Below are 113,468 nucleotides of genomic sequence, written 5' to 3' on the forward strand. Positions count from 1 at the left end.
GGACGCCAGATTCAATATACAAGTAACCAAAGAAAGCAGCTTCCGATACGCCCGCGGTCACACGCAATTTGGGTAGTTCTCTCGTCCAAGGTGGCACTCGCCTAAAGAGTGCCCTCAAAGGACTAACGGGGCTTGGATCGCGCGCGGTCTGCCGCCCGAATGCGTCGAGCGCGCTGGTTCAGCACGAAAGAGCTTCGGCCCAGCGCTACGCGCTGCCGCCGGGTATGCAAGGGAAACCAACGTGCGGCACTTGCGGAGAGATGGAGACGTTAGTAGAGAAGCACGCGCAGACCCGATTGACTGGTCGGCCGCGAAGCGGGCTGGAGCTGTTTGGTGCTGAACCAGTTTGGTGTGTGGTGCGATGTGGCAGACCGTGCGCGAGCCAAGCCCGATGGGGCCTATGAGGGCACTCTTTAGGCAGCCCACGATGGACGAGAGGACTACCCAAATTGCGTGTGACCGCGGGCGTATCGGGAGCTGCTTTCTTTGGTTACTTTCTTTGCAGCAGCAAAGAAAGTGACTGCCGCCCCGCACAGGGGCAGTGCTAACAGACCGACACGAAAACGGGATCCGGCGAAATCGCAAGCGAACCACCACAACAAGCGCCAGCAAGAACCCCAAAAAAAACCATGCCCCGCCCAACCCCAGAAGAACTCCTCGACAAACTCCACCGCGAGGAAGAAAAACGCGAGCGCGGCAGACTGAAGATTTTCTTCGGCGCATCGGCGGGCGTAGGCAAGACCTTCGCGATGTTGCAGGCCGCACGCCGCCGCCGCGATGAAGGCGTGGAAGTAGTCGTCGGCCTGGTCGAAACGCATGGCCGCAAGGAAACCCTTGCACTGGTCGAAGGCCTCGAAACGCTGCCGCCCGCACGCATCGAACACCGCGGCCGTCTGCTCGCCGAATTCGACCTCGACGCCGCGCTCGCCCGAAAACCGCAACTCATCCTCGTCGACGAACTCGCGCACTCGAACGTGCACGGCTCGCGCCACATGAAGCGCTGGCAAGACGTGCAAGAACTGCTCGACGCGGGCATCGACGTCTATACGACCGTCAACGTCCAGCACCTCGAAAGCCTCAACGACATCGTCGGGCGCATCACCGGCATTCGGGTCTGGGAGACCGTGCCCGATCGAATCTTCGACCTCGCCGATGAAGTCACGCTCGTCGACCTGCCGCCCGAAGAACTGCTCGACCGTCTGCGCGAAGGCAAGGTCTACCTGCCGGCGCAGGCCGAGCACGCCGTGCGCAACTTTTTTCGCAAGGGCAATCTGATCGCGCTGCGCGAACTCGCCTTGCGCCGCACGGCCGATCGCGTCGACGCGCAAATGCGCGAATACCGCGCCGATCAGTCGATCGAACGCATCTGGCGCGCGCGCGAACGGCTCATCGCGTGCATCGGCCCGGGACCGGAAAGCGCGACGCTCGTGCGCGCGGCCGCGCGGCTCGCCACGGCGCTCAAGGCCGACTGGCTCGCGGTGTACGTCGAGACGCCGAAGCTGCAGCGCCTCTCCGACGATCAGCGCCGCCGCACGCTCGACGCGCTCAAGCTCGCCTCCGAACTCGGCGCGGAAACCGTCACGCTCGATGGCGCCGATGCCGCCGCGACGCTCATCGACTACGCGCACATGCGCAACGTGTCGAAGCTCGTGGCGGGCGCGTCGGCGAGCGGCGAATGGCGGCGTCTCATCGCTCGGCCGGTGAGCGAGCGCATCATCCGGCAAGGATCCGATATCGACGTGACGCTCGTGTCGACCGGTACACGCGACGAGCCACGCCGCACGATCACGCAAGCGTTCGGCACCTGGCGCGACGGCGCGCACTCGCCGCCGCGCGCCTATCTTCATGCGCTCGCGATCGGCGGGGGCATCACGCTCGTCGCCGACATGCTCGCCGCCCGTCAGTTCGCAATCACGAATCTCGTGATGCTCTATCTGCTCGGCGTGATCTTCGCGGCCGTGCGGCTCGGGCGCGGTCCCGGCGTGATGCTGTCGTTTCTGTCGGTCGCCGCGTTCGACTTCTTCTTCGTGCCGCCCGAGCTGTCTTTCTCCGTGACGGACACGCAGTATCTGCTCACGTTCCTCGTCATGCTGCTGACCTCGCTCACGATCAGTCATCTGACGTCGAGCCTGCGGCGCGAGGCGCGCATCGCATCGCAACGCGAGCGGCGCACCGGCGCGATGTACGCGATGACCAAGGAACTCGGCGCCGCGTTGATGACCGAGCAGATCATCGAGATCGGCACGCGCCACGTCGCCGAAGTGTTTCAGGCGAAGGTCGTGATGCTCCTGCCCGACGCCGCCGAGAAAGTGTGGCAGAAAGTGGACGAACCGAATCCCGATGTGACGCTCGATGCCGCGCGTCTCGATCTCGACATCGCGCAATGGGTCTATGACCAGCAGAAACCGGCGGGACGCGGCACCGAGACCTTGCCCGCGAGCCAGGCGCTCTATCTGCCGCTCAAGGCGCCGATGCGCACGCGCGGCGTGCTCGCGCTCGTGACCGGGCGCGAAGCCGAACTCGCGGTGCCCGAGCAGCGCCGCATGATCGAAACGTTCGCGTCGCAGATCGCGCTTGCGCTGGAACGCGTGCATTACGTCGAAATCGCGCAGGACGCGCTCGTCAACATGGAATCGGAGCGCCTGCGCAACTCGCTTTTATCCGCGATATCGCACGATCTGCGCACGCCGCTCACCTCGATCGTCGGCTTCGCTTCGGTGCTGGAGGAAGAGGCGCGGGAAGCAGGCGGCCAGAGCGAGGCATCGCAGGAACTCGTGCACGCGATCCACGAAGAAGCGCTGCGCATGAGCGGCCTCGTGATCAATCTGCTCGACATGGCGCGTCTGCAGGCGGGCGCGATCCGGCTGAATCGTCAATGGTCGATGCTCGAAGAAACCGTGGGCGCCGCGCTCGCGAGTTCGCGCCGCGTGCTCGCCGGGCGTCCCGTACAGACGCGCGTGCCGGCGGACCTGCCCTTGCTGCAACTCGACGCCGTGCTGATGGAGCGTCTCTTCGCCAACCTGCTGGAAAACGCCGCGAAGTACACGCCGCCCGCGACGCCGATCCGCATCGGCGCGGCGCTCGCGCACGACGGCGATGCGCGCTTCGTGCGCGTGTGCATCGACGATGAAGGGCCGGGCGTGCCGGCCGGCATGCAGAACCGTCTCTTCGACAAGTTCACGCGCGGCGAGAAGGAATCGGCGCAACCGGGCATCGGGCTCGGTCTCGCCATCTGCCGCGCGATCGTCGAGGCGCATGGCGGGCACATCGGCGTCGAGAATCGCGCGGACGCGAACGGGCGCATTCTGGGCGCACGATTCTGGTTCACGCTGCCGGCCAACGATGCGCCGCCCGAAGAATTGCCGCCCGACGAGGATGTCGACTCGAAGGCGGCCGCGCCGGGAACGGACGATGTCTGACGCGGCGAATTATGATGTCGGCTCACGAGCAAACTGAAAACCAACGATGAGCCAACCGACTTTGAACGGCGAGCGCGTGCAGCTTCGTCCGCTGCAACGCGAGGATCGCGCCGCCTTGCTCGATGCAGCCGCCGACGGCGAACTCTGGAATCTGAGCGTGACGGTCGTGCCGAACGAAGACACCATCGATCGTTATATCGACACCGCCCTCGCGGGCCGCGATGCCGGCACCGTGATGCCGTTCGTGATCGTGCGCGCCAGCGATGCGCGCGTCGTCGGCAGCACGCGTTACTGGAAGATCGACCGCGTGAACCGCAAGCTCGAAATCGGACATACGTGGCTCGCGGCATCGACGCAGCGCACGGGCATCAACACGGAAGCGAAGTTTCTGCTGCTCGCGCACGCGTTCGAAGCAATGCGTTGCGTGCGCGTGCAGTTCACCACCGACGAGCTCAATGCGAAATCGCGCGCGGCGATACTCGGCGTCGGCGCGAAACAGGAAGGCATCGTGCGGCACGAGCGCATCATGCCCGATGGCCGCAAGCGCAATTCGGTGCGCTTTTCGATCATCGACGACGAATGGCCCGACGTCAAAGCGATGCTGCTCGCCAAGCTCACGCGTCGAGCGTAGCGCGCGCCTTCAGCGCTTTCACGCGCGCCTTCATGAACGCGACGAAGCGGCGCGTGACGGTGTCGTCGCGTTCGTCTTGCCATGCAAGTCCGACGCGCCAGCCCGCCGCTCGATCGCGCAATGTCAGCACGCGCGCATCGCGCAGCAAGTACTGCGCGCGCGATGGCAGGAACGCAGCGCCCACGCCGCCCGCCACCGATGCGAGCACGGACTGGATATCGTCCGCTTCCTGAATCACGCGCGGCGCGAAATCGTGCTCCGCGCACCAGCGATCGATCTGCGCAGCAAGCCCCGGCCCGCGCCCACGCGACAGCGCGATGAATCCCGGTTCGTTCAGTTCGTTCAGATTCGCGGGCAGACGCTCGTAGCGCGTGTGCTCGGGCACGGCGAGCGCGAGCGTTTCATTGAGCACGGTGAAGCCGGAAAGCCCGGCGCTCGCGGGCATCCGCATGAATCCGACATCGAGCTTGTTCGCGAGGATGCGGCGCGTCTGTTCGTGCGACGAGAGATCGTGCAGCGTGATGCTCACGTCCGGATTCAGCGCGCCGAATTCGGCGATCAGCTTCGGCACATGCGTGAGCGTCGACAGGCACAAGCCGACGCGCAGAAATCCGCGCGCGCCGCTCGCGGCTTCGCGTGCGCGGGCCAGCACGGCGTCGGCGTCGCGCACGAGCGCTTGCGCATCGCCGATGAAGCCCGCGCCGAACGTCGTCAGATCCGCGCCGTGGCGTCCGCGTTCGAAGAGGCGCGCGCCGAGGCTTTCTTCGAGCGACGCAATCTGCTTGCTGAGCGCAGGCTGGCTCAAGTGCAGCGCTTCGGCGGCACGGCCGAAATGACGCAATTCGGCGATGGTGAGAAAGGAGCGCAGGAGTTTTAATTCCATTTGGCGATCGAACACGTCGAAACATTCATTTTACTTATCGATTGCCGAGCGCTTCAATGAGGATACTCACTCGTCACATCGGGAGTTCCACTTGGATGCCGCATCGTTTCGTGTCGCCGTCATCGCGCTCGAATCGCGGAAGGGCGATGCCGCGCTCGACTGTCGATTCATCGCCGCAAAGCTCGCCTATGCCGCGCGCCAAGGCGTGTGGCTCGCGCTGTTTTCCCCTTCGGGTATCGACGATTCGCGCGCCGATCCGTTCGACGATCCGTCGATTCACGCGATCGCCGCCGCCGTCGATGAAAGCGGCGTCGCGGCGGGCGTCGGCTGGATCGAGCGCACCGAAGACGGCGGGCGCTTCGACAGCTACGCGATATGTTTTCCCGGCGGCGCGCGCGTGCGTCATCGCATGCCGAGTGCGGCGCGGCGCGGTTCGCACAGCGGCAATCGCCTCGGCGTATTCGACGCGCATCCGCTTGCGCACGAGACGGAGCGCACGACGGAACGCACGATGCCGCGCGGTTCGCTGCCGCTCAGTTTCGCGATCGTCGGCCGTCATCGATTGACGGGTTGAATCGCGCCTCCGCACGGCTTTTATGTCCCGATACAATCGGACGAACAGCCCGGCACGGAGGTTTCGCACATGGATTTGATCATTCGCCGCGCGGCGCTCGCTCACTCGCGCGAACTCGTCGACATCGGCATGGAGGCGGGGCGCATCGCCGCGATCGAGCGGCATCTTGCGGCCACCGCGCGCGAGGAAATCGATGCGAACGGCTCGCTCGTCACCGCGCCTTTCGTCGACGCGCACTTCCATATGGACGCGACGCTTTCCTACGGCCTGCCGCGCGTGAATGCGTCCGGCACGCTGCTCGAAGGCATCGCGCTATGGGGTGAATTGAAGCCGGATCTCACGCAGGAAGCGCTCGTCGAGCGCGCGCTGCAGTACTGCGACTGGGCCGTCGCGCGCGGATTGCTCGCGATCCGTTCTCACGTCGATGTGTGCGATCCGCGGCTTCTGGCCGTCGAAGCGCTCGTCGAAGTGAAACGGCGCGTGAAGCCGTATCTCGATCTGCAACTTGTCGCGTTTCCGCAGGACGGCGTGTTGCGCAGCCCGGGCGCGTTCGACAATCTGAAGCGCGCGATCGCGATGGGCGTCGATGTCGTCGGCGGCATTCCGCACTTCGAGCGCACGATGGCGGACGGCGCGGCATCGGTGAAACTGCTGTGCGAATACGCGGCGGAGCAGGGCTTGCGCGTGGACATGCACTGCGACGAGTCCGACGATCCGATGTCGCGCCACATCGAAACGCTCGCTGCGGAGACGCATCGGCTCGGCTTGCATGGACGCGTCACCGGCTCGCATCTCACGTCGATGCATTCGATGGACAACTACTACGTCAGCAAGCTTATTCCGCTGATGCGCGAGGCGGGCGTGAATGCGATCGCGAATCCGCTCATCAACATCACGTTGCAGGGGCGCTCCGATACTTACCCGAAGCGGCGCGGCATGACGCGCGTGCCGGAACTGATGGCGGCGGGCATCACAGTCGCGTTCGGGCACGATTGCGTGATGGATCCGTGGTACAGCCTGGGTTCGGGCGACATGCTCGACGTCGCGCACATGGGCTTGCACGTCGCGCAGATGACGGGCGTCGACGCGATGCGCGCGTGCTTCGATGCGGTCACGAAAAATCCTGCGCGGATTCTCGGGCTCGAAGGGTATGGCATCGAAGTGGGCTGCAACGCGGATTGCGTGGTGCTGGATGCGCGCGATCCTGTCGAAGCGATTCGGCTGCGGGCGGCGCGAACGGTTGTTGTCAGGCGGGGGAAGGTGGTGAGCCGGAGTCCGGCCGTGCGCGCGACGCTGGCGCTGGAAGGAAGGCCGGGGGAGGTGGATTTCAGGATCGAGAGGCGATAAAAAAAACCCGGTCCTCGCGGACCGGGTTTTCGCATCAATCGGCAGGAGGCGTCAATGCACCGTCGCGCCCGACATCCCGTTATGCCTCAACAACGCGTCGATATCCGGCTCGCGCCCACGGAACGCCTTGAACGATTCCATCGCCGGACGGCTGCCGCCGACTTCCAGAATCTCGCGACGATAACGCGTACCCGTGGTCGCATCGAGCACCGAACCGCTTCCGGCCTTCGCGGCTTCCTCGAACGCGGCGTACGCATCGGCGGATAAAACTTCTGCCCACTTGTAGCTGTAATACCCCGCCGCATACCCGCCCGCGAAAATATGGCTGAACGTATTCGGCCAGCGCGAGAAGGGCGCCTGCGGGATCACATGGAACTTCTCGTTGATCGCGCGTGCGAGATCGTTGACGTTCTGCGTCGCGTTGGCCGGATCGTAGGACGTGTGCAGCACCATATCGAACATCGAAAAGACGATCTGGCGCAGCGTGCCCAAACCGCTCTGGAAGTTCTTCGCGGCGAGCATCTTGTCGAACAGTTCGCGCGGCAGCGGCGCGCCGGTTTCGACGTGCGCGGACATGTCGGTCAACACGTCCCATTCCCAGCAGAAATTCTCCATGAACTGCGACGGCAGTTCGACCGCATCCCACTCCACGCCGTTGATGCCCGACACGCCCAGTTCGTCGATGCGCGTCAGCATGTGATGCAGCCCATGCCCGAATTCGTGGAACAGCGTGATGACTTCATCGTGCGTGAAGCATGCGGGTTTGCCGCCCACCGGCGCCGAAAAGTTGCAGGTGAGATAAGCAACCGGCGTCTGCACGCCGCCTTCGCCGCGCTTGTGACGCGAGCGCGCGTCGTCCATCCATGCGCCGCCGCGCTTGCCTTCGCGCGCGTAGAGGTCGAGATAGAACTGCGCGACGAGCGTGCCGTCCTTGTTCTCGACGCGGAAAAAGCGCACGTCCGGATTCCACACGGCGGCTTCGTCGCGGCGGATCGACACGTTGAAGAGCGTCTCCGTCACCTTGAAGAGGCCCTTCAACACGGCTTCTTGAGGGAAGTACTGCTTCACTTCGTTTTCCGAGAACGAATAGCGCCTCTGACGCAGCTTCTCCGCCGCGTACGCGATGTCCCACGGTTGCAACTCGGGCATGCCGAGCTCGGTCGCGGCGAACGCGCGCAGTTCCATCCAGTCGTTTTCGGCGTAGGGGCGGGCGCGCTTCGCCAAGTCTTCGAGGAACGCGATGACCTGCGCGGGCGATTCCGCCATCTTCGGCGCGAGCGACACTTCCGCGAAGTTCTGATAACCGAGCGTCTTCGCTTCTTCCTCGCGCAGCTTCAGATGCTCGACGACGTTCGCCGTGTTGTCCCATTCGGCCTTGCCGTTGCCATAGGTCGCGCCGAGTTCGGACGCGCGCGTGACGTACGCGCGATACATCGCCTCGCGCATCGGACGATGCTCCGAATATTGCAGCACCGGGAAATACGACGGGAAATGCAGCGTGAACTTCCAGCCTTCCTTGCCGTCGCGTTGCGCGGCTTCGTGGGCGGCTTCGATCACGTCGTCGGGCAGACCGGCGAGATCGCTCTTCTGCGTGACGATGTACGCATAGGCGTTGGTCGAATCGAGGACGTGATCCGAAAACGCCTTCGACAGCGCCGCCTGTTCTTCCTGCAACTGCGCGAAACGCGGCTTGCGGTCTTCGGGTAATTCGGCGCCCGAGAGACGGAAATCGCGCAGCGAGTTTTCGAGGATTTTTTTGCGCTCGGCCGACAAGGCCGCGAATTCGGTACCGGCGGCGATCGCCTTGTACTTTTCGTAGAGCGCGAGATTCTGTCCGACGCTCGCCGAGAATTCGGTCACGCGCGGCAGGTTTTCAGCGTGGGCGGCGCGCAGTTCGGGCGTGTCGGCGACGGCGTTCAGATGGCCGACGATGCCCCACGCGCGCGACAATTTTTCCGATTCCTGCTCGACGGCCTCGACGACGTCTTTCCACGTCGCAGGCGTCTCGGGCGCGCTTGCACGGTCGACGGCGGCCTTGGCATTGGCAAGGAGCACATCGAGCGCGGGCGTGACGTGCGCCGGCTGAATCTCGCCGAAACGCGGAAGATCGGAGAAGTCGAGCAGCGGATTGGCCGCTGCCGCTTCGGACGTGATGGCTGACGTGGTATCGCTCATGGCTCTCCCGTGCTGATGTTGGATGACGCCGCACGGGTGTCGCGCCCCGCGCCGGCTCGTTGGGAGATTATTGGGGCGGGCGCGGCAAATTCCAATCGTTTGTTTTTAAGGGGCCGATTAAGGCAATGCCCGGCATTCCCCTACAACCCGCGGCCCCCCCACGCCGCTCAAGCCTGCGCCGCGCGCTCGGCCGCTTCGATCGTGTTGACGAGCAGCATCGTGATGGTCATCGGGCCGACGCCGCCCGGCACCGGCGTGATATAGCCCGCCACTTCCTTCACGCCCGCGAAATCGACGTCGCCGCACAGCTTGCCTTCGTCGTTGCGGTTCATGCCGACGTCGATGACCGTCGCGCCCGGCTTCACCATGTCCGCCGTGAGGATGTCGCGGCGGCCGACCGCGGCGACGATCACATCGGCGTCGCGCGTATGTTTGGCGAGGTCGCGCGTCTTGCTGTGGCAGATCGTGACGGTCGAGCCCGCTTCGAGCAGGAGCAGCGCCATCGGCTTGCCGACGATGTTCGAGCGCCCGATCACGACGGCGTTCGCGCCTTTCAGGTCGATGCCGTGCGCTTCGAACATCTTCATCACGCCGTAGGGCGTGCACGGGCGAAAGAGCGGCTTGCCGGTCAGAAGCGCGCCCGCATTGGCGACGTGAAAACCGTCGACGTCCTTTTCCGGCGCGATCGCCTCGATGACCTTGTGGCTGTCGATGTGGGCGGGCAGCGGCAGTTGCACGAGGATGCCGTGGATCGACGCATCGGCGTTGAGCTTTTCGATGTGCGCGAGCAGTTCGTTTTCGGCGAGCGTCGCGGGGAAACGGTCCATCACCGAGTGCAGGCCGTTGTCCTGGCAGGCCTTCACCTTGTTGCGCACGTAGACTTCGCTCGCCGGATTGTCGCCGACGAGCACGACGGCCAGGCCCGGCTTGTGTCCACGGGCGGAGAGGGCGGCGGCGCGCCGGGCGACATCGGCGCGAAGGGTCTTGGATAGGGCGTTGCCGTCGATGAGTTGGGCGGTCATGGCGAATCGGATCGAGGATGGGCGAGGGCGCGCGAGGGCGTGAAGCCGACGCCGTGCCCGCCGCTCTGATCGGCGACGGTGCGCGGCGCTCGCGCAAGGTGCTGGGCGCTTGCTTGGCCGCTGTGCGGCAAATGCGCCCTTGGGAAGGGCGAAATTATACCGCCGGGCGCGCTCGGGAGTCTCGGCAGGTCACCGACGTGAAACCAGAATCTCGGATCCGCTGCGTGCTGATGAGTCTTCGCCCAGCGCTTGTCAAATTACTTGCCGCTTACCAGTAAACCACCGTTCTTCCGGGATACTCCCTGCCGCGTTATTCACCGATGCTTGCAGGAGAAAATCAAGAATGTCTTTCGGAAAATGTGCAGTCATATCATTGACGTTTAGCAGTGTCGTTTTGCTTTCCGCCTGCGGTGGCGGAGGCTCCGGCGGCGCGGATGAGAACCGTCAGCCCGCCAGCGCGCCCGCCGCGGCCGCACCGGCCAGCGCGGCGTCGTCGACGGTCCCTTCGACAGATTTGCCGACCAGCGCCAGCGCGCCTGCTGCGGCGTCTTCGCCGGCAACGGTGGGGGAAGCACTGCCGAGCCTCGCGAATCCGCAAGCAGGATCGACGGCGCAAACAGGAACGAACGCCGAAGGAATCTGGACGACGAATTCGCTGACGAACCGCACCATCGCGCTAGTCGATCCGGACGGCAATATCTCGTCGCTCAATGCGATTGGGTCGATCGTGACCAGCGCACTCTATGGCGTCATCTCATACTCGCCGCAGGCCTGGACGCTGACGTCCGGTCTGTCTTTCAACAACATGCTGTTCGCGTATCCGACGAGCTCGGGAAGCGGAACCTACTCGCCGCGAAACACTTTCAGCGGGAGCTACGTCGCGAATGGAGCGACCACGGAGTTCTCGTCGAACTACGATGCAGCGAACGCATTGAGTGTCACGCAGCAGAGCGTCGCGGGCACCTGGACGCAATCGTCGACGTCGCTGACGATCGCCGACGACGGCTCTTTCACAGGCAAACTAAGCGGTTGCGACGTCAGCGGAAAAATGTTGCTGGCGACGCCCGGCAGCAATCGCAACATGTACGCCGTGACGATGAGCGTGGCGCCCGCCACTTCCTGCTCGGTGCCCGCCGGCACGACCTATACCGGCAACGCGGCCATTCTGTTCGTGCCGATCACCGGCAGCAATGGTTATCGCCGAACGGTTCTGTACAACGTGCATAACCTGAACGAACTTCGTTATGCCTACGGCCAGTTGACGAAACAATAGTCCTCTCGCCCTGAGCCGCGCGCCACCCCGCGCCCGCTCAGGGCGTCACCACCTTCCACGACGAATCCGGGTTGAACGACTTGATCGCCGCCGCCTTGCTTGCGGAAGCCGGGCCCAGATCCTTCTCGTAGATCTGTCCGTCCTGATTGACCATGAACGTCATCACGCCCGTCTGGCCGTAGCGCGCGGGCGTCGCGATGACGCCGAAACCCTGCGTCAGCCGTCCGTCCTGAAGATAGTTCTTCGCGCCGCCCGGTGCGTTCGAGCCTTGCGACGTCAGAATGCGGTAGTGATAGCCGTAGTAGCCGTCCTTGTCGGTCGGCTTGTTCGGCATCGTCTCGGCGAGCGGACCGAGCGGGCTTTCCGGCTCGCCCGGCGCCGTGTCCCAGTAAAGGCCGTCGTGCTTGCCGGGCGTGCTCACGAAGCGGTCGGCGTAGCGCCCCGCCGTCTTGCGATAGTCGTCCTGCGCGGCGACGACCGCGAGCGCGACCTGCATCGCCGATCGCTCGTTGCGCCCGATGCGCCTCGTCAGCAGCTCGTCGCGCGCGGCGCGCATGTCGAAGCGCCAGCCGTTCGCGACCTTGACGAGCGGAATCGGCAGCGTCCAGCCGTCCGTGCCCGCTTCGATGCGCGCTGAAGGATGTCCGTCGACCGTTTGCGCATCCTCGACGATGCGATGCTGCTGCGCCCACGCGCCGAGGTACGCGTAGATATCCTCCCGGCCGATGCTGCCTTCGGGCACATATCGGCGATGGTCCTTGCCGAGCACTTTGGCGAGCGCGGCTTCGTCGTTGGTGGCGATGGCGTCGGTGAACGCTTGCGCCGCCGCTTCGGGCGTCGGATAAACGGCCTGCGCGTGCGCGAGCGACGCGCCGAGCACGAGCGACGCGACCGCGAACGCGCGCAGGACGAGCTTCTTCGATGAGGCGAATGGTTTCATGTCGGGCTCCTGGATCTGGCGTTCGCCGCATTCGCGGCGTTTGACGATGGAATCGATCATCAACGGCGGAAGCCTCCGCCGCCGCCTCGATGGAACCCGCCGCCGCCTCCGCCACCGCCGTGGAATCCGCCACCGCCGCCGCCTTGAAATCCGCCGCCGCCACGTTGCACGCCGCCTCCGCCCGCGCCCAAACCACCGCCACCGCCACCGCCGCCGCCCGCCTGACGCTGAACACCGCCGCCACCCGCGCCGGCGCGCTCATGCGACTGATTGAACGACTGCCGGCTCGCCTGTCCGCGCTGCATGTCCTGGCGCGCGCCGTTGCCATCGCCCGCGCCGCGCAGCGCGTTGTCGCGATTTACGTCCTGCGAGCGCTGACGAAGATCGCTCGTCGTGCGCGCGTTCGGTCCGCCGCCCTCGCGGATGCTCTGCGCGCGCTGGCTCGCCGATTCGTTGAGGTTCTGGCCGGTGCGCTGCTGCAAGGTCTGCGCGGCTTGCGCGCGCGCATCCTCGCGGCCCCGGAACTGGTTGCCGTTCGCGCCGAGATTGGCGTTGTTCAGGTTCTGGCGGTTCGCGGCGACGTTCGTCCGGTTGAACTGCGGATCGTTGCGGTTCCAGCGCACGTTATTGCTGTTCGCATTGATGCGGTTGGCCGTGTTGATGTTGTTGTAGCGATTCACGTTGACGTTGACATCGCCGTGACCCCAGTTGCAGTTGCCCCACAGCGAATTCACGACCGCGACGCCTGTTGCGAACGCCATGCCGGTCATGAACGCCGACCCGATCGCATATCCGGGCGGCGGCGGCACATAGACCGGCGGATACGCGGGATATGGCCACGTCCCGTACACGACCGTCGGGTTGTAGGTCGGCACGTAGACGACTTGCGGATTGGCGGGCTCGATCTGGATCACCGTAGTGCTGGTGGTCGTACTGCCCGCCGGCGCGGGCGCGCTCGTGACTTTCTGCTGCTCGTTCGTCTTCAGATTGCCCGCGCTTTGCGCCGCGCGCCGCAGACGCTGAACGGAGTCCATCACGTCGCTCGGCTGCGCGATGAACGCGTTGCCGAGCTGCGTCACCCAGTCGATCTTGGCGGCCATCGTCGCGAGCGCCTGCGGGAAAGCGACGAGCGACTGCACGCTCGGGTCCCACGGCTGCGTCTGCACGGCTTTCACGGCGTCGTCGCCCTTGACGTTCGGATTCGCCTTCGACCAGTCGGCCGCTTCGGTAATCTGCGACGGATACGTCGACGCCATCAGCACTTGCGCGAGCAGCGCATCCGGATAGAGCGCGACCGGCGCGGTCAGCGCGTCGAGTTGCTGGTTCGTGAGCTTCTGGCCGGCCGGCGCGGCGTTCTGCGCTTGCGCGTCGAGCGGATGCGCGGCGAAAAGCGGCATCGCGGCGAGCGTGACGGCGAACGCGATCGCTCTTGCCGTGCCGATTTGCGAACCAATGACACCCATTCGTTTCGACATCGAATCCCCCCGTGCGAGACGTTGCGAGATCGTTGCGCGTAGCCGGGATTGAAGCGAGGAAATCGGGTAGTGATCCGGCGTGATTCAGCCAATATCACTTTTCAGTTCGGCGTTCAACGAACTTTGGCGGGAAGGAGATTCGGGCGCATTCGCTCGCGAGCGCGCCGATAAACGCGCGGCCGGCATGACGATGCCGGCCGCGAAGGGGGGAGTCGAAGCGCTTATTGCTGCGGCTTGTTCGACAGCGCGAGACGCAGCAGATCGGCCACCGTGTTCACGGAAAGCTTCTCCATGATGTTCGCGCGATGCGCTTCGACCGTCTTGATGCTGATGCCGAGATCGTCGGCGATCTGCTTGTTCAGCCGCCCGGCGATGATGCGTTCTAGCACCTGATGCTCGCGCGCCGTCAGCTTGCCCAAGCGCTCTGCGGCCGCGCGCTGCTGCTGCACGCTGGTGCTCTCGCTGCGCGCCTTTTCGAGCATGCGCTCGACGAGCTTGCGCAGTTCGGCTTCGTCGAACGGCTTCTCGATGAAGTCCATCGCGCCCTTCTTCATGGTCGAGACGGCCATCGGGACGTCGCCGTGCCCCGTCACGAAGATGATCGGCAAGAGCGAGTTCTCGGCGATGAGCTTCTCCTGCAGTTCGAGCCCCGTCATGCCGGCCATGCGCACGTCGAGGATCAGGCAGGAAATCGCGCCGGAATGGGCGATCGGCAGGTAGACGTCGAGGAACGATTCCGCGCTGGAGAAACACTGAACGCGATAGCCGTTTGCTTCGAGCAGCCAGCGCAAGGAATCACGTACGGCTTCGTCATCGTCGACGACGAAGACGGTTTCCTGAGTGGTGACTGTGCTCATAGTTCTCCCGTAACTGTTTGTTGTCTCGTATGTTCGTCCTGCGCATCCGTGCCGCCCGTGCCCGAGCCGCCTTCCACTTCGCCGATCGGCAGGCTGCAGTGGAAAGTCGCGCCGGTCACGTGGCCGTCCGCTTCGACGTTGTTGACCACCCAAAGGCGCCCGCGATGCGACTCGATGATCGAACGGCAGATGTTCAACCCCATGCCCATGCCGTCGGACTTGGTGCTGTAGAACGGCTCGAAGAGACGCTCGGCGGTTGCTTCGTCCACGCCCGGACCCTGATCGACCACGCTGATGCACACGAAGCCGCCGTCCATGCGCTGCACGACTACGCGTATCACCGGATCGACGGCGTGTGGTTTCGCATCATGCATCGCCTCGGCCGCGTTTTTCAACAGGTTGACCAACACTTGTTCGATCAAAACCGGGTCGACGTAAATGACGGGCATCCGCGAACGGATTTCGGTGACGATGCGGATCTTGCGTTTGCGCGCCTCGATCTCGGCGAGACCGACCGCGTCCGCGACGATATCCGCGACGCGCGCCGCCTGGCGCTTCGGTTCGCTGCGCTTCACGAACTCGCGGATGCGCTTGATGATCATGCCCGCGCGCACGGCCTGCTGCGCGGTTTTTTCGAGCACCGGAAGCAGCGTTTCCTGCGTCATGCGGCCGGATTTCACGAGCGCGACGCAGCCCGAGCAATAGTTGTTGATCGCGGCGAGCGGCTGATTCAGCTCGTGCGCGAGCGATGACGCCATTTCGCCCATCGTCATCAGGCGGCTCGTGAACTGGAGCTTTTCTTCCTGCTGATGCGCGAGTTCCTGCGCCTGCTTCCTCTGCGTGATGTCGGTGGCGATCTGCATCTGCGCGAGATGGCCGTCGACCCACTGAATGTACTGGCGGCGCACCTCGAACCACTTCTGAATGCCTTCGACGTAGACCTCCTGCGCGTCCGCCGAGCTTTCCGTGAGGGCGGTGGCGGGCAGGCCCGCGTAGGTGTCGACCATGTCGATGGTGTCGGACGAACTCTGCGAACCGCCGTCGAACGCCGCGCCCGCGAGTTCCAGATGGCCGTCCGGACGAATGCCGAACAGATGCCGGTAATAGCGGTTCGCGAACAGCAGTTCGGCTTCGTCGGCGGCGAGCACGGAGACGGCGGCGTCGAGACTTTCGAGGACGGTGGTGAAGCGCTCGTGCGCGGCGGCGAGTTCCTCACGCGCGCGTTTCGGTTCGGTGATGTCCGTCATCGACGACATCCAGCCCGTCTGACGGCCGGAACTGTCGATGAGCGGCGAGACATAGAGTCGCGCGTGGAAAAATGACCCGTCTTTTCGGCGCACACGCAGTTCGAAACCGGAAGAGGGCGCTTTGCCGCGCAGCGTCATGTCGAGCTGGCGCTGCATCTCCGGATACGCGTCGCGCGGCCAGTACGGGAACGGCGCGTTCTTGCCGACGAGATCGCTTTCGTCCCAGCCCGTCATCCGGCAGAACGCCGGATTCACGTGCGTGATGCGGCCGTGCATGTCGAGCACGCGCATGCCGATCAGCACGGAGTTTTCCATCGCGCGACGGAAGAACGCCTCGGCGTAGAGCGCCTGCTGCGCCTCGAAGCGCTGGCGCGTGTGCTTCCACAGACTCCAGAGACTCCACAGCACGAAGCACGACAAACCGGCGACGAGCCAGACGAGCGTGTTGTTGGTGAAGTTCGTGAGCTGCGGATACGAGTACACGCGCACCGACAGGCCTTGTCCGGGCGGGTCGAGCGGCAGGTCGTAGAACATGTCGCGCGGCAGGCGCGGGCGGCTCGATGTGGTCGCGAGCTCGCGGTTGTTCAGATCGGTGATGGAAATCTTGTATTTGGCCGACAATTCGCTCGGAATGTCGTGCTTCAGTATGCCTTCGATCGAGAACACGGCCGCGATCGAGCCGAGGAATTCGCGGTCGCGGAAAACCGGCGTCTGCAGCGTGATGTAGCCGTTGCCGAGATCGTCGTACAGCAACGGCGAGTAGACTTGGCGGCGGGTGGTGCGCGCTTCGTCGAAGGCGGCCTGCACGGCCTCGTCCATCTGCGTGTCGTTCGGCTTGGCGAGGCGCGATCCGAGCACGGGCAGCGGCGTATTCGGCCAGCGCGGCTTATGCTCGCTCGTGTACCAGTTCATGTAGAGGATCTCAGGATGCCCCTGCATGATGTCGGTGGACGATGTCTGGAAGGTTTGCGGATCGCCGTGCCCGGTCGCAATGTCGCGCGCGAGCGCCTGGATCTGCTCCTGCGCACCGGTCATCGACAGGCGAATTTGTTGCTGAGCCCACGCGACATTGCGATAAAGCGTGTCTTCCTGCTGCTGTTGCTCGCGCCGGTTCAGGCTCCAGAGAATCAGACTCATCACGATCAGAAACACCAGGATCGAAATGAGCGGCGTGAGTAAATAGGAGTTCGACCACCACGGTCCGTGGTGCCAGCGGGAGGGCGAGGCGTCGGTCGGCTTGCGCGCGGACCTCGCCGAGCGTTTGATCAGCCGTTCGGTCAACATGGAGCGATTGTAACGCACCACCTGATTGTTAAATGGCGTAAAAAGACGGTAAAGCGTGCTCAGTTGCAGGAAAAGGAGGAGAAACATCTGAACAAAAAAGTCTTATCGGACGGTGCGTTGCAGCAATTTTTCGCATGGTGAGATTAGCTCTCATGATTTGAAAAATTCCTTGCGTCATGGTCTGGACCCTCTTTAGAATTGCCGGCACGCGGCCAGTGCCCGCTTTTCCGCGTGTGTTCGCGGGCGTGCGCCGGCGGTTCTCATCGAGTGTTCCTCACATCAGGAGACGAGCATGTCCGCTGTACCCGACGAAGTTCTCAAATATGTCGCCAACGCCAAGGACGACGATCCTCAGGAAACCGCCGAGTGGCTCGATGCGCTCGACGGCGTGATTTCCGCGGTCGGTCCTGATCGCGCGCACTACCTGATCGAGAAACAGATCGAATTCGCTCGCGTGCATGGCGAGCACCTGCCGTTTTCGGCGAACACGCCGTACATCAACACGATCCCCGTCGCTTCGCAGGCGAAGATTCCGGGCGATCAGGACATCGAACACCGCATCCGCTCGTACACCCGCTGGAACGCCATCGCGATGGTGCTGCGCGCGGGCAAGGACACGAACGTCGGCGGTCACATCGCTTCGTTCGCATCGGCCGCGACGCTCTACGACGTCGGCTTCAATCACTTCTGGCACGCGCCTTCGAAAGATCACGGCGGCGACCTCGTCTTCGTGCAGGGCCACTCGTCGCCGGGCGTCTATTCGCGCGCGTTCCTGCTCGGCCGCCTGACCGAAAAGCAACTGAACAACTTCCGCCAGGAAGTGGGCGGCGAGGGCATCTCGTCGTATCCGCATCCGTGGCTGATGCCGGATTTCTGGCAATTCCCGACCGTGTCGATGGGCCTCGGCCCGATCATGGCGATCTATCAGGCGCGCTTCATGAAGTACATGGCCGCGCGCGGCATGGCGAAGACCGAAGGCCGCAAGGTCTGGGCGTTCCTCGGCGACGGCGAAACGGACGAGCCGGAATCGCTCGGCGCGATCGGCATGGCCGGCCGCGAGCGTCTGGACAACCTCGTGTTCGTCATCAACTGCAATCTGCAGCGACTGGACGGCCCGGTGCGCGGCAACGGCAAGATCATTCAGGAACTCGAAAGCGAATTCCGCGGCGCCGGCTGGAACGTCATCAAGGTCATCTGGGGCAGCCGCTGGGACGCGCTCTTTGCACGCGACAAGACCGGCGCGCTGATGCGCCGCATGATGGAAGTCGTCGACGGCGAGTACCAGACGTACAAGTCGGAGTCGGGCGCGTTCGTGCGCGAGCACTTCTTCAACACGCCGGAACTCAAGGCGCTCGTCGCCGACTGGTCCGATGACGACATCTGGAACCTGAACCGCGGCGGCCACGATCCGCACAAGATCTACGCGGCCTTCGACGCAGCGACCAAGACGAAGGGCGCGCCGACCGTCATCCTCGCCAAGACCATCAAGGGCTATGGCATGGGCGAGCATGGTCAGGCGATGAACATCACGCACCAGCAGAAGAAGCTGCCGATCGACACGCTGAAGAAATTCCGCGACCAATTCCGTCTGCCGCTTACCGACGAGCAGATCGCCGACGTGCCGTATCTCACGTTCGAGGAAGGCTCGAAGGAACTCGAATACATGCGCCAGAAGCGCATGGACCTGGGCGGCTATCTGCCGACGCGCCGCGAGAAGGCCGAATCGCTGCCGGTGCCGGCGCTGTCCGCGTTCGAGCCGCTCTTGAAGGGCACGGGCGAAGGCCGCGAAATCTCCACGACGATGGCGTTCGTGCGGATCCTCAACATCCTGCTGAAGGACAAGGCGCTCGGCAAGCGCATCGTGCCGATCGTCCCGGACGAGTCGCGCACGTTCGGCATGGAAGGCCTCTTCCGCCAGATCGGCATCTGGAATCAGGACGGCCAGAAGTACATCCCGGAAGACTCCGACCAGCTGATGTTCTACAAGGAATCGGAGACGGGGCAGATCCTGCAGGAAGGCATCAACGAAGCGGGTGGCATGTGTGACTGGATCGCGGCCGCGACGTCGTACTCGACGCACGGCGAGATCATGATCCCGTTCTACATCTTCTACTCGATGTTCGGCTTCCAGCGCATCGGCGATCTGGCGTGGGCCGCGGGCGACATGCGTTCGCGCGGATTCCTGCTGGGCGGCACCGCCGGCCGCACGACGCTGAACGGCGAAGGGCTGCAGCACGAAGACGGCCACTCGCTGCTGTGGGCGGCATCGATTCCGAACTGCGTGAGCTATGACCCGACGTTCGGTTACGAACTCGCCGTCATCATGCAGGACGGCCTGCGCCGCATGGTCGCGGACCAGGAAGACGTGTACTACTACATCACCGTGATGAACGAGAACTACGAGCATCCGGCGATCCCGCAAGGCGATGCCGTGGCTTCGGACATCATCAAGGGCATGTACGCCTTCAAGAAGGCCGATGCGCCGGCCAAGGCGCACGTTCAGTTGATGGGCGCGGGCACGATCTTCAACGAAGTCATCGCCGCGGCTCAACTGTTGAAGGACGACTGGGGCGTCAGCGCCGATCTGTGGAGCGTGCCGAGCTTCACCGAACTGGCCCGCGACGGTCAGGCGTGCGAGCGCTGGAACCTGCTGCATCCGACCGAAGAGAAGAAGCTGCCGCACGTCACGGCGCTGCTGAACGACGCGAAGGGCCCGGTGATCGCATCGACGGATTACATCCGCGCGCTCGTCGACCAGATTCGCGGCTATGTCCCGCAGAAGTTCGTGGTGCTCGGCACCGACGGCTATGGCCGCTCGGATACGCGCGAAGCGCTGCGCCACTTCTTCGAAGTCGACCGCTACTGGGTGACGCTGGCTGCGCTCAACGCGCTGGCCGACGAAGGCACGATCGAGCGCAAGGTCGTCGCCGAGGCGATCAAGAAGTACAACCTCGACCCGTCCAAACCCAACCCGATGACCGTCTAAAGGCATCGCCCCCGTGCGTTGTGACGCGGCCTCTTTCCGAAGCGGAAGGAGGCCCGCGTGCGACCCAGGAGACACTAATAATGAGTCAAGCGATCGAAGTCAAAGTGCCGGACATCGGCGATTTCAAGGACATCCCCGTGATCGAGGTGCTGGTCAAGGTGGGTGATACGGTCGAACCCGAGCAGTCGCTCGTCACGCTCGAATCCGACAAGGCCACGATGGACGTGCCGAGCTCGGCAGCGGGCGTCGTGAAGGAAGTGAAGGTCAAGGTCGGCGATAACGTGTCGGAAGGCTCGCTCATCGTCGTGCTGGAAGGCGGCGCAGGCGGCGCGGCCGCACCGGCGCCCACGCCCGCGCCGGCGGCACCGAAGGAAGTGCCCTCGGATGCGCCCGCGAAGCCCGCGCCCGCGCCGAAGGAAGCGCCGTCCGCGCTCGCGCAGGCGCCTGTCATTCCCGCCGGCGACGGCTCGCGCACGTCGAGCCACGCGTCGCCGTCGGTGCGCAAGTTCGCGCGCGAACTGGGCGTCGATGTGTCGCGCGTGCGCGGCACCGGGCCGAAGAACCGCATCACGCAGCAGGACATCACCGCGTTCGTGAAGGGCGTGATGTCGGGACAGGGCGCGGCGCCTGCGGCTGCGGCGCCGGCTGGCGGTGGCGGCGGCGGCGGCGAACTCGGCCTCTTGCCGTGGCCGAAGATCGACTTCACGAAGTTCGGTCCGGTCGAGCCGAAGCCGCTCTCGCGCATCAAGAAGATCTCGGGCGCGAACCTGCATCGCAACTGGGTGATGATCCCGCACGTCACGAACAACGACGAAGCCGACATCACCGAGCTCGAAGAATTGCGCGTGAAGCTCAACAAGGAGCACGAGAAAGCGGGCGTGAAGTTCACGATGCTCGCGTTCGTCATCAAGGCCGTGGTCTCGGCGCTGAAGAAGTTCCCGGACTTCAACGCGAGCCTCGACGGCGACAACCTCGTCTTCAAGCAGTACTACCACATCGGTTTCGCGGCCGATACGCCGAACGGCCTCGTCGTTCCGGTGATCCGCGACGCGGACAAGAAGGGCCTCGTCGATATCGCCAAGGAAATGGCGGAACTGTCGAAGCTCGCGCGCGACGGCAAGCTGAAGCCCGATCAGATGCAGGGCGGCTGCTTCTCGATCTCGTCGCTGGGCGGCATCGGCGGGACGCACTTCACGCCGATCATCAACGCGCCCGAAGTCGCGATCCTCGGTCTGTCGCGCGGCTATCAGAAGCCCGTGTGGGACGGCAAGCAGTTCGTGCCGCGCCTCACGCTGCCGATGTCGCTGTCGTATGACCATCGCGTCATCGACGGCGCGGCCGCGGCGCGCTTCAACGCTTATCTGTCGGCGATTCTGGGCGATTTCCGTCGCGTCATTCTCTGATCTGCTGATCTGGCCGACGGCGGAACCTCGGACGTTCGTCCGAGGTTCCATCCGCATATCTCTTAGGGGACAACATGAGTCTCGTCGAACTAAAAGTACCCGACATCGGCGACTTCTCCGATGTCGATGTCATCGAAGTCAATATCAAAGCCGGCGACGTCATCGAAAAGGAACAGGGCGTCATCACGCTCGAAACCGACAAGGCCACGATGGAAGTGCCCGCGGATGTCGCGGGGACCATCAAGGAAGTGAAGGTCAAGCAGGGCGACAAGGTGAGCCAGGGCTCGGTCATCGCGATGATCGAAACCGCCGGCGCCGCGGCCGCGCCATCGCCGGCTCCGGCTCCGGCTCCGGCTCCGGCTCCGGCTCCCGCCGCTGCGCCCGCACCGGCTGCGGCTTCGGGCGGCGGCGTGCAGGACGTGAAGGTGCCGGATATCGGCGACTTCAAGGACATTCCCGTCATCGAAGTGCATGTGAAGCCGGGCGATACGGTCGAAAAGGAGCAGTCGCTCATCACGCTCGAATCCGACAAGGCGACGATGGACGTGCCGTCGCCTGCCGCCGGCACGGTCAAGGAAGTGAAGGTGAAGGTCGGCGACAACGTGTCGGAAGGCACGCTGGTTCTGACGCTCGAAGGCGGCGCGTCCGCTGCGGCGCCTGCTCCCGCGCCCCAGAAAGCGGCGCCGGCAGCCGCGCCGACGCCCGCGCCGCAAGCAGGCAGCTACGCCGGCGCGGCCGATGTCGAATGCGACATGCTCGTGCTCGGCGCCGGTCCCGGCGGTTATTCGGCGGCATTCCGTTCCGCCGATCTCGGCATGAAGACCGTGCTCGTCGAGCGTTATTCGACGCTCGGCGGCGTGTGTCTGAACGTCGGCTGCATTCCGTCGAAGGCGTTGCTGCACACGGCGCTCGTCATCGACGAAGCGGCCGAGCTCGCGGCGCACGGCATCAGCTTCGGCGAGCCGAAGGTCGATCTCGACAAACTTCGCGGCTTCAAGGAAGGCGTCGTCAAGAAGCTGACCGGCGGTCTCGCGGGCATGGCGAAGGCGCGCAAGGTCCAGGTCGTGACGGGCGTCGGCGCGTTCGTCGATCCGAATCACATGGAAGTGAACGGCGCGGACGGCAAGAAGGTCGTGAAGTTCAAGCAGGCGATCATCGCGGCGGGTTCGCAGGCGGTGAAGCTGCCGTTCTTCCCGGACGATCCGCGTGTCGTCGATTCGACCGGCGCGCTCGAACTGCGCCAGCTTCCGAAGCGCATGCTGGTGGTGGGCGGCGGCATCATCGGGCTGGAAATGGCGACGGTGTATTCGACGCTCGGCGCGGACATCGACGTCGTCGAAATGCTCGACGGCCTGATGCTCGGCGCGGACCGCGATCTCGTGAAAGTCTGGGAGAAGTTCAATTCCAAGCGCTTCACGAACGTGATGCTCAAGACCAAGACGACCAAGGCGGAAGCCAAGGAAGACGGCATCTATGTGACGTTCGAAGGCGAGAAGGCGCCGGCCGAGCCGCAGCGCTACGACCTCGTGCTGCTCGCGGTCGGCCGCAGCCCGAACGGCGGCAAGATCGGCGCGGACAAGGCGGGCGTCGCGGTGACGGATCGCGGCTTCATCAACGTCGACAAGCAGATGCGTACCAACATGCCGCACATCTTCGCGATCGGCGATCTCGTCGGCCAGCCGATGCTCGCGCACAAGGCCGTGCACGAAGGCCACGTCGCGGCGGAAGCGGCGCACGGCGAGAAGGCGTATTTCGACGCGCTGCAGATTCCGTCCGTCGCTTATACGGATCCGGAAGTGGCGTGGGCCGGCAAGACGGAAGAGCAGTGCAAGGCCGAAGGCATCAAGTTCGGCAAGGCGGTGTTCCCGTGGGCCGCGTCGGGCCGCGCGATCGCCAACGGCCGCGACGAAGGTTTCACCAAGCTCATCTTCGATGAAGAGACGCATCGGGTGATCGGCGGCGGCATCGTCGGTCTGAATGCGGGCGATCTCATCAGCGAAGTGTGTCTCGCGATCGAGATGGGCGCGGATGCGACCGACATCGGCAAGACGATCCACCCGCACCCGACGCTCGGCGAATCGGTCGGCATGGCCGCCGAGTTGTACGAAGGCGTGTGCACGGACTTGCCGCCGCAGCGCAAGAAGTAAGCGTCCGCGGTTACAGAAGAAAGGCGCGCTCCTTGACCGGAGCGCGCCTTTTTGTTTGTGGGATTCACGAGCAATAGACGACAAAAAACCCGGCGCGATGGCCGGGTTCTTCGTGATTCTTGCTGCATCGGCCGGGCAGGGGCCCGGCGGCAAACTTACGCAACCGACTTCTTGGTGGCGCGGGCAGCTTGCTCGGTCGCTTGCGTAGCGGCCTTCGTCGCAGCCGTAGCGGCAGCGTTGAAGTTGCTTTCAGCAATTTCGACAGCTTGCTTCGTTGCCTTGTGAACCGTTTCGTACGTCGTGTTGGCGGCGGTGATGGCCGACTTCATGACGGCGACGGCGGTTTCCGAACCGGCCGGTGCGTTCTTCGCGACGTTGTCGACGAGCGTTTGGACCTTGCGGTTCTGTTCTTCGTACTGCGCTTCCGCGACGCGGGCGAATTCGGCTTGCGTGGCCGACGCGATTTCATACAGGTGACGGCCGTACGACAGCACCTTTTCCGCGACCGGCTGGGTCAGGCTGGCTTGCAGGGCGAGCAGTTCCTGCGCGTCCTTCACCGACAGCGCGCGCTGTGCGTTTTCCTGGCTTTCGGCCAGCGTGGACTTCACAACTTGCAGGTTCAGTTCGACGAGCTTCTCAACGCCTTCGAACGCCTTGTTCGTGAGGCCGAACAGCGTGTCGAAGTTGGCTTTCTGTGCAGCGGCGATTTGCTCGGGGGTCAACAGCGTCATCTCAGGCTCCTGATGGCAGACCCATCAACGCGGGTCGTGGTTTGGATAGATCCGGCGCGATATACCTGCCGGCTAGGTGCAACTGCGATTGGTGCGTCGCAACATGAGACCCATTTTAGAGATATTCCGATGGATGTCAAGCACTTTTTGTGCGCCGCACAATAGGCAGAAACCGTATGTTAAACAACAACTTACATGCCGATTGCGTGGTCGAAATAAGCGTCCGTGGAAACCCTATGCACTCAAGCTGGGCATGGCTTCCGACACGCATCGGGCCGCATGTTCGACACGATCAAAGCACGGCTCGATGAAACTTTGATGTTCCGGCGACGCGGACAGCGCGGGTTCTGCGGCGGTGCGGAAGCGAGATATTTCTGAAGCTCGTCTTATTTTTAGGATGTCGCCGTACACCAAATTGTTGAAGAAACGTTAACATTTCGGCTGTCCGAGCTGTCTCGTGATCGTCTGTGCCCTCCGTTGGTGCTGACTCCCGTTCGTATCTCTGCGTTTTGTCTGATCCGATCCTCACGTTTCACTAAAGTCGTGGAAAGTTTTGCCGATAGTGCGTTTGTCGCGGTGTAGCAAAGCGCATTTTGGGCAGCACTATTTCGCCGGGCCGATCGTTTTTTCCGATCGAGGCGGTTTTTTGTTCAGCAATACGCAATCACGGCTTACAACTCGGTTTAACGAGTGCCGATAAGTGCTTAATATTGCTTAAATTTCGTAGCTTCACTACACTTGGCGGTACCCTCCAGCCGCCCAACAGAACACTAATGAAAACCGAAATGTTTTCGTCGTTGAAGGTGGTGCATGGCGTGGCAGTGCGCTCGGCATTGTCCATCGCCGTCTCCATCGCAGTAGCGACGTCCTTCGCAGCGGCTCCGGCTGAAGCCCTCGCGAAGACCGCCACCCAAACCAAAACCGCAAAGAAATCCACCGCCAAGGCTGAAAAGCCCGCGCGCGTCGCCAAGACCACGCTGAAAGCGCCGAAGCGCGCGAAAGCGGCGAAAGTCGCCGCGGCCGATGACGACGATGACGCGCCGCGCGCATCGCGCAAGCGTCGCGCGTCGTATCGCATGGAAGCGCATTCGCGACGCGCCGCGGTGCACGCGGTTGCGTTCCAGCCGCGCGCGACGTCGGTTGGTCAGGCGTTCGGCCTGCACGATACCCCCGACAGCCTCGCGCTGCGTTCGAGCGTGGCTTACGTCGTCGACCAGAACACGTCCGAGACGCTCTTCGACAAGAACTCGCGCGCCGTCGTGCCGATCGCATCGATCACGAAGCTGATGACCGCGATGGTCGTGCTCGATTCGCACATGCCGCTGACCGATGAAATCACCGTCACCGACGAAGACCGCGACTACGAGAAGTTCACGGGTTCGCGCCTCGCGGTCGGATCTCAACTGAATCGCGAAGACATGCTGCACATCGCGCTGATGGCGTCGGAAAATCGCGCGGCGGCGGCACTCTCGCGCTATTACCCGGGCGGCCGTCCGGCGTTCATCGCCGCGATGAACGCGAAAGCCAAGTCGCTCGGCATGGTCGACACGCACTTCGAGAATTCCACGGGACTCACGAGCCAGAACGTGTCGAGCGCGCGCGACCTCGTGAAGATGGTCAACGCGGCGTATCAATATCCGCTGATCCGCAAGTTCTCGACCGACCGCAGCTACGACGTCTTCACCGGCAAGCGCAATCTCGCCTACAACAGCACGAACGCGCTGATCCGCAATGCGTCGTGGGACATCGGCTTGCAGAAGACGGGCTTCATCAACGAAGCGGGCGAGTGCCTCGTGATGCAGGCAACCGTCAACGGCCGTCCGGTCGTCATCGTGCTGCTCGATTCGTACGGCAAGTATTCGCGCTTCGCCGACGCGGGCCGTCTGCGTTCGTATCTCGACACGCTCGGCGAGCCGCATATCATGAGCGCGGACATGGGCAGCGGCGCAAATCCTTGAGCGCCTGATCTTCGCTGATGCAAAAGCAAACGGGATTCGTCGAAAGACGAATCCCGTTTTGACATGCGGCGAAGAAATCAGCGATGCGCGTGTTGTTGCGCGTCGGAAGCTGCCTCTTCCGGGTGATATCCCAGCGATTGCGAGATCTCGAGCGCCGTGTGGCTCAATTGTTTCAGCCAGGCGTCCTGCAGACGATCGGCGGGCGCGGACAGCGACAAGCCGGCGACGAGGCGTCCCGTATCGTCGTAAATGCCCGCCGCGATACAGCGCACGCCGAGTTCGAGTTCCTCGTTGTCGCGCGCGCACGCCTGCTGGCGCACCAGCGACAGTTCGCGCTCGAGTTTCGAGAGATCGGTGATGCTGTTCTGCGTGTGGCCGGAGAGACCGGTTCGCATCGCATACGCGCGTACGCGCGCGGCTTCGTCGGCGGCGAGAAACAGCTTTCCGACCGACGTCAGATGCAACGGCGCGCGGCCGCCGATCGCACGCACGACCTGCATGCCCGAGCGCTCCGAGTACGCGCGCTCGATATAGACGATCTCGTCGCCTTGCCGCACGGAAAGATTGACGGTCTGCCCGGTCTGCCGATGCAACTCGCGCATCGGCGGCATCGCGGCTTCACGCACCGAAAGACGCGCCTTGACGAGATTGCCGAGCTCCAGCAAGCGCATGCCGAGGCGATACGTGCCGGGGTCCGACCGGTCCACGAGCCGGCATAGCACCATGTCGTTCAGAATGCGATGCGCCGTGGATGGGTGCAGATCGGTGCTCTGGGCGAGTTCTTTCAGGCTGACGGGGTCAGTGTGATCGGCGAGGGCGTCGAGAAGACGCATCATGCGCTCGATCACCTGAATGGAGGTTTTGGATTCCGGGTTCGTATCGCTCATCGTGAAAAATCGGTTGATGCGTCAAACAGCGGAATGGGGATTGTATCTCATAATGTGAAAAAAGCGAACGCTTCGCCAAAACAATGCGCTCGTCGATGGCATCGATGGCCAGCGAGAAGCCCGTCGCGCGGGACTTATCAAGGATAATCGGCGCTGCGTTCACATCACTCCACAAACAGGAAACGCCCCAATGCGAGTCGGATTATTCGTGACATGTCTCATCGACATGATGCGCCCGGAAATCGGCTTCTCGGTCATTAAGCTGATCGAGCAGGCGGGTTTCGAAGTCGTCGTGCCGCCGTCGCAGACCTGTTGCGGCCAGCCTGCCTACAACTCGGGCGATCGGCCGCTCGCCCGCGATCTCGCCGAAAAAACGCTGCGCGAATTCGAGCAGTTCGACTATGTCGTGGTGCCGTCCGGTTCGTGCGGCGGCATGATCCGCGCGCACTACGGCGATCTCTTTCGCGACGATCCGCAATTGATGAGCCGCTTCGCGCGCCTTCAGCCTCGCGTGTTCGAACTGACCGATTTTCTCGTGAACGTCGCGAAGGCGCGCATGGAGCCGGGCGTGTTCGACGGCATGGTGACGTATCACGATTCCTGCTCGGGTCTGCGCGAACTCGGCGTGAAATCGCAGCCACGCGAGCTGCTCGCCCAGGCAGGCGTGCCCGTGACCGAGATGGCCGGATGCGAGCATTGCTGCGGCTTCGGCGGCACCTTCGCGGTGAAGTACGGCGACATTTCGACGGCGATCGTCGATGAGAAATGCGCGAACATCAAGGCGAGCGGCGCGGATACCGTCGTGCTCGGCGACCTCGGCTGCATGCTGAACATCGAAGGGCGCCTGCGCCGCACCGGCGATACGTCGACGCGCGTGCTGCATATCGCGCAAGTGCTCGCGGGCGACGCGGCGCGTCGCGCCTGAAGGAGACAAACGGATGCAAGTCCAGACGATGCACTTCAAGGCGCGCGCGGGAAGCAAGCTCGCCGACGAGCGCCTGCAGCAGAATCTCACCAAGCTCTCGACCAAGTTCGTCAGCGCGCGTGCGAGCGCGGTGCGCGACATCGACTTCGAGGCAACGCGCGCCGCGTTGAAGGAGCGCCGCAATCGCGCGCTCGAGAATCTCGACGTGTGGCTCGAAACCTTCGAGCGCGAGGCGACGCGTCGCGGCGCGACCGTGCTTTACGCCGAAACGACGCAGGACGCGGCGAAGCTCGTCGCGGACATCGCGCGCAAACACGATGTGAAGAAGGTCATCAAGACCAAGTCGATGGTCTCGGAAGAGATGCAACTGAATCGCGTGCTCGGCGAGATGGGCGTGCAGTCGATCGAGACCGATCTCGGCGAATACATCCTGCAGATCAACGACAACGAGCCGCCGAGCCATATCATCGCGCCGGTCGTGCATAAGGATAAGGAGCAGATCGCGGATCTCTTCGCGAAGACGCACAACAAGCCACGCCTCACCGACATCCCGGAGATGACGCGCGAGGCGCGGGAAGTGTTGCGGCCGCATTTCATGTCGGCGGACATGGGCGTGACGGGCGGCAATTTCCTGATCGGGGAGACGGGGTCGGTGGCGGTCGTCACGAACGAGGGCAACGAAGGCATGTGCACCGTGATGCCCCGCGTGCATGTCGCGGTGACGGGCATCGAAAAAGTGCTGCCGACGCTCGAAGATCTCGCGACCGCAATGCGCCTCCTGCCGCGCTCGGCGACCGGCCAGACGATCTCGAATTACTTTTCGCTCTTGACCGGACCGCGCGCGGCCGACGAGACGGACGGGCCCGATCATATGTACTTCGTGCTCGTCGATGGCGGCCGCACCGGGCTTATCGGCGGCGAGTTTCAGGAGATGCTGCGCTGTATCCGCTGCGGCGCGTGCATGAATCATTGCCCGGTCTATCAGAAGATCGGCGGACATGCGTATGGATGGGTGTATCCGGGACCGATGGGCTCGGTGCTGACGCCGGCTTATGTCGGCATCGACAAGGCGCTCGATCTGCCGCAAGCCGCAACGCTTTGCGGCGAGTGCAACAGTGTTTGTCCGGTCGGCATTCCGTTGTCGGATCTGCTGCGCAAGCTGCGCGAGAAGCAGATGGAGCGTCGGCTGCGTCCGTGGAACGAGCGCGCCGCGCTCGCGGCGTGGGGCTATCTCGCGAAGCGGCCGCTCGCCTATGCCCTTTTCACGAAGCTCGCGGTGCGCGTGCTCGAACGCATCGGCGGCAACAAGAAGACGATTTCACGACTGCCGTTCGGCGCCGGATGGACCGACACGCGCGACATGCCCGCGCCAGTCGGGCGCACATTCCGGGAGCTGTACAAGGCGCAGCATTCGCATCTCGGATAAAACAAGGCCGCGCCGGATCTTTCGATCGGGCGCGGCCTTCGTCGTCGAAGCGCTTTTATCCGCCGTACCGTCCCAGGAAGCCGCGCGAATTGCCGCCCTGCGAATTGCCCCCACCGCCATTCGCGGATGGTGGCGGGGCGCGATTCGGTCCCGGCGGCCGACCGCCCACGGACTGAGGCGCCGGCGAGTTGCCTGCTTGCGGGGGCTGCGCTGCCGGAGGACGGCCGCCGCCTGCTTGCGGTGGCGGACCGTTCGGATGTCCGCCGCCCGCCTGCGGAGGCGGGCCGCCCGGACCCCGGTCGCGCGGCGGATGCCCGCCGCGCCATCCGCCCGGCGGCGGACGACGCCAGCCGGGACCATCGTCCCAATATCGGTTAGGCGGACCGTAGTAAATCGGGCCCGGCCCGGAGTAGTAACCGCCGCCTACGACGACGCCCGGCGGCGGGCCACCGTAGTATCCGTAGCCCGGGTCGTCGTAGACAGCAGGGTAGCCGCCGCCATAGGCCGACGCATCGGGATACGCCGCGCAACCACCGAGAAGTGCGGCAGACGAAGCAAGCAAGACACCAGCGACTGCGGATTTCATGATCGTGGGAAATTCTGTAGAACCATTACTGAATAAGACATCATCGGCGCGTGGATGTCGCGAACAACTTTGTAAGCCTTTATGACGGCAAGCTGTCATAAAGGCGCGAGCGGTCGCGACGTTCATCAAAACGGCTTGTTGTCCCGGGCGCAACAATCCTTTGCTTTTCAACGGCTTTTTAAGGTCGGGACAAGTCCGTAAAATTCGAAATGTCCATCAGTGGGTTCCCTCGATCCGATGCCCACTGCGACACATCGACCAAAGGCAGTCCCATGAGAAAGACAATATCGACCTACTGGCCCGTCGCCATCCTGCTTCCGATCGCGCTCGCGTTTTGCATGCACGCCGGCGAGGACAGCGGCGCGGCAATGCGCCATGAAGAAACCAGCGTGGCGGGCGTGAGCGCAGAACTGGCGCGCGCGATTTCGCTCGGCTTCGTCGACGACGAAGACGCACAACCCGCTGCCGTCTCGGCGGAAAAGACGCTCTGATCCGCCGGTTTTCGACGCACACAAAAAATGGCGCCCGCAAAGGGCGCCATTTTCATTTGGACGCGGCCGAACTGCTTACTTGAGCACGGCGGCGACCGCGTTCGCGACGGCGTCGAGGTTGCGCGTGTTCAGCGCGGCCACGCAGATGCGGCCCGTGCTCACGGCGTAGATGCCGAACTCTTCACGCAGACGATCGACTTGCGCAGCCGTCAGACCCGAGTACGAGAACATGCCGCGCTGCTTGTTGACGAACGAGAAGTCCCGATCGACGCCGCTCGCCTTCAGTCGCTCGACGAGACCGTTGCGCATTGCGCGGATACGATCGCGCATTTCGCCCAGCTCCTGCTCCCAGGTCGCGCGCAGTTCCGGCGACGCCAGCACGGCCGCGACGATCGAGCCGCCGTGCGTCGGCGGGTTCGAATAGTTCGTGCGGATCACGCGCTTCAGTTGCGAGAGCACGCGTGCCGATTCTTCCTTGCTCGTCGTGATGATCGACAGTGCGCCGACGCGCTCGCCGTACAGCGAGAACGACTTCGAGAACGACGACGACACGAACACGTTCAGTTCCGATGCCGCGAAGAGACGCACGGCGGCGGAGTCCGCGTCGATGTTCTCCGCGAAGCCTTGATACGCCATATCGAGGAACGGCACGAGGTTCTTCGCCTTCACGACTTCGACGATCTGCTTCCACTGCTCGTCCGACAGATCGACGCCCGTCGGGTTATGGCAGCACGCGTGCAGCACGACGACGGTGCCCGCCGCGTAGCTGTTCAGCGCGGCGAGCATGCCGTCGAAGTTCACGCCGTGCGTGGAGGCTTCGTAGTACGGGTAGTGGACCACTTCGAAACCGGCGCCTTCGAAGAGCGCGCGATGGTTTTCCCAGCTCGGATCGCTGATCGCGACGACTGCGTTCGGGTTCAGGCGCTTCAAAAAGTCCGCGCCGATCTTGAGCGCGCCCGTGCCGCCAAGCGCCTGCGCCGTCACGACGCGGCCCGCGGCGATCAGCGGCGAATCGTTGCCGAGGAGCAGCTTCTGCACGGCGGCGTCGTAGGCGGCGATGCCGTCGATCGGCAGATAACCGCGCGGCAGCGCGGCATCGACGCGCGCTTTCTCGGCTTCGCGCACGGCGCGCAGGAGCGGAATCTTGCCTTCTTCGTTCGTGTACACACCGACGCCCAGATTGACTTTGGTCGTGCGCGTATCGGCGTTGAAGGCTTCGTTGAGGCCCAGGATCGGGTCGCGGGGAGCGAGTTCGACGGCAGAGAAAAGAGACATGATCTATCGGCAGTGGAGGAAAGACGTGCGGCGGGGAAGCGTGGCGACGACGGCATCATGCCGTCGAGCCCAGTCGCACATTGTAGCGAATCCGGCGCGGCTTTTCGGCCGATTATGGCGCGAATGCGCGTGCTTTTTGGCCCTTAATTCCGCGAACACGCCAAAAGCGCGCGATAAAAAAGGGCGTGAGCCGGTGCGCTTGAGATCGGCGAACCATGCCCAATCTGATGGAGACTACGCTTCCACATCCCGGTCACGTCCAGGCGAGCGCGCGCATCGCGTACGACGCTAGAATGATTGTTTGCCTCAGGCGCTGACTTTCTCGATTTCTCATGTCCGACACTCTCATCGCATCCCCGGAAGAACTGGACGAATCGAAGTTCGTCACGTTCGAAGGCTCGCCGTTTCAGTTGTATCAGCCGTATCCGCCCGCGGGCGATCAGCCCGACGCCATCGCGAAGCTCGTCGAAGGCGTCGAGGACGGTCTCTCGTTTCAGACGCTGCTCGGCGTGACCGGCTCGGGCAAGACCTTCACGATGGCGAACGTCATCGCGCGGCTCGGCCGTCCGGCGATCGTCTTCGCGCCGAACAAGACGCTCGCCGCGCAGCTCTACGCGGAATTCCGCGAGTTCTTTCCGCGCAACGCCGTCGAGTATTTCGTCTCGTACTACGACTATTACCAGCCGGAAGCGTACGTCCCGCAGCGCGATCTCTTCATCGAGAAGGACTCGTCGATCAACGAGCACATCGAGCAGATGCGGCTTTCGGCCACGAAAAGCCTGCTCGAACGGCGCGACGTGGTGATCGTCGCGACGGTGTCCGCGATTTACGGTATCGGCAATCCGTCCGAATATCACAAGATGATTCTCACGCTGCGCACGGGTGACAAGCTCGGCCAGCGCGACGTCATCGCGCGCCTGATCGCGATGCAGTACACGCGCAACGAAGCCGATTTCCAGCGCGGTTCGTTTCGCGTGCGCGGCGACACCATCGATATCTTTCCGGCCGAGCACGCGGAAATGGCGGTGCGCGTCGAGCTCTTCGACGACGAAATCGAATCGATGATGCTCTTCGATCCGCTCACCGGACGCGTGCGCAACAAGATTCCGCGCTTCACCGTGTATCCGTCGTCGCATTACGTGACGCCGCGCGACACCGTCATGCGCGCGATCGAAACCATCAAGCTCGAATTGCGCGAGCGGCTCGAATTCTTCCACAGCGAGGGCAAGCTCGTCGAAGCACAGCGGCTGGAGCAGCGCACGCGCTTCGATCTGGAAATGCTGCAGGAACTCGGTTTCTGCAAGGGCATCGAGAACTACTCGCGGCACTTCTCGGGCGCGGCGCCTGGCGAGCCGCCGCCGACGCTCGTCGACTATCTGCCGCCCGATGCGCTGATGTTGCTCGACGAGTCGCACGTATTGATCGGCCAGTTGAACGGCATGTACAACGGCGACCGCGCGCGCAAGGAAAATCTCGTCGACTACGGTTTCCGGATGCCGTCCGCGCTCGATAACCGGCCGCTCAAGTTCAACGAGTTCGAGCGCAAGATGCGCCAGGCGATCTTCGTTTCCGCGACGCCCGCCGACTACGAGCAGCAGAAGGCAGGGCAGGTGGCCGAGCAGCTCGTGCGGCCGACGGGTCTCGTCGATCCGGAAATCGAAGTGCGTCCGGCGCGCTCGCAGGTCGACGACGTGCTCTCGGAAATCAACGCGCGCGTGGCGGTGCAGGAGCGCGTGCTCGTCACGACGCTGACCAAGCGCATGGCCGAGCAGCTGACCGAGTTTCTCGCCGATCACGGCGTGAAGGTGCGTTATCTGCACAGCGATATCGACACGGTCGAGCGCGTGGAAATCATCCGCGATCTGCGGCTCGGCACATTCGACGTGCTCGTCGGCATCAACTTGCTGCGCGAGGGTCTCGATATTCCCGAAGTCTCGCTCGTCGCGATTCTCGACGCCGACAAAGAAGGCTTCCTGCGCGCCGAGCGCTCGCTGATCCAGACCATCGGGCGCGCGGCGCGTAATGTGAACGGCAAGGCGATTCTCTACGCCGACAACATGACCGACTCGATGAAGCGCGCCATCGGCGAAACCGAGCGGCGCCGCGCCAAGCAGATGGCGCACAACGAGAAGATGGGCATCACGCCGCGCGGGGTGGAGAAGCGCATCAAGGACATCATCGATGGCGTCTACAACGCCGACGACGCCCGCGCCGAGCTGAAGGAAGCGCAGGCGCGCGCGAAGTTCGAAGACATGTCCGAGAAGCAGATCGCGAAGGAAATCAAGCGCCTCGAGAAGCAGATGATGGATCACGCCAAGAATCTCGAATTCGAAAAAGCGGCGCAGACCCGCGACCAATTGGCGCTCCTGCGGCAGCGCGTGTTCGGGGCGAACGTGGGCGATCACGTGAGCGGAATCGGCGGTAAGTAAGCAATATGTAAGTGATTTTCAAGGCTTAATTCGAAAGGCGCGGCGAATCGGACGGTTCGCCGCGCCTTTTTTTATCCCGCCGCGATCGTGCGAGTCGGCGAAAAGCCTTACTGCGCCTAGGTCTGTAAGCTCGCTCAAATTGTTGCGGGAATCGAACGATGCTAAACTGACGAACATTGAGAATGGTTCGTATTAACGTTCACAGAGTTGTGCTAACGCAGCCGACCGAGCGGCGCTCCGGTATCTCAGTAGCAAGGCTCGCGTGGCACGCGTGCCAATCGATAACAACAAGGAGTTTTCTGATGGGTTCAACGTTGATGCGCGGCCTTGTCGCCGCCGCAGGTCTCACGGCGATGATGGCAGCGTCGGCAGCCGAATATCCGATCGGCAAGCAGCACATCGAGGCGGGCATGGAAACGGGCGCCGTGTATCTGCAGCCGATCACGATGTCGCCGGAAGGCATGATGCGCAAGGCGTCGGATTCGGATATCCACCTGGAGGCGGATATCCACGCGGTCAAGAACAACCCGACCGGATTCGCCGAAGGCGACTGGATGCCGTATCTGCAAGTCACGTATGAACTCACGAAGGTCGGCACGACGCAGACCATCAAGGGCGACCTGATGCCGATGGTCGCGAGCGACGGCCCGCACTACGGCGACAACGTCAAGCTCTTCGGGCCGGGCAAGTATCACCTGAAGCTGCATATTTCGCCGCCGTCGCAGGAAGGCCACATGGCGTTCGGCCGTCACACCGACAAGGAAACGGGCGTCGGTCCGTGGTTCAAGCCGTTCACGATCGAGTACGACTTCCCGTTCGCGGGCATCGGAAAGAAGGGCGGTTACTGATCGTCCGTGGCGCCCGGCATCCCGGACCGGGCGCATTCACTCTCAGGAAGTACGCATGAAGCTGAAAAATCAGGTGGCCGCGCTCGCGATGTCCGCGTTTGCCTTTGCCGGGATGAACATGGCGCACGCCGCCGACCTGCCGACGTTCAAGCTCGAAATGAACGACGGCAAGCTCAATCCGGCGCGCATCGAAGTGCCGGCGGGGCAGCGCATCAAGATCGAAGTGCATAACGTCGGCAAGGGCGCCGCCGAGTTCGAAAGCGTGCAGTTGCGCAAGGAAAAAGTGCTCGCGCCGGGGGCGAATTCGTTCGTGGTGATCGCACCGCTGGATCCGGGGGAATACAAGTTCTTCGACGATTTTCATCAGTCCGCGCAAGGCGTGATCGTCGCGAAGTAACGGAATGTGCCGCGCGATGTTCGCACCGCGCGCGGCCGCTTGAAGTGGAATTGCTGGAGGTCGGGTATGGGGCAGGTACTTTTCATCGTGTGGCGAGAGAGCGTCGAGGCGTTGCTCGTCGTCGGCATTCTCTACGCGTGGCTGAAGAACGGCGATCACCAGGCGCGCCGGGGCCTGCCTTATCTGTGGGCCGGCGTCGTCATCGGCCTGCTCGCGGCGGTGGCGCTGGGCGCCGCGCTCATCGGCTTCACGGAAGTGCTGTCGGGCGATGCACAGGATTACTTCCAGACCGCGATGGTGCTGATCGCCTGCGTGCTGATCGTGCAGATGGTCCTGTGGATGAAGCGCCACGGACGCACGCTCAAGCGCGACATGGAAACGTCGCTGCAAAAGAGCACGCAGGACGGACACTGGTGGGGCATCGCGGTGCTCGTCGCGCTGGCGATCGCGCGCGAAGGCAGCGAGACGGCCGTGTTTCTCTACGGCGTCGGCTTCGGTCAGTCGGGGCACGTCGACGCGTCGCAGTACATCGCGATCATTCTCGGCTTCGGTCTCGCGCTGCTGACGTTCTATATCCTGCAACTCGGCGGCAAGATCTTCTCGTGGCGCTCGTTCTTTCGCGTCACCGAAATCATGCTGCTGTTCCTGGCGGCCGGCCTCTTCGAAACGGGTGTCGACAAGCTGATCGACATGGAAGTGCTGCCGGTCATCGTCAATCAGGTGTGGAACACGTCGTGGCTGCTCGATGATTCGAGTACGTTCGGATCGCTCGTTGCTACGCTCACCGGTTATCGCGCGCATCCCGCGGGCATGAATCTCGTCGCGTATGCGGTGTACTGGGTCGTCATCTATCTTCTGCTGCGCCGTTCGAACACCCAGATGGCGCAAAAACAAAAGGCGGCAAGCCGTCCAGCATGAGTTCCGTAATGCGTAGACCGGGCCGGCTTCAACAAGCCGGCCACTGGATGCAACGTCACGGCAGCACGATCCGCATGATTCAGTGGGTCGTCGTTGCCGTGTATGCATTTCTGATCATCGTTCCCGCCGTGATGCCGCTGCCGGACGGCGCCGCGCATCTGTGGAGCAATCTCACGCTCGCCGCGCAGTTCGTGTTCTGGGGCATCTGGTGGCCATTCGTGCTGCTGTCGATGGTCATGCTCGGGCGCGTCTGGTGCGGCGTGTTGTGTCCCGAAGGCGCGCTGTCGGAGTTCGCGAGCAAGTTCGGCCGCGGCTGGGCGATTCCGCGCTGGATGCGCTGGGGCGGCTGGCCGTTCGTCGCATTCGGGCTCACGACGATCTACGGGCAGATGGTCAGCGTCTATCAGTATCCGAAGGCGGTGCTGCTCGTGCTCGGCGGCTCGACCGTCGGCGCGATGATCATCGGCGTGCTGTATGGCCGCGAGAAGCGCGTGTGGTGCAAGTATCTGTGCCCGGTCAACGGCGTGTTCTCGCTGCTCGCGCGCCTCGCGCCGTTTCACTACAAGGTCGACGAAGAAGCGTGGCGCCGTTCGTACACGAAGGGCGAGCACGGCCATCGCGTGATTCCGATCAACTGCGCGCCGCTCGTCCCGCTGCGCAACATGAAGGGCGCACAGGACTGCCACATGTGTGGCCGATGCAGCGGCCATCGCGACGCCATCGCGCTCACGTGGCGCTCGCCGTCCGAGGAAGTCGTGAAGCTCGGCGACAAGGCCGCGAATCCGTGGGACACCGCGCTCATTCTGTACGGCCTGCTCGGCATCGCGATCGGCGCGTTCCACTGGACCGTGAGCACCTGGTTCGTCGATCTGAAGCAATTTCTCGCCGCCTGGCTGATCGATCACGACATCCTCTGGCCGCTCGACACCAACGCGCCGTGGTTCCTGTTCACGCATTACCCGGAACAGAACGACGTCTTCTCGTGGCTCGACGGCACCATGGTCATCGGCTATATCGTCGCGACTGGGCTCGTGTACGGCACGGCGCTGCTCGGCCTGCTCGCCATCGGCACGCGCATGCTCGGCAAGATGAACGCGACGCGCCTGCATCACCTGACGCTCGCCCTGATCCCGATTGCGGGCGTCGGCGTGTTCCTGGGCCTGTCTGCGACGACGGTATCGCTGCTGCGCGCCGAGCATCTGCCGTTGTGGTGGGTGCCGGGTCTGCGGCTCGGCTTGCTCGCGGCCGCGAATCTCTGGAGCGCGTGGCTTGCGTGGCGCGTGACGGGGCGCCATGCATCGTCACTTGTTCCGCGCCTTCTTGCGATGGTATGGTTTGTCGCTGCGCTGGCCGTTGCGGACAGCGCGTGGTACCTGATGTTCTGGGGCTTCAGCCGATAAACCGTCCACGCCGTCAAGCGCGGCAACGAGAGCGAGAAGTGAGAACCAAACCCGTACTGACCGACGAAGACGTCAAGGCGATGGCCGCGGCCGCCGAGACACATGCGAGAGAACACAACTGGAACGTGACGATTGCGATCGTCGACGATGGCGGACATCTGCTGCATCTGCATCGTCTCGACGGCGCAGGCGCGAGCACCGCCGAAATGGCGACGGGCAAGGCGCGCACCGCCGTGCTCGGCCGTCGCGAAACCAAGGTCTACGAAGACACCATCAAGCAGGGCCGCACGGCGTTCCTCTCCGCGCCGATGACCGCAATGCTCGAAGGCGGCGTGCCGATCTTCGTGGGCACGGACATCGTCGGTGCCGTCGGCGTGTCGGGCGTGAAATCGGATCAGGATGCGCAGATCGCGAAGGCGGGCATCGCGGCGCTCGGCATCGAGAACGTCTGAAGCATTCGCGCAATAAAAATGGCACGTCCTCGTAACGAAGACGTGCCATTCTGTTTTCGGATGCAGCGCTCGTCGGCATGCATCGTGACCCAAGCAGGAACCAAAAAAAAGCGGCTTCGCTTGCTATCGACGACTGGCTGGTGTTTGCACGAAGGGGTCTAATTTCTCGCGTGCAAGTCGTCCTCGCTGGCTAAGGCCAAACACCTCTTGGCGAGGTGGTCCCCACAATACCCGGTACTACGGCTGTTCTTGCCTGCGCGTCATTTCGTCAGGATCAGTTTGCCCAAACGCGTCGCACGCAACTGGTACGTCTCTCCGTTATGCACGATGCTCACGTGACTGCGTCCCTGCAGCAGCGCGTCGCTTTTCAGCGATCGCTCGCCGGTACTGTCCCCCGCGTGCGCGACATGAACCGTGGTCACGGTCGTCGCCTTCGGGCGGGTGATCGCGGCGTCGCGGACAGCCGGGCGGCGCAGCCTGAGCGTGGAGGATCGCGGCGTATCGGTCATGTCGGAAAATGTGCGTTCGTTGATTCGATGGGTCTATAGTAAATGATAACTATTCCTATTTGCAACTAGACTTTCCGATTGAAGCGCCTCTTTCGATAGCCAGTCTCGATGCGGCCGCGAAACATTCGCCACCGCATCCGTCAGAGGCTCAATGCAGCGGACTCTCGTCCCTGCGGCCGTGCGCGAACTGGCGAATGAGCCGCACGGTATCGATGTCCGACTCGCGGTACGCCGACTTCACGATTTCCTGCGTCTGACGCTCATCGGGCGTGGCGTTTTCGTTCTCGGGCAGCGTCGTGGCGTAAGTGAAGCGCAGGAAGAGCTGGACCGCATCGGGCTGCTCGATCGCCATCGTGAGCGAGCCGCCGACGTAATCGGCGGTCGGCAGAATGTCGTAGCGCACGCTGGTGCCGGGCGTGAGCGTCACGCGGTCGCGCACGGTCGCCTGGCCGTAGTGGAGTTCGCGTTCCATCGTGTCGCCATCGCGCGCGAGGATGTCGCAGCTATCCAGGCCGATCACGAATAGTTGCGGCTGCTCGGCGCGCAGGACGAGGCCTTCCCAGAGCTGCTCGCGCGTCAGCGATTCGAGAAGCGGATTGAGCGGATCGTTGATCTGGATCAGGTGTTCGAAATTCAAGACGACGTTTCCCTTGGACGTTCGTGGTGCCCGCGATGCGTCACTGCGGCGCGAGTCCGGATTCGATGCGAATCGCGCCGGACAGGACCTTGTGCATCGGGCACGCATTGGCAATTTGCAAGAGCCGTTCCCGCTGCTCATCGGACAGCGCGCCCGTGAGCGCGATGCGCCGGTCGATGTTCGTGCCGTCGGCGGTGCTTGTCATCGACAACTCGACGTGTACGCCTTCGAGCGGCCACTCCTTGCGCTTCGCGTACATCTTCAACGTGATCGACGTGCATGCGCCGAGGCTCGCGAGCAGCAGCGACGCGGGTTCCGGTCCGGTATCGCCGCCGCCGATGCCCGCCGGCTCGTCCGCGACCCACGAATGCGTCCCGTCGCCGAGACGGACCTGATAGTCGATGTTGCCGATGCTGGCGGTCACGGAAGGTCCGGCCATGCGTGCTCCTGGTTGAAGTTGAGACTGCAAGATTGACGACAAAGCCGAAACGGCGCGGCAAGAACGGTCATTGTGACGCAATGTGTCCGTTCGTGCCGCACCGTTTCGCGGTTTTCGCTGTGATTAGATCAATGCGCGATGGCGCCCATCCGGCCCGCCTGATAGTCGATCACGGCCTGGCGGATCTCGTCCTCGGTGTTCATCACGAACGGGCCGTAGCGCACGACCGGCTCCTTCAGCGGCACGCCGCCGATCAGCAGCAGCTCGACGGGCTCATCGCCGGCGGCGAGCGCGATCGTATCGCTGTCGTCGCGGAAAATCACCATCTGCTGCGCGCGCACCGGCTGGCTTTGCGGACCGTACAGCGCGGTGCCCGACAGCGGATAGGCGAACACACGGTAATCGCGCGGCACGGCGAGTTCGATCTTCGCGCCTGGCTTGAGCGAAAAGTGCTGATACAGAATCGGCGTGCGCGTCTCGATCGCGGCCTTCACGCCGAGCGCCTCGCCCGCGATGACCTTCACGCTGACCTTGCCGTCCTCGCTCGTCGCGACGGGAATCTGCACGGACGGAATCTCCTGATAGTGCGGCGCGATCATCTTGTCGCGCTGCGGCAGGTTGACCCAAAGCTGCAGGCCGTGCACGCGGCCGCCGCGTTGCGTGAATTCCTCGGCGGGCATCTCGCTATGCACGACGCCCGCGCCCGCGGTCATCCATTGCACGTCGCCGGGACGCAGCGTGCCGGAATGCCCGGCCGAATCCTTGTGACCGAACTCGCCTTCGAGCATGTACGTGACGGTTTCAAAGCCGCGATGCGGATGGTCCGGCGCGCCTTTAGCCTCGCCGGGTGCGTAGTCGGCTGGGCCCATCTCGTCGAGAAGGAGGAACGGATCGAAATCCATCAGAAGACGGGTCGGGAAAGGGCGATGCACGACGAATCCGCCGCCTTCGACAGTGCGGGTCGCCGGAATGATGCGTTCGATGCTGCGGCTGGTGGACATTATTGCCTCGCGTCGGGAATACGGAAAAGAGGGGAATAGCGATAAATTTGAAACACAGAGCTATTATATGGGCCGCATTTCGCGGTAAAAGCCGTCGCGGCGCAATGGATTGTCCCGCTGGGGATAACGAACCGCGTCGATGTTCATCTCTTCCAGTCCCACCGGGCGACTCATGAAAGCCGACTCGCATGACCTGAACGATCTGATGTACTTCTCGCACGTCGTCGAGCACGGCGGGTTTTCCGCCGCCGAGCGCGTGCTCGGCATCTCGAAGTCGCGGCTGTCGCGGCGCGTGTCGGAGCTGGAAGCGTCGCTCGGCGTGCGTCTGTTGCAGCGCTCGACGCGCAAGCTCGCGCTGACCGAGGCCGGGCAGCTTTTCTATCAGCATTGTCAGGCGATGCTCGCCGAGGCACAGGCGGCCGTCAACGTCGTGCAAAGCCTGCGCGATTCGCCGCGCGGCACGGTGCGCGTGAGCGTTCCGGTCACGATCGCGCAGACGTTCCTGTCCGCCGTGATGCCGGATTTCATGCACCGCTATCCGGAAGTGCGCGTCGTCATGCGCGTGACGAACCGTGTCGTCGATCTGTTCGAAGATGCCGTCGATGTCGCGCTGCGCGTGCGCTCGGAGCCGCCCGCGAGCTCGAACGTCGTCGCGCGCCCGCTGTGGCGCACGGAGCAGATGCTGGTCGCGGCGCCATCGCTGCTGAAGTCGAATGCGCCGCCGATGACACCCGCCGAACTCGCCCAGTACGACACGATCGACACGCCGTCGGCGGACGGCCGCCACGTCTACCGCCTGATCGCGCCGGACGGCACGCGCCATGAGTTCGAGCACGAGCCGCGCCTCGTCACGGCCGATCTGTCGATGATCCGCGAGGCCGTCATGCGCGGCGTCGGCATCGCGGCGCTGCCCGAGATGATGTACGGCGCGCCGCTGCGCTCCGGGCAGCTATCGCCGGTGATGCCCGGCTGGACGTTTCCGTCGCCGCAACTCTACGCGGTGTTTTTGTCGCGTCAGGGCATGGTCCCGGCCGTCCGCGCATTCGTCGATTTTCTCGTCGAGTCGATCGGTAGCGGCCAGCGCTTTCCGGGAGAATGTCCTGTTCACGAACAGCCGGAACGGGAAACAGTTTGACCGCATCGGCGTTTGTCATTGGTTTATGGCATTGAAGCGCGCGCTTGCGATGGACAGATTCAATTGATCGTCACAATTTGTGGCGGTATATTGAAGCCTCCTTCGCTAAGGAGCTCCTTATGCGAAAACTGACGGCTGCTCTGATAGTTAGCCTGATAGGGTTGATTGCACTGTCCGTGTCGACCACGGCTGCTGCATGCGACGGAACTTCCGGTTCTGGCTATTCGAACCCAAAGTGACCGCCTCACCCGAATGCGCCGAGCGCGCACGAAAAAAGGCCTTCATCCGACGATGAAGGCCTTTTACTTTGTGCGCCCGGAAGAGGGCGCGTCGAGCTGTTACTTGCCGCTCTTCGGCTCGGTGACGAAACCGATCTTCGTCAATCCGCCTGCCTGCGCCGCCGACATCAGATCGGCGACCTTTTCGTACGCCACCTGACGATCGGCGCGCAGATGAATCTCCGGCTGCGGGTTCTGCTGCGCCGCCTGCGCGATGCGCGCGTTGAGCGCCGCTTCGTCGATCGGCTGATCGTCCCAGAGCGTGGTGCCGTCAGCCTTGATCGCGATGTTCACGTGCGCGGGCTTTTCGTCCTGCGGCTGGCTGCTCGCGTGCGGCAGGTCGATCTTGACCGCGTGATGCATGGCCGGAATCGTGACGAGGAAGATGATCAGCAGAACCAGCATGACGTCGACGAGCGGCGTCATGTTGATCTCGCTCATCATGCCGTCGTCTTCGTCTCCGGCGAAAGGGCTCATGGCCATGATGCGGACCTCCCCGGCTTACGACGCGCGCGTCGCGAGACGCAGGTTGTCCGACGCGGCGTTCGTCGCGCGCTTGGTCGACGAAAGCTTCGAGCCCGTGACGAAGAACGCGTGCAGGCCGTGCGCGAAGCGGTTCAGCTTCGTGACGATGCCCTTGTTCGCGCGGGTCAGCGCGTTATAGCCGAGCACGGCGGGAATCGCGACGAACAGGCCGAACGCGGTCATGATGAGCGATTCGCCGACCGGACCGGCGACCTGATCGATCGACGTCTGTCCCGTCGCGCCGATGGTCAAGAGCGCGTGATAGATGCCCCAGACCGTACCGAAGAGGCCGACGAACGGCGACGTGGAACCGATCGACGCGAGGATCGCGAGGCCCGCCTGCATGCGGCCGACGCCTTCGTCCATGACGTCTTTCAGGCAGCGCGTGATCCAGTCGGACACGTCCATGCGGTCGTGCAGATGCGGCTGCGTCTGGTGATGATGGTCGGCGGCTTCCTGGCCGGCGAGCGCGAGCGCGAGAAACGGGTTGTCCGCCGGGCTCGACGACTGGCTGCCGAGCTTCTTGATGCCGTCGTTGAAGTCGTCGGAGTGCCAGAACGCCTGTTCGGCGTTCTTGGTGAGGCGCTTCAGGCGCACGACGTTCCACGCCTTCACGACGATCACCGTCCACGAAAGCACCGACATGATGACGAGCGCGAGCGCGATGCCCCGCGTCACGAAGTCGCCTTGCGCCCAGACGTGCGCAATCCCGTAGTTTTCCATTTCTGTTTCCTTCCTTGTATCTAAATAAACGATCAGTCGTTCAGACTGAAAACGAATGGCACCGTGGCGCTAGCACGAATCGCTTCGCCATTTTCCTTGTAAGGGCTGCACGCGCTGCCGCGCACCGCGTCGAGCGCCGCGTCATCGAGGCGCGACGAGCCGCTGCTCTTTTGCAGCGTGACGTTTTCGATCTTGCCCGACAGGCCTACCGTCAGACGGATGACGGCCGTGCCCGTTTCGCCGCGGCGCTTGGACATCGCCGGATAGTCGGGCTGCGCGATGTTGCAACTCAGGTGCGCGACGTTCTTCGGCGCGGCGAGATCCATGCTCGGCTTGCCGATCGCGGGCGCGGCCGGCGGCGGCGCAGGCTGAGCCGGAGCGGGCGGCGTGGGTTCCGGCGCGGGCGCGGCGATCTGCGAAGGCGCTTCCGTGACCGGCATCGGCGTCGGCTTCGGCTCGACTTTCGGTTTCACCTTCGGCTTGGGCTGCGGCTTCGGAACGGGCTGCGGCACGGGCTTGGGCGGCGGCGGCGTTTCGACGGCGACCGGCTGCGGCGCGGGCTGCGGTGTCTCGCTGATCAGTTGCGCGGTGATGGATTTGGCTTCGATCGGGCGGGGCGGCGGCTCGTTCTTCATCGTCAGCGCGACGCCCAGCAACGCAGCGTGAATGGCGACGACGGCGACGCACGCCGCGATCACGCGCGGATTCGCATTTGCTGTCGGCGCGGTCTGGAATGCGGCGGGAGAAGTGGTCGGGGACTGCATCGTTATTGGCTGCTTGTGATGCTGCGTGAATGCTTGCTGATGACGCTGCCCTCGAGTTCGCTGTCCAACGAGCGCACAGGCACGGTGCGGAAGAAACCAGACGACGTCATTTTCGGAAAATCAGCAGGGAGATAAACAGGGTAGTCACGAAACCAATCAGCAATTCCATCTTTCCCTCCAGGGGTAAGGGTTGCGCGGCTGGCTGAAAGTGACCGGAAATACGAAGGTAACCTGGCTTGCTGGAGGCGATAAAACGACTGGGCGGCGCATCCGGAGCATCGGCGTCGCCGGTTGAGCGCGGCGACGCCGCGCGAATTGCTTCAGGCAGCCTGGCGCTCGTAGAACGTCAGCGGCGCAACGTGCTCGCGCTGCTGAACGCCGCATCGCGACGCGCAGACGCCGCTTTGTGCCATTACGTCGCGAACGCTTTCTTCACACTTGCCGCAGCACAGCGCGACGCCGAGTTCGAACTGCAGTTCATCAAAGGAGTCCACCCCTTCGGCGATGGCGCTTCGAATCTTTCGGTCGGACACTGATTTGCAGACGCAGACAATCATGATCGTTCGCAATAGTTAGCGTTAATGCGAATTATTATCATTCGGTATTGCCGCCTTTGCAAGCGCAGGACCGTGTTTTTTGTAACAGAGGGCGAAAGTTAGCGGGTTTATTGCTAGGAGCCTTGTCTGACGGGGCAAAGCGCGCGATGGAACTGCCAACGCGCGTGAGAAACCCTCAGACGATGTCGGGTTCGGCGAGGCGCGTTCGGCGCGAGGGGATGTCGACGTGCTCGACTTTGGCATCGAGCTGAAGGAGCGCGGCGGCGAGTTGACGCTGCGATTCGCCGTCGGCGGTGGAGCAGAAGCGCGGCATATCGTCGGACGGCGCGCCGAGATTTTTGAGCGCGTGCGCGTCGAGCAGACGATCGAGCTGCCGCGCGATGGCGACGCTCGTGTCGACGATCTGCAGCCGCTCGCCCGCGATGTCGCGGATTGCGCGATCGAGAAAAGGGTAGTGCGTGCAGCCGAGCACGAGCGTGTCGGCGCCGGCATCGAGCATCGGTGCGATATAGCTTTCGAGCAGCGCCATCAGCGTGGGCGACGAGGTGTCGCAGCGCTCGACAGCCTGCACCAGCCCATGTCCCGCCTGACAAATGAAGCGGCAGTCGCCGGCGTAGCGGTCGAGCAGCGACTGAAAGCGCGCGGAGCGCAGCGTGACGGCGGTCGCCAGCACCCCGACCACGCGCGACTTCGAGACCGCCGCCGCCGGCTTCACGCCCGGTTCCACGCCGACGAGCGGAATCGGCAGACGCTCGCGCACGAGCGCGATCGACTGCGCGGTGGCCGTGTTGCACGCGACGACGAGCGCCTTCGCGCCCTGACCGACGAGCCACTCGCCGATTGCCATCGTGCGGTCGACGATGAAATCGTCGTCGCGTTCGCCGTAGGGCGCATGCAGTGAATCGGCGACGTAGATCAGACGCTCGTGCGGCAGGATCGCGCGCACGGCGCGCAGCACCGACAATCCGCCGAGGCCGGAATCGAAAATGCCGACCGGCGCGCTCGCGTCAGACGCGGCACGCTCGTTCGGCATCGGGGAGGGCGCTACGCGGGACATCCGATTATTCGTGATCGCCCATCATGGTCTGCTGGTAATTCTGGATGCCGACCTTGTCGATCAGATCCAGCTGCGTTTCCAGCCAGTCGATGTGCTCTTCGGTGTCGTGCAGGATCTTTTCGAAGATTTCGCGCGAGACGAAATCACGCACCGACTCGCAATACGCGATGGCTTCCTTGCAGGTCGACTGGGAAATCTGCTCGAGCTTCAGGTCACATTCGAGGATTTCCTTGGTCTCTTCGCCGATCAGCAGCTTGTGCAGGTCTTGCAGGTTCGGCAGGCCGTCGAGCATGAACACGCGCTGAATGAGCCAGTCGGCGTGCTTCATCTCACCGATGGATTCGTCGTATTCGTGCTTGTTGAGCTTTTCGAGGCCCCAGTGCTGGTACATCCGCGCGTGCAGGAAGTATTGGTTGATCGCGGTCAGTTCGTTTTTCAACTGCGCGTTTAGATATTCGATGACTTTCGCGTCGCCTTGCATGATTTTGTTTCCTGTTCGTAACGTGGGGCTGTTGGAAAGATAAACCTTGAGTGTGCCGATGCCAAGGTTAGGTAGAAATTTTTTGTTTCAGACGAAACTGAGAATGAAAACGCTTCTCGACTGGCGGCGGTTCAAAGAAAAGAGCCGGGCGCATCGCCCGGCTCTCGTCGTTCAGTCACGGTGATAAACCGCCATTAAGCGGCGATCAAGCCGTCGCGACCGGAATCTTGCCGATTTTCGCCTGCCATTCGGCCGGGCCCGTCTTGTGAACCGACGTGCCGCTCGAATCGACTGCCACCGTCACGGGCATGTCCTGCACGTCGAACTCGTAGATCGCTTCCATGCCGAGGTCTTCGAACGCGAGCACCTTCGCCTCGCGGATCGCCTTCGACACGAGATACGCCGCGCCGCCGACCGCCATCAGATACGCCGCCTTGTGGTTCTTGATCGCCTCGATCGCGACCGGGCCGCGCTCGGCCTTGCCGATCATCGAGATGAGGCCGGTTTGCGCGAGCATCATCTCGGTGAACTTGTCCATGCGCGTGGCCGTGGTCGGGCCAGCCGGACCGACCGCTTCGTCGCGAACCGGATCGACCGGGCCGACGTAATAGATCACGCGATTGGTGAAATCGACCGGCAGCTTCTCGCCCTTCGCCAGCATGTCGGCAATGCGCTTGTGCGCGGCGTCGCGGCCCGTCAGCATCTTGCCCGACAAGAGCAGCGTCTGGCCCGGCTTCCACGATGCGACTTCTTCCGGCGTCAACGTGTTCAGATCGACGCGCTTGCTCGTCTCCGTGTTCGGCTGCCATGTGACCTTCGGCCATGCGTCGAGCGGCGGGGCTTCGAGCTTCGCCGCGCCCGAGCCGTCGAGCGTGAAGTGCGCGTGGCGCGTCGCCGCGCAATTCGGGATGATCGCGACCGGCTTCGATGCCGCGTGCGTCGGCGCGGCCATGATTTTCACGTCGAGCACGGTCGAAAGACCGCCGAGACCTTGCGCGCCGATGCCGAGCGCGTTCACCTTCTCGTGCAGTTCCACGCGCAGTTCTTCGATCCAGTCCTGCGGGCCGCGCGCGATGACATCCTGAATGTCGATCGGGTCCATCAGCGATTCCTTCGCCATGACCATCGCCTTTTCGGCCGTGCCCCCGATGCCGATGCCGAGCATGCCCGGCGGACACCAGCCCGCGCCCATCGTCGGGACGGTCTTGAGAATCCAGTCGACGATCGAATCGGACGGATTCAGCATCGCGAACTTCGACTTGTTTTCCGAGCCGCCGCCCTTGGCCGCGACCTGAACGTCGACCTTGTCGCCCGGCACGATCTCGTAGTGGATCACGGCCGGCGTGTTGTCCTTCGTGTTCTTGCGGCCGCCTTCGGGCGGGCTCACGATCGATGCGCGCAATACGTTGTCCGGGTTCAGATAACCGCGGCGCACGCCTTCGTTGATCATGTCGGTGACCGACATCGTCGCGCCGTCCCAGCGCACGTCCATGCCGACCTTCACGAACACCGTGACGATGCCCGTGTCCTGGCAGATCGGACGCTTGCCTTCCGCGCACATGCGGCTGTTGGTCAGGATCTGCGCGATCGCGTCCTTCGCGGCCGGGCTTTCTTCCAGCTCGTAGGCGCGGCCGAGCGCCTGGATATAGTCGAGCGGATGGTAGTAGCTGATGTACTGCAGCGAATCAGCGATGCTCTGAATCAGGTCTTCCTGCTTGATGACTGTCATGGCTTTGGGCTCTGGGGGACTGAATTTTTTCCTGCGGGCGTTCTGAAGGACGCTTCACTCGACTGCGTTTTTCGGCGGCGCAAAGGACTCGTCGTGGAAATGGCGCGGATGCGTATGCGTGGTCAGCCGGTCGACATACGCCATGATGAGCGCGGAAACGAGGAACGCGACGTGGATGATCACCTGCCACAACACGGTGTGAAACGTGTGCTGGTCGGGGTTGATGAAGGTTTTCAGCAGATGGATCGACGAGATGCTGATGAGCGCCATCGACAGCTTCACCTTCAGCACGCCCGCGTTGACGTGATCGAGCCACTCGGGCTCGTCGGGATGGCCTTCCACGCCGAGCTTCGACACGAACGTCTCGTATCCGCCGACGATCACCATGATGAGCAGATTCGAGATCATCACCACGTCGATCAGGCCGAGTACGACGAGCATGATATTGGTTTCGTCGAGCGTCATCGCGTGCGTGACGAGATGCCAGACTTCCTTCAGAAACAGGACGACGTACACGGCTTGCGCGACGATCAGGCCCAGATAGAGCGGCACCTGGAGCCAGCGGCTCATGAAGATGACTTTCGGCAGCAGTTTCATCGAGCCGGGCTGCTTGGGCGAGGCGGGAGAATGCTTGGGAGCGGACATGGGCGGCTTTTCAGTCGGGGCGGGTCGAACCGGAATGATGACTGGCGAATATGACGAACCGGAACGTGCAAAGTGCGTGCGGAGCGTTTGCAATCCGCCGGCGAGCGGCGGGTGTTGGCGCATTCGCGGTGTCGGGAAGCCCGCTATTGTAGCGTGTCGTCGCGCGGACTTCCCAAATGCTTTCAGAATCCGCTGAACCCGTTTTAGGCGCCGGTTTCGCCCGAAACGGAAGCCCGGGCGCGCGCCTTCAAGCTTGCGAGCGCGATGCCCGTCACGACGCACGCGAGCGCGATGCCGTGCGCGAGCGTCGGACGTTCGTCGAGAAAGGCGATGCCGTAGAGCGCCGCCGCGACCGGCAGCACGGCGCAGAAGACGCCGGCGAGACTGCCGTCGACGTGACGGATGCCCTTCATCCACAGCCAGAACGAGAAGATGCTCGCCGAAAGCCCGTACCACAGGACGAGCGCCCACGTGTTCCAGGCGACGCTCGTCCAGTCGAAGTGCGCGAGCGATGTTGCGCCGAGCGGGAGCATGAGCAACAGGCCGATCGCGTGCGTGTACGCGCAGATGTCGATGGCGGGCAGCGTCTGCGTGAGACGGCGCGAGAGGATCACATAGAGCGATTCGCAGCACACGGCGCCGAGCACCATCAGATTGCCGGGCAGGGAGCTCGCGCCCGCATCCCCGGCCTGCGCGACGTTGATGACGAGCACGCCCGCGATCGCCAGTCCGATCGACGCGAGCGCGCGCGGACCCGGCTTCTCCTTGAGCAAGATCCACGCGAAGAGCGCGACCACGGCCGGAATGGTGCTCGTGATGACGCCCGCCGCGACGGCGCTCGTGCGCGCGACGCCGTTCAACATCAGCAAGGTGAAGCCGAACGTGCCGAAGAATGCCTGCAGGAAAAGGTTGAGCCATTCACCGCGCGCGACGCGCTTCATCTTCGACCAGCGCAAGAGCGGCCAGAGCACCGCGAGCGCGATCACGAAGCGCAGCAGCGCGAAGAGCGGAACGGGAACGAATGCGACGATCGATTTGCCGATGCCGACGTTGCTTCCGACGAGCAGCATCGCTGCAATCAAAAGAAGGGCGTAGCGATTCAAGCTGGATACCGCGCTGGGAGTTCAGTTACGATTGTGGGGACGCATTGTAGAAGCCGCGCGGACTCCGTGTATACCCCGTGCCTGTTGGCCCGGCCACGTAAGAAGCGGGTAAGTTGAGCGGCTTATCTTGAATTCAATGCAGGATGTCGCCGGCATGCGAATGTGCCGTGACATTGTTCCGTGCCGCTCCGGTACGGTAGAAAGGAGACAAGGTCGAAGCCGGGAACGCCGCGCGTTCTCCGCTTTCGAACCTCATAAACATGCGGCGCGCGCAACCCATTCAGCGATGCGCGCGCCGCCGGATTTCGGAAACACCATCAGGAGAGGTTGTCGATGTCTGCGATCGAATCGGTTCTTCAGGAAAAACGTGTGTTCCCGCCGTCAGCCAAGGCAAGCGCGGGTGCGGCAATCTCCGGCATGGACGCCTACAAGGCGCTTGTAGCGGAAGCGGAACGTGACTACGAAGGCTTCTGGGCGCGCATTGCGCGCGAGACGCTCACGTGGCACAAGCCCTTCACGCAGGTGCTGGACGAATCGAAGGCGCCTTTCTACAAGTGGTTCGAGGACGGCGAGCTCAACGCGTCGTACAACTGTCTCGACCGTCATGTGGAAGCGGGCCGCGGCAACGACAACGCGATCATCTTCGAAGCCGACGACGGCACCGTCACCAACGTCACCTATCAGGATCTGCTGGACCGCGTCTCGCGTCTCGCCAATGCGCTCAAGAAGCGCGGCGTGAAAAAGGGCGACCGCGTCGTGATCTATCTGCCGATGTCGGTGGAAGGCGTCGTCGCGATGCAGGCGTGCGTGCGTATCGGCGCGACGCATTCGGTCGTGTTCGGCGGCTTCTCGTCGAAGTCGCTCAACGAACGTCTCGTCGATGTCGGCGCGGTCGCGCTCATCACCGCCGACGAACAGATGCGCGGCGGCAAGGCGCTGCCGCTGAAAAGCATCGCCGATGAAGCGCTCGCCGCGGGCGGCTGCGAGAAGGTGAAGGACGTCATCGTGTATCGGCGCACGGGCGGCAAGGTCGCATGGACCGAAGGCCGCGACGCGTGGCTGCATGAAATCGTCGAGAACGAATCGGCGAAGTGCGAGCCGGAATGGGTGAGCGCGGAGCATCCGCTTTTCATCCTTTACACGTCCGGCTCGACGGGCAAGCCGAAGGGCGTGCAGCACAGCACGGCCGGCACGCTGCTGTGGGCCGCGCAGACCATGAAGTGGACCTTCGACATGAAGCCGGGCGACATCTTCTGGTGCACGGCGGATATCGGCTGGATCACGGGGCATAGCTATATCGCGTACGGGCCGCTCGCCATCGGCGCGACGCAGGTCATGTTCGAAGGCGTGCCGACGTATCCGCACGCGGGCCGCTTCTGGGAGATGATCGCGCGCCACAAGGTCACGATCTTCTACACGGCGCCCACGGCGATCCGCTCGCTCATCAAGGCATCGGAAGCGGACGCGAAGGTTCATCCGAAGAGTTTCGATCTGTCGACGCTGCGCATCCTCGGCACGGTCGGCGAACCGATCAATCCGGAAGCGTGGATGTGGTATCACGAGAACGTCGGCCGTGGGCAATGTCCGATCGTCGATACGTGGTGGCAGACCGAAACCGGCGGCCACATGATCACGCCGCTGCCGGGCGCGACGCCGCTCGTGCCGGGTTCCTGCACGCTGCCGCTGCCGGGCATCATGGCCGCGATCGTCGATGAAACCGGCCAGGACGTGCCGAACGGGCAAGGCGGCATTCTGGTCGTGAAGCGCCCGTGGCCGTCGATGCTGCGCAACGTCTGGGGCGACCCCAAGCGCTATCAGACGAGCTATTTCCCGGAAGAACTCGGCGGCAAGCTGTATCTCGCCGGCGACGGCGCGGTGCGCGACAAGGAAACCGGCTACTTCACGATCATGGGCCGCATCGACGACGTGCTGAACGTCTCCGGCCACCGCCTCGGCACGATGGAAATCGAGTCGGCGCTGGTCGCGAATCCGATCGTCGCGGAAGCCGCGGTCGTCGGCCGTCCGGACGATACGACGGGTGAAGCCGTGGTCGCGTTCGTCGTGCTGAAGCGCGCGCGCCCGGAAGGCGACGAAGCGAAGCAGATCGCCACCGAACTACGCAACTGGGTCGGCAAGGAAATCGGTCCGATCGCGAAGCCGAAGGACATCCGTTTCGGCGAGAACCTGCCGAAGACGCGCTCCGGCAAGATCATGCGGCGGCTCTTGCGCTCGCTCGCGAAGGGCGAGGAGATCACGCAGGACGTCTCCACGCTGGAAAATCCCGCGATTCTGGATCAGCTCGGCGAAGCGCGCTGATCGTCCGCGACCGCTGCCTCGCGCGGCAGCGGTCGATCCTTATTGCCGATGACATGCGGTTTTGTTAAAAAACCGCATGTCCGATTCTTCCAACCCGACGCCTGCCTCGCCGCCGCCCGTATCGGCGGCGATGGCGCGCGCGCATCGGCGCTACTGGCGCTTCAATATCGCGCTGATCGGCGTGCTGATGACCATCGGCTTCGTCGTCTCCTTCGGCCTGCCGCTCTTCGCGCAACGCTTCCAGCATGCCCGCGTCGCCGGCTTTCCGCTGCCGTTCTATTTCGGCGCGCAGGGCGCGATTCTCGTCTACATCGCGCTGATCCTCATCTATATCGTGCTGATGCAGATGGCCGATGCGCGTCTTGCCCGCGCCGCCCGCGCCGAACAGGGCGACGCCGCATGAAGCTCACGAACCGGCTGATCCTCTCCTACGCGCTCTATACGGTCGGCTTCCTGCTGTTCATCTTTCTGATGGAGCGCATCGAGCGCACGACGGGGCCGGGAACGTGGATCGGCTATGTGTTCCTGTTCGTGCCCATCGCGGTGTACGCGGTGATCGGTCTTTTGTCGCGCACGTCGGATCTCGTCGAATACTACGTGGCAGGACGGCGCGTGCCGTCCGCGTTCAACGGCATGGCGACGGCCGCCGACTGGCTTTCGGCGGCATCGTTCATCGGGCTTGCCGGGTCGATCTACGCAAGTGGTTACGACGGCCTCGCGTACGTGATGGGTTGGACCGGCGGCTATTGCCTCGTCGCGTTCCTGCTCGCGCCGTACGTGCGCAAACTCGCGCGCTACACGATTCCGGATTTTCTCGGCACGCGCTTCTCCAGCAACCTCGTGCGCGGGCTCGCGGCGTTCGCGGCGATTCTCTGTTCGTTCGTCTATCTCGTCGCGCAGATCCAGGGCATCGGGCTGATCGCGTCGAGGTTCATCGGCATCGAGTTTTCGATCGGCATCTTCTGCGGTCTCGCGGGCATTCTCGTGTGCTCGTTTCTCGGCGGCATGCGCGCGGTGACGTGGACGCAGGTCGCGCAATACATCATCCTCATCAGCGCGATGCTGATTCCCGTGTCGATGATCGCGCATCGCGAAGGGCTCGGGTGGTTCCCGCAATTCAACTACGGGCGCGTGATGGAGCGCGTCGAATCGCTCGAACGCGCGGTCGCCGTGTCGCCCGACGAAGCGCGCGTGCGCGCCGATTATCAGCGGCAGGCCGCGCTGATTCAGCAACGCATCGACGCGCTGCCGCAGTCGTTCCATGCCGAGCACGCGCGCCTCGCCGCGGAGATCGCGGAACTGCGCCGGCACAACGGGCCGCTGCGCGAGATCAACGAGCGCGAGCGCGAACTCGCGGCTTTTCCACGCGATGCCGCCGATGCGCATGCCAAATGGTCGCGCGAACGCGATGCGTTGATCGAGCGCGTCGCCGCGCCCGTGCCGATGGCCGAGGCGTTCGCTCCCGGCTCGGCCGGTGACGAGAGCCCGCGCGTGCATCAAATCAACTTTCTGTCGCTGCTCCTGTGCCTGTCGATCGGCACGGCGAGCCTGCCGCACATCCTCACGCGCTACAACACGACGACGTCGGTGTCGTCGGCGCGGCGCTCGGTCGGCTGGACGCTGTTCTTCGTCGCGTTGTTCTATTTGACGGTGCCGGTGCTCGCGGTGCTCATCAAGCATGAAATATTGACGGGGCTCGTCGGGCATCGCTTTGCCGATCTGCCGCAGTGGGTCACGCAATGGCGGCGCGTGGAGCCGTATCTGATCCGCATCGGCGATGTGAACGGCGACGGCATCGTGCGCTGGGCCGGCATTCAGATGCAGCCGGACATGGTCGTGCTGGCGGCGCCTGAAATCGCGGGATTGCCGTATGTGATTTCCGGGCTGATTGCCGCCGGTGCGCTCGCGGCGGCTTTGTCGACGGCGGACGGGCTCCTGCTGACGATCGCGAATGCGCTCTCGCACGACGTGTATTACTGCATGGTCGATCGCCGCGCGACCAGCCAGCGGCGCGTGACGATCTCGAAGATTCTGTTGCTCGGCGTGGCGCTGCTCGCGTCGTATGTGGCGTCGCTGAATGCGGGCAACATTCTGTTTCTGGTCGGCGCGGCGTTTTCGCTTGCAGCGTCGAGTCTCTTTCCGGCGCTCGTACTCGGCGTGTTCTGGAAGCGCACGACGCAGCGGGGTGTCGTCGCGGGCATGATCGCGGGGCTCGTCGTCTGCGTGTATTACATCGTGTCGACGTATCCGTTCTTCGTGCAGTTGACGGGTTTCGCCGGGCCGCGCTGGTTCGGCATCGAGCCGATCAGCTCGGGCGTGTTCGGGGTGCCGGCCGGATTCGCGGTGGCGATCGTTGTGAGTCTGTTCGATCGGAAGCCGGATGCGTACACGCGCGCGCTCGTCGATTACATTCGCCATCCGTAGGGGCTGGCGCAGGCGCGGGAACTTGGTATAATCGCGGTCTTCCGGAGAGATGGATGAGTGGTTTAAGTCGCACGCCTGGAAAGCGTGTATAGGGTAAAACCTATCGGGGGTTCGAATCCCCCTCTCTCCGCCAGAACCTCAAGCCCTTGATTTTCAAGGGCTTTTCTTTTTTGTTCTCAGAATTGACGCGGGCGCTGTAAAAGGCCCGTATGCCGAAAAAATCCGAAACGCGGCCCGTCGTTGTTTCGAATCTCAAGTGGTTCAAATCGAAAATGAGGAAGCTTCGTCCTTTTCCTCGCGCTTCGACATCATAGATTCGGATAACTGATTGAACATGGCGGCGCGCAATCGATCGAGCGTCGAGCATGCGGACAACAAGTGGAGGGGAGCGAGAAGAGTTGTCGTAAGAGTCATGAGCGCTGGTACGGTTGCGCCTCTAATAATGCTCGATGAACTCTCGCACATGGCAGGGCGCAGCGGCCCATGCAGCCCATCTCTTACGACATTCAGAAGGATAGACGATGCGGCCAGGAAAGAAATCGGATTAATCGCGTTATGTAAGCGGCAATCGTTCAACGATGCGCCGGCTTGCCGGCAAACGCTGCAATTCGATCCGTTTCCGTCGTGGTGACTGCGGATTGTGCCGCCGCTTCGCGCGTCGCCTTCTTGCTTTGCGGCGGTGCAACGGACTTTGGACGGTTGCGCGCGGCGGCCGATCCGCCGAGAAAGAAACGCCCCGCGTAAGACACGGGGCATCGCATTGCAAGCTCAGTGCGTGAGAATCATCTGAGCGGCGTGATTCTCGGCGTCGTAGTGCAGCGCGGAGTTCGCCGCCTGCTGTTCCTGAATGAGCACTTCGCGCGCCGCCTGAGCACCTCGCTCATAACCGGCCTTCGTCGCGTGCTCCTCGAGTGCGGCGATAAGCGGCAATTGCTCCTCTGCCACCGAGCGCAGCAAATTCAGGATGTCGCGCCGCATCGCTTCGGGATAAGCGCAGAAGTGCTCGAAGCCACCCGGCGCAGCGACGATGTTCACGAGCGACGTAAGCAGTCGCGCGCGGTTGTTGCAATGTTCGCTGATCTGCACCGACTGCGAGAGCGTCGCGTGGCCGTTCGGATCGACGGAAATATGCAGGTCATTCATCTTGAAAAGCCTCTTGTAATAACGGAAGGCCTGCATTTAAGCCGCTCCGGCGCTTGGAAACGCTCGGACGAATCCTATTACCTCGGGTGCGCGACGATCCTTTACTTTCGGATGTTTCCGCTCACGCGAAGCATCGTGCGAGCCAACGCCAGAACGCGCGGCAACGGCCGGCCGTGACGACGCGCGATGCATCCATGTCGCGCTGCCAGGTCGCATTTTCCTGATCGTCGCGCGACCGAGCGACGAGTGTCCCGAAGTACATGGCAGCCCCCTTTGCGGATATCGATGGCGAACGGCGTCACGTGCGCGACTCCGATGCGTTCAGGATGCCGATGCTTCCGCGAGCGCAAAACCCGCATGACGCGGGGAGCGCGCTTTGCATGCGGACATGGGCGAAAGGAGGGGCACGCGCGTCAGCATGCGCGCAGCGAAAGTTTTACATGAACTGTTGACACAAAAGATTCACAGTCGGAAAGGTCGACGGACCGTATCCTTTGCTCCGCTACGGTGAACGCGAGGCAACCATGCCGGACATCGCATCTCCTCAGCAGGGCGGCGTGAGCGAACGCACACGCCGGACCGGTCTCATCGTTTTCGGTCTCATACTTCTCGGCGGTATCGGTTATGTCGGATTGCATCTGGCTAACGATCTCGAATCCGTCCGGCTGAGTTCCGCACTGCCTTATTTCCTGCTCGCCGTCGCGCTGCTGATCGCGCTCGGATTCGAGTTCGTCAACGGCTTCCACGACACCGCCAACGCGGTCGCGACCGTCATCTACACGCACTCGCTGACGCCGAACCTCGCGGTGGTCTGGTCCGGGACGTGGAATTTCATCGGCGTGCTGGTTTCGAGCGGCGCGGTCGCGTTCGGCATCCTGCAACTGCTGCCCGTCGAGCTGATACTCCAGGTCGGCAGCAGCGCAGGCTTCGCGATGGTCTTCGCGTTGCTCATCGCCGCGATCATCTGGAACCTCGCGACGTGGTATTTCGGCCTGCCGTCGTCGAGCTCGCATACGCTGATCGGCTCGATCATCGGCGTCGGTCTCATGAATCAGCTATTGCGCGGGCCGAACGGCACGAGCGGCGTCGACTGGTCGCAGGCGGCGGGCGTCGGCAAGTCGCTGCTGTTCTCGCCGATCGTCGGCTTCATCTGCGCGGGACTCCTCTTGCTTTTGCTGAAGGCGCTCGTGCGCGTGCCGGCGCTCTATAAGGAACCGAAGAAAAATCATCCGCCGCCGTTCTGGATTCGCGCACTGCTGATTCTGACATGCACGGGCGTGTCGTTCGCTCACGGCTCGAACGACGGGCAGAAAGGCATGGGTCTCATCATGCTGATTCTGATCGGCACGGTGCCGACTGCCTACGCGCTCAACAAGGCGGTGAACCCCGCCGAAACGCAGAACTTCGTAGCCGTGGCGCACGAGGCATCGGCGAGCTTCGCGAAATATCTGAACGATGCGCCACCATCCGCCGATGCACGCGAAGACGTTCAATCCTACGTGCGTACGCGCCAGCTTTCGCCCGCGACGCTGCCCGCGCTGAAGCAACTGACCGACATCATCGCGAACCAGGTCGGCGCGTCGGGATCGCTCGCGGCGGTGCCGCAGAACCTTGTCGATAACGTGCGCAACAACATGTATCTCGCGTCCGAAGCGATCCGCCTGATGGAGAAGGCGAACGCGCCCGCGTTCGCGCCCGCGGACCGCGCCGTGATCGACAACTACAAGAAGCAGCTCGATCACGCGACGAAGTTTATCCCGACGTGGGTGAAGGTCGCGGTGGCGATCGCGCTCGGGCTCGGCACGATGGTCGGCTGGAAGCGCATCGTCGTGACCGTGGGCGAGAAGATCGGCAAGCAGCATCTGACGTACGGGCAGGGCGCGTCGGCGGAGTTGATCGCGATGCTGACCATCGGTGCGGCGGATGCCTACGGCCTGCCGGTCTCGACGACGCACGTGCTGTCTTCGGGCGTCGCCGGAACGATGGCTGCCAACGGCTCGGGGCTGCAATGGAACACCGTGCGCAGCCTCGTGCTCGCGTGGGTGCTGACGTTGCCGGCGTCGATCGCGCTCGCCGCCGGTCTCTACTGGGCGTTCAGAAATCTCTTCTGAGTGCGTGACGTTCAGGCGTTCGCCGGGCGGCCGGTCTTGACCGTTTCGAGCGCCTTGATCGCTTCGACGAGGCGTTTCTCGGGCGCGGCGTCGAGCATCGCGAGCGCGGCCCGCAGCAGTTCGCTCTTCTTCACGCGCACGCCGTTCTTCTGGCACTTCTCCTTGAGCGCGGCGATCTTCGCGTAGTCGGACTTGGGCATCGTGAAGCTGTCGCGCACGACTTTTTCCTTCTTGACGCGGCGGGCTTTCGCGTCGGCGTTCGGCTGGCTCGCGACGGTCTTTTCCGTTTTCTTCGCGGCAGCGGCTTCGACTGTCGGCGTCTTCCCGGCTTTCTTTGCGACGGGCGCTTTCGCGGCCGGCTTCTTCGCGGTCTTCGGCGTCGTGGCCGCGGCCTTGGTCTGCTCTGCGGGTTTAGCCGTCTTCTTGCTGGCCTTGGCCCCGCGCTTCGCGGGAGCGGGCGCGGCTTCCGTTGCGCCCTTGGGGAAATGAAACGCCGTCTTCGTCGGCGCCTTGACTTGCGGTGTGCTCATCCCGTTCTCTCCCGTCGTATGTGGAGAAAACAGTATATACGGTTTAAGGAGGCGCGCGTTCGCCGGACGCATCCGCGAAACGCGTGTCGCATCAACGGGATAGACGCGCGGCCCTCGACTTATCTACACGCTTGTCCACCGAAACTGTGGATAAGCGCGCGAAGGGGCCGCGTCAATCGTCATGACCGCGATGGCCGTGATCGTCGTCGTGGCGGGAGCGGCAAGCCTTGTCGTCGAGACGTTGCGCGACATAGCCCGGCAGATCGGCATCGTCGATCGCGAAGACGAAGAACTGGTTCGGATTATCGATGCCGTCCGGATGGTTCGTGTCCGTCACGGTGCCGACGAAGTCGTTGTCGTTCGCGATGAACAACGTGTGCTTGAGCGCGCCGCCGACGCGCACGTCCGGCCCGAACGCGAGGCTTTCGAGCTTCGCCGGAATGTCGGTCGACGCGATGCCGTGCGCGTTCAGCGCCTTGACGACATCGAGGAACAGCGTCTTCTGCAGCGCGAAAGGCGCGAGGCCGCTCGCGCCGCTCGTCTGGCTCACGTCCTGCGCGCCCGAAATATCGACGTGATACACGCGCTTGACGGCCGCGCTCGAATCGTCGCCGAGGCCCTTGCCGTCGCGCTCGTCGAGCAGAAGCTCGTGGTCGTTCACGGCGACGATATCGCTGATCGTCGGATAGTTCGGTTTGTCGGCCGTGCCCATGTTGGTGAGCGGATAGGCGAACTGCGTCGACTTGCCGGTGCGCAGATCGATGCGCAGGATGCGCGTGTACGCGCCATTGGTGCCGCCGTCCTGCAGCAGCGGACTTTGCATCGCGCCGAAGAGCGCGTCGCCGTCCGGCGAGATCGCGAGGCCTTCCATGCCTTTGTTCGCGACGCGGCCCGACGCGTTCGCGCCGATCTCGTCGCTGCCGACGGGCGAGAGCGCCGTCACCGCGAACGACGCCGGCACCGCGTACGCCGCGATGCGCTCGCCGCTCTGCCGGTCGAAGCGATAGATGTACGGGCCGTATTCGTCGGAGATGAAGACGCTCGCGCCGTCGCGCGCCACGCGGATGCTTTCCGGATCGAAGCGCGCGTCGCGCGGATACGTCGACGGCCGCGTCGGCGCGAAGTTGTCGGAGCGGCCGGTGAAGTAGTGCGTGTGCTTCTTCGCGTTGAACGCGGGCGCGCCGTTGCCGACGTTCGCCGCGGCGCCGTCGCCGTACACGAGCGGCTCGCGCGTATGGAGGAGCGTCGTGTCGACGAGTGTCGGATCGAGCGTGTAGGGCAACGTGCCGCCTTTCGCGCCGGCTTGGAGGCGCAGGATCAGCGTCTGGAAACGGTTGATGTACGACGCGGTGTCGTCGATGGCCTTGTTGTACGAGATCGCGTTCGGGCCGCGATCGGGCACGGCGAGAAACGTGTCGCAGCCGGCATACGCGAGTCCGGAGCCGAGCCCGCCGAGCAGATTGCCCGGCGCGCCGTTTTCGAGCGGCGCGGCCGTCGCCTTCGAGCGATCGACGGCATTGCCGCTCAACTGACCGATCGCGATGAGATCGACGCTCGCCCAAGCGGACGAACCCGCGATGTTCAACGCTAAAAAACCGAACGACAAGGCACATGCACGCGCTCGAACCATGAACGTCTCCTTTCTATGGAATTGCCCGCGCATTATTACGAGCGGCAAGTGACGTTCGTATGACTAAGGAAGCGATCCTTTACTTTGAGCCATATCCGACCGATGCGAGCGCGCGATTCCGAAACGACAACGCCGGCGCAAGGCCGGCGTCGTGGACGAAAGTGCGCGGCTACTGCTTGATCGTCCCGGTCGATTTGGAGTCACCCGGCTGAGCCGGCGACATCCCTTGCTCGCGCTGCTGCATCAGCGTGCCGCCGCCGGAGGTGCCGGACTGCACGCCGCCTTGCGACGAGTCGCCCGTGCGCGGGGCGGGCATCGGTTCATTCTTGCCCGGCTGCATCTGCTGCTGACGCTGCATCAACTGATCGCGCGACATTTCCTCCGAAAGCGCGCTGGTGCTGGCCAGCGCGAGGAGCGCGCCAGCGATCGCGGTAGTGGTTTTCATATCTGTCTCCTTGAGCCGGCGCCAGGCGCGCCGCTTACAGAACCGTCAGCATCGAACGTGCCGCGTGCGCCGCGATTAGGACTGTCCTTATTTATGTCTTAAGCGACGCTAAATGGCCGATAAACGGATAGGATATTTGACAGGCGATCCAGGGCGCGGGTCTATTACAATTCGCGATCCAAACAATATCGAATTGCCTGTTTCCCGTTCGAAAGTCTGCACGCCACGGAGTACTTCATGTCGATCATCGCACTGAGCGAATTATTGAAATGGCGCGATCAATTGCCCGAGGAGTCGGGCGAGGAAGCGCACATGCTGAACGCATTGATTGCGCGTCGCGAAGCGGAAATGCGCGCGCGTATCGCGGATTCGATCGCGGCAGTCAGTCAGCGCGAAAACTGGAAACTGCAACGCTGCGCGGCGATTGCACGGCGTGTCGAAGAAACGCCGGTTCGTTATTTGGAATCGATTGACGAATTTTTTCAGAATCGAAACGAAGGCGCGCCTCATGTCGAAACGCCAGAGGTTCTGTCAGATTTCTTCGCGGACGATCGGCGCGAAGCCGCACTGACGCACGCGCCGCTGCACAGGCCCGCGACGCAGATCGGCATGCCCGGATTGCCGACGCCTGTCGTCAATCTGCATGGCGTCATGGGTTCGCTCGAGTCGCGCGTCGCTGAGACGCCGGGCATTGCGTGCGGTCTTCAGGGCATCAGGATCATGCGTATGGTCGCCTTGATGTCGAAAGCGCGCTCCGCTCAAATCGCCAGGATGAGGATGAACGGGACGCAAGCGTTTTATCGCCACTCTTGATTTTCGATCGTTGCATTCGGCGCATTCCGATTTTTTCATCGCGTTACATTTTTATCCTTTTTCTCACGGAATCCGCGCACTGCGTCGGCGGCATTTTCTGCATCGTTTGAATCGCCGGACGTCTCGCCTATACTTGATCCGATAGCTTATTCGAGCGAAAGAAAGCAGATTCCGTTCGTCATGCAGAATGGTTGCGCCGGTATTCATTCGAATCGAATAACGCGTGTCGCGGTACCGAATTCAAACCAACCGCAATGCATGACGGCCAGTGCTGGAAAAGACTGGCCAGGGAGCCATCGTGAAAAGCCTGCTGAGCAGAAGAGGGAGCTTGCTCGACAACGCACCATCGTTTCTCGTGCGTCAAAAAGCCAACATTCCACGCGGCTTCACCGCGCCGGAGATCCACGCCGAAGACCTGTCCGAGGGGGAGTCCGTCCCGGCTCAGCTTTCGACGCGCGTCACGCCGCTGCGGCCCGGGGTCGTTCCCGCCACCCAGCAATCCGGCAAGGAAGCCGTGCAGGCCGCGCATCTCGCGGAAGTCGAATGGCTCGTTCAGCAAGGCGCGCTCTCGACGTTTCGCACGTTTCAGAGCTTCGCCTATTCCGCGAGCCTGCTGTTTATCCGCGCGATCTGATCTATTACGCCGTGCTCCATCATGAGGATGCGGTCTGGCGCGTGCTCAAGGCCGGCGATCTCGGCGCGGCGGAATCGGCGTTCCGTCATTTCGTCGAACAGGCGATGCGGCTTGCCGACGCCGAAATGCGGCGCGCGCATCTCGAAGCGCAGAACGAGCAGATCGAACGTCTCACCGCGGAATCGGACGCGCAGATCGAGCGCGTGCGCGTCGATTTGCAGCGAGGCGGGCGGCACGATCAGGAGGTTGCGCTCAAGCAGCAGGAAATTCGCAAGGAGCTGGCGCAACTCGAGGGACGGCGCGCCGCGGCGCAGGCGCAACTCAACAAACTGCAGCGCCAGCTTCACCAACTCAACACGGCGGTCAACGAGAACGTGCCGAATCTGCCTGTCGTTCGATGACGCCACATTCAATCGTCCGAAGAAAACTTCCCGATCTCGCGTAGAATCGCCCCTTCGGGCAGCTAGTCGATTCTTTCGGCATACTCCCCACCGAACTTCGCAATGTATGTGCTGAGCCCGCGTCCGGCGCGGGCCAGTTGCTTCATTTCCTCGACGCGCGCGCGACCGGGCACGCGATAGTCATACAGGTATGTCCCGCCGTTGACGAAGCGCACTTTGATGCCGTCGTGCAGGATGTCGAATGCTTCGACGCCCGAATTGCCGGCAATATTTCGATAAGGCTGCATGGTGTCTTCAAACTCGAACGTACGCAAACGATTGCGCGCTCGTAGCAGGCCTAAAGTTTCGTCGGCGGGGACCGTTAAGGATGTCATGGATAAAGACCAATTCCCGTTCCTCGACTCGGACGATCCGCACTTTCAGCACGCTCGCGCGCTGAGCCTCTCGGTCGGTGCGATTCGCCGTGCACAAGGCAAGTGCAGCCCCAACGACTTCCCGGTCGGCTCGCTCGAATGGCACTTCGCCATCGAGGATTTCGCAGGCGATGTCCTGCGCGCGCTGATGGGCGAAACCGAAGGCGTCAACATTCAGGTCGGAGAGCGGCCGCTCGACTGACCGCGCGCCGCGCGTCTTCAATGCCGCCCATCGGCGGCGATTCCCCTTTGCTATAGCTTCACGCCGCCCGCTTCGGGCGCATCCACGCCGCCGGGCGGGATCGCGCCGCCCGGGCCGACGTCGCTCGTCCGGTCGCTCGACCAGTACGGCTCGCGTCCGTAGTGCTGATGCACGGTGCTCGCCCAGACGCGATCCGCCATCGAAGGCCAGGAATCCTTGTCGAAGCCCGGCGAGTTGCGCACCTGCTCGGCCGTCGCGTCGATCCGGAAGCAGTGGTTGTCCGTATCGAGCGTGAGTGCGCTCCACGGCACAGCGAGCAGTTTGTCGCCGATGCCCAGAAAGCCGCCGCTCGACAGCACCGCATAAGCGATCCGTCCGCTCGTCACGTCGAGCATGATTTCCTTCAGCGATCCGACATCCTGGCCGTCGCTGCTTCTTACCGGATTGCCGTCGAGCGTGCTCGCCGCCATGACATCGGGTCCGGGGCCGGCGGCCGTCGCCGCGCCCTTGCCGACGATCTTCGCGCCCGCGGAAGCCGGTTCCATCGATTGACTCATGATCCGCTCCTTTGACCATCGTGAGACACGTCATGGTGAGCAACGGCCGTACCCATGGCGTGTCATCGCGCTCTGCTAAGCTCGGAATTCGTTCATTCCGTCCGCTGCCCATGATCGCTTTCGAGGAATTGCTGGCCGTCGCCTACAAGAAGGAGCGCATGCAGAGCCGCCGTCTCGCCAAAGGCGCGGCGCTCACCGAGCACGCGGCGCTCGTCAGGACGTTGCAGAAGGCGGCGGGCGAGCAATCCTTGCGAGATTTCGTCGATGCGCGCCGCGCCGAGCAAATCCGAAACGCCGATGCGCTGCGCTCACGCGACGCCCGGCGCGCCGAACGGAGCAGGCCGCGTAGGACCGAGCCCGAAGCGACAGGATGGCGCGGCTGGTTCGACGGCTCCGCGCTGCCGAATCCCGGGCGGCTGGGAATGGGAGGGGTGCTCGTCGGTCCGCTCGGGGAGACGGTCGAGATCAGCATCGCCGCGGGCATCGGCGACAGCAGCGCGGCGGAATATCTCGCGCTGATCGCGCTTCTCGAAGCGGCGCTGCGCGAAGGTGCAGCGGATGCGGTGATCTACGGCGACAGCCGCGTCGTCATCGAGGACGTCAGCGCATCGGAGAACGCCGGCATCCGCTCGCTCGCGCATCACGCCGCGCGCGTGCGCTCGCTCATCGCGCAGATCGGCGATGTGCGTCTGCAGTGGATTCCGCGTGCGCGCAACGCCCGCGCCGATGCGCTGTCGCGTCAGGCGCTCGACGTGGCGCGCGCGTCGGTAGAAGCGGCCTGACTTGCGGAATCATTACAAATCGCGGACGTCCGCCGTCGGGGTGTCGCCGAATGCGTCGCTCAGGAGATAATCGACGACCTTGCGCGCCGACGCCTCGGGCGTTGCGAGATGGCCGTCGCGCTTGAGCGCGTCGAAGCGCTCGCGCATCGGGAAGCGTTCGAGCGCGGTGCCGCGGATTTCGGCCTGCATGTCGGTGTCGACGACGCCCGGCGCGACGCTGCAGATGCGCAGCGCGCGATTGCCGTCGAGCGCGACCGCGCGCGCGTGATGATCGAGCGCCGCCTTGGTCGCGCAGTAGATGCTCCAGCCGGGGTAAGCGTTGCGCGCCGCGCCGCTCGAAATATGCACGATGCGCGTGTCGATCGACGGCCCGGCCGCCTGCGCCACCGCCGACGCAAGCATCAGCGGTGCGGCGACGTTCACACTGACCGCGCGCGCGACGTCGGCCGGCTTCTGATCCGCGAGACTGCCGACCGGCGCGAGCAGGCCCGCGTTGTTGACGAGCACCACGCGTTGCGCGCCGGACACGAAGCGGGACAGGGCGTCGCCCGACAGCCATTCGGTGAGCTTCGGGAGATCGGCGAGATCGAGCTCGACTTCGTGCAACTGACCGGGATGGCGCGCGGCGAGTTCGTCGTTGCGCTTTCGGGAAATCGCGAGCACTTGCGCGCCTTGCTCGAGCAGCAGCGAAGCGAGCGCGGCGCCGAGTCCGCGGGTGTGGCCGGTGAGGATGACGCGAATCGGTTCGGACATGAGCGTGGTCGGGTTGGCTGAAGTCGTCCGATTCTATCGACAAGCGCGGTGGGGCGCCGGCTACGCCAAAACGCGTCATCCCCGCAACAGGAGCGAGCGGGGAATACGGTCGTTCGTTGGTTCCTGGACACAGATGCGATCGGGCATCTTCTTTTGACTGACAAGCTTCTTCACAAAATTGACAATCGATCTCAAACAAGAATCATCGGAGCCTGCCATGCCGAATCGCCGCAAAGCATCCCGAGCTGCGTCGTCGATCTCCGAGTCCGATCGCCTTGCCGCGCGCAACAATCGCTCGCTGACTTGCTGCATCGCGGCTTGCGCGACCTTCATCGGCTTGCCTGCGGCGTCGTGGGCTCAGAGCTCGGTGCAGCTCTACGGTGAACTCGACGCGGGCATCGCTTATACGAACAACGTCGGCGGCCACTCGCAATATCGCCTGACGAGCGGCACCATCGACGGCAGTTACTGGGGACTGCAAGGCACCGAGGATCTCGGTGGCGGCGCGCGCGCGATCTTCCGGCTCGAGCGCGGCTTGTCCGTCGCGACGGGCGAGGGGCTGAACGATCATCCGATGTATGTCGGCATCGGCACCGATACGCTCGGCACGCTCACCTTCGGCCATCAATACGACTCGATCCACGATTACTTCCAGACCTTCACGCTGACCGGCAACACGGGCGGCACGGCGTTCGCGCATCTGCTCGACAACGACAACGCGAACAACTCGTTCCTCGCGGCGAACTCCGTCAAATACACCAGTGGAAACTATGGCGGCCTGAGTTTCGGCGGTCTCTACGCGTTCTCGAATCAAGCGGGCGGATTTTCGGACAATCGCGCGTACAGCGTCGGGGCCAACTATTCGGCGGGCTCCTTCAACGCGGGCGCCGCCTATCTGCACAACAACGGGCGCGGCAACACGACGAGCGGCGCATACGATTCGCTCGCGCTGCCCGGCCCGGGCAACACGATATTCAACGCCAACGTGCAGCGGCAGAACACGTTCGGCGTCGGCATGAGCTACGAGATCGGCGAATTCACGTTGGGCGGCGCATTTTCCCGCGCGATCAATTCCGGCGTCACCGATGCCGACACCGGCGAGCTGATGCCATCGCTCGCGCTCAACAATTACGAGATCAACGGCATCTACAAGCTGACGCCGGCGATTCAGATCTCCGGAATGTACGTGTACACCAACGGCGGCGGCGCGCACTGGCACGAGGGCGCGCTGCAGGTGGACTATCTGCTCTCCAAGCGCACGGACGTGTATCTGGAGTCGATCTATCAGCGCGCTTCGTCGGGCGCGCCGGCGGTGATCAACACCAACGATCCGTCGAGCGGCCGCAATCAGCTGATGTTGAGCACGGGCATCCGTCATCGTTTCTGACCATTCTGCGGGCGTCGCGCGCGTGCTAATTTTGCGGTTTGTTTTGCGCCGATCCGCAGGTGTCCCATGTCGCTCCAGACTTTCTCGCTGTTCCTGCCCGCGTGCTTCGCCATCAATATGGCCTTCGGGCCGAACAACGTGCTGTCGCTGTCGAACGGCGCGCGCGATGGCGTTCGCGCGTCGGTGCTGGCGTCGTTCGGGCGGATCGTCGCTTTCGCGATCATGATCGCCATCGCCGGGCTCGGGCTCGGCGCGCTCTTGCTCGCATCGCAGACGCTCTTCACGGCGATCAAGTTCGCCGGCGCGGCGTACCTCGTGTGGATCGGCGTGAAGCTGATCCGCTCCGGACCGTCGCTCGTCGTCAAGGAAGAGGGCGCGGCGCGCGGTCCGATGAATCTCGCGCGGCTCATCAAACAGGAATTCTGGGTCGCGGCGGGCAATCCGAAGGCGATCCTCGTATTCACGGCCTTCTTCCCGCAATTCGTCGATCGCAGCGCGTACGCGACGAGCTTCGCCATTCTCGGCGCGACGTTCCTGCTGCTCGAACTGGTGGCGATCTTTATTTACGCCGCGCTGGGCGCGCGCCTTGGCTCGCTTTCGCGCGGCGCGCGCGGTTTCACGTGGTTCAATCGCGTGAGCGGGGCGCTGATGATCGGCTTCGGCGTGATGCTCGCGTTCGTGCGGCGGCCCGCGACCTGATTCAGCGACTTTCGGGATCGATTTAATCGCGCGAATTATTACATTGAGTCATAGTCGATAACCGCGCATTAATTCTCGCGACAAATTACGCCAATCGCAGAATCCGAGAACTTTGCGTTTCGCTTGATTTACCCGCCATGCGAGAAAGCGGCGACGAAACGTCGCGCGCCCGCATTTTGCCGATTACCCGATACTTCCTTGCCTCGCGCGTCGAGGAAAGCGAACGCCGCGCGTGCGCCGCTGATTCAGGATTCGATAGCAATCGAATGTCTCCGATTTGCGATAATCGCGTGTTTGCCGCGGATAATCGCCCAGCTATTCATCTGATCATTTCGCGGACTATTCGCTCGTTTCGTCATTACGTGCAATCGGTATCTCGAAATGCGCCGATTCGCTCACGCCGTTTGAAGGATTTTTTCCGATGCTAACTCACTCGTCCCGCGCCTCGCAGACGCGCTCGTTCACGACCGTCTTTCTGATCGAAATGTGGGAGCGCTTCGGCTATTACGGCATGGCTGCGCTGCTCGTGCTGTTCATGGTCGACAAGATCGGTTTCGCCGATGAGCAGGCCAACCTCACCTGGGGCGCGTTCACCGCGCTCGTGTTTTCGGCGCCGTCGATCGGCGGCTGGATCGGCGACAAGATACTCGGCGCGCGCCGCACCATGACCGCGGGCGCTTTCGTGCTGGCACTCGGCTATCTGATGCTCGCGCTTCCGGTCGACACGCTCGGCTTCATGTATGCGTCCCTCGGCGTGATCGTCGTCGGCAACGGGCTCTTCAAGTCCAACGCGGCGAATCTCGTGCGCCGCATCTACGAGGGCGATGACGCGCGCATCGACAGCGCGTTCACGATCTATTACATGGCGGTCAATATCGGCTCGACGTTTTCGATGCTCGCGACGCCGTGGATCAAGGATCACTGGGGCTGGCACGCGGCGTTCGCCGTGTGCTGCGGCGGCATGGTGCTTGGCCTGCTGAATTTCGCGGTGATGCGCCGCACGCTCGCGCACATCGGTTCCGCTCCGGACGACCAGCCGATTCGCTGGAAGCACGCGTTCGCGGTGGCGGCGGGGAGCATCGCGCTGGCGGCATCGACCGTATTCATCCTGCAGCACAAGACCGTGGCGGTCGCGTGTGTCTACGCGGCGGGCGTGGCCATTCTGGCGATCTTCGGCTACATGTTGATCAAGTGCGACCGCAGCGAGCGCGCGGGCCTCGTCGCCGCGCTGATCCTCACGTTGCAGGTCATTCTCTTCTTCGTGTTCTACCAGCAGATGTCGACATCGCTCACGCTGTTCGCGCTGCGCAACGTCGATCCGTCGTTCTCGATCGGCAACGCAGAGCTGTTCACGTGGAGCGCGGCGCAGTTTCAGGCGCTCAACCCGATCTGGATCATGCTTCTGAGCCCGATTCTCGCGTTCCTTTACACGCGACAGGCACAGCGCGGCCGCGGCATGTCGGTGGCCTTGAAGTACGCGCTCGGCTTCGTCGTCGTGGCGATCGGATTCTTCGTGTTCGGTTTGAGCGGGCGTTACGCGGTGGATGGGCGTGTGTCGTCGTGGTTCATGGTGGCGGGTTACGGTCTCTATTCGCTCGGCGAACTGCTGGTGTCGGGCCTCGGTCTCGCGATGATCGCGCGCTACGTCCCGGCGCGCATGAGCGGCTTCATGATGGGCGCGTATTTCGTCGCGACGGGCGTGTCGCAGTATCTCGGCAGCGTCGTCGCGAACTTTGCGCGCATGCCGTCCGGCAACCTCGAACCGGTGCAATCGCTGCCGCTTTATACGCATCTCTTCTTCGGGCTCGGCTGGCTGGCCGCGGGCGGCGCGGCGGTCGCGATGGCGCTCCTGCCGGTGCTCGGCAGACTGTCGCGGGCGCATCAGCAGGCGGTGGAGCAGGCCGTCAACGCCGCCGCGAACGAACGCGCGACGCCGGCGGCAACGTTGAGTACAAACAACGTTTGACTTCGGGGAATGCTTCGGTCTATAATTTAATTCTTCAGACGCGGGGTGGAGCAGTCTGGCAGCTCGTCGGGCTCATAACCCGAAGGTCGTAGGTTCAAATCCTACCCCCGCAACCAGTTTCAAAAAGCGAAGAGCCCGGTTCAGCCGGGCTCTTCGCTTTTGTGCGTTCGTTTCTTCTTCGTTCTCAATGGCGCAGGTCCGGCAGCGAAAAAGCGCGACCGCTCATCCGACCGAAAATTTCCTTCCCATGCACGAAAAGCCTGCATGAGCTTTGTGCTCATGCAGGCTTTGTGCGATCTTGCCAGCTTTAATCGATTGGGGCGCTACGATAGTGCGCGAATCCGCGAGCTTTCACGCGACCTGCGCGTGAAACCGCGACCCGATCGATCTCAGGTTGCGATGCCGATCTTGCCTAAGCAGACGAGGGCGCGATGCCCTGCGTCGATCAATAGAACTTTTTCGGCAGTTGCGCGCGACGGATCTGCTTGCGCAGACGAGCGACAGCAGCAGCTTTCTTGCGCTTGCGCTCGGTGGTGGGCTTTTCATAAGCCATGCGCGACTTGAGCTCTTGGATCAGGCCCGTGCGTTCGACGGTACGGCGAAAACGACGCATGGCGACGTCGAAAGGCTCGTTCTCTTTCAACAGTACTTTAGTCATTGAAATCTCGGTTGATCTGGCCCTGCCAGAATTTAGGGCAAAACGCAATTGTACACTTTTTGAGCGTGACCCTGCACGCACTTTGTACGAAAGCATGCATATGCGGACTCGGGAATCACATCGTAGGTCGTTGAATCGAGACGACAATCCCGGAATACCCGCGCTCAGAATCCGCGCGAGCGAGGAGGCCTTCGATCGGGCTCGGCTCGGCGCGCGTCCGGCTGCTCGATCGTCACGTCGGACAGGGCGAGCGCGACGCACGGCAGAATCCAGCGTTCGGCTTTTTCCTCCGCGGTGAGTCCCGGCCATTCCACGCGATACGCGATCTCGCCTTCGACGATCCGGCAGATGCACGCACGGCAGGTGCCGTTGCGGCACGATCGCGGCAGCGACAGATTCGCCCGCAGCGCGGCTTCGAGCAGCGTCTCGCCGCCTTTCACCGCGACGAAGTGTCCGGCAGGCTCGATGACCATCGCGAAGGCGCGCGGCTCGTCGTCATTCACGCCTGTACCTCGACGTTCGCGCGGCCGTTGGTGAGATCGCGCAATTCGGCGGCGGCCGGCTCGCGCGCGATCGCGGCCATCCGCACGACGAGGCGCACGGTCATCCCATATTCGCTTTGCACGAGTTCGGCGTCGTGCTGCTCGATCCATCGGCGCACGCGCGCTTCGTCGGCATAGTCGATGTCGATGCCGATCAGCCCGCGTTCGATGCGCTCGACGCGCTCGGCCAACTGCATCGCGCTTGCGATCGCATCTGTGTAGGCGCGCACGAGGCCGCCCGCGCCGAGCTTGATGCCGCCGTAATAGCGCACGACCGCGGCCAGCACGCCATCGACTTCGTGATGCCGCAGCACTTCGAGAATCGGCCGTCCGGCGGTGCCGGAAGGCTCGCCGTCGTCGGACATGCCCGACTGGCCGCCCGCGAGGAGCGCCCAGCAGACATGCGTCGCGCCCGGATGCTCGGCGCGCAGGCGCTCGAGCTCGCGCATGGCTTCGTCGCGATCCGCGACGGGTATCGCGAGCGCGATGAAGCGGCTCTTGCGGATGTCGATTTCAGCGCTGACGGAAGCGGCGAGGGTGTACGTTGGCAAAGCGGAAAGCGCGCGGGAGGCAAATATCGAATCATAGCCGCTCGACGCGGCCGGTCATGCCGCAACGTCCGAGCCGTCTTTCAGCGCGCGCTGCATGAGCACTGTATCGACCCATCGCCGGTGCTTGAAGCCGACGTCGCGCAGCACGCCGACATGTTCGAACCCGAGCCGCGCATGCAGCGCGATCGAGCCGGCGTTGCCGCTGTTGCCGATCACCGCGATCATCTGCCGCCACGGTCCGCGCTCGCATCGTTCGATGAGCGCCGTGAGCAGCGCGAGGCCGACGCCGCGGCGACCGAAACCATCGGCGACGTAGACCGAATCTTCGATCGTATGCCGGTAAGCCGAGCGCGGCCGGTATGCCGACGCATACGCATAGCCCGCCAGCCGTCCGTCCAGCTCCGCGACGAGATACGGCAAGCCCGCCGCCGCGATGGCCGCGTGACGCGCGCGCATGTCGTCGACCGACGGCGCGATCTCTTCGAAAGTCGCGAGCGCGTTTTCGACGTAGTGCGAGTAAATGCGCGCGATGGCGTCGAAGTCGCCTTGCGCGGCGTCGCGCACGAGCGGTCGGGAGGAAACGTCGGAGGCCATGTCTGTCGTTCGATGCAAGGAAAACGCGGTTTCTGGTCTGGCCATTTTCGCACGGTGCATCGGCGGCAAAAAAAGCTTGCGCGGGCCGTGCGGAAGACCACCAAAAGGCAGCGTTTTCGGGCAAAGAAAACGTTGAATCGAGCGATGCGCGACCCCTACACTAAGTCGTTTGTCCGAGACTCGGGCGCGGCGCAACGCACGCCGGCCACGTCGGGCAGGAAATACACAACGCGCGCGCGACAGTCTTTGCGCCGCGGTCCATAAGACGCAATGAACAAAATTCAACGTGGGGCGCTGGCGGCGCTTCTGATCGTCATCGTGGGAATCGCGGCGCTGGCGCCGGCGGGGATCGGCTTTTTGTTCGCGCAGCGCAGTCAGCGGCATGACGAGACCGCGCGCCTGAACACGGTCGCGGCCGCCGCGCTCTTTCGCGCCGAAGATGTCACGCGGCGGCTGTCGGGCGCGCTCGGGGAAATCGGCAAAGTGGCGGCCGTGCCGTGTTCGACGCCGTATCTGCAGGAGTTGCGACGCATCGCGCTCACGCACGAGCAGGTGCGCGACGCCGGCGCTTACGATCGCGACGGCCGCTGGCAATGTTCGTCGCTCCTGGGCGCGGTGTCGGCGGGCGTGCTCGACGGCCTCACGCTGCCGCCGCCCGACTGGCGCTCGCGCGACGGCGTGATGGCGTGGTACGGGCTGTCGCGTCTGCCGGGCGGCAAGTCTTCGCTCGTGATGGGGCGCAACGGCTTCTACGTCGCCGCCGATCCATCGCTTTACGTCGACACGCTCGACGCGAACGACGAGGTCGCGAGCGGCGTCGCCGTCATCAACACGGAAGTGAGCCGCGTGATCGCGACCACGCCCGCCACCGACGCCAACGCGATCCTCGCCGTCTATCGCACCGAGCCGCCCGTGCGCGACGACTCGCCGTACGTCGTGCGCCGTTCCGTGTCGATGCCGCTCGCGGTGGTCGTGAGCGCGCCGCATCAGACGCTGCGCCAGCGCCTGCGCACGCTGCCGTGGGGCTGGCTGCTCGGCGGCGTCGTGGTCGGGCTCGCGCTCGCGAGCTGGGCGGCGTTCTTCTTCGTGCGACGGCTCTCGCCGCGCGGCCAGTTGAGCGATGCGGTGCGGCGGCATCAGTTCATCGTCGCGTATCAGCCGATCGTCGATCTCGCCACGCGGCGCTGCGTCGGCGCGGAGGCGCTCGTGCGCTGGAAGTATCACGATCGCATCGTGCGGCCCGATCATTTCATCCCGCTCGCGGAGCATCAGGGGCTGATCCAGGCGATCACCGATCAGGTGCTCGACACGATCCTGCTCGAACTCGGCGACTTTCTTAAGCGCTACCCGGAGTACTACGTGTCGGTGAATCTGTCCGCGCCGGATCTCACCACGCATCGCTTTCTCGACGTGCTCGGCCCCGCGATCGCGCAGCAGGGCGTGCGGCCGGAGCAGATTCACATCGAGGCCACCGAGCGCAGCTTTCTCGACGCCGATGCCGCCAAGGAAGTCATCGGCGCGTTTCGCGAAGCGGGCCATGCCGTCTATCTCGACGATTTCGGCACCGGTTATTCGAGCCTCTCGCACTTGCAAAACTTTCGCATCGACGGCCTGAAGATCGACAAGTCGTTCGTCGATACCGTCGGGCAGGACGCGGCGTCGAGCAGCGTCGCGTCGCACATCATCGACATGGCCGCGACGCTCGACGTGCAGGTGATCGCCGAAGGCATCGAGCGTGAGGAACAGGCTGCGTATCTGCTCGCGCGCGGCGCGCGGTTCGGGCAGGGCTGGCTGTTTTCGGCGCCGCTCACGGCCGCGGAATTCATCCGCTACGCGGGCAAGACGCGCGCCGCTTGATCGGCCTCGATTCGTCCTTATCTACGATGTTTCCTGACGAGGCCCGATCATGACCACTCCGATGAACGACCCGACCGCCACCGCTTTCCTGCGCGACGTGCGGCATCCGCTGCTCGTGCTTCATCGCAGCGTGCTTGCGCATTTGCGCGCGCGCCACGAGGCCGAGTTCGGGCCGACGTCGCCGGGCGAATTCCTGCAGATCGTGATCAACGGATCGGCGTATCGCTGGCTTACGCCGTTCTCGACGCTCATCGCCGCCATCGACGACGTCCTCGACGACGAGGAAGCCACCGCCGACGCGCGCATCGCGCACGCGCAAGCCGTCATCGACATGTTCAGCGCCGGCACGCGCGACCCGGCATTTGCCGAGCAATTCCTGCCTTTGCTGCAGGACAGCCCGGAGATCGCCGTGGCGAACGGGCAGGTCGCGCAACGCGTGCGGGACGTCGCGCGCGCGTAAATGGCGTGATCGACGGGCGAGCGGTCTATCGAAAATGCGACCTGAAAACCGCAATTTCCGGATTCCGCGCGCATCGGGGTTTTTCTGTCTGTCGCGTGCGAACAGCGTTGCGCGGCGGGCCCGTGGCCGCGTGACGGCTCACCGCGTCGTCGTGCTGCATCGCAGCAAAGACGTTTCATCACAATTGAGCGATTAATTTTCGCTTGCGAGTATCGCCGCCAATCGCCGGAGCGCTCGTAGTCGCGCTCCGCTTCTTTCAACGAAGACGATGGAGGCGACTCTTGATCCTGTACGGCTTCGGCCCGCTCCTCTGGGCGGGCGCCAAAGAGACTTTCGCGCTCGCGGTGCTGTCTCTCGCGGTATCGGTGCTGCTCGGCTTGGCCGGCGAATCCGCGAAACTTTCGCGTCACGCGCCTTTGCGCGCCGTCGCGACCGCATACACGACGCTCATCCGCTCGGTTCCCGACCTCGTGTTGATGCTGCTGCTCTTCTACAGCATTCAGATCGCGATCAACAATGTCACCGACGCCTTCGGCTGGAGTCAGTTCGACATCGATCCGTTCACGGCCGGCGTGCTCACGCTCGGCTTCATCTACGGCGCGTATTTCACCGAGACGTTTCGCGGCGCGTTTCTGGCGGTGCCGCGCGGGCAACTCGAAGCGGGCAGTGCGTACGGCATGAGCGGCATGCGCGTGTTCGGCCGCATTCTCTTTCCGCAGATGATGCGTTTCGCGCTGCCGGGCATCGGCAACAACTGGCAGGTGCTCGTGAAGGCGACGGCGCTCGTGTCGATCATCGGTCTCGCGGATGTCGTCAAGGCGGCGCAGGACGCGGGCAAGAGCACGTTCAACATGTTCTTCTTCATCCTCATCGCGGCGCTGATCTATCTCGCGATCACGAGCGCATCGAACCTCGTGTTGATGGCGCTCGAGCGCCGCTATTCGATCGGCGTGCGGCACGCCGAACTCTGACTCCTGCCAGCGAGCAAAAAGCCATGATCCAGATCTTCGCCGAATGGTGGCGTCCGTTCCTGTATTCCGACGGCATGCGCGCGTCGGGCCTCGTCGTCACGTTGTGGCTGCTCGCGGCGTCGATCGCACTCGGCTTCTGCGCGGCGGTGCCGCTCGCCTGCGCGCGCGTATCGCGCAACCGCTGGCTTTCGACGCCCGTGCGCCTCTACACGTACGTGTTTCGCGGCACGCCGCTTTACGTGCAACTGCTGCTGCTCTACACCGGCATGTACAGCCTGGAATTCGTGCGTACGCAGTCCTTGCTCGAAGCGTTTTTCAAAAGCGGCTTCAATTGCGCGATCCTCGCGTTCGCGCTCAACACCTGCGCCTATACCACCGAAATCTTCGCCGGCGCGATTCGCGGCATCGCGCACGGCGAAGTGGAAGCGGCGCGCGCTTACGGCATGAGCACCTTCACGATGTATCGCCGCATCATCCTGCCGTCCGCGCTGCGGCGCGCCTTGCCTTTGTACAGCAACGAAGTGATCCTGATGCTGCACGCGACGACCGTCGCCTTCACCGCGACGGTGCCGGACATCCTGAAGGTCGCGCGCGATGCGAATTCGGCGACCTATCAGTCGTTCGAATCGTTCGGCATCGCGGCGCTGCTGTATGTCGCGATCTCGTTCGCGCTGGTCGCGGCATTCCGGCGCGCCGAGCGGCGCTGGCTCGCGTATCTGCGGCCGGCGGGCGCGGTGCGCGCTGTGCGTCATTAACGAGCGGTAAAATTCGAAGCCATGCGTCATACCCTGTCATCACCCGAGGAGAAAGCGTTGCAGCCAACCGCCAAAGACGTCGCGACCAAGCTCGTCGCCGAGGACATTCACAAGCGCTACGGCGACAACGAAGTGCTGAAGGGCGTCTCGCTCGCGGCCAAAGCGGGCGATGTGATCAGCATCATCGGCGCGAGCGGCTCGGGCAAGAGCACGTTTCTGCGCTGCATCAACTTCCTGGAGCGGCCGAACGCGGGGCAGATCATCGTCGATGGCGAAGCCGTTCGCACCAAGACCGATAAATCCGGCAATCTCGAAGTCGCGGATCACAAGCAGTTGCAGCGCGTACGCACGAAGCTCGCGATGGTCTTCCAGCACTTCAACCTGTGGTCGCACATGACGGCCATCGAGAACGTGATGGAAGCGCCGCTGCATGTGCTCGGCATATCGAAGAAGGAAGCCGAGGATCGTGCGCGCGAGTATCTCGAGAAAGTGGGCCTGCCGCCGCGCGTCGAGAAGCAGTATCCGTCGCATCTGTCGGGCGGTCAGCAGCAGCGCGTCGCGATTGCGCGCGCGCTCGCGATGCATCCGGATGTCATGCTCTTCGACGAACCCACGTCCGCGCTCGATCCCGAGCTCGTCGGCGAAGTGCTGAAGGTGATGCAGCGTCTCGCCGAAGAAGGCCGCACGATGATCGTCGTCACGCATGAAATGGGCTTCGCGCGCAACGTGTCGAATCACGTCATGTTCCTGCATCAGGGACGCACGGAAGAAGAGGGCGCGCCGTCCGAAGTGCTGAGCGCGCCGAAGAGCGAGCGTCTGCGCCAGTTCCTGTCGGGCAGCCTCAAGTAACGTGACGCTGCAAGTTGCGATCGTCGCGCTGCCGCCGGTGTCGATGAGCGGCATTGGGCCGATCATCGACAGTCTTTCGCTCGCCAATGAAATCGACGGGCATCGTCTCTACGAATGGCGCATCTGTTCGTGGGACGGCCGTCCGGTGCCGCTTTCGGGCGGCGCACAGCTTCCCGCCGATTGCGCGTTCAACGACGCCGTGCGTTGCGACTGGCTCATCGTCGTGTCGGAGCGCTATCAGCAGTTCGCCGATTACCGGCTCTTTCTCGCGAGCCTCGCGCGCGTCGCGCCGCGCACGCCGCTCGTTTCCGGCATTCATCACGGCGTATGGTGGCTCGCGATGGCCGGGCAGCTTTCGCAATATCGCGTCGCGGTGAACTGGGAAACGTATCAGCAGTTCACCGAGCAGTTCGAGCGCGCGATCGTCAGCCAGCAGATTTTCGAAATCGACCGCGATCGCGCTACTTGTTCCGGCGGGCAAGCGGCCATCGATTTCATGCTCGCGATGATCGCGCGCGATCACGGCCCGGACCTCGCCGAACGCATCGCGGATTCGCTCGGCATCGGCACCTTGCGCGCGGGCACGGAGCGTCAGCGCATTCCGTTCGTCACGGCGCCGGGCGAGCGGCATCCGCGCCTGAACGACGCGCTTCAACTGATGGAAGCGAATATCGAAGAGCCGCTCGCCACCGATGAAATCGCGAATCTCGTCGGCATTTCGCGCCGGCAGCTGGAGCGGCTCTTTCGTCAGTATCTCGGCGCGATGCCGTCGAAGTATTACCTCAATCTGCGTCTCACGAAGGCGCGCACGCAACTGCAGCGCACGAGCAAATCGGTGGTGCAGATCAGTCTCGCGTGCGGGTTTTCATCGGCGGCGCATTTTTCCAATGCGTATCGCGACCGTTTCGGCGTGACGCCGCGCGAGGAGCGCCGTAACTGGATCGAAAAGCAGCGCGGCGGCGCGATCGACGAACCGCGCGGCGGCGCGCTGATCGAGCCGCCCGGCGCGGCATAGAAGCTGCACGGTATCTGCGGAAAAGCTCATCGAAGCATGTCGCGAACGCGCAAGACGGAACGCGGGCGATTGCCTAATATCGACGTAATGCTCAAACCGAGGAGTGGCTCATGACCGACATCAATGTGAATCGCGGTACGTTCGACGAAGTAATGGTTCCGGTGTTCGCGCCGGCCAATTTCGTGCCCGACCGGGGCCGCGGCTCGCGCGTCTGGGACACCGAAGGCCGCGATTATGTCGATTTCGCCGGCGGTATCGCGGTGACGGCGCTGGGCCACGGTCATCCGGAACTGCTGAAAGTGCTGCACGAGCAGGGCGAGAAGCTCTGGCACATCGGCAACGGTTACACGAACGCGCCGGTGTTGCGCCTCGCGAAACGCCTGACCGATCTCACCTTCGCCGACCGCGCGTTCTTCGCGAATTCGGGGGCGGAAGCCAACGAAGCGGCGCTGAAGCTCGCGCGCCGTTACGCAATCGACAATCACGGCGACGACAAGATCGAAATCATCTCGTTCACGCAGTCGTTCCACGGGCGCACGTTCTTCACGGTGAGCGTCGGCGGACAGCCGAAGTATGCGGAAGGCTTCGGTCCGCAGCCGGCGGGCATCCGTCATCTGCCGTACAACGATTTGCCGAAGGCGCTGGAAGCCATCGGGCCGAAGACGTGCGCGGTCATCGTCGAGCCGGTGCAAGGCGAAGGCGGCGTGCTGCCCGCCGATCCCGCGTTTTTGAAGGGCTTGCGCGAAGCCTGCGACAAGCACGGCGCGCTGCTGATTTTCGATGAAGTGCAGACCGGCGTCGGCCGCACCGGCACGTTTTACGCGTACATGCAGTACGGCGTGACGCCGGACATCCTGACGAGCGCGAAGGCGCTGGGCAACGGCTTTCCGATCGGCGTGATGCTGACCACGAACGACATCGCCGCGCACTTCAAGGTCGGCGTGCACGGCACGACTTACGGCGGCAATCCGCTCGGCGCGTCGATCGCGGAGAAAGTCGTCGAACTCATCAGCGATCCGAAGCTGCTCGAAGGTGTCGCCGAACGCAGCAAAGCGATCAAGGCGCATCTGGCGCGCATCAACGAGCGCTTCGGCATGTTCAGCGAGATACGCGGACGCGGCCTGCTGATCGGCGCGGAACTGAACGACAGCTACAAAGACCGCGCAAAGGACGTGCTCAACGCGGCGGCCGCGAACGGTGTCATCATGCTGATCGCGGGGCCGAACGTGCTGCGCTTCGCGCCGTCGCTCATCATGCCGATGGCCGATCTCGACGAAGGCTTCGCGCGCATCGAAAAGGCGATCGAGCAGGTCGTCGGCACGGTTGCGGTCAAGTGACCAACGGAATGCGATGATGCTCTTCGTCCGCCCCGCAAGACTCTCCGATCTCGACGAGCTCGAACGCATGGCGCGCGCCGCGCTGCCCGTGCTGCACTCGTTGCCGCGCGACCGGCGCGCGCTCGAAACGCGCGTCGCGCTCTCGGAAGACTCGTTTCGCGCCGAAGTGGAATTTCCCGGCGAGGAGTTCTATCTCTTCGTGCTCGAAGACTCGCAGACAGGCAAGTTGCTCGGCACGTCGAGCATCGTCGCGTCGGCGGGGTATTCCGAGCCGTTCTACGCGTTTCGCAACGATGCGCTGATTCACGCCTCGCGCGAACTCAAGGTGAACCGAAAAATCCACGCGCTCACGATGTCGCACGAACTGACGGGCAAGAGCCGTCTGACGGGCTTTTATATCGATCCGTCGTTGCGCGACGAAGCGAACGAAGCGGCCGCGCATCTCTTGTCGCGCGCACGCATGATCTACATCGCGGCGAACCGCAAGCGCTTCTCCAGCGAAGTCTTCTCGCTGATGCTGGGCGTGACCGACGAATCAGGCGCGTCGCCGTTCTGGGACGCGGTCGGACGCAAGTTCTTCGGCCGCGACTTCGAACAGGTCGAATCGGAATCGGGCGGACGCAGCCGCACGTTCATCGCGGAAGTGATGCCGAGCTATCCGCTCTATGTGCCGCTGCTGCCCGGCGATGCGCAGCGCGTGCTCGGCGAGCCGAACGAAAGCACGCTGCTCGCCTACGACATTCATCTCGAGGAAGGCTTCGAGCCGGATCGTTACGTCGATATTTTCGATGCCGGTCCGGTGCTGACGATCGCCGTCGACAAAAGCGCGTCGGCGAGTTCGGGCGAATTGCGCGCCGTGCGCGATGCCGCCGTCGAAAGCGGCGCGCCGTATCTCGTCGCGGCGGGCGGCGCGCATGCGTTCCGTTGCATCGTCGCGGGACTCGCGGGCACGCGCGCGGACGGCGCCGAATTGACCGCACAGGCGCGCGATGCGCTCGGCGTCGAAGACAAGGACACGGTGCGTTGCGTGCCGTTGCATCAGGCATCGGGAGAATTGCAATGATCGTCGTGCGATGCACGCAGCCGGGCGATGTCGACGCGCTCGTCGCGCTCGCCCAGGAAACGGGCCCGGGCCTCACCACGTTCAAGCCGGATCGCGGCGCGCTCGCGGCACGCGTCGAACGCGCGCGCCGCACGCTGACCGGTGAAGCGCAAGCCTTCGAAGCAGGCTATTTCTTCGTGATGGAAGACACCGCGACCGGCGATGTCGCGGGCGTGTGCGGCATCGAAACGGAAGTCGGGCTGGAGCAGCCGTTCTACAACTATCGCGTATCGACGGTCGTGCACGCGAGCCAGGACATGCGCGTGTGGACACGCATGTCGCTGCTCAATATCTCGCACGATCTGACGGGTTATGCGGAAGTCTGTTCGCTCTTTCTCAGCCCGCGCTATCGCACGGCGGGCGTGGGCGGCCTGTTGTCGCGCTCGCGCTTCATGTTCATCGCGCAGTTCGCGGATCGCTTTCCGCAGCGTTTGTGCGCGGAATTGCGCGGCCACTTCGACGAAAACGGCGAGTCGCCGTTCTGGAACGCGGTCGGCTCGCATTTCTATCAGATCGATTTCAACGAAGCGGATTATCTGAGCTCGCACGGCAAGAAGTCGTTCGTCGCCGAACTGATGCCGCGCTATCCGGTGTATCTGGACTTGCTGCCGGAGACCGCGCAACAGGCAGTCGGCGTCACGCACAGGGACACCGCGCCCGCACGCAAGATGCTCGAGGCGGAAGGGCTGCGTTACGAGAATCACGTCGATATCTTCGATGCCGGTCCGGTGCTCGAATGCCACATCGCGGACTTGCGCACGGTGCGCGAGAGCGTGATCGCGCGCGTGCGTATCGGCGATCGAAGCGACACGGGCAGCGATGCCAGAAGCCTCGTATCGAACACCTTGCTCGAAGATTTCCGCTGCGGCGCGACGACGGGCGCGGTCGAGGACGGCGCGTTCCTGCTGACGGCGGAAGAAGCCGCGGCGTTGCGCGTGAAGGAAGGCGATCAGGTGCGCGTGCTGACTTCTCATCCGCGCGCCAAGTAAATGAGACACGACATGGATATTTCGAACCAGTTGTATATCGGCGGTGAGTGGCAGGACGGCAAGGGCGCGGCGTTTGCATCGCGCAATCCCGGCACCGATCAAACCGTGTGGCAGGGCAAGAGCGCATCCGCGCAAGACGTGGATCGCGCGGTGTCGTCGGCGCGGCGCGCGTTCGCGTCGTGGTCGGCGCTGTCGTTCGACGAGCGCGTCGCGGTCGCCAAACGCTTCGCCGCCTTGCTCAACGAGAACAAGGAAGCGCTCGCAAACGCGATCGGCCGCGAAACCGGCAAGCCGCTGTGGGAAGCGCGCACGGAAGTGGCGTCGATGGCCGCGAAGGTCGATATCTCCGTGCAGGCGTATCACGAGCGCACCGGCGAAAAGCGCGCGCCGATGGCCGATGGCGTCGCGGTGCTGCGGCATCGTCCGCATGGCGTCGTCGCCGTGTTCGGGCCGTACAACTTTCCGGGGCATCTGCCGAACGGACATATCGTGCCGGCGCTCATCGCGGGCAATACGGTCGTGTTCAAGCCGTCCGAACTCGCGCCCGGCGTCGCGGCCGCAACCGTCGCGCTGTGGATTCAGGCTGGCTTGCCCGAAGGCGTGCTCAATCTCGTGCAAGGCGAAAAGGACACGGGCGTCGCGCTTGCGAATCATCGGCAGATCGACGGGCTTTTCTTCACCGGCAGCTCGGATACCGGCACGCTCTTGCACAAGCAGTTCGGCGGACGTCCCGAAATCGTGCTCGCACTGGAGATGGGCGGCAACAATCCGCTCGTCGTCGCGAACGTCGAGGATGTCGATGCCGCCGTGCATCACGCGATTCAATCGGCGTTTCTGTCGGCGGGCCAGCGCTGCACCTGCGCGCGCCGTCTCTTCGTCCCCGACGATGCCGTCGGCGAGCGCTTCATGCAGCGCTTCATCGAAGTGAGCGCGAACATTCGCGTCGGGAAATACGACGATGAGCCGCAGCCGTACATGGGCGCCGTGATCTCGGCGCGCGCGGCGGCGCGTCTCGTCGATGCGCAGACGCGTCTGATCGAAGCCGGCGCGAAGCCCGCGCTCGAAATGAAGCAGCGCGCGGCGCATCTCGGCTTTGTCTCGCCCGCGATCCTGGACGTGACGAACGCGCGCGACGTCCCCGACGAAGAGCACTTCGGCCCGATGGTGCAGGTGACGCGCTACAAGACGTTCGACGAAGCCATCGAGCGCGCGAACGACACCGCTTACGGCTTGTCCGCGGGCCTGCTCGCCGACGACGAATCCGCGTGGAAGCATTTCCAGCGCACGATCCGCGCGGGCATCGTCAACTGGAACCGGCCGACCAACGGCGCATCGTCGGCGGCGCCGTTCGGCGGCATCGGACGTTCGGGCAATCAGCGGCCGAGCGCGTACTACGCGGCGGACTATTGCTCGTATCCGATGGCCTCGGTGGAAAGCGCGCAATTGCAGATGCCGGCGAGCGTATCGCCGGGACTTACGTTCTAAGCGGCGGAAATGAACATGCTTGCAACCGAAGCGAACTTCGACGGGCTCGTCGGCCCGACGCACAACTACGCGGGACTCTCGTTCGGCAACGTCGCGTCGCGCAACAACGAGAAGTCGGTGGCCAATCCGAAGGCCGCCGCGAAGCAGGGCTTGCGCAAGATGAAGCGGCTCGCCGATCTCGGCTTTCGGCAGGGCGTGTTGCCGCCGCTCGAACGCCCGTCGATCAGGCTGTTGCGCGCCGTCGGCTTTTCCGGCGACGACGCCAGCGTGATCGCCCGCGCCGCGCGTGAAGCGCCGGAACTGCTGGCGGCGGCGAGCTCCGCATCGGCGATGTGGACCGCGAATGCGGCGACCGTGAGTCCGTCCGCGGATACGGAAGACGGGCGCGTCCACTTCACGCCGGCGAATCTCGCGGCCAAGCTGCATCGCGCGATCGAGCATGGCGAAACGCGCCGCTCGCTTGGCGCGATCTTCGCCGACGAAGCGCGCTTTCGCATTCATCACGCGCTGCCCGGCACGCCCGCGCTCGGCGACGAAGGCGCGGCGAACCATACGCGTTTTGCGCGCGAGTACGGCGAGAAGGGCGTCGAGTTCTTCGTGTACGGGCGCAGCGAGTACGGCCAGGGTTCGCAGCCGCAGCGCTATCCCGCGCGTCAGACGCTCGAAGCGAGCCGCGCGGTCGCGCGCCTGCACGGTTTATCCGCCGATGCGACCGTGTTCGCGCAGCAATCGCCCGATGTGATCGATGCGGGCGTGTTCCACAACGACGTCATCGCGGTCGGCAATCGCACGACGCTCTTTTGCCATGAGCGCGCGTTCGTCGATCAGCACAAGGTCTACGACGAGCTACGCGAGAAGCTCGGCGCGCAAGGCACGCCGTTTCACGCGCTCGAAGTGCCGGACAGCGAAGTGAGCGTCGAGGATGCGGTTTCGTCGTATCTCTTCAATAGCCAGTTGTTGTCGCGCGAGGACGGCAGGCAAGTGCTCGTCGTGCCGCAGGAATGCCGCGAGAACGCGCGCGTGGCGGCGTATCTCGATTCCCTCGGCGGCCGCAAGACGCCGATCGACGAAGTGCTCGTCTTCGATCTGCGCGAAAGCATGAAGAACGGCGGCGGGCCGGCTTGTTTGCGTCTGCGCGTCGTGCTGAACGACGCCGAGCGCGCCGCGGTGAACCCGCGCGTGTGGATGAACGACGCGCTTTTCACGCAACTCGACGCGTGGATCGACAGGCATTACCGCGATCGCCTCGCGCCCGCCGATCTCGCCGATCCGAAACTGCTCGCCGAATCGCGCGGCGCGCTCGACGAACTGACGACCATCCTCGGACTCGGTGCCGTCTATGACTTTCAGCGCTGATTCGTCCTTGCTCGAAGACTTCCTCGCCTTCACGCTCAACGGCGGGCGCCCTTCCGTCGCACAGGGCGTCGCGCCTTCGGGCGTGCGCTGGACCTGGCAGGGCGAGGGCGTGTTGCTGCTGGAACCCGCGACAGAACCGACGCATAGCGTGCTCGCGTCGGCGGGCATTCACGGCGACGAAACCGCGCCGATCGAAATGCTGTGCTCGCTTGTCGCGGATATCGCGAACGGCCGCGCGCCGCTCGTCGCGCGCATGCTCGTGATCCTCGGCAACATCGACGCGATGCGTGCCGCCGACCGCTATCTCGACGACGACCTGAATCGCCTGTTCAGCGGCCGTCATGCGGATTTGCGCGACAGCCGCGAAGCACCGCGCGCCGCTGAACTGGAAGACGCCGCGCTGAAATTCTTCGATGGCGTCACGCATCGGAAATGGCACATCGACATGCATACGGCGATTCGCGCGTCGGTGTTCGAGCAGTTCGCGTTACTGCCGCACACCGGCGCGCCGCTCGCCCGCGCGATGTTCGACTGGCTGCGCGATGCGCGTCTGCAGGCGGTGCTCCTGCATCGCGAGAAGGGCAACACGTTCACGCACTTCACGGCGCAGCACGCGGGCGCGCTCGCCTGCACGCTCGAACTCGGCAAGGTGCGCCCGTTCGGTCAGAACGATCTCGCGCGTTTTGCCGCATCGGATGCGGCGTTGCGTCGCCTGATTGCGGGCGAGGCGGCGAAGGAAAGCGCGCCGCTGCGCGTGTTCACGGTCGTCGCGCAAATCGACAAGCAGAGCGAGCAATTCGTGCTGAACGTGGCGAGCGACGTGCCCAACTTCACCGCGTTCGCCGCCGGCACCGAGCTCGCGCGCGACGGCGATTATCGTTATCGCGTGTCGCACGACGAAGAGCGCATCGTGTTTCCGAATCCGAAGGTCAAGCCGGGCCTGCGCGCCGGCTTGATGGTCGTCGATACGACCGATTCGACGCTCGCCTCTCTCGATTGACCGGCAACGGTTCATCGATTCACTTCCCGATGTTTATCCGACGCACAGCGGGTGCGCGCTACAATCGCGCCCCGGTGTCGGATCATCACACCTGTATCGAACCGCAATGGAAGGAGATGGAAGTTGAAGAAATCGCATCTGATCGGTCGCAAGCTCGCCGCGCTGGCGGTGCTGGGCGCCGCCGTCGTCGCGTCGAACGCGCAAGCGGCCGATGACATGAAGCAACTGCGCTTCGGCGTCGAAGCGTCTTACGCCCCGTTCGAATCGAAGTCGCCGAGCGGCGAGCTGCAGGGCTTCGATATCGACATCGGCAACGCGGTGTGCGCGAAGCTGAAGATGAAGTGCGTGTGGGTCGAGAATTCGTTCGACGGTCTCATTCCCGCGTTGCAGGCGCGCAAGTTCGACGGCATCAACTCGGACATGACGATCACCGACAAGCGCAAGCTCGCCATCGACTTCACCGATCCGATCTACACGATCCCGAATCAGCTGATCGCGAAGAAGGGCAGCGCGATTCAGCCCACGGTCGAGGGTTTGAAGGGCAAACGCGTCGGCGTGCTCCAGGGCTCGATCCAGGAAACCTACGCGAAGGCGAAGTGGGCGACGGCGGGCATCGATGTCGAGTCGTATCAGGCGCAGGACCAGATTTATGCCGATCTGGCGTCGGGCCGACTCGATGCGGCGTTCCAGGATGCCGAAGCGGCGTCGAAGGGCTTTCTGAAGCAGCCGCAGGGCGCGGGCTTCGCGTTCGCTGGCCCGGCCGTGGCGGATGACAAGCTGCTGGGTTCGGGCGTCGGCTTCGGCGTGCGCAAGAACGACAAGGCGCTCAAAGATGCGCTCAATCGCGCGCTGAAGGAGCTGAAGGACGACGGGACGATCGATCGCTTCGCGCAGAAGTATTTCGATGTGAAGGTGGTGTTGAAGTAAGGCTTCGGTTTGCCGGATGTGAGAAGCCCGCTTCGGGAGTGGTCCCGGGAGCGGGCTTTTTTTAGGTCACATCGACGGCGTGACGATCACCGTCGCCGTCGTCCCCGCACTCAGCAGCACCCCATCCGGCACTTCATCGATATGCACGCGCACCGGCACGCGCTGCGCGAGCCGCACCCAGTTGAACGTCGGGTTCACGTCGGCGAGCAGCTCGCGGCTTTGCGGATTGTCGCGATCATAGATGCCGCGCGAAATGCTCTCGACGTGCCCCTTCAGCTCGCCGCCGCTCATCAGGCGAATCGATGCCTTGTCGCCGATACGCACATGCGGCAGCTTCGTTTCCTCGAAGTATCCATAGACCCAGAATGAATGACTGTCGACGATCGCGAGCTTGGCGGCGCCCGCCGTCGCGTAGTCGCCGCGAAACACGTTCAGGTTGGTGACGTAGCCGTCGACCGGCGAGAACACTTTGGTGCGTTCGAGGTTGAGCTTCGCGGCATCGAGCGCGGCCTGCGCCTGCTGCAACTGCGCTTCGGCGGTCGATGCGGTCTGCATCGCGTTTTCGCGCGCTTCCTTCGATACGACGAGGCTGTCCATGTCGGCGCGGCGCGCGGCGTCCGCACGGCGCATGCGCAATTCGGCCGCGCGCGCGGTGACGTTCGCCTGCGCCTGCTCGACCGCGATCCGGTAATGCGACGGATCGATCTCCATCAGCAGATCGCCCTTCTTCACGAACTGATTGTCACGAACCGGCAACTGCACGACCGCGCCCGACACGTCCGGCGCCACGTTGACGACATCCGCGCGCACGCGGCCATCGCGCGTCCACGGCTCGTCCATGTAATGCACCCACAGCACGCGCCCGATGACGAGCGCGACCGCGAAAATGGCGATCGTCAAAACCAGCCCGATGATTTTCCTGAGAATCATGATGCGAACTCTTTTTCAGCTTGTATGAAGGTGATGTCGATTCAGCGATACGCGATGAGCCCGAGCGTCCCGCAAATGCAGACGAGCATGCTCGCGCGAAACAGCGCCGGATGCCAGACCACGCGATAAAGGCCCGTCAGCGCGAGCGCGCGGTCGACGACCCATGTGATCATCGCGCCGGCGATGAAGAGCAGCAGGATCGTCGGCACATAGGCTTCGAGGATCGCGACGTTACGCGGGAACATGGTCCGCTCCTTCTGGCGTGTGTTTCCGAACCGGCGCACCGTGCACGAAGGGCGCGAACGGCGATTCGTGATCGAGCAGCGCGGTCCGGACAAAATGAAGATGACTGGCGATGCGCTGCAGCCGATGCTTTTCCTCGCGCGGCAGATCGAACCGCGCGAGCACATTCCGCGCATCGTCGATCGCGCGTTCGGTCGCGGCGAGCGTGGCGTCGAAGCGCTGCGCATTCGGGCGATCGAAAAGGCGCGCGATGGCGTCGAGCGTCGCGTCGATCGAGCGGCGCCACGGCATGGACGCCGCGTACTGCGGCGCGTTCGACAGCCCTGCGATCTCGCGTCGCAGATCGATCACCGCGTTGCCGAATTCGAGCACGGCGAAGAGCCATTGCAACGCATCGCGCTGCAAGTCGGGACGTCCGGTCGCGAGCGCGTTGATTTGCGCGAGCAGATCGCGCGTGCGGCTTTCGAAGTGCGTCGTGAGACGCGTGAGACGTCCATGGCGCGCGCTCACGACTTCGCGCCGCAGATCGCCGAGCAGGAGACGCCGCAGCCACGGCGCATCGGTCGGCAGCAGGACGGCGAAGGCGACCGCCGCGACGATCATCGACAGCACGAGCGCGAGGGCATCGTTCATATAGCCGGTCGGATCGTAGTGCACGAGATTGTCCGGCCCCGCGAGAAAGCAGAAGAAGATGCAATAGCCGATGCCCACGCCGGCGAGCGCGCGCCGCGTGCTCAGATAGGCGCCGAGCAAAAGCGCGGGCGCGAGCGCGGCGCACATCATCGCGAAGCCCTCGATATGCGGAAACACGCCGAACACGACGATCATCCCGGCGACGGCCGCGAGCATCGTGCCGAGCGCCATTTGCGCGGACATGAGCGTCGGACGCGGCGACGACGACGCGAGCGCGCACACGGCCGCCGCGTTGAGCACCATCGTGCCGCCGCTCGGCCACGCCGTCGCGATCCAGAACGCGGACAGGACGAACATCACGATCGCGCCGCGCAGGCCCGAAATCGCCGCGGCGAGCAGGTTCGTCTTCGGCACGTAGCGCGCGATCCAGCGCTCGCGTTCGTGCGACGGCGAGCTCAGCGACGCATACGTTTCGGCATAGGCGAGCATGTCGTCGACGAAGCGATACAGCAGTTCCGTCGCGGTATCGAACTCCAGTTGCGCGAAGTCCGGATCCGCTTCGAGCGCGGCACGCGTCGCGCGCACGCGCCGGGGCAATGCGGCCTTGTAGTCGCGCAGTTGCGCGGCGGCGTGCGCGGCATCGGCGGCATTTTTCACCGGTTCGCCCGATACCGAGAAGAGCGGCGGCACTTCGCGAAAGAACGGCTCCAGCGCGGCGATCGTCGTCGCCGATGCGTTCTCGCGCAGCCGGTTCATCAACTGATGCAGCGCGTGAAAGCGCGTCGACGCGCTCATGAACTCGCTGTTGAGACGTGCGAGCCGCCCGCCGCGCATCCGCGATTCGGGATTCTCGAACACGGCGACGCTGCGCGCGGCCTCGAAGCCGACGATATCCGACACGAACGCGAGATTGGTTCGCTCGATCTGCGCGCGTTCCATGTTGCCCGACAGCGCGCGGCACACGTAATCGACGAACTGCGCGAAGCGGCGGCGCACCGTCGTGCGAACCTGCTCGCCCGCGTGCTGCGGAAAGACGAGCGCGCTCACCGCGCCGGAACACACGATGCCGAGCGTCACTTCGCCGACGCGCGTGAGCGCCGACAGATACGCGGCCTCCGGATGCTGCGCCGCCGGAATGCCGATCAGCGCGGCCGTGTAACCGGCGAGCACGAAGCCGTACGAGCGGAAGTTGCGATTGCGCGCCGCGCCCGCCGTGCAGACGCCGACCCACAGCGCCGTCGCCGAGAGGAACAGCACCGGCTGCTGAGAGAACAGGCTGATGAAGATCATCATCACGACGAGACCGACCATCGTTCCGCAGAAACGATAGAAGCTCTTTGCGAGCACCATGCCGCTTTGCGGCTGCATCACGACGAACACGGTGGTCATCGCGGTGCGCGGCTGCGCCATGTCGAGGCGCATCGCGATCCACAGCGACAGCAGCGCCGCGAGCACCGCCTTGAAGATGTAGATCCACGCGAGGCCGTCGGTGCGCGCCCAGTCGAGCACGACCTCCTTGAGCGGCTGTCGTCCGATGAGAGAAGCGGGCGTCGACATGCTCAATCCCGTGCCTTGCTGAACGGCCCGATATGCTTCGACGGCGCGAGCGCGGTCTGCTGCGGCCCGTTCGACGGATCGTCGATGCCGCCGCCGAGCGCCGACGTCAACGTCGCGTAGGACGCGAGGCGTTGCGCGCGCACGCGCGCCTCGCCGTCCTGCGCCTTGAGCAATTGCGTCTGCGCGATCAGCACGTTCAGATAATCGGTGAGGCCGCGCTTGTAGCCTTCGTTCGCGAGATCGTAGTTCTTGCGCGCGGCGGCGACGGAGCGGCCCGACGCTTCGAGCTGCGTATCGAGCGAATGCACGCGCACGACCTGATCGGCGATGTCCTTGAGCGCGGCGACGAGCGTCGCGTTGTAATGATCGACGGCCTGATCGTATTGCGCCGATGCCGCGCCGAGCTGCGCGCGCAGGCGTCCGCCTTCGAAGATCGGCAGCGAGATCGCGGGGCCGAAGCTGTAGCCCGATGCGTCGCGCGTCAGGAACGAGAGCAGCGCGCCGCCCGCGAACGCCTGCGTCAGCGACGCCGCGAGATTGATGTTCGGATAGAACCCGGCCTTCGCGACATCGATGCCACGCGCTTGCGCGGCCACCATCCAGCGCGCCGCGACGATATCCGGCCGATGTCCGACGAGTTCCGCCGGCAGCGCGGAGGGCAGGGGGAGCGGCGTGGCGAGCGACAGGTCGGGACGCGTGAGCGCTTCGCCCGCGCCGGGGCCGTCGCCGGCGAGCGCCGCCAACTGGTTGCGCGCCAGTTGGATCTCTTCCTTGTAGACATCGACCTGACGTTCGTACTCGGGCAAGGGCGCTTCGGCCTGGCTGACTTCGAGCTGCGTGCCGAGCCCGCCTTTCAAACGTCGCCGCGCGAGATCCGCGATGCGCTCCTGCTGCGCGAGCGTCTGCTCCGCGATATCGAGCAGCGCGAACGACTGCGAAAAGCCGATATACGCGCGCACGACGTTCGTTTCTAGTTCGAGTTGCGCGGCGCGGGCATCGGCGGCGCGAACGTGTGCGACGTCCAGCGCGCGCTCGGCGTTGTTGTCGTCGCGATGCCAGAGATCGAGGTTGTACGACAGCGACAGGCCCGCGGTGCTGTCCCAGGTGGTCGTGTCGGCGTACGTGCCCGGGCCGTAGAAATCGTTGTTGGGCCAGTTCTTGCGAGCGATGCTCATCGAGCCGTCGACGTGCGGCAGCAACTCGGAGTGCGCGACGCCCGCCTGTTGCTGCGCTTCGCGCACGCGCGCCGCGGCCATCGCGAGCGTGGGGCTGCCGGCGGTCGCGCGTGCGATCCACGCGTCGAGTTGCGGGTCGCGATAGGCGCGCCACCATTGCTCGGCGGGCCATTGGGCGTCTGCGTTGGCGGCGCGAATGGCGCTGCCGGCATCGAGCGTCGCCGCGTCCGTGAGGGAATCCTGCGGCGCGATTTTGCCCGTGCTTGCGCATCCACCGATTGTTAATAGTGCTGCAAGAACGGCCGCGCCTGCAGCGCTTCTGGACAGTCGTCCCCGCACGATTCACTCCTAAAATGAATTAGATGCCAAGAAGCGATTATATTTTTGCGCAGATTGTCGAATAACCCGTAAGGATGCAAAGCATTTTTACGAGGGATGTGATAATCGTTGTTGTTACGCGTGTAACAATCCGAGTCACGAACGATTTTTAAGACGGAATTAGCGGCATGGACACGCTTCAGAACATGCGCGTATTTGTGCGGGTCGTGGAAGCGGGCAGCTTCACCGCGGCCGCGCAGCATCTGAATACGACGACGGCTTACGCATCGCGCGCCGTATCCGACCTCGAGGCGCACTTGCGCGCGCGCTTGCTGAACCGGACGACGCGGCGCATCGCGCTCACCGAAGCGGGCGAGCGCTATCTGCAACGCTGCGAGCAAATCCTCGCCTATGTCGATCAGGCGGAAGCCGAGGCCGGCGATGCGCACGCGCGTCCGTCCGGCAAGCTCAAGGTCCATTCGATGACGAGCTTCGGCCAGCACTACGTCGTGCCGATGATTTCGCGCTATCAGCAGCGGCATCCTTCGGTGCAGGTCGATCTGACGCTCGCGCAGCGCGTGCCCGATCTGCTCGACGAAGGCTACGACGTGTCGATCGTGCTCGCTTCCGATCTGCCGGATTCGGGTCTCGTGTCGGCGCGTCTCGGCTCGGTGTACAGCATCGCGTGCGCGTCGCCGGCGTACATCGAGAAGAACGGCGCGCCGCACGTGCTCTCCGATCTCGTGCGCCATACCTGCCTGCATCTGATGACGCCGGTGTTTCCGGCCGACCGCTGGGTTTTCGACGGCCCGAACGGTCAGGAGACGGTGAGTCTCGGGCCGTCCACGTTCACGGTCAACGTCGCCGAGGCGATGGTCGCCGCGATCCGCGAAAGCATGGGCATTGGCGTGCTGCCGACGTCGTCCGCGCTGCCGGGCTTGCGCGCGGGCACGCTCGTGCGCGTGCTGCCGCAATACACGATGCAGGAGTTGAACGTGTACGCGCTCTATCCGTCGCGGCAGTATCTCGATGCCAAGATCCGCACGTGGGTCGAGTTCCTGCGCGAGGCGCTGCCCGACACGCTCGCGGCCGACGCGGAATCGCTCAAGGAATTCGTCGTCGCCTGAACACGGATGAAGCTGCGTTCAGTTACGAAAAAAGCCGCGGCGCAACACTTGCTTACTCACGATTTGTCCGCAGCTTGATACTTTCTGCACTGGTTCTCACGCATCTTTGACCGGGATAAGTCACATGAGTACGCCTCTTTTGCTCGCACTCGCCGCGCTTCTCGTCCTGATCGCCGTTCCGGCGTCGCGCGATCTGTTCAACGCCATGCGCGCGCAGTCGGAGCGCGAGGCGAAGCGGCGCCTGGTGCCGATCCGTATCGACGACGATCGGCGGCGGCGCTAAACGAACTTCACACGGCCGTCACAGCGAGGCTTCGAGCGGCTCGATGAGTCGCGGCTCATCATTGGTCGCGCGATTCACATCGGCCGATACGCGGTGCCAGACGAAGTGCGACGCCGGCACGCCGTCCGACTTGACGAGCGCCGCGAGATCGTCGGGCGACGCGTCCGGATCGAGCCAGCGGCGCGCGTTTGCCGGCGCGAACACGAGCGGACGCCGGTCATGCACGTCGACGAGTCCTTCGTCCGCCGCCGCCGTCACGATGACGAAGCCCGCGCCGGGCGCGGCAGCGTCGTCGTCGCGCATGATGCTCGTCAGCGCGGCGAGGTACATCGGCTCGCCGTCCGCGCGCTGAATGAAGTAGGGCTGCTTGAAAGGCTTCGCGGCGGGGTCTCCCGGGCGTGGCTCGATACGCCATTCGAACCAGCCATCGGCCGGCACGAGAATGCGCGCCTTCTTCCATAAATGCTTGAAATACGCGCTCGTCGCCGCCGTCTCGACGCGCGCGTTGATGGTCTGCGGCAGCTTCTTCTGAATCGCCCACGGCGGGCAATAGCCCCAATGCACCGCGCGGATGGTTTCGTCGGGATAGACGGCGAGCGGATGCGTGCCGGGCGACAGGTTATAGCCGGGACGCCTGTCGGCGGCATCGACCAGCACGAACGGATTTCTCAGATGCAGACGCTGCGCGTAATGCATCGGCAGTCGGTACTGGCTGATTCGGCCGCACATGGCGTTCCTCCGCAAAGTCCGCGACGTTTCAAATTTCGACGACCTTGTCCCACGCGAAATCCGGATTCTCCCACCGTTGCTCGCGGCGGCTGAAGTAGCCGCGCGGATTGCACACGACGCGCGTGCCGTCCACTTCGTAATCGAACGACGTATGCGTGTGGCCGTGAATCCACAACGACGCGGGCGCGCGCGCGAGCGACGGCAGATGATTCACGAAGCCCGCGGACACGAGATCTTCCGCGTAACGCGGCGCGAGGCTCTGGCGCATCGGCGCGTGGTGCGTGACGACGATCGTTTGCCCTGCGAACGGCTTCGCGAGTTCGCTCTCGAGCCATGCGCGCGACTGTTCGTGCAGCGCGAGGGAATCGTCCGGTGCGAATTCGCGCGGTTCGCCGTCCGGCTCGGGCCACGCGAGTTGAATGAGGCCCTTATAGTCGAGCATCACTTTCGTGCACGCGGCCTTGGCGTTTTCGATTTGCGCATCGCCGGAGCCGAACAGCGCGAAGTCGGTCCACAGCGTCGTGCCAAGCACGCGCCACGCGCCGCGCCGATCCACCAGCGACGCGTTGTTCAGATAGTGCACGTTGTCGACGCTGCGCGCGGCGTCCTGCATTGCCGCTTCCATCGCGCCGAACTCGGCGTCGTAGTATTCGTGATTGCCGGGCACGTAGACGACGGGCACGTCGGAATCGAAATTTTCCGCGGCCCAACGCAAACCTTCGGCGTGGTTGTGAATGTCGCCAGCGAGCACGACGAGATCGGCCTGTGCATACGGAATCGCCAGCGGCTCGTCGCATTCGAGATGCAGGTCCGACAGCACGCGAATCTTCATGCGATGTTCTCCTTCGCGAGCGTCGCGTTCCAGCGCACGACCTTGCCGGGATTCATCAGGTTGTACGGATCGAGCGCGGCCTTGATCGTCTGCATGAGACGGACTTCGACCGGCGACTTGTAGTGCATCGCTTCATCCACCTTCAACTGGCCGATGCCGTGCTCCGCGCTGATGCTGCCGCGGTGCCGGTGCACCTGGTCATACACGAGCGCGTTGATCGGCGTCTGGAATTCGCCGAGGAAGCGCTTTGGGTCGACGCCTTCGGGCGCCTGCACGTTGTAGTGCAGGTTGCCGTCGCCGAGATGGCCGAACGTCACCATGCGCACGCCGGGCACTGTCTTCGCGATGATCGCATCGGTTTCCTCGATGAACCGCCCGATGCTCGAAATGGGCACGGCGATGTCATGTTTGATGTTCAGACCTTCCTCGGCCTGCGCGAGCGGAATATGCTCGCGCAGATCCCAGAAAGCCTGCGACTGCGCGAGGTTTTCCGCGACGACGGCATCTTCCACGATGCCCTTCTCGAGCGCTTCTTCCATCAGCCGTTCGAAGAGGGCGCGGGCGTGCTCGTCGCTCTCGCTGTCGGAAAGTTCGAGCAGCACGGTTTGCGCGTGCGGTTCGCCGAACGGATAGCGCAGTTGCGGGAAATGCTTGCCGACGAGCCGCATCGAGAAATCGGACATCAGCTCGAAGCCGGTCAGAAGCGCGCCCGCGTGATGCTGCGCCAGCGAGAGAAAGTCGAGCGCGGCATGCGGCGAAGCGAGCCCGGCCAGCGCCGTGACCTTCGCGACCGGCGCGGGATGCAGCTTCATGACCGCCGCCGTGATGATGCCTAGCGTGCCTTCCGCCCCGATGAAGAGATCGCGCAGATCGTAGCCGGTGTTGTCCTTGCGCAGCCCGCGAAGGCCGTCCCAGATTTCGCCCTGCGGCGTCACGACTTCGAGGCCGAGACACAGCTCGCGCGTGTTGCCATAGCGCAGCACGCCGGTGCCGCCCGCGTTCGTCGAGAGATTGCCGCCGATGGTGCAGCTGCCTTCGGCGGCGAGACTCAACGGGAACAGCCGTTGCGCTTCTTCGGCGCGCGCCTGGATTTCGGCGAGCACGACGCCCGCTTCGACGGTGATCGTGTTGTTATGCGGATCGACGCCGCGCACGCGATTGAGCCGCTTCAGGCTGATGACGGCTTGCGCCCCGCTCGAATCTGGCGTTGCGCCGCCTGCGAGACCGGTGTTGCCGCCCTGCGGCACGATCGCGACGCGATGCTCGCGAGCGATCCGGACCACGGCCGCGACCTGCGCGGTATCGGCGGGCAGCAGCACGGCGCACGCAGTGCCGCGATAGCGCTTGCGCCAGTCGACGAGGTACGGCTCGGTATCGTAGGCGTCGGTCAGGACATGCGATGCACCGAGAGCGTCGGCGCACGCGGCGATGAAAGCTTGAGTGGCGGTCATGGGCAGATGGGCAAAGGATCCGGTAGAGCGTAGTGCACAGTATCGCGCAGGCGAGCGGCGCGCGACCCTCGTCCGAATGGCATAGGCACGCGCGCACGGTGAGGTTTCATGCTACAAAGCATCACGTCCGGGCAGAACGCGGGCGAAAAAAGCGAACGTTTCAGCTTTTTTCCGCACGAGCGTTCAACCGGGCCGCGCGTTTGAAGGGCGCGACGTACGCGAGCGCGCAGACGAAGAACGCGAGGGCGAGCGCTGCTTCCAGCCAGGCGAGCGACGCGGGGAGGCGCGCATCGGTCATGCCGCGCACGATGCCTTCGGCGAAATACAGCAGCACGAGCATCGACGCCCATTGCAGCGTGTAGAGATTTTTGCGCGCGACGCCCGGCAGCGCGCACGCGAGCGGCAGCGCCTTCAGCGCGAGCGCCCATGCGCCCGGACGCAGCGGCGCGAGCCAGAGCTCCCAGACGAGCGCGAGCACGACGAGCGCCACGAGGCTCGCAAGCGCGCCCGATGCGAGCGCGCCGTTGGGACGTGCTGTGGAGGTCGGCGTCGTCATGCGGAGCGGGCGCCGCGCACGAGATTCAGCGCGGTGCGTGCGAGCCGCGCGCCGAGCGCGATTGCGAGCGCCTTCTCGTCGGCGGAAATGCCGTGCCGCTGATTTTCGTCGCCGCCCGCGCGGGCGTGATGAGACGCGCCGTAGGGCGTGCCGCCGCTTTGCGTCGTGGTGAGCCGCGATTCGGTGTACGGGATGCCGACGATCATCATGCCGTGGTGCAGCAGCGGCAGCATCATCGAAAGAAGCGTGCTTTCCTGGCCGCCGTGCAGGCTGCCGGTGGACGTGAACACGCTGGCAGGCTTGCCCGAAAGCGCGCCGGACAGCCATTGCGGCGTGGTGCCGTCGAGGAAGTACTTGAGCGGCGCGGCCATGTTGCCGAAGCGCGTAGGCGAGCCGAGCGCGAGGCCGGCGCATTCTTCGAGATCGCGCAATTCGGCGTAGGGCGGTCCGTCGGCGGGAATGTCGGGCTGGGTCGCTTCGCAGACCGTGGAAACCGGCGGCACGGTTCGCACACGCGACTGCATGCCGGCCACGCTATCGACGCCCTGGGCGATTGCGAGTGCGAGCTCGCGCGTCGCGCCGTGGCGGCTGTAGTAAAGCACGAGGATGTCGTTCATAAGGCTTTTTTAGTGAACGGCTATTATAGGTATTGGGTGATTTTCGTGGCGAGAAGCGGCTTTGCACGCGGGACGCCATGACGGGAGAACGCGTTTGCAGCACGTTTTTATCGATCTCGCGGCGGTCAGGCGTCTCGCCAGTTTTGTCGCGCGGCGCATCGGCGAAGACCGCGTCGCGCAAGTGGCGGGCAGCCTCACGTTCACGAGCGTGTTGTCGCTCGTGCCACTCGCCACGGTCGCGTTCGCGCTCTTCACCGCGTTCCCGATCTTTGGCTCCTTCCAGGCGTCGCTTCAGGACTTCCTCGCGGTGCACCTGATGCCGCCGCAGATCAACGATCAGATCTTCAAGTATCTGAACCAGTTCGCGTCGAAGGCGAAGGGGCTGACGACCGTCGGCATGATCATCCTGTTCGTGACCTCCGTCATGACGATGATGACGGTCGAGTCCGCGTTCAACGTGATCTGGCGCGTGAAGAAGGCGCGCCCGATCGCGCAGCGCGTGCTCGTCTACTGGTCGATCATCACGCTCGGGCCGATTCTCTTCGGCTGCAGCCTGTCGATCTCCTCGTACGTGTTCGCGCATTCGGTCGCGTTCGCGGGCTCGCACAACCTGATGCCGCCGATTGTCGAATGGGCGCTCACAGGCGTCTCGCTGCCGCTCACGGCGCTCGCCTTCACGTTCATCTACGTCTATATGCCGAACTGCAAGGTCGAATGGCGCGATGCGATCGTCGGCGGGCTGATCGCGGCCGTCGCGTTCGAACTCGGCAAGCGCGGCTTCGGCTATTACGTACGGCGCATTCCGACCTACACCGCCGTCTACGGCGCGTTCGCGGCGCTGCCGGTCTTTCTGCTGTGGGTGTATCTGTGCTGGATGTTCGCGCTCATCGGCGCGATGGTCACATCCGCGCTGCCTGCGATTCGCACGGGGCAATATCATCGGCGCGATTTTCCGGGCAGCGATCTGCTCGATGCACTCGAGATCCTCGCGCGGCTCGTCGAGGCGCGGGACGAGGGCAAGCCCGGCTACACGTCCTTGCAGCTTTCGACCCTGGCGCGCTGCGATCTCGATACGTCGACGAGGCTGATCGCGCGGCTCGACGCGCTCGGCTGGATCGGCAGGCTGGAGGATTCGCGCATGCCGCGTTATGTGCTGATCGCCAATCCGAATCAGATCACGGTGACGATGCTCTTCGAGCAGTTCGTGATCGATCGCGCGGAACTCGAATATCAACTGAAGCTGGATGCGGCGCAGGTCGACTGCGGCGCGCTGATGAACGCGCTGGATAACGAGAAGCTGGAAATCACGCTCGGCTCGCTGATCGCGGCACGCGCGTCTGCGCTGACGAGCGCGCGTCTGCGCGAGGTGCCGCGCTCGTCGATGCCGGAGCAGCCGGCCTGAGCCTTCGTTCGACGCATATCAAAGCGAGATTCTGCCGACGCAGATGTCCTTGAACATCACCCAGTCGCCCATCAGGCTGTAGATCGGGTGGCGAAACGTCGCGGGGCGGTTCTTCTCGAAAAAGAAATGGCCGATCCACGCGAAGCCGTAACCGCAGACGACGGCCGCGGGCAGCCAGAGCCAGTCGCCGGTTGCGATCGCCATCGCGAGGCAGCCGATCACGCCCAGCGATCCGATGAAGTGCAGCCTGCGCGACACCAGGTTGCGATGCTCTTCGAGGTAATAGGGATAAAACTCGGCGAAATTCGCGAAATGTTCACCATGTGCGGTGTGCGCCATGACGGCCTCCCTGATGATGCGTGCCGGTGTCTGAAGATTAGCCAGCAAGAATCATTCTGCGACTGCCAGTCGCGCCATGCAAGCAGCCACGGCGGGCTTGCGCGGCCCGCCGCACGCGCGTTTTCAGGCCGACGGCGCTTTCGCGCTGGCGCACGCGAGCGCGAAAGCGAACAGCGCATCGAGCGTCGCGTCGGGCTGCTCGGTCATGATCGCGTGGCCCGCATCGAGTTCCACGGTCTTCAAGGACGCGCCGGCTTTCCTGAAGGCATCGACGAGCGGACGGGCAGCGCGCGGCGGCGTCATCAGGTCGCGCTTGCCGCTCACGATGCACACCGGGCAACGCACGGCGGCCGCGCGTTCGAGCGCGTCGGCGTAGGTGTTGCAGGCGCTGAAATCGGTGTGAAAAAGCAGCGCTTCGCCGCGCAGGCTCACGCGTTCCATGAGCCGCTGATTCACGCCTTGCAGCCAGAAGCCCGGCGCGGGACTCGACGGCTTCGCGGCGATCGTCGAATGCGACCATTGGTTGACCATCGCGATGGCTTCGGGCTCGTGCTCGCGTGCGGCGTCGAGCAGCGTATCGGAGACGGCCATCGGCGCGGCCGTCGCGAGCAGGGCGAGACCCGCCGCGCGGTCGGGATAGCGGCCAGCGGCATCGAGTGCGATCAGCGAGCCCATGCTGTGGCCGACGAAGAGCGCTTGCTGCACGCCGGCCGCGTCGAGCACGGCGATGACCCAGTCGGCGAACTCGCCGATGGTCGAAAGCGCGGGACCGACGCTTCTTCCGTGACTCGGCAGATCGAGCGCCAGCACGCCGAAACCGTGATGCGCGAAATAGCGCGTCTGCAAGGCCCAGACGCTGTGTTCGTGTTCCGCGCCGTGAATGAACACGACGGCGGGGCGCGTCGCGTCGAAAGGCTTGCCGCCGGTGTAGGCATAGGCCGCGCGGCCGTGGACGTCGAGGATCATGCGCGGCTCCCGAGCGGCGCGGCGGCGCTCGCGTCCGGAGCGCTTTCTGCCGCTTTCTGCGCGGCTTTCAGCGCGCGCTTGAGATCGTCGATGAGATCGTCGGGATCTTCCAGTCCGATCGACAGACGGATGCGCCCCGGCCCGATGCCCGCAGCTTCGAGCGCGGCGGCATCCATGCGGAAGTGCGTCGTCGATGCGGGATGAATCACGAGCGAGCGCGCATCGCCGACGTTCGCGAGATGTGAAAACAGCGTGAGCGTTTCGATGAACTTGCGCGCCGCCGGCACGCCGCCCTTCAGATCGAAGCTGAAGACCGCGCCGGCGCCGCGCGGCAAGAGACGTCCGGCGAGCGCGTGATCGCGATGCGTCGGCAGTTCGGGATAGGCCACGCCTTCCACTGCCGGCGAACTCAGCAGGAACTCGATCACCTTGCGCGTGTTCGCGACATGCCGATCCATGCGTAGCGGCAAGGTTTCGATGCCTTGCAGCAGTTGCCACGCCGCCTGCGGATGCAGACACGCGCCGAAATCGCGCAAGCCTTCGCGCCGCGCGCGCAACAGGAACGGCGCGACGGTGCTCTCTTCGGCGAACACCATGCCGTGAAAGCCGTCGTAAGGCTCGGTGAACTCGGGGAAGCGTCCGCTCGCGGTGAAATCGAACGTGCCGCCGTCGACGAGCACGCCGCCGATCGTCGTCCCATGTCCGCCGAGAAACTTGGTCGCGGAGTGATAGACGAGATCCGCGCCGTGCTCGAACGGACGCAGCAGATACGGCGTCGTGAACGTGGAATCGACGAGCAGCGGCACGGCGTGCTCGTGCGCAATTTCCGCGACGCCTGCAATGTCGAGCACGTCGAGCCCCGGATTGCCGAGCGTTTCGCCGAAGAAAAGCCGCGTGTTCGGCCGTGCCGCCGCGCGCCATGCATCGAGATCGTGCGGCTTCACGAATGTCGTCTCGATGCCGAAGCGCCGCAGCGTGTAATGCAGCAGATTGTGCGAGCCGCCGTAGAGCGCGCTGGACGCGACGATGTGCGAGCCCGCGCCCATCAGCGTCGCGATCGCGAGATGCAGCGCGGCCTGGCCGCTCGCCGTGCCGATGGCGCCGACGCCGCCTTCGAGCGCCGCGACGCGCTCCTCGAACACCGCGACGGTCGGATTCGAGATGCGCGAGTACACGTGCCCCGAGCGCTCCATATTGAAGAGCGCGGCGGCGTGATCGCTGTCGCGAAAGGTGAACGACGTCGTCTGATAAATCGGCGTCGCGCGCGCGCCGGTGACGGGATCGGGCGCGGCGCCCGCGTGCAGCGCGAGCGTGTCGAAACGGTTGGCTGGCATCATAGGCGGCCGGCGCGCGAGACGGCCGGCGTGCGGCGAAAATGAGGGTCAATCATCCTAACATCGGATGCGCGCGCCCAAACCTAGGGCGAACGCGCGGCCTTCGATCGCGCAAAGCCTTGTCCGTTCGGCCAATGCGGGCGAACCGTCGTCCCGTTCGCTTTCCTTTTGCGGGCCTTTCCGATAGCATCGGCCTATGGTTTCATCATCGTTCGGCCAATCGAACAGGCATTTCGCTAGGAGACAGTCATGCGAGTCAGCGACATTCTGAAAGTTAAGGGCAACACGCTGTTCACCGTGACACCGGACACGCCGCTCTCCGACGCAATCGACACGATGGCCGCGCACGATATCGGCTCGCTCGTCGTCATGGAGTACGGCGATCTGGTCGGCATGCTGACTTTCCGCGAAATCATCCTGACGTTGCACAACAATGGCGGCTCGGTCGGCGCGACGACCATCCGCAAGGTCATGGACGACCATCCGCTCACCTGCACGCCCGAAACGGACGTAAACGAAGTGCGCCGCATGATGCTCGAACATCACGTGCGCTATCTGCCGGTCATGGAAAAGCGTCAGTTGATGGGCGTCATCTCGTTTTATGACGTCGCCAAGGCGGTCGTCGAAGAGCAGGGCTTCGAAAATCGCATGCTGAAGGCGTATATCCGCGACTGGCCGGAGCAGCAGGAAGAAGCACGCTGAGCATGTCGATGTCGCGAGGCGTCGCGCTTCGCGTGCATCGGACCCACCGAAGCGCGCCCTCATGGCGCGCTTTTTTACGTCTGGCCCAAGTGGGAGGGTTAGCATTTCGCCCGGTTTCCCTTCCATTCGGATTCGACCGCGGACATTGCGCGATCAACGCCGAACTCAACTATTGCGCAAGACATGAGTGACAAACCGCTGCGCGCCTCGCCGCGCGCTTCCCGACGTTCCCAAGCCGAAGGCGACGGCCAGTTTCGCCTGTTGCGCGAGCGCCGTTTCGCGCCGTTCTTCTGGACGCAGTTCCTCGGCGCAATGAACGACAACGTCTTCAAGGTCGGCTTCACGTCGCTCGTGACGTTTCAGGCCGCGCGCTTCTCCGGCGTCGATCCGAAGACCGCCGCGTTTCTCATTTCCGCGATTTTCATCGTGCCGTTCTTGCTGTTCTCCGCGACGTCCGGCCAGATCGCCGACAAGTACGACAAGGCCGTGCTCGCGCGGCTCGTGAAGAGCTTCGAGATCGTCGTGATGCTGATCGGCGGCGCGGGTTTTCTGCTGCACAGCGCGCCGCTGCTTTACGCGTGCACGTTTTTGATGGGCGTGCATTCGACCGTCTTCGGCCCCGTGAAATACGCGTATCTGCCGCAGCATCTCGATTCGCATGAACTCGTCGGCGGCAACGGACTCGTCGAGATGGGCACCTTCGTCGCGATCCTGATCGGCACGATCATCGGCGGGGCGGCGGCGGGCGCGTCGGAACACGGCGCGATGCTCCTCGCGATCGCGTGCATCGCGTTCGCGATCGTCGGGCGCGTAGCGTCGGCGTTCGTGCCGAAGTCGGACGCATCGCAGCCGGACTTGCGCATCAACTGGAATCCGGTCTCGGAGACATGGCGCAATCTGAAGCTCGCGAAGCAGGACCGCACGGTGTTTCTGAGCCTGCTCGGCATTTCGTGGCTGTGGTTCGTCGGCGCAACCTTTCTCACATCGTTCTTCAATTTCGCGAAGGACGTGCTTTCCGCCGATCCCGACGTCGTGACCATCCTTCTCGCGACGTTTTCCATCGGCATCGGCACGGGATCGCTACTGTGCGAGCGGCTTTCGAAGCGGCGCGTCGAGATCGGGCTCGTGCCGCTCGGCTCGATCGGCATCAGCGTGTTCGCGATCGATTTGTTCTTCGCGAGCCATCGCATCGCGCCGGCCGGGCATCTGCTCAACGTCGGCGAATTCCTGATGACGCTGCCGCACTGGCGCATTCTCGCGGACCTCTTTCTGCTCGCCATGTTCGGCGGCTTCTACAGCGTGCCGCTCTACGCGCTGATCCAGGCGCGCAGTCAGCCGACTCATCGCGCGCGCATCATCGCGGCGAACAACATCCTCAATTCGTTTTTCATGATCGTGTCGGCGCTGATGGCGCTCGCGCTTACGTCGTTGGGCGTCGGCATTCCGGGACTCTTTCTGACGACCGCGCTGCTCAATGTCGTCGTCGCGGTCTATATCTATTCGCTGGTGCCGGAGTTCTTGCTGCGCTTCATCGCGTGGATTCTGGTGCACACGTTCTATCGGATCCGTCTCGTCGACGCCGAGCGCATCCCGGCGCATGGCGCGGCCGTGCTCGTGTGCAATCACGTGAGCTTCGTCGATGCGGTCGTCATCATGGCCGAAAGTCCGCGGCCGATTCGCTTCGTGATGGATCACCGCATCTTTCGCACGCCGTTCGTCGGCTGGATGTTCCGGCATGTGAAGGCGATTCCGATCGCGCCCGCACACGAAGACGCCGACATGCTCGAACGCGCGTACGCCGCCTGCACGCGGGCTTTGGATGACGGCGATCTCGTCTGCATCTTTCCCGAAGGCAAGCTGACGCGCACGGGGGATATCAATCCCTTCCGGCACGGCATCTCGGAGATTCTGCGGCGCCATCCGGCGCCCGTCGTGCCGATGGCGCTGCGCGGTCTGTGGGGCAGCGTGTTCTCGCGCCACGAAGATGCGCAATGGCCGCGTCCGATCCAGCGTGGGGCGATGACGCGGCTGACGCTCGCGGTCGGCGAACCGATCGCGCCAGAGGACGCGACGCCCGCGCATCTGCAGGAAGCCGTGTCGGTCTTGCGCGGCGCGCGGCGGTAGACGGCGCTGGCATAATACCGGTTTCCCCGACACTTTTTTTCAGGTCGACGCTCATGTCCGGCAATACCCTTGGCACGCTCTTCACCGTCACGAATTTCGGCGAGTCGCACGGTCCGGCGATCGGCTGCGTGATCGATGGTTGCCCGCCGGGCATGGCGCTCAGCGAAGCCGATATTCAGATCGAACTCGACCGGCGCCGCCCCGGCACGTCGCGTCACGTGACGCAGCGGCAGGAAGCGGATCAGGTCGAGATTCTTTCCGGCGTCTTCGAGGGCGTGACGACCGGCACGCCGATCGCGCTCCTGATCCGCAATACCGATCAGCGCAGCAAGGACTACGGCAACATCGCGCAGACCTTCCGTCCCGGTCACGCGGACTACACCTATTGGCAGAAGTACGGCGTGCGCGACTATCGCGGCGGTGGCCGGTCATCGGCGCGGCTGACCGCGCCGACCGTCGCCGCCGGCGCGGTTGCGAAGAAGTGGTTGCGTGAGAAGTTCGGTCTCGAAACGCACGGCCGCATGAGCGCGCTCGGGGAAATCGACATTCCGTTCGTCGACTGGCGCCACGTGCCCGAGAATCCGTTTTTCTCGGCGAACGAAGCAATCGTGCCGCAGCTCGAGGAATACATGGACAACCTGCGTCGCGACGGCGATTCGGTCGGTGCGCGCATCGAAGTCGTCGCGACGGGCGTGCCGGTCGGTCTCGGCGAGCCGCTTTACGATCGCCTGGACGCCGATATCGCCCACGCGATGATGGGCCTGAACGCCGTGAAGGCCGTCGAGATCGGCGCGGGCTTCGCGAGCGTCGCGCAACGCGGCTCGCAGCACGGCGACGAAATGACGCCCGAAGGCTTCGCGACGAACAATGCGGGCGGCATCCTCGGCGGCATTTCGAGCGGGCAGGACATCACGGTGTCGATCGCCATCAAGCCGACGTCGAGCATCCGCACGCCGCGTCAGTCGATCGACAAGGACGGCGCCAGTGCAACGGTCGAGACCTTCGGCCGTCACGATCCGTGCGTCGGCATCCGCGCGACGCCGATCGCCGAAGCGCTGCTCGCGCTGGTGCTGATGGATCACGCGCTGCGGCATCGTGCGCAATGCGGCGATGTGGTCGTCGGAACGCCGAAGATCGCGGCTCAAGCGCCGTCGAATTAAAAGAAAAGGGCGCCGATTTGGCGCCCTTTGTCGTTTCAGACCTCACATGTTCGGATAGTTCGGCCCGCCGCCGCCTTCCGGCGTAACCCAGACGATGTTCTGCGTCGGATCCTTGATGTCGCAGGTCTTGCAATGCACGCAGTTCTGCGCGTTGATCTGCAGGCGCTCGTTGCCGTCGTCCGACTTGACGAACTCGTACACGGCGGCGGGGCAGTAGCGGCTTTCAGGACCGGCATACGTGCGCAGGTTCACGTTGACCGGCACGCTCGGATCCTTGAGCGTCAGATGCGGGGGCTGATTCTCTTCGTGGTTCGTGTTCGAGATGAACACCGACGAGAGACGGTCGAACGTGAGCTTGCCGTCCGGCTTCGGATAGACGATCGGCTTGCATTGCGACGCCGGCTTCAGCATCTCGTGATCCCAGTGCTGATGATGCAGCGTCCACGGCACGTTGCCGCCCATCACCTTTTGCTCCAGACCGACCATGAACGTGCCGAGGTACAGACCCTTGCTCATCCACTGCTTGAAGTTGCGCGCGCGGTAGAGTTCGGTCTTGAGCCACGAACTGTCGAACGCTTCGGGATAGGCCGTGAGTTCGTCGTTCTGGCGTCCCGCCTGAACGGCTTCGAACGCGGCTTCGGCGGCCATCTTGCCGGACTTGATCGCCGCGTGGCTGCCCTTGATGCGCGATGCGTTGAGGAAACCGGCGTCGTCGCCCGCGAGCGCGCCGCCCGGAAACGCGAGCTTCGGCAGCGACATCAGGCCGCCGGCGGTGATCGCGCGCGCGCCGTAGGAAATGCGCTTGCCGCCTTCGAGGAACGCGCGGATCGACGGATGCGTCTTGTAGCGCTGGAATTCCTCGAATGGCGACAGATACGGATTCGAATACCCGAGCCCGACGACGAAGCCGACCACCACCTGATTGTTGTCCATGTGGTAGAGGAACGAACCGCCGTAGGTGTCGGGTTCCAGCGGCCAGCCGGCCGTGTGGATCACGAGACCGGGCTTGTGCTTGACCGGGTCGATTTCCCACAATTCCTTGATGCCGATGCCGTACACCTGCGGATCGGCATTCTTGTTGAGCTTGAATTTCTCGATGAGCTGACGGCCCAGATGCCCGCGCGCGCCTTCGCAGAAAAGCGTGTATTTCGCGTGCAGTTCCATGCCGAGCTGAAAATTCTCCGTCGGCTCGCCGTCCTTGCCGACACCCATGTTGCCGGTGACGACGCCGCGCACCGAACCGTCGTCCGCATACAAGACTTCGGCGGCCGGGAAGCCCGGGAAGATCTCGACTCCCACCGCCTCGGCCTGCTGGCCGAGCCAGCGCGTGACATTGGCGAGCGATATGACGTAATTGCCGTGATTCTTGAAATTGTCGGGGAGAAGCCAGTTCGGCACCTGCTTCGCGTCGTTTTGCGACAGGAACAGGAACCGGTCTTCGGTCACTTCGACGTCGAGCGGCGCGCCTTTTTCCTTCCAGTCGGGAATGAGCTCGGACAGGCCGCGCGGATCCATGACCGCGCCGGACAGGATGTGCGCGCCGATTTCGGAGCCTTTCTCCAGGACGCACACGCCGATTTCGACGCCTTTTTCTTCCGCCAGTTGCTTCAACCGGATGGCCGCCGACAAACCGGCTGGTCCGCCGCCGACGATCACGACGTCGTATTCCATCGATTCGCGGGGACCGTATTGCTCGATGAGGCTCGCCGGGGTCATCAATGCTCCTATGTGCCGTTAGAATGCCCTTTCGGGATCGCGTATTTTCAGGGAAGGTGAAGCGGGCCGCAACCAAAGCTCGCTAATTTAGCACGATCGTACTATTATTCACGACACCCGCGCTATCGGTGTTGACGCTTATTGCCCGCATCGGCGCGCCGCGTGCCTGCCCGGGCTGAGCCAACCATAAAAAGGGAAGCACAATGGGCCGTTCGATCAACCTGGAAGGCAAGGTCGCGCTGATTACCGGCGCGTCCAGCGGTTTGGGCAAGCGTTTCGCGCAAGTGCTGTCGCAGGCGGGCGCCAAAGTGGTGCTCGCCAGCCGGCGCACGGAGCGCCTGAAGGAGCTGCGCGCCGAAATCGAGGCGTCGGGCGGCGCCGCGCACGTCGTTTCGCTCGACGTCACCGATTACCAGAGCATCAAAGCGGCGATCGCGCATGCGGAGACCGAAGCGGGTACCATCGACATCCTCGTGAATAACTCGGGCGTGTCGACCACGCAAAAGCTGACGGAGGTCACGCCCGCGGACTACGAATTCGTGTTCGGCACGAACGTGCGCGGCGCGTTTTTCGTCGCGCAAGAGGTCGCCAAGCGCATGATCATGCGCGGCAACAGCAACAGCGCGGCCAAGCCGGCCTATCGCATCATCAACGTGGCGTCGGTGGCAGGCTTGCGGGTGTTTCCGCAGATCGGCCTCTACTCGATGAGCAAGGCCGCCGTCGTGCAGATGACAAAGGCGATGGCGCTCGAATGGGGCCGACACGGCATCAACGTCAACGCGATCTGCCCGGGTTATATCGATACCGAGATCAACCACCACCACTGGAAGACCGAGCAGGGGCAAAAGCTCATTTCGTTGCTGCCGCGCCGCCGCGTGGGCTCGCCAAACGATCTCGACGGTCTTTTGCTGCTGCTCGCCGCCGACGAATCGCAGTTCATGAACGGCTCGGTCATCTCGGCGGACGACGGTTTTTCGCTTTGAACTTTTTAGCGCACGCAATGACCACGCATAACGATTTCCACACCGTCTCCGAACTTTCCATGCCGATCCGCTGGGGCGACATGGACGCCTTCGGGCATGTCAATAACACCGTCTATTTCCGCTACATGGAGCAGGTGCGTATCTCGTGGTTCGAAGAGATCGGTCTCGTCGGCGGCAATGGCGACGGGCAAGGGCCGGTGATCGTAAACGCGTCGATGGAGTTTCTGAAGCAGCTTCAGTATCCCGGCGACGTGATCGGGCGCATGTCCGTCGGCAAGCCGGGGCGCAGCAGTCTCGATACGCGCTTCGAGCTGTATCGCGCCGATGAACCCGCCGCACTGTATGCGCGCGGCGCGGCGAAAATCGTCTGGATCGACTACGCGGCGGGCAAGTCCGTGCCGCTGCCGGACATGTTGCGGCAGATCATCGAGACCGCCGCGCCCGTCGCGCCGTAAAGCGCGCGGGTCAGGTGCCGAGCAGCCGTTGCAGCAGTTCGGTCGCATTGCCCGTGTCGTACTTTCTCATGAGCCGCGCGCGGTAGATATCAACCGTCCGAGGGCTGATATCGAGCACGCGGCCGATCTGCTTGCTCGTCTTGCCCGTCACGAGCTGCGCGGCGATCTCGCGCTCGCGCGGCGTCAATTCGATCGCGACCCGCCGCGTCGCGCTCAAGTCCTCGAATGTCCAGACGCCCGCCGCGTGAGGCGCGGTCCGGTCGAGCGCGCGGCCGGTGACGTGACACCAGAACAGTTCGCCGTTCTTGCGCTTCATGATGCGGTCGTCGCTGTACGTGCCTTCCTTGCTGATATGCGCGGCGATGCGCTCGCCGATGCGCGCGAACTCGTCCGGCGAGGGATACAGCACCTCGAACGACTTGCCGATGAGCGCCTCACGCGTGGAACCGAAGATCGCGCAAAGCTGCTCGTTGCAGTCTTCGATGGTGCGCTCGCGCGAAAGCACGAGCCCGACGGGCGCAAGTTGAAACGCGGTTTGATAATCCAGTGCACGCATGTGAGATCGGGCGCGCGGCGCCTTGCGTATCGCGGCGAAAAGCGCCGGGAACCAACGCGCGCGGGCAAAGACTTATGTATTTTTGCGTATTGTGCCGGATCATCGGCACAAAGTACGCTTGTGCCACGTCAAATGGCCGCGCGATGCGCTCGAACAGTGCATCGGCGGCATCAAAAAACCGATTTTCAGTTGGTTTCAACATGGAAGGGACACACAGATGAACAAGGTCTATCCCAGCGCGAAAGCCGCGCTCGAGGACATCGTCAAGGACGGGCAGACGTTCGCCGTCGGCGGTTTCGGGCTGTGCGGCATTCCCGAAGCGCTCATCGCCGCGCTGCGCGATACGGGCGTCAAGGGCATCACCTGCATCAGCAATAACGCGGGCGTCGACGGCTTTGGCCTCGGTCTCTTGCTCGAGACGCGCCAGATCAAGAAGATGATTTCGTCGTACGTCGGCGAAAACAAGGAGTTCGAGCGCCAATACCTCGCCGGCGAACTCGAGCTCGAATTCACGCCGCAGGGCACGCTCGCCGAGAAGCTGCGCGCGGGCGGCGCGGGCATTCCGGCGTTCTTCACGAACACGGGTTTCGGCACGGTGATCGCGGAAGGCAAGGAAACGCGCCAGTTCGGCGAGAACCATTACGTGCTCGAGCATTCGCTCACGGCCGACGTCGGTCTCGTCAAGGCATGGAAGGCCGATAAATCCGGCAACCTGATCTTCCGGCGCACCGCGCGCAACTTCAACCCGATGTGCGCGATGGCCGGCAAGATCACCGTGGCCGAAGTGGAAGAAATCGTCGAGACGGGCGAACTCGATCCGGACGCGATCCATCTGCCCGGCATCTACGTGCAGCGCCTCGTGCTGAATGCGCAGCCGGAAAAGCGCATCGAACAACGCATCGTCCGCGCGAAAGGAGAGTAATCATGGCTTGGACTCGTGACCAGATGGCCGCGCGCGCGGCGCAGGAACTGCAGGACGGCTTCTACGTGAACCTGGGAATCGGCTTGCCGACGCTCGTCGCCAATCACGTTCCGGACGGCATGGAAGTGTGGCTGCAGTCGGAAAACGGTCTGCTCGGCATCGGGCCGTCGCCGTATGAAGACGAAGTCGACGCCGATCTCATCAACGCCGGCAAGCAGACCGTGACGACGCTGCCGGGCTCGTCGATCTTTTCGTCGGCGGATTCGTTCGCGATGATCCGCGGCGGCCACATCAACCTGGCGATCCTCGGCGCAATGCAGATCAGCAAGAAGGGCGATCTGGCCAACTGGATGATCCCCGGCAAGATGATCAAGGGCATGGGCGGCGCGATGGACCTCGTCGCCGGCGTGAAGAAAGTCGTCGTGCTGATGGAACACGTCGCGAAGGGCGACCAGCACAAGATCCTCGAAGAGTGCTCGCTGCCGCTGACGGGCGTGGGCGTCGTGGATCGCATCATCACCGATCTCGGCGTGATCGACGTCACCGACAATGGCCTCAAGCTCGTCGAGCTGGCCGACGGCGTGACGGTCGAGGAAATTCAGAAGAAGACGGGCGCGCCGCTCGATGTCACGAGCGTGAAGTGATAGCGGCGTGACACGAACGCCGGTTCTCTCGGCGTGAGCGCGAACACGGGCGGGCGAAGCTTTCGGAGCTTCGCCCGCTTTGCTTTTGCGGGTTTCGCCCGCATCTGTGCACGCGGGAAGGGGTCGTCCGTTCGGGATAGGCCCGCTCGATCCGGTGAGATGCGCTTTACAATCGTTTCGACACTTCCACGAGGACCTCTCCATGACCGCATCCATCGTCGCCGAAGCCGTGCATTCCGATCTGAGCGAGCCGCGCCAGCGCTTCGTGCAATGCGCGAGCCCGGCGGGTCTGCATCGCATCGCCTATACGGAGTGGGGCGATCCGGCCAATCCGCGCGTGCTGCTGTGCGTGCACGGCCTGACGCGCTCGGGACGCGACTTCGACAAGCTCGCGCAAGCGTTCGCGCGGGACTATCGCGTGGTGTGTCCGGACGTGGTCGGGCGAGGACTGTCCGACTGGCTCGCGGATCCGCGTTACTACGGCGTGCCGCAGTATGTCGCGGACATGGTAACGCTGATCGCGCGGTTGAACGTCGAGACGGTGGACTGGTTCGGCACGTCGATGGGCGGTCTCATCGGCATGGCGCTCGGCGGCTTGCCGAACACGCCGATCCGAAAGATGCTGCTCAACGATGTCGGGCCGCATATCGAACCGGTCGCGCTGCAGCGTATCGGCGAGTATCTCGGCAAGCCGGCGCGTTTCGCATCGCTCGACGAAGGCGTGCGGCACGCGGCGGCGCTCGCGTCGTCGTTCGGGGCGCTGACCGACGAGGAGTGGGCGAGCATCAACACGCCGCTCCTGCACGAGCGCGACGGTGCGTGGGGCTTTCGCTACGACCCGGGCATCGCGACGCCGTTCACGTCGGCCACCGATGAGCAGAATGCGGCCGGCGAGGCGTTTCTTTGGCGCTCGCTCGCGTCGATCAGGACGCCGGTGCTCGTCGTGCGCGGCGAGAGCTCGGATTTGCTGTCGCGCGAGACGGTCGCGCAAATGGTCGAGAAAGGTCAGGCCGTGACGAGCGCCGAGATCCCGGGCGCGGGTCACGCGCCGGCGTTTCTTGTCGAAGATCAAATCGCCATCGCCAGGGGGTTCTTTCTCGGCGATGACGCGAGCGGGGCATAATATTGGGCTGAACATAAGGTGCTTGCGCGCCGCTTGCGCTTCTTTTCTCACCATCACCGATCAGGAACAAACAATGGCAGTCATTCGTCATCACGTCGGGCCGCGCCTTTCCGAAACCGCGATCCACAACGGCACGGTGTATCTCGCCGGCCAGATCGCCGAGGACACGGACCAGGACATCACCGGTCAGACGCGCGAAGTGCTCGGTCACATCGACCGCCTGCTCGAAGAGGCGAACAGCGACAAGTCGCACTTGCTGTCGGTGCAGATCTATATCTCGGACATGATCCACTTCCCCGGCATGAACGCCGTGTGGGACTCGTGGGTCGCGGAAGGCAACACGCCGCCCCGCGCCACCGTCGAGGCGAAGCTCGCCAATCCGGCGTGCCTCGTGGAAATCGTCGTGATCGCCGCACAGCGCAACTGAATCGAGTCGTCTGAAGTATTGGCATCGCCCGAATGACCGAGACCGCCGTCCCCACCGAAACGTTGCCCGAGCCGTCCATCGACGACGCGCTCGCGTTCGTGCGCGAGCACGCGAAGGACGCGCGCGTCTCGACGGGCGAACTGCTCGCGGACCACGCTGCCGGCACCGCGCGCATCATGCAGACGCTCAACGTCGATTCGCACGCGGTCGCCGCCGCGGCGCTCTTCGTGCTGGCGCCGCATCTCGACGATCCGGAGAAGGTGATCGCGGAGCGCTTCGGCCCGGAAGTGCAGCGGCTCGTCGGCGATGTGCGCAAGCTGTTGCGGCTTGGTTCGGTCAGCTCGCGCGCGACGCTCGCGGAACTGCCTGAAAACACGCGCGACGCGCAGGCCGCGCGCCGTGCGCAGGTCGAAGCGTTGCGCAAGATGTTGCTTGCGTTCGCGCAGGACATTCGCGTGGTGCTGATCCGGCTCGCCTCGCGCGTGCAGACGCTGCGCTACTACGCCGCGCACAAGATCGAACCGTCGCCCGACGTGCCGCGCGAGACGCTGGAGATTTACGCGCCGCTCGCCAACCGGCTCGGCATCTGGCAACTGAAGTGGGAACTCGAAGACCTGTCGTTTCGCTTCGAAGATCCGGTCACGTACAAACGCATCGCGAAGCTGCTCGACGAGAAGCGCGTCGAGCGCGAGACCTATGTGACCGAGGCCATCGCTCGTCTGCAGAAGGAACTGGAAACCGCGCACATCAAGGCGGACGTCAGCGGACGGCCGAAGCACATCTACAGCATTTGGAAGAAGATGCGCGGCAAGCAGCTGGATTTCGCCGAACTGAACGACGTGCGCGCATTTCGCGTGATCGTCGGCGACATCAAGGATTGCTACACCGTGCTCGGCATCGTGCACAACCTGTGGCAGCCGGTGCCGCGTGAGTTCGACGATTACATCTCGCGTCCCAAGCCCAACGGCTACAAGTCGCTGCATACGGTCGTGATCGGCGACGACGGGCGCGCATTCGAAGTCCAGATTCGCACGTACGAGATGCATCAGTTCGCCGAGTACGGCGTGGCCGCGCACTGGCGGTACAAGGAAGCGGGCGCGCGTGGCTATGCGGGGCAGGTGACCGCGAGCGAGAAATACGACGAGAAGATCGCATGGTTGCGTCAGCTTCTCGCGTGGAAGGACGACGTCGAAGGCGAGCATCCCGGCTGGCAGCATCTGCGTGACGCGACACTCGACGACGACCATATCTACGTGCTGACGCCGCAGGCGCGCGTGATCGCGTTGCCGCAAGGCGCGACAGCCGTCGATTTCGCATATCACCTGCACAGCGAGCTCGGACATCGTTGTCGGGGCGCTCGCGTCGATGGCGCGATGGTGCCGCTCAACACGCCGCTGCAAAACGGACAGACGGTCGAGATCGTCGCGGTGAAGGAGGGCGGTCCGTCGCGCGACTGGCTCAATCCGCAGCTCGGCTATCTGCATAGCGCCCGCGCGCGGCAGAAAGTGCGCTCGTGGTTCCTCGCGGCGGATGCGGCGGAGAACATCGCGGCCGGACGGAGCATCGTCGAGAAGACCTTGCAGCGCGAGGGAAAGACGTCGGTCAGTCTCGAACAACTCGCGGCCAAACTCGGCTTCAAGGCGCCCGAGGAGCTTTACGCACTCGTCGCGAAGGACGAGTTCAGTCTGCGCAACATCGAGCAGGCGCTCTCCGATGCGCCGCCGCCCGAGCCCGAACCCGAAGCGCCCGAGCAGTTCGAGAAGCGCAGCAGCGGGCAAAGCGTGGCGCACGGAGCGTCGACGGGCGTGCTCGTCGTCGGTGTCGATGCGCTGCTCACGCAACTCGCGCGTTGCTGCCGCCCGGCGCCACCCGATCCGATCGCGGGATTCGTCACGCGCGGCAAAGGCATGTCGGTGCACCGGACCGATTGCGAAACGTTCAAGCGCATGGCCGAGCGCTCGCCCGAACGCGTGCTGCACACGACTTGGTCCGCCGAGGTGATGAACGGGCGTGGCTCGTCCGTTTATCCGGTGGACCTTTCGGTTGAATCGGCGGATCGCCAGGGCTTGCTGCGCGACATCTCCGAAGTGTTCGCGCGCGAGAAGATCAACGTGATCGGCGTGAAGAGCCAGAGCCGCAGGAATGTCGCGTATATGCAGTTCACCGTGGAAGTGTCGAGTGCAGCGCAGATTCAACGCGCATGCACGCTGCTCGGCGAAGTGCAGGGCGTGATTCGCGCTTCGCGTCGCGCGTAGCATTTAGAAGGGATTGAACGGATTGGCGAATATTTTCGATTTTTCTGGAGATAAGCACTTGCCAACATCTGAAACACTCCATATAATCTCACTTCTTTCAGGCTCGTAGCTCAGCTGGTTAGAGCACCACCTTGACATGGTGGGGGTCGTTGGTTCGAGTCCAATCGAGCCTACCAACGAAAACGAAATTCAGCGGACTTCGGTTCGCGGGGTTTCAAACCGCAAGAAGCGCGCAGCGCAAAAGGCGAAAAAACATGGCACGTCGAACGTTGACCGAAACAACTTC

General features: G+C 63.8%; 105 protein-coding genes, 3 tRNA genes and 1 pseudogene. 59 read left to right on the forward strand and 50 right to left on the reverse strand.

Going from position 1 to position 113,468, the window contains the following annotated elements; all coding sequences use genetic code 11:
• Window positions 1–629: 629 nt before the first annotated feature.
• Both NCS00_RS05315 and NCS00_RS05320 read left to right on the forward strand, forming a co-directional pair.
• Window positions 630–3,419 carry a DUF4118 domain-containing protein gene (locus tag NCS00_RS05315; protein ID WP_250439524.1) on the forward strand — a complete coding sequence of 930 codons (2,790 nt, stop codon included), beginning with the start codon at window positions 630–632 and terminating at the stop codon, window positions 3,417–3,419.
• 46 nt (window positions 3,420–3,465) lie between these two features.
• Window positions 3,466–4,050 (forward strand): GNAT family N-acetyltransferase, encoded by a 585-nt coding sequence (locus tag NCS00_RS05320; RefSeq protein ID WP_008350495.1) that lies wholly within the window; start codon window positions 3,466–3,468, stop codon window positions 4,048–4,050.
• On the opposite strand, the gene NCS00_RS05325 is transcribed toward NCS00_RS05320, so the two are convergent.
• Window positions 4,034–4,933, reverse strand: coding sequence for a LysR family transcriptional regulator (locus NCS00_RS05325; protein WP_250439526.1), 900 nt, complete (start codon window positions 4,931–4,933; stop codon window positions 4,034–4,036). The two genes, NCS00_RS05320 and NCS00_RS05325, sit on opposite strands and share 17 nt — an antisense overlap.
• Before the next feature lie 91 nt (window positions 4,934–5,024).
• Between NCS00_RS05325 and NCS00_RS05330 the strand changes: the two genes are divergently transcribed.
• Together NCS00_RS05330 and NCS00_RS05335 are read left to right on the forward strand one after the other, a co-directional pair.
• A complete protein-coding gene (locus tag NCS00_RS05330; protein ID WP_244807881.1) occupies window positions 5,025–5,507 on the forward strand; it encodes a carbon-nitrogen hydrolase family protein in 483 nt (160 codons plus the stop codon).
• 69 nt (window positions 5,508–5,576) lie between these two features.
• On the forward strand, window positions 5,577–6,854 hold the full coding sequence (locus NCS00_RS05335; RefSeq protein ID WP_008350489.1) for an amidohydrolase family protein: 1,278 nt from the start codon (window positions 5,577–5,579) through the stop codon (window positions 6,852–6,854).
• A gap of 51 nt (window positions 6,855–6,905) precedes the next feature.
• On the opposite strand, the gene NCS00_RS05340 is transcribed toward NCS00_RS05335, so the two are convergent.
• The 3 genes from NCS00_RS05340 to NCS00_RS05350 form a co-directional block, all read right to left on the reverse strand.
• The gene (locus tag NCS00_RS05340) at window positions 6,906–9,029 is read right to left on the reverse strand and encodes a M3 family metallopeptidase (protein WP_250439528.1); all 2,124 of its coding nucleotides are present in this window, start codon (window positions 9,027–9,029) and stop codon (window positions 6,906–6,908) included.
• Window positions 9,030–9,196: 167 nt separating this feature from the next.
• Window positions 9,197–10,051 carry a bifunctional methylenetetrahydrofolate dehydrogenase/methenyltetrahydrofolate cyclohydrolase FolD gene (folD, locus tag NCS00_RS05345; protein ID WP_250439530.1) on the reverse strand — a complete coding sequence of 285 codons (855 nt, stop codon included), beginning with the start codon at window positions 10,049–10,051 and terminating at the stop codon, window positions 9,197–9,199.
• A gap of 444 nt (window positions 10,052–10,495) precedes the next feature.
• Window positions 10,496–10,723, reverse strand: a complete 228-nt coding sequence (locus tag NCS00_RS05350) for a hypothetical protein (RefSeq protein ID WP_235366345.1) — start codon at window positions 10,721–10,723, stop codon at window positions 10,496–10,498.
• A 55-nt stretch (window positions 10,724–10,778) separates the two neighbouring features.
• On the opposite strand from NCS00_RS05350, the gene NCS00_RS05355 reads away from it, so the two are divergent.
• Window positions 10,779–11,324 (forward strand): hypothetical protein, encoded by a 546-nt coding sequence (locus NCS00_RS05355; protein WP_239294958.1) that lies wholly within the window; start codon window positions 10,779–10,781, stop codon window positions 11,322–11,324.
• Between the two features lie 37 nt (window positions 11,325–11,361).
• On the opposite strand, the gene NCS00_RS05360 is transcribed toward NCS00_RS05355, so the two are convergent.
• The 4 genes from NCS00_RS05360 to fixL all read right to left on the reverse strand — a co-directional run bounded on the left by NCS00_RS05360 (window position 11,362) and on the right by fixL (window position 17,127).
• A complete protein-coding gene (locus NCS00_RS05360) occupies window positions 11,362–12,264 on the reverse strand; it encodes a DUF2950 domain-containing protein (protein WP_250434439.1) in 903 nt (300 codons plus the stop codon).
• 59 nt (window positions 12,265–12,323) lie between these two features.
• Entirely contained in the window at window positions 12,324–13,727 is a 1,404-nt protein-coding gene (locus NCS00_RS05365; protein WP_502801572.1) for a DUF3300 domain-containing protein, read from the reverse strand.
• Between the two features lie 233 nt (window positions 13,728–13,960).
• The gene (gene fixJ, locus NCS00_RS05370; protein ID WP_008350478.1) at window positions 13,961–14,596 is read right to left on the reverse strand and encodes an oxygen response regulator transcription factor FixJ; all 636 of its coding nucleotides are present in this window, start codon (window positions 14,594–14,596) and stop codon (window positions 13,961–13,963) included.
• Window positions 14,593–17,127: an oxygen sensor histidine kinase FixL gene (gene fixL, locus NCS00_RS05375; protein WP_034472179.1), complete on the reverse strand. Its 2,535-nt coding sequence runs from the start codon at window positions 17,125–17,127 to the stop codon at window positions 14,593–14,595. The genes fixJ and fixL overlap by 4 nt, the downstream gene beginning before the upstream one ends.
• A gap of 292 nt (window positions 17,128–17,419) precedes the next feature.
• Between fixL and aceE the strand changes: the two genes are divergently transcribed.
• The 3 genes from aceE (at window position 17,420) to lpdA (ending at window position 23,663) form a co-directional block, all read left to right on the forward strand.
• A complete protein-coding gene (gene aceE, locus NCS00_RS05380; protein ID WP_250439534.1) occupies window positions 17,420–20,113 on the forward strand; it encodes a pyruvate dehydrogenase (acetyl-transferring), homodimeric type in 2,694 nt (897 codons plus the stop codon).
• A gap of 80 nt (window positions 20,114–20,193) precedes the next feature.
• The gene (gene aceF / locus NCS00_RS05385; protein WP_250439536.1) at window positions 20,194–21,516 is read left to right on the forward strand and encodes a dihydrolipoyllysine-residue acetyltransferase; all 1,323 of its coding nucleotides are present in this window, start codon (window positions 20,194–20,196) and stop codon (window positions 21,514–21,516) included.
• 74 nt (window positions 21,517–21,590) lie between these two features.
• Window positions 21,591–23,663 (forward strand): dihydrolipoyl dehydrogenase, encoded by a 2,073-nt coding sequence (gene lpdA, locus NCS00_RS05390; protein ID WP_250439538.1) that lies wholly within the window; start codon window positions 21,591–21,593, stop codon window positions 23,661–23,663.
• Between the two features lie 155 nt (window positions 23,664–23,818).
• Here lpdA and NCS00_RS05395 read toward each other — a convergent pair whose 3' ends face one another.
• On the reverse strand, window positions 23,819–24,394 hold the full coding sequence (locus NCS00_RS05395; RefSeq protein ID WP_008350468.1) for a phasin family protein: 576 nt from the start codon (window positions 24,392–24,394) through the stop codon (window positions 23,819–23,821).
• A 773-nt stretch (window positions 24,395–25,167) separates the two neighbouring features.
• On the opposite strand from NCS00_RS05395, the gene pbpG reads away from it, so the two are divergent.
• Window positions 25,168–26,352 carry a D-alanyl-D-alanine endopeptidase gene (gene pbpG, locus NCS00_RS05400; RefSeq protein WP_250439541.1) on the forward strand — a complete coding sequence of 395 codons (1,185 nt, stop codon included), beginning with the start codon at window positions 25,168–25,170 and terminating at the stop codon, window positions 26,350–26,352.
• Window positions 26,353–26,429: 77 nt separating this feature from the next.
• Here the strand turns inward: pbpG and NCS00_RS05405 are convergent, their stop codons facing one another.
• Complete coding sequence (locus NCS00_RS05405; RefSeq protein WP_008350464.1) at window positions 26,430–27,239, reverse strand: IclR family transcriptional regulator; 810 nt, start codon at window positions 27,237–27,239, stop codon at window positions 26,430–26,432.
• Between the two features lie 190 nt (window positions 27,240–27,429).
• Here NCS00_RS05405 and NCS00_RS05410 point away from each other — a divergent pair, with 190 nt between their 5' ends.
• Both NCS00_RS05410 and NCS00_RS05415 read left to right on the forward strand, forming a co-directional pair.
• Complete coding sequence (locus NCS00_RS05410) at window positions 27,430–28,164, forward strand: (Fe-S)-binding protein (protein WP_034472139.1); 735 nt, start codon at window positions 27,430–27,432, stop codon at window positions 28,162–28,164.
• Window positions 28,165–28,177: 13 nt separating this feature from the next.
• A complete protein-coding gene (locus NCS00_RS05415) occupies window positions 28,178–29,590 on the forward strand; it encodes a lactate utilization protein B (protein WP_250439543.1) in 1,413 nt (470 codons plus the stop codon).
• Window positions 29,591–29,645: 55 nt separating this feature from the next.
• Here the strand turns inward: NCS00_RS05415 and NCS00_RS05420 are convergent, their stop codons facing one another.
• Entirely contained in the window at window positions 29,646–30,176 is a 531-nt protein-coding gene (locus NCS00_RS05420) for a hypothetical protein (protein WP_008350459.1), read from the reverse strand.
• 272 nt (window positions 30,177–30,448) lie between these two features.
• On the opposite strand from NCS00_RS05420, the gene NCS00_RS05425 reads away from it, so the two are divergent.
• Window positions 30,449–30,667 (forward strand): hypothetical protein, encoded by a 219-nt coding sequence (locus NCS00_RS05425; RefSeq protein WP_250439546.1) that lies wholly within the window; start codon window positions 30,449–30,451, stop codon window positions 30,665–30,667.
• A gap of 75 nt (window positions 30,668–30,742) precedes the next feature.
• Here the strand turns inward: NCS00_RS05425 and NCS00_RS05430 are convergent, their stop codons facing one another.
• Entirely contained in the window at window positions 30,743–31,942 is a 1,200-nt protein-coding gene (locus NCS00_RS05430; protein ID WP_008350454.1) for an amino acid aminotransferase, read from the reverse strand.
• A 332-nt stretch (window positions 31,943–32,274) separates the two neighbouring features.
• Here NCS00_RS05430 and uvrB point away from each other — a divergent pair, with 332 nt between their 5' ends.
• From uvrB to NCS00_RS05460, 6 genes are all read left to right on the forward strand, one after another.
• Window positions 32,275–34,371, forward strand: a complete 2,097-nt coding sequence (gene uvrB / locus NCS00_RS05435; protein WP_008350451.1) for an excinuclease ABC subunit UvrB — start codon at window positions 32,275–32,277, stop codon at window positions 34,369–34,371.
• Between the two features lie 302 nt (window positions 34,372–34,673).
• On the forward strand, window positions 34,674–35,219 hold the full coding sequence (locus NCS00_RS05440) for an iron transporter (RefSeq protein WP_008350449.1): 546 nt from the start codon (window positions 34,674–34,676) through the stop codon (window positions 35,217–35,219).
• 88 nt (window positions 35,220–35,307) lie between these two features.
• Window positions 35,308–35,616 (forward strand): cupredoxin domain-containing protein, encoded by a 309-nt coding sequence (locus NCS00_RS05445; RefSeq protein ID WP_502801573.1) that lies wholly within the window; start codon window positions 35,308–35,310, stop codon window positions 35,614–35,616.
• 66 nt (window positions 35,617–35,682) lie between these two features.
• Entirely contained in the window at window positions 35,683–36,534 is an 852-nt protein-coding gene (locus tag NCS00_RS05450; protein ID WP_008350446.1) for an FTR1 family iron permease, read from the forward strand.
• Window positions 36,531–37,934 carry a 4Fe-4S binding protein gene (locus tag NCS00_RS05455; protein WP_174447730.1) on the forward strand — a complete coding sequence of 468 codons (1,404 nt, stop codon included), beginning with the start codon at window positions 36,531–36,533 and terminating at the stop codon, window positions 37,932–37,934. Before NCS00_RS05450 ends, NCS00_RS05455 begins: the two co-directional genes overlap by 4 nt.
• Window positions 37,935–37,972: 38 nt before the next feature.
• Complete coding sequence (locus NCS00_RS05460) at window positions 37,973–38,386, forward strand: GlcG/HbpS family heme-binding protein (RefSeq protein WP_008350442.1); 414 nt, start codon at window positions 37,973–37,975, stop codon at window positions 38,384–38,386.
• 260 nt (window positions 38,387–38,646) lie between these two features.
• Here the strand turns inward: NCS00_RS05460 and hemP are convergent, their stop codons facing one another.
• From hemP to NCS00_RS05480, 4 genes are all read right to left on the reverse strand, one after another.
• A complete protein-coding gene (gene hemP, locus NCS00_RS05465) occupies window positions 38,647–38,895 on the reverse strand; it encodes a hemin uptake protein HemP (RefSeq protein ID WP_008350441.1) in 249 nt (82 codons plus the stop codon).
• A 148-nt stretch (window positions 38,896–39,043) separates the two neighbouring features.
• Entirely contained in the window at window positions 39,044–39,532 is a 489-nt protein-coding gene (locus NCS00_RS05470; RefSeq protein WP_008350440.1) for an SRPBCC family protein, read from the reverse strand.
• 40 nt (window positions 39,533–39,572) lie between these two features.
• Window positions 39,573–39,971, reverse strand: coding sequence for an OsmC family protein (locus NCS00_RS05475; RefSeq protein ID WP_034472128.1), 399 nt, complete (start codon window positions 39,969–39,971; stop codon window positions 39,573–39,575).
• Window positions 39,972–40,099: 128 nt separating this feature from the next.
• Window positions 40,100–40,972 (reverse strand): pirin family protein, encoded by an 873-nt coding sequence (locus NCS00_RS05480; RefSeq protein WP_008350438.1) that lies wholly within the window; start codon window positions 40,970–40,972, stop codon window positions 40,100–40,102.
• A gap of 172 nt (window positions 40,973–41,144) precedes the next feature.
• Between NCS00_RS05480 and NCS00_RS05485 the strand changes: the two genes are divergently transcribed.
• The gene (locus NCS00_RS05485) at window positions 41,145–42,107 is read left to right on the forward strand and encodes a LysR family transcriptional regulator (protein ID WP_008350437.1); all 963 of its coding nucleotides are present in this window, start codon (window positions 41,145–41,147) and stop codon (window positions 42,105–42,107) included.
• 338 nt (window positions 42,108–42,445) lie between these two features.
• Here NCS00_RS05485 and NCS00_RS05490 read toward each other — a convergent pair whose 3' ends face one another.
• From NCS00_RS05490 to NCS00_RS05530, 9 genes are all read right to left on the reverse strand, one after another.
• Window positions 42,446–42,868: an ExbD/TolR family protein gene (locus NCS00_RS05490; protein WP_008350436.1), complete on the reverse strand. Its 423-nt coding sequence runs from the start codon at window positions 42,866–42,868 to the stop codon at window positions 42,446–42,448.
• An 18-nt stretch (window positions 42,869–42,886) separates the two neighbouring features.
• Window positions 42,887–43,633, reverse strand: a complete 747-nt coding sequence (locus tag NCS00_RS05495; RefSeq protein ID WP_008350435.1) for a MotA/TolQ/ExbB proton channel family protein — start codon at window positions 43,631–43,633, stop codon at window positions 42,887–42,889.
• A 32-nt stretch (window positions 43,634–43,665) separates the two neighbouring features.
• Window positions 43,666–44,397 (reverse strand): energy transducer TonB, encoded by a 732-nt coding sequence (locus NCS00_RS05500; RefSeq protein WP_034472124.1) that lies wholly within the window; start codon window positions 44,395–44,397, stop codon window positions 43,666–43,668.
• Between the two features lie 320 nt (window positions 44,398–44,717).
• Window positions 44,718–44,954, reverse strand: coding sequence for a (2Fe-2S)-binding protein (locus NCS00_RS05505; protein WP_008350432.1), 237 nt, complete (start codon window positions 44,952–44,954; stop codon window positions 44,718–44,720).
• Between the two features lie 175 nt (window positions 44,955–45,129).
• Window positions 45,130–46,011 (reverse strand): glutamate racemase, encoded by an 882-nt coding sequence (gene murI / locus NCS00_RS05510; protein WP_250439550.1) that lies wholly within the window; start codon window positions 46,009–46,011, stop codon window positions 45,130–45,132.
• 4 nt (window positions 46,012–46,015) lie between these two features.
• Window positions 46,016–46,492 carry a bacterioferritin gene (bfr, locus tag NCS00_RS05515; protein ID WP_008350427.1) on the reverse strand — a complete coding sequence of 159 codons (477 nt, stop codon included), beginning with the start codon at window positions 46,490–46,492 and terminating at the stop codon, window positions 46,016–46,018.
• Between the two features lie 205 nt (window positions 46,493–46,697).
• On the reverse strand, window positions 46,698–48,221 hold the full coding sequence (locus NCS00_RS05520) for a fumarate hydratase (RefSeq protein ID WP_008350426.1): 1,524 nt from the start codon (window positions 48,219–48,221) through the stop codon (window positions 46,698–46,700).
• A gap of 54 nt (window positions 48,222–48,275) precedes the next feature.
• On the reverse strand, window positions 48,276–48,866 hold the full coding sequence (locus NCS00_RS05525) for a TIGR00645 family protein (protein ID WP_033537207.1): 591 nt from the start codon (window positions 48,864–48,866) through the stop codon (window positions 48,276–48,278).
• 203 nt (window positions 48,867–49,069) lie between these two features.
• Window positions 49,070–49,969, reverse strand: a complete 900-nt coding sequence (locus NCS00_RS05530) for a DMT family transporter (protein WP_033537208.1) — start codon at window positions 49,967–49,969, stop codon at window positions 49,070–49,072.
• 333 nt (window positions 49,970–50,302) lie between these two features.
• Between NCS00_RS05530 and acs the strand changes: the two genes are divergently transcribed.
• The 4 genes from acs to NCS00_RS05550 all read left to right on the forward strand — a co-directional run bounded on the left by acs (window position 50,303) and on the right by NCS00_RS05550 (window position 54,842).
• On the forward strand, window positions 50,303–52,285 hold the full coding sequence (gene acs / locus NCS00_RS05535) for an acetate--CoA ligase (RefSeq protein WP_008350420.1): 1,983 nt from the start codon (window positions 50,303–50,305) through the stop codon (window positions 52,283–52,285).
• A 76-nt stretch (window positions 52,286–52,361) separates the two neighbouring features.
• On the forward strand, window positions 52,362–52,688 hold the full coding sequence (locus NCS00_RS05540) for a DUF4212 domain-containing protein (RefSeq protein ID WP_008350418.1): 327 nt from the start codon (window positions 52,362–52,364) through the stop codon (window positions 52,686–52,688).
• On the forward strand, window positions 52,685–54,709 hold the full coding sequence (locus NCS00_RS05545) for a sodium:solute symporter family protein (protein ID WP_008350416.1): 2,025 nt from the start codon (window positions 52,685–52,687) through the stop codon (window positions 54,707–54,709). Before NCS00_RS05540 ends, NCS00_RS05545 begins: the two co-directional genes overlap by 4 nt.
• Window positions 54,710–54,752: 43 nt before the next feature.
• Window positions 54,753–54,842, forward strand: a tRNA-Ser gene (locus NCS00_RS05550).
• A gap of 635 nt (window positions 54,843–55,477) precedes the next feature.
• Here NCS00_RS05550 and NCS00_RS05555 read toward each other — a convergent pair.
• Window positions 55,478–55,852: a hypothetical protein gene (locus NCS00_RS05555; protein WP_144403848.1), complete on the reverse strand. Its 375-nt coding sequence runs from the start codon at window positions 55,850–55,852 to the stop codon at window positions 55,478–55,480.
• Between the two features lie 524 nt (window positions 55,853–56,376).
• On the opposite strand from NCS00_RS05555, the gene NCS00_RS05560 reads away from it, so the two are divergent.
• On the forward strand, window positions 56,377–57,963 hold the full coding sequence (locus NCS00_RS05560) for an inorganic phosphate transporter (protein ID WP_250439553.1): 1,587 nt from the start codon (window positions 56,377–56,379) through the stop codon (window positions 57,961–57,963).
• Between the two features lie 11 nt (window positions 57,964–57,974).
• Here NCS00_RS05560 and NCS00_RS05565 read toward each other — a convergent pair whose 3' ends face one another.
• From NCS00_RS05565 to NCS00_RS05575, 3 genes are all read right to left on the reverse strand, one after another.
• Window positions 57,975–58,493, reverse strand: coding sequence for a hypothetical protein (locus NCS00_RS05565; protein WP_250439554.1), 519 nt, complete (start codon window positions 58,491–58,493; stop codon window positions 57,975–57,977).
• A 172-nt stretch (window positions 58,494–58,665) separates the two neighbouring features.
• Window positions 58,666–60,123 (reverse strand): esterase-like activity of phytase family protein, encoded by a 1,458-nt coding sequence (locus NCS00_RS05570; protein ID WP_250439556.1) that lies wholly within the window; start codon window positions 60,121–60,123, stop codon window positions 58,666–58,668.
• 169 nt (window positions 60,124–60,292) lie between these two features.
• Window positions 60,293–60,568 carry a hypothetical protein gene (locus tag NCS00_RS05575; protein ID WP_008350405.1) on the reverse strand — a complete coding sequence of 92 codons (276 nt, stop codon included), beginning with the start codon at window positions 60,566–60,568 and terminating at the stop codon, window positions 60,293–60,295.
• A 237-nt stretch (window positions 60,569–60,805) separates the two neighbouring features.
• Here NCS00_RS05575 and NCS00_RS05580 point away from each other — a divergent pair, with 237 nt between their 5' ends.
• Together NCS00_RS05580 and NCS00_RS05585 are read left to right on the forward strand one after the other, a co-directional pair.
• A complete protein-coding gene (locus NCS00_RS05580) occupies window positions 60,806–61,381 on the forward strand; it encodes a hypothetical protein (protein WP_008350403.1) in 576 nt (191 codons plus the stop codon).
• 514 nt (window positions 61,382–61,895) lie between these two features.
• Window positions 61,896–62,416 (forward strand): annotated as a pseudogene (locus tag NCS00_RS05585) (DUF2968 domain-containing protein).
• A 62-nt stretch (window positions 62,417–62,478) separates the two neighbouring features.
• Here NCS00_RS05585 and NCS00_RS05590 read toward each other — a convergent pair.
• Entirely contained in the window at window positions 62,479–62,790 is a 312-nt protein-coding gene (locus NCS00_RS05590; RefSeq protein WP_372492530.1) for a hypothetical protein, read from the reverse strand.
• Here NCS00_RS05590 and NCS00_RS05595 point away from each other — a divergent pair.
• Window positions 62,789–63,031, forward strand: a complete 243-nt coding sequence (locus tag NCS00_RS05595) for a hypothetical protein (RefSeq protein ID WP_008350396.1) — start codon at window positions 62,789–62,791, stop codon at window positions 63,029–63,031. The two genes, NCS00_RS05590 and NCS00_RS05595, sit on opposite strands and share 2 nt — an antisense overlap.
• A 50-nt stretch (window positions 63,032–63,081) precedes the next feature.
• Here the strand turns inward: NCS00_RS05595 and NCS00_RS05600 are convergent, their stop codons facing one another.
• Window positions 63,082–63,588: a PRC-barrel domain-containing protein gene (locus tag NCS00_RS05600; protein ID WP_250439559.1), complete on the reverse strand. Its 507-nt coding sequence runs from the start codon at window positions 63,586–63,588 to the stop codon at window positions 63,082–63,084.
• 110 nt (window positions 63,589–63,698) lie between these two features.
• Here NCS00_RS05600 and NCS00_RS05605 point away from each other — a divergent pair, with 110 nt between their 5' ends.
• Complete coding sequence (locus NCS00_RS05605; protein WP_250439560.1) at window positions 63,699–64,370, forward strand: reverse transcriptase-like protein; 672 nt, start codon at window positions 63,699–63,701, stop codon at window positions 64,368–64,370.
• A gap of 12 nt (window positions 64,371–64,382) precedes the next feature.
• On the opposite strand, the gene NCS00_RS05610 is transcribed toward NCS00_RS05605, so the two are convergent.
• The gene (locus tag NCS00_RS05610; protein ID WP_008350391.1) at window positions 64,383–65,123 is read right to left on the reverse strand and encodes an SDR family oxidoreductase; all 741 of its coding nucleotides are present in this window, start codon (window positions 65,121–65,123) and stop codon (window positions 64,383–64,385) included.
• A gap of 217 nt (window positions 65,124–65,340) precedes the next feature.
• Here NCS00_RS05610 and NCS00_RS05615 point away from each other — a divergent pair, with 217 nt between their 5' ends.
• From NCS00_RS05615 to NCS00_RS05630, 4 genes are all read left to right on the forward strand, one after another.
• Window positions 65,341–66,510, forward strand: a complete 1,170-nt coding sequence (locus NCS00_RS05615) for a porin (RefSeq protein WP_241484860.1) — start codon at window positions 65,341–65,343, stop codon at window positions 66,508–66,510.
• Window positions 66,511–66,576: 66 nt separating this feature from the next.
• Complete coding sequence (locus NCS00_RS05620; RefSeq protein ID WP_008350388.1) at window positions 66,577–67,209, forward strand: LysE family translocator; 633 nt, start codon at window positions 66,577–66,579, stop codon at window positions 67,207–67,209.
• A gap of 421 nt (window positions 67,210–67,630) precedes the next feature.
• A complete protein-coding gene (locus tag NCS00_RS05625; RefSeq protein ID WP_008350387.1) occupies window positions 67,631–69,175 on the forward strand; it encodes a peptide MFS transporter in 1,545 nt (514 codons plus the stop codon).
• Window positions 69,176–69,214: 39 nt separating this feature from the next.
• Window positions 69,215–69,291, forward strand: a tRNA-Met gene (locus NCS00_RS05630).
• 329 nt (window positions 69,292–69,620) lie between these two features.
• Here the strand turns inward: NCS00_RS05630 and rpsU are convergent.
• From rpsU to NCS00_RS05650, 4 genes are all read right to left on the reverse strand, one after another.
• Window positions 69,621–69,833: a 30S ribosomal protein S21 gene (gene rpsU, locus NCS00_RS05635; protein ID WP_006999077.1), complete on the reverse strand. Its 213-nt coding sequence runs from the start codon at window positions 69,831–69,833 to the stop codon at window positions 69,621–69,623.
• Window positions 69,834–69,997: 164 nt separating this feature from the next.
• A complete protein-coding gene (locus tag NCS00_RS05640; protein WP_033537218.1) occupies window positions 69,998–70,306 on the reverse strand; it encodes a 2Fe-2S iron-sulfur cluster-binding protein in 309 nt (102 codons plus the stop codon).
• A gap of 26 nt (window positions 70,307–70,332) precedes the next feature.
• Window positions 70,333–70,926, reverse strand: a complete 594-nt coding sequence (locus NCS00_RS05645; RefSeq protein WP_008350379.1) for an IMPACT family protein — start codon at window positions 70,924–70,926, stop codon at window positions 70,333–70,335.
• A 54-nt stretch (window positions 70,927–70,980) separates the two neighbouring features.
• Window positions 70,981–71,520: a GNAT family N-acetyltransferase gene (locus NCS00_RS05650; protein ID WP_034472093.1), complete on the reverse strand. Its 540-nt coding sequence runs from the start codon at window positions 71,518–71,520 to the stop codon at window positions 70,981–70,983.
• Between the two features lie 270 nt (window positions 71,521–71,790).
• Here NCS00_RS05650 and NCS00_RS05655 point away from each other — a divergent pair, with 270 nt between their 5' ends.
• The 13 genes from NCS00_RS05655 to NCS00_RS05715 all read left to right on the forward strand — a co-directional run bounded on the left by NCS00_RS05655 (window position 71,791) and on the right by NCS00_RS05715 (window position 85,623).
• Window positions 71,791–73,377 carry an EAL domain-containing protein gene (locus NCS00_RS05655; protein WP_008350376.1) on the forward strand — a complete coding sequence of 529 codons (1,587 nt, stop codon included), beginning with the start codon at window positions 71,791–71,793 and terminating at the stop codon, window positions 73,375–73,377.
• A gap of 61 nt (window positions 73,378–73,438) precedes the next feature.
• Complete coding sequence (locus tag NCS00_RS05660) at window positions 73,439–73,837, forward strand: hypothetical protein (RefSeq protein WP_250434589.1); 399 nt, start codon at window positions 73,439–73,441, stop codon at window positions 73,835–73,837.
• Window positions 73,838–74,118: 281 nt separating this feature from the next.
• On the forward strand, window positions 74,119–74,808 hold the full coding sequence (locus tag NCS00_RS05665; protein ID WP_250439562.1) for an ABC transporter permease: 690 nt from the start codon (window positions 74,119–74,121) through the stop codon (window positions 74,806–74,808).
• A gap of 23 nt (window positions 74,809–74,831) precedes the next feature.
• Entirely contained in the window at window positions 74,832–75,563 is a 732-nt protein-coding gene (locus NCS00_RS05670) for an ABC transporter permease (protein ID WP_008350370.1), read from the forward strand.
• A gap of 21 nt (window positions 75,564–75,584) precedes the next feature.
• Window positions 75,585–76,412 carry an ABC transporter ATP-binding protein gene (locus NCS00_RS05675; protein ID WP_051996525.1) on the forward strand — a complete coding sequence of 276 codons (828 nt, stop codon included), beginning with the start codon at window positions 75,585–75,587 and terminating at the stop codon, window positions 76,410–76,412.
• A gap of 43 nt (window positions 76,413–76,455) precedes the next feature.
• Window positions 76,456–77,427, forward strand: coding sequence for a GlxA family transcriptional regulator (locus NCS00_RS05680; protein WP_250439618.1), 972 nt, complete (start codon window positions 76,456–76,458; stop codon window positions 77,425–77,427).
• A gap of 110 nt (window positions 77,428–77,537) precedes the next feature.
• Window positions 77,538–78,764, forward strand: coding sequence for an aspartate aminotransferase family protein (locus NCS00_RS05685; RefSeq protein WP_250434487.1), 1,227 nt, complete (start codon window positions 77,538–77,540; stop codon window positions 78,762–78,764).
• A gap of 16 nt (window positions 78,765–78,780) precedes the next feature.
• A complete protein-coding gene (gene aruF / locus NCS00_RS05690; RefSeq protein WP_033537219.1) occupies window positions 78,781–79,827 on the forward strand; it encodes an arginine/ornithine succinyltransferase subunit alpha in 1,047 nt (348 codons plus the stop codon).
• A complete protein-coding gene (gene astA, locus NCS00_RS05695) occupies window positions 79,824–80,855 on the forward strand; it encodes an arginine N-succinyltransferase (protein ID WP_008350363.1) in 1,032 nt (343 codons plus the stop codon). Before aruF ends, astA begins: the two co-directional genes overlap by 4 nt.
• 12 nt (window positions 80,856–80,867) lie before the next feature.
• Window positions 80,868–82,340: a succinylglutamate-semialdehyde dehydrogenase gene (gene astD / locus NCS00_RS05700; RefSeq protein WP_250439564.1), complete on the forward strand. Its 1,473-nt coding sequence runs from the start codon at window positions 80,868–80,870 to the stop codon at window positions 82,338–82,340.
• A 15-nt stretch (window positions 82,341–82,355) separates the two neighbouring features.
• The gene (gene astB / locus NCS00_RS05705; RefSeq protein WP_008350361.1) at window positions 82,356–83,696 is read left to right on the forward strand and encodes an N-succinylarginine dihydrolase; all 1,341 of its coding nucleotides are present in this window, start codon (window positions 82,356–82,358) and stop codon (window positions 83,694–83,696) included.
• Window positions 83,680–84,696: a succinylglutamate desuccinylase gene (astE, locus tag NCS00_RS05710; RefSeq protein ID WP_175979944.1), complete on the forward strand. Its 1,017-nt coding sequence runs from the start codon at window positions 83,680–83,682 to the stop codon at window positions 84,694–84,696. Before astB ends, astE begins: the two co-directional genes overlap by 17 nt.
• Window positions 84,697–84,819: 123 nt before the next feature.
• Window positions 84,820–85,623: an ABC transporter substrate-binding protein gene (locus NCS00_RS05715; protein ID WP_008350359.1), complete on the forward strand. Its 804-nt coding sequence runs from the start codon at window positions 84,820–84,822 to the stop codon at window positions 85,621–85,623.
• Between the two features lie 66 nt (window positions 85,624–85,689).
• Here NCS00_RS05715 and NCS00_RS05720 read toward each other — a convergent pair whose 3' ends face one another.
• From NCS00_RS05720 to NCS00_RS05735, 4 genes are read right to left on the reverse strand one after another with little or no spacing between them, the layout of a single operon-like run.
• Entirely contained in the window at window positions 85,690–86,553 is an 864-nt protein-coding gene (locus NCS00_RS05720; protein WP_008350358.1) for an efflux RND transporter periplasmic adaptor subunit, read from the reverse strand.
• A gap of 41 nt (window positions 86,554–86,594) precedes the next feature.
• The gene (locus NCS00_RS05725; protein ID WP_250434500.1) at window positions 86,595–86,798 is read right to left on the reverse strand and encodes a DUF1656 domain-containing protein; all 204 of its coding nucleotides are present in this window, start codon (window positions 86,796–86,798) and stop codon (window positions 86,595–86,597) included.
• Window positions 86,785–88,986 (reverse strand): FUSC family protein, encoded by a 2,202-nt coding sequence (locus NCS00_RS05730; RefSeq protein ID WP_250439567.1) that lies wholly within the window; start codon window positions 88,984–88,986, stop codon window positions 86,785–86,787. The genes NCS00_RS05725 and NCS00_RS05730 overlap by 14 nt, the downstream gene beginning before the upstream one ends.
• 2 nt (window positions 88,987–88,988) lie before the next feature.
• On the reverse strand, window positions 88,989–90,500 hold the full coding sequence (locus tag NCS00_RS05735; RefSeq protein WP_250439569.1) for an efflux transporter outer membrane subunit: 1,512 nt from the start codon (window positions 90,498–90,500) through the stop codon (window positions 88,989–88,991).
• 167 nt (window positions 90,501–90,667) lie between these two features.
• On the opposite strand from NCS00_RS05735, the gene NCS00_RS05740 reads away from it, so the two are divergent.
• Together NCS00_RS05740 and NCS00_RS05745 are read left to right on the forward strand one after the other, a co-directional pair.
• A complete protein-coding gene (locus NCS00_RS05740) occupies window positions 90,668–91,606 on the forward strand; it encodes a LysR family transcriptional regulator (RefSeq protein ID WP_008350353.1) in 939 nt (312 codons plus the stop codon).
• Between the two features lie 124 nt (window positions 91,607–91,730).
• Window positions 91,731–91,889 carry a hypothetical protein gene (locus tag NCS00_RS05745; RefSeq protein WP_175979947.1) on the forward strand — a complete coding sequence of 53 codons (159 nt, stop codon included), beginning with the start codon at window positions 91,731–91,733 and terminating at the stop codon, window positions 91,887–91,889.
• An 18-nt stretch (window positions 91,890–91,907) separates the two neighbouring features.
• On the opposite strand, the gene NCS00_RS05750 is transcribed toward NCS00_RS05745, so the two are convergent.
• From NCS00_RS05750 to wrbA, 5 genes are all read right to left on the reverse strand, one after another.
• The gene (locus tag NCS00_RS05750; protein ID WP_008350351.1) at window positions 91,908–92,618 is read right to left on the reverse strand and encodes an SOS response-associated peptidase; all 711 of its coding nucleotides are present in this window, start codon (window positions 92,616–92,618) and stop codon (window positions 91,908–91,910) included.
• Window positions 92,619–92,646: 28 nt separating this feature from the next.
• On the reverse strand, window positions 92,647–93,450 hold the full coding sequence (locus NCS00_RS05755) for a metallophosphoesterase (RefSeq protein WP_244807930.1): 804 nt from the start codon (window positions 93,448–93,450) through the stop codon (window positions 92,647–92,649).
• Entirely contained in the window at window positions 93,447–94,901 is a 1,455-nt protein-coding gene (locus NCS00_RS05760; RefSeq protein WP_250439571.1) for an FAD-binding oxidoreductase, read from the reverse strand. Before NCS00_RS05760 ends, NCS00_RS05755 begins: the two co-directional genes overlap by 4 nt.
• Before the next feature lie 160 nt (window positions 94,902–95,061).
• On the reverse strand, window positions 95,062–95,457 hold the full coding sequence (locus NCS00_RS05765) for a DUF2069 domain-containing protein (protein WP_034472069.1): 396 nt from the start codon (window positions 95,455–95,457) through the stop codon (window positions 95,062–95,064).
• The gene (wrbA, locus tag NCS00_RS05770) at window positions 95,454–96,074 is read right to left on the reverse strand and encodes an NAD(P)H:quinone oxidoreductase (protein WP_250439574.1); all 621 of its coding nucleotides are present in this window, start codon (window positions 96,072–96,074) and stop codon (window positions 95,454–95,456) included. Before wrbA ends, NCS00_RS05765 begins: the two co-directional genes overlap by 4 nt.
• 94 nt (window positions 96,075–96,168) lie before the next feature.
• On the opposite strand from wrbA, the gene NCS00_RS05775 reads away from it, so the two are divergent.
• The gene (locus NCS00_RS05775; protein WP_175979951.1) at window positions 96,169–97,476 is read left to right on the forward strand and encodes a YihY family inner membrane protein; all 1,308 of its coding nucleotides are present in this window, start codon (window positions 96,169–96,171) and stop codon (window positions 97,474–97,476) included.
• Window positions 97,477–97,494: 18 nt separating this feature from the next.
• Here NCS00_RS05775 and NCS00_RS05780 read toward each other — a convergent pair whose 3' ends face one another.
• From NCS00_RS05780 to NCS00_RS05790, 3 genes are all read right to left on the reverse strand, one after another.
• Window positions 97,495–97,815 (reverse strand): Mpo1-like protein, encoded by a 321-nt coding sequence (locus NCS00_RS05780; protein ID WP_008350338.1) that lies wholly within the window; start codon window positions 97,813–97,815, stop codon window positions 97,495–97,497.
• A 123-nt stretch (window positions 97,816–97,938) separates the two neighbouring features.
• Entirely contained in the window at window positions 97,939–98,781 is an 843-nt protein-coding gene (locus tag NCS00_RS05785; protein ID WP_250439576.1) for an alpha/beta fold hydrolase, read from the reverse strand.
• A complete protein-coding gene (locus tag NCS00_RS05790; RefSeq protein ID WP_033537221.1) occupies window positions 98,778–100,115 on the reverse strand; it encodes an O-acetylhomoserine aminocarboxypropyltransferase in 1,338 nt (445 codons plus the stop codon). The genes NCS00_RS05785 and NCS00_RS05790 overlap by 4 nt, the downstream gene beginning before the upstream one ends.
• A 249-nt stretch (window positions 100,116–100,364) precedes the next feature.
• On the opposite strand from NCS00_RS05790, the gene NCS00_RS05795 reads away from it, so the two are divergent.
• The 3 genes from NCS00_RS05795 (at window position 100,365) to aroC (ending at window position 104,101) form a co-directional block, all read left to right on the forward strand.
• A complete protein-coding gene (locus tag NCS00_RS05795) occupies window positions 100,365–100,817 on the forward strand; it encodes a CBS domain-containing protein (RefSeq protein ID WP_008350333.1) in 453 nt (150 codons plus the stop codon).
• 183 nt (window positions 100,818–101,000) lie between these two features.
• On the forward strand, window positions 101,001–102,941 hold the full coding sequence (locus tag NCS00_RS05800; RefSeq protein WP_250439579.1) for an MFS transporter: 1,941 nt from the start codon (window positions 101,001–101,003) through the stop codon (window positions 102,939–102,941).
• A gap of 53 nt (window positions 102,942–102,994) precedes the next feature.
• On the forward strand, window positions 102,995–104,101 hold the full coding sequence (gene aroC / locus NCS00_RS05805; RefSeq protein WP_250439580.1) for a chorismate synthase: 1,107 nt from the start codon (window positions 102,995–102,997) through the stop codon (window positions 104,099–104,101).
• Window positions 104,102–104,143: 42 nt separating this feature from the next.
• Here aroC and NCS00_RS05810 read toward each other — a convergent pair whose 3' ends face one another.
• Entirely contained in the window at window positions 104,144–105,817 is a 1,674-nt protein-coding gene (locus NCS00_RS05810) for an electron transfer flavoprotein-ubiquinone oxidoreductase (protein ID WP_008350326.1), read from the reverse strand.
• 203 nt (window positions 105,818–106,020) lie between these two features.
• Between NCS00_RS05810 and NCS00_RS05815 the strand changes: the two genes are divergently transcribed.
• Together NCS00_RS05815 and NCS00_RS05820 are read left to right on the forward strand one after the other, a co-directional pair.
• Window positions 106,021–106,800 carry an SDR family oxidoreductase gene (locus tag NCS00_RS05815; protein WP_008350325.1) on the forward strand — a complete coding sequence of 260 codons (780 nt, stop codon included), beginning with the start codon at window positions 106,021–106,023 and terminating at the stop codon, window positions 106,798–106,800.
• Between the two features lie 17 nt (window positions 106,801–106,817).
• The gene (locus NCS00_RS05820; protein ID WP_250439582.1) at window positions 106,818–107,255 is read left to right on the forward strand and encodes an acyl-CoA thioesterase; all 438 of its coding nucleotides are present in this window, start codon (window positions 106,818–106,820) and stop codon (window positions 107,253–107,255) included.
• A 10-nt stretch (window positions 107,256–107,265) separates the two neighbouring features.
• Here the strand turns inward: NCS00_RS05820 and NCS00_RS05825 are convergent, their stop codons facing one another.
• Complete coding sequence (locus tag NCS00_RS05825) at window positions 107,266–107,811, reverse strand: LuxR C-terminal-related transcriptional regulator (RefSeq protein ID WP_008350321.1); 546 nt, start codon at window positions 107,809–107,811, stop codon at window positions 107,266–107,268.
• A 217-nt stretch (window positions 107,812–108,028) separates the two neighbouring features.
• Between NCS00_RS05825 and NCS00_RS05830 the strand changes: the two genes are divergently transcribed.
• From NCS00_RS05830 to NCS00_RS05855, 6 genes are all read left to right on the forward strand, one after another.
• Window positions 108,029–108,733: a CoA transferase subunit A gene (locus tag NCS00_RS05830; RefSeq protein ID WP_008350318.1), complete on the forward strand. Its 705-nt coding sequence runs from the start codon at window positions 108,029–108,031 to the stop codon at window positions 108,731–108,733.
• Between the two features lie 2 nt (window positions 108,734–108,735).
• The gene (locus NCS00_RS05835; RefSeq protein ID WP_008350316.1) at window positions 108,736–109,377 is read left to right on the forward strand and encodes a CoA transferase subunit B; all 642 of its coding nucleotides are present in this window, start codon (window positions 108,736–108,738) and stop codon (window positions 109,375–109,377) included.
• Window positions 109,378–109,579: 202 nt separating this feature from the next.
• Window positions 109,580–110,500 carry an alpha/beta fold hydrolase gene (locus NCS00_RS05840; protein WP_250439584.1) on the forward strand — a complete coding sequence of 307 codons (921 nt, stop codon included), beginning with the start codon at window positions 109,580–109,582 and terminating at the stop codon, window positions 110,498–110,500.
• Between the two features lie 73 nt (window positions 110,501–110,573).
• Window positions 110,574–110,927 carry a RidA family protein gene (locus tag NCS00_RS05845; protein WP_008350311.1) on the forward strand — a complete coding sequence of 118 codons (354 nt, stop codon included), beginning with the start codon at window positions 110,574–110,576 and terminating at the stop codon, window positions 110,925–110,927.
• 32 nt (window positions 110,928–110,959) lie between these two features.
• The gene (locus tag NCS00_RS05850) at window positions 110,960–113,182 is read left to right on the forward strand and encodes a RelA/SpoT family protein (RefSeq protein WP_034472050.1); all 2,223 of its coding nucleotides are present in this window, start codon (window positions 110,960–110,962) and stop codon (window positions 113,180–113,182) included.
• A gap of 99 nt (window positions 113,183–113,281) precedes the next feature.
• A tRNA-Val gene (locus NCS00_RS05855) sits at window positions 113,282–113,358 on the forward strand.
• Window positions 113,359–113,468 lie beyond the last annotated feature (110 nt).

This window comes from Caballeronia sp. AZ1_KS37 (genome assembly GCF_023631165.1).
In the GTDB taxonomy this organism is placed as follows: Bacteria; Pseudomonadota; Gammaproteobacteria; order Burkholderiales; family Burkholderiaceae; genus Caballeronia; species Caballeronia zhejiangensis.

Bases quoted from the DNA above. Each gene is read 5' to 3' on its own strand.
- aroC (WP_250439580.1), top strand. From the start codon at position 102,995: ATGTCCGGCAATACCCTTGGCACGCTCTTCACCGTCACGAATTTCGGC.
- astB (WP_008350361.1), top strand. From the start codon at position 82,356: ATGCTTGCAACCGAAGCGAACTTCGACGGGCTCGTCGGCCCGACGCAC.
- NCS00_RS05615 (WP_241484860.1), top strand. From the start codon at position 65,341: ATGCCGAATCGCCGCAAAGCATCCCGAGCTGCGTCGTCGATCTCCGAG.
- astD (WP_250439564.1), top strand. From the start codon at position 80,868: ATGGATATTTCGAACCAGTTGTATATCGGCGGTGAGTGGCAGGACGGC.
- NCS00_RS05335 (WP_008350489.1), top strand. From the start codon at position 5,577: ATGGATTTGATCATTCGCCGCGCGGCGCTCGCTCACTCGCGCGAACTC.
- acs (WP_008350420.1), top strand. From the start codon at position 50,303: ATGTCTGCGATCGAATCGGTTCTTCAGGAAAAACGTGTGTTCCCGCCG.
- aceF (WP_250439536.1), top strand. From the start codon at position 20,194: ATGAGTCAAGCGATCGAAGTCAAAGTGCCGGACATCGGCGATTTCAAG.
- NCS00_RS05840 (WP_250439584.1), top strand. From the start codon at position 109,580: ATGACCGCATCCATCGTCGCCGAAGCCGTGCATTCCGATCTGAGCGAG.
- NCS00_RS05660 (WP_250434589.1), top strand. From the start codon at position 73,439: ATGAACGACCCGACCGCCACCGCTTTCCTGCGCGACGTGCGGCATCCG.
- NCS00_RS05810 (WP_008350326.1), bottom strand. From the start codon at position 105,817: ATGACCCCGGCGAGCCTCATCGAGCAATACGGTCCCCGCGAATCGATG.
- NCS00_RS05675 (WP_051996525.1), top strand. From the start codon at position 75,585: ATGCGTCATACCCTGTCATCACCCGAGGAGAAAGCGTTGCAGCCAACC.
- NCS00_RS05760 (WP_250439571.1), bottom strand. From the start codon at position 94,901: ATGACCGCCACTCAAGCTTTCATCGCCGCGTGCGCCGACGCTCTCGGT.
- NCS00_RS05505 (WP_008350432.1), bottom strand. From the start codon at position 44,954: ATGATTGTCTGCGTCTGCAAATCAGTGTCCGACCGAAAGATTCGAAGC.
- uvrB (WP_008350451.1), top strand. From the start codon at position 32,275: ATGTCCGACACTCTCATCGCATCCCCGGAAGAACTGGACGAATCGAAG.
- NCS00_RS05685 (WP_250434487.1), top strand. From the start codon at position 77,538: ATGACCGACATCAATGTGAATCGCGGTACGTTCGACGAAGTAATGGTT.
- NCS00_RS05620 (WP_008350388.1), top strand. From the start codon at position 66,577: ATGTCGCTCCAGACTTTCTCGCTGTTCCTGCCCGCGTGCTTCGCCATC.
- astA (WP_008350363.1), top strand. From the start codon at position 79,824: ATGATCGTCGTGCGATGCACGCAGCCGGGCGATGTCGACGCGCTCGTC.
- NCS00_RS05830 (WP_008350318.1), top strand. From the start codon at position 108,029: ATGAACAAGGTCTATCCCAGCGCGAAAGCCGCGCTCGAGGACATCGTC.
- NCS00_RS05745 (WP_175979947.1), top strand. From the start codon at position 91,731: ATGAGTACGCCTCTTTTGCTCGCACTCGCCGCGCTTCTCGTCCTGATC.
- NCS00_RS05565 (WP_250439554.1), bottom strand. From the start codon at position 58,493: ATGAGCACACCGCAAGTCAAGGCGCCGACGAAGACGGCGTTTCATTTC.
- aruF (WP_033537219.1), top strand. From the start codon at position 78,781: ATGCTCTTCGTCCGCCCCGCAAGACTCTCCGATCTCGACGAGCTCGAA.
- NCS00_RS05525 (WP_033537207.1), bottom strand. From the start codon at position 48,866: ATGTCCGCTCCCAAGCATTCTCCCGCCTCGCCCAAGCAGCCCGGCTCG.
- rpsU (WP_006999077.1), bottom strand. From the start codon at position 69,833: ATGACTAAAGTACTGTTGAAAGAGAACGAGCCTTTCGACGTCGCCATG.
- NCS00_RS05625 (WP_008350387.1), top strand. From the start codon at position 67,631: ATGCTAACTCACTCGTCCCGCGCCTCGCAGACGCGCTCGTTCACGACC.
- NCS00_RS05825 (WP_008350321.1), bottom strand. From the start codon at position 107,811: ATGCGTGCACTGGATTATCAAACCGCGTTTCAACTTGCGCCCGTCGGG.
- NCS00_RS05455 (WP_174447730.1), top strand. From the start codon at position 36,531: ATGAGTTCCGTAATGCGTAGACCGGGCCGGCTTCAACAAGCCGGCCAC.
- fixL (WP_034472179.1), bottom strand. From the start codon at position 17,127: ATGTTGACCGAACGGCTGATCAAACGCTCGGCGAGGTCCGCGCGCAAG.
- NCS00_RS05600 (WP_250439559.1), bottom strand. From the start codon at position 63,588: ATGAGTCAATCGATGGAACCGGCTTCCGCGGGCGCGAAGATCGTCGGC.
- NCS00_RS05350 (WP_235366345.1), bottom strand. From the start codon at position 10,723: ATGGTGCGGTTCGTCAGCGAATTCGTCGTCCAGATTCCTTCGGCGTTC.
- NCS00_RS05545 (WP_008350416.1), top strand. From the start codon at position 52,685: ATGAAGCTCACGAACCGGCTGATCCTCTCCTACGCGCTCTATACGGTC.
- NCS00_RS05555 (WP_144403848.1), bottom strand. From the start codon at position 55,852: ATGAATGACCTGCATATTTCCGTCGATCCGAACGGCCACGCGACGCTC.
- NCS00_RS05395 (WP_008350468.1), bottom strand. From the start codon at position 24,394: ATGACGCTGTTGACCCCCGAGCAAATCGCCGCTGCACAGAAAGCCAAC.
- NCS00_RS05490 (WP_008350436.1), bottom strand. From the start codon at position 42,868: ATGGCCATGAGCCCTTTCGCCGGAGACGAAGACGACGGCATGATGAGC.
- NCS00_RS05415 (WP_250439543.1), top strand. From the start codon at position 28,178: ATGCAAGTCCAGACGATGCACTTCAAGGCGCGCGCGGGAAGCAAGCTC.
- NCS00_RS05815 (WP_008350325.1), top strand. From the start codon at position 106,021: ATGGGCCGTTCGATCAACCTGGAAGGCAAGGTCGCGCTGATTACCGGC.
- wrbA (WP_250439574.1), bottom strand. From the start codon at position 96,074: ATGAACGACATCCTCGTGCTTTACTACAGCCGCCACGGCGCGACGCGC.
- NCS00_RS05850 (WP_034472050.1), top strand. From the start codon at position 110,960: ATGACCGAGACCGCCGTCCCCACCGAAACGTTGCCCGAGCCGTCCATC.
- NCS00_RS05450 (WP_008350446.1), top strand. From the start codon at position 35,683: ATGGGGCAGGTACTTTTCATCGTGTGGCGAGAGAGCGTCGAGGCGTTG.
- NCS00_RS05795 (WP_008350333.1), top strand. From the start codon at position 100,365: ATGCGAGTCAGCGACATTCTGAAAGTTAAGGGCAACACGCTGTTCACC.
- NCS00_RS05520 (WP_008350426.1), bottom strand. From the start codon at position 48,221: ATGACAGTCATCAAGCAGGAAGACCTGATTCAGAGCATCGCTGATTCG.
- NCS00_RS05845 (WP_008350311.1), top strand. From the start codon at position 110,574: ATGGCAGTCATTCGTCATCACGTCGGGCCGCGCCTTTCCGAAACCGCG.
- NCS00_RS05820 (WP_250439582.1), top strand. From the start codon at position 106,818: ATGACCACGCATAACGATTTCCACACCGTCTCCGAACTTTCCATGCCG.
- NCS00_RS05500 (WP_034472124.1), bottom strand. From the start codon at position 44,397: ATGCAGTCCCCGACCACTTCTCCCGCCGCATTCCAGACCGCGCCGACA.
- NCS00_RS05720 (WP_008350358.1), bottom strand. From the start codon at position 86,553: ATGATTCTCAGGAAAATCATCGGGCTGGTTTTGACGATCGCCATTTTC.
- NCS00_RS05740 (WP_008350353.1), top strand. From the start codon at position 90,668: ATGGACACGCTTCAGAACATGCGCGTATTTGTGCGGGTCGTGGAAGCG.
- NCS00_RS05365 (WP_502801572.1), bottom strand. From the start codon at position 13,727: ATGGGTGTCATTGGTTCGCAAATCGGCACGGCAAGAGCGATCGCGTTC.
- fixJ (WP_008350478.1), bottom strand. From the start codon at position 14,596: ATGAGCACAGTCACCACTCAGGAAACCGTCTTCGTCGTCGACGATGAC.
- NCS00_RS05475 (WP_034472128.1), bottom strand. From the start codon at position 39,971: ATGGCCGGACCTTCCGTGACCGCCAGCATCGGCAACATCGACTATCAG.
- NCS00_RS05650 (WP_034472093.1), bottom strand. From the start codon at position 71,520: ATGGCCTCCGACGTTTCCTCCCGACCGCTCGTGCGCGACGCCGCGCAA.
- NCS00_RS05590 (WP_372492530.1), bottom strand. From the start codon at position 62,790: ATGACATCCTTAACGGTCCCCGCCGACGAAACTTTAGGCCTGCTACGA.
- NCS00_RS05445 (WP_502801573.1), top strand. From the start codon at position 35,308: ATGTCCGCGTTTGCCTTTGCCGGGATGAACATGGCGCACGCCGCCGAC.
- NCS00_RS05670 (WP_008350370.1), top strand. From the start codon at position 74,832: ATGATCCAGATCTTCGCCGAATGGTGGCGTCCGTTCCTGTATTCCGAC.
- NCS00_RS05755 (WP_244807930.1), bottom strand. From the start codon at position 93,450: ATGAAGATTCGCGTGCTGTCGGACCTGCATCTCGAATGCGACGAGCCG.
- NCS00_RS05835 (WP_008350316.1), top strand. From the start codon at position 108,736: ATGGCTTGGACTCGTGACCAGATGGCCGCGCGCGCGGCGCAGGAACTG.
- NCS00_RS05320 (WP_008350495.1), top strand. From the start codon at position 3,466: ATGAGCCAACCGACTTTGAACGGCGAGCGCGTGCAGCTTCGTCCGCTG.
- NCS00_RS05730 (WP_250439567.1), bottom strand. From the start codon at position 88,986: ATGTCGACGCCCGCTTCTCTCATCGGACGACAGCCGCTCAAGGAGGTC.
- folD (WP_250439530.1), bottom strand. From the start codon at position 10,051: ATGACCGCCCAACTCATCGACGGCAACGCCCTATCCAAGACCCTTCGC.
- NCS00_RS05485 (WP_008350437.1), top strand. From the start codon at position 41,145: ATGAAAGCCGACTCGCATGACCTGAACGATCTGATGTACTTCTCGCAC.
- NCS00_RS05595 (WP_008350396.1), top strand. From the start codon at position 62,789: ATGGATAAAGACCAATTCCCGTTCCTCGACTCGGACGATCCGCACTTT.
- NCS00_RS05640 (WP_033537218.1), bottom strand. From the start codon at position 70,306: ATGGTCATCGAGCCTGCCGGACACTTCGTCGCGGTGAAAGGCGGCGAG.
- NCS00_RS05725 (WP_250434500.1), bottom strand. From the start codon at position 86,798: ATGTTCCCGCGTAACGTCGCGATCCTCGAAGCCTATGTGCCGACGATC.
- NCS00_RS05425 (WP_250439546.1), top strand. From the start codon at position 30,449: ATGAGAAAGACAATATCGACCTACTGGCCCGTCGCCATCCTGCTTCCG.
- NCS00_RS05410 (WP_034472139.1), top strand. From the start codon at position 27,430: ATGCGAGTCGGATTATTCGTGACATGTCTCATCGACATGATGCGCCCG.
- NCS00_RS05570 (WP_250439556.1), bottom strand. From the start codon at position 60,123: ATGGTTCGAGCGCGTGCATGTGCCTTGTCGTTCGGTTTTTTAGCGTTG.
- NCS00_RS05785 (WP_250439576.1), bottom strand. From the start codon at position 98,781: ATGATCCTCGACGTCCACGGCCGCGCGGCCTATGCCTACACCGGCGGC.
- NCS00_RS05405 (WP_008350464.1), bottom strand. From the start codon at position 27,239: ATGAGCGATACGAACCCGGAATCCAAAACCTCCATTCAGGTGATCGAG.
- NCS00_RS05540 (WP_008350418.1), top strand. From the start codon at position 52,362: ATGTCCGATTCTTCCAACCCGACGCCTGCCTCGCCGCCGCCCGTATCG.
- NCS00_RS05420 (WP_008350459.1), bottom strand. From the start codon at position 30,176: ATGAAATCCGCAGTCGCTGGTGTCTTGCTTGCTTCGTCTGCCGCACTT.
- NCS00_RS05800 (WP_250439579.1), top strand. From the start codon at position 101,001: ATGAGTGACAAACCGCTGCGCGCCTCGCCGCGCGCTTCCCGACGTTCC.
- NCS00_RS05495 (WP_008350435.1), bottom strand. From the start codon at position 43,633: ATGGAAAACTACGGGATTGCGCACGTCTGGGCGCAAGGCGACTTCGTG.
- NCS00_RS05655 (WP_008350376.1), top strand. From the start codon at position 71,791: ATGAACAAAATTCAACGTGGGGCGCTGGCGGCGCTTCTGATCGTCATC.
- aceE (WP_250439534.1), top strand. From the start codon at position 17,420: ATGTCCGCTGTACCCGACGAAGTTCTCAAATATGTCGCCAACGCCAAG.
- NCS00_RS05440 (WP_008350449.1), top strand. From the start codon at position 34,674: ATGGGTTCAACGTTGATGCGCGGCCTTGTCGCCGCCGCAGGTCTCACG.
- murI (WP_250439550.1), bottom strand. From the start codon at position 46,011: ATGTCCCGCGTAGCGCCCTCCCCGATGCCGAACGAGCGTGCCGCGTCT.
- NCS00_RS05750 (WP_008350351.1), bottom strand. From the start codon at position 92,618: ATGTGCGGCCGAATCAGCCAGTACCGACTGCCGATGCATTACGCGCAG.
- NCS00_RS05340 (WP_250439528.1), bottom strand. From the start codon at position 9,029: ATGAGCGATACCACGTCAGCCATCACGTCCGAAGCGGCAGCGGCCAAT.
- astE (WP_175979944.1), top strand. From the start codon at position 83,680: ATGACTTTCAGCGCTGATTCGTCCTTGCTCGAAGACTTCCTCGCCTTC.
- NCS00_RS05480 (WP_008350438.1), bottom strand. From the start codon at position 40,972: ATGTCCACCAGCCGCAGCATCGAACGCATCATTCCGGCGACCCGCACT.
- NCS00_RS05560 (WP_250439553.1), top strand. From the start codon at position 56,377: ATGCCGGACATCGCATCTCCTCAGCAGGGCGGCGTGAGCGAACGCACA.
- NCS00_RS05325 (WP_250439526.1), bottom strand. From the start codon at position 4,933: ATGGAATTAAAACTCCTGCGCTCCTTTCTCACCATCGCCGAATTGCGT.
- NCS00_RS05575 (WP_008350405.1), bottom strand. From the start codon at position 60,568: ATGAAAACCACTACCGCGATCGCTGGCGCGCTCCTCGCGCTGGCCAGC.
- NCS00_RS05610 (WP_008350391.1), bottom strand. From the start codon at position 65,123: ATGTCCGAACCGATTCGCGTCATCCTCACCGGCCACACCCGCGGACTC.
- NCS00_RS05360 (WP_250434439.1), bottom strand. From the start codon at position 12,264: ATGAAACCATTCGCCTCATCGAAGAAGCTCGTCCTGCGCGCGTTCGCG.
- NCS00_RS05780 (WP_008350338.1), bottom strand. From the start codon at position 97,815: ATGGCGCACACCGCACATGGTGAACATTTCGCGAATTTCGCCGAGTTT.
- NCS00_RS05680 (WP_250439618.1), top strand. From the start codon at position 76,456: ATGAGCGGCATTGGGCCGATCATCGACAGTCTTTCGCTCGCCAATGAA.
- NCS00_RS05790 (WP_033537221.1), bottom strand. From the start codon at position 100,115: ATGCCAGCCAACCGTTTCGACACGCTCGCGCTGCACGCGGGCGCCGCG.
- NCS00_RS05430 (WP_008350454.1), bottom strand. From the start codon at position 31,942: ATGTCTCTTTTCTCTGCCGTCGAACTCGCTCCCCGCGACCCGATCCTG.
- pbpG (WP_250439541.1), top strand. From the start codon at position 25,168: ATGAAAACCGAAATGTTTTCGTCGTTGAAGGTGGTGCATGGCGTGGCA.
- lpdA (WP_250439538.1), top strand. From the start codon at position 21,591: ATGAGTCTCGTCGAACTAAAAGTACCCGACATCGGCGACTTCTCCGAT.
- NCS00_RS05315 (WP_250439524.1), top strand. From the start codon at position 630: ATGCCCCGCCCAACCCCAGAAGAACTCCTCGACAAACTCCACCGCGAG.
- NCS00_RS05580 (WP_008350403.1), top strand. From the start codon at position 60,806: ATGTCGATCATCGCACTGAGCGAATTATTGAAATGGCGCGATCAATTG.
- NCS00_RS05605 (WP_250439560.1), top strand. From the start codon at position 63,699: ATGATCGCTTTCGAGGAATTGCTGGCCGTCGCCTACAAGAAGGAGCGC.
- hemP (WP_008350441.1), bottom strand. From the start codon at position 38,895: ATGACCGATACGCCGCGATCCTCCACGCTCAGGCTGCGCCGCCCGGCT.
- NCS00_RS05765 (WP_034472069.1), bottom strand. From the start codon at position 95,457: ATGACGACGCCGACCTCCACAGCACGTCCCAACGGCGCGCTCGCATCG.
- bfr (WP_008350427.1), bottom strand. From the start codon at position 46,492: ATGCAAGGCGACGCGAAAGTCATCGAATATCTAAACGCGCAGTTGAAA.